Genomic DNA, 114,146 nt, shown 5'->3' on the forward strand with positions numbered 1-114,146 from the left:
GGAAACTGCACGGGTCAATAATTTAATTGTAGGATTTTTCCCAAATTTAAGGCCTTAACTCTTTGGCGATATCTGCTGCTCTACGAAATGCTGCATCTTGAACTACCCATTGCACAGCTGATCGATAAAAAGCCAGTCCTGCCAACATAAAATCTATACGGTTACCGTTGGTCCCGAAGCTGATTTTTTGGTTTGGGAACTTTACGGGGAGCTCAATGTAAAGCTTTTCTAGAGGAACGAAATTTACATCAATTTCAGAAAGCTTATTTACACATCGCGCCATTTCTTTAAGATCACCGTCGTTTATTGAGGTGTCGGGTTTGTGCGCTAGTTTATTCCTGATGGCGTTTATCTGATGAATCACTCTAGCCAAGGGTAAAGGCAGGCCGAGGGCTGTGGCTATAGATAGCTTAGTTCCGAAGTCTCGAGGTTCTTTTACATATTTTGAGATCTCACCTTGTGTTTTTTCTGAAATATAGAAAGAAAGTATGCTTTCAGTCGCAAGGTGAAATCTCAGTACAGAGCCCAGTTCGTCATCGGTCTCGGCAGCCATGGTCAATATTGAGATGTTAGCCAGTGCGGAGGTATCTATGTCCCAAGGTGAAAATCTCATTAGTTTTGACCTCCATTTCGTTCTCCGTTTCACTCAAGTAATAAAAAAGGCTGCCTATCGGCAGCCTTTCATTTTCACTCAATCCCAGCTCAACGCCCCACCCGTCTGATACTCGATCACCCGCGTCTCGAAGAAGTTCTTCTCCTTCTTCAAGTCCATGATCTCGCTCATCCACGGGAACGGGTTGGTAGTGCCTGGATATTCTTCCTTCAGGCCAATCTGCGACAGGCGACGGTTGGCGATGAACTTGAGGTAGTCCTCCATCATCGCGGCGTTCATGCCCAGCACGCCGCGTGGCATGGTGTCGCGTGCGTATTCGATTTCCAGTTGGGTGCCCTGCAGGATCATCTGCGAGGCTTCTTCCTTCATTTCGGCATCCCACAGGTGCGGGTTTTCGATCTTGATCTGGTTGATCACGTCGATACCGAAGTTCAGGTGCATGGATTCGTCACGCAGGATGTACTGGAACTGCTCGGCAACGCCGGTCATCTTGTTGCGACGGCCCATGGAGAGGATTTGGGTGAAGCCGCAGTAGAAGAAGATGCCTTCCAGGACGCAGTAGTAGGCGATCAGGTTGCGCAGCAGTTCCTTGTCGGTCTCTACGGTGCCGGTCTTGAATTCCGGGTCGGAGATCGAGCGGGTGTAGCGCAGGCCCCAGGCGGCCTTTTTCGCGACCGACGGGATCTCGTGGTACATGTTGAAGATCTCGCCTTCATCCATGCCCAGCGACTCGATGCAGTACTGGTAGGCGTGGGTGTGGATCGCTTCCTCGAAGGCCTGGCGCAGGATGTACTGGCGGCATTCGGGGTTGGTGATCAGGCGGTATACGGCCAGCGCGAGGTTGTTGGCAACCAGGGAGTCGGCGGTGGAGAAGAAGCCGAGGTTGCGCATGACGATGCGACGCTCGTCGTCGGTCAGGCCTTCCGGGCTCTTCCACAGGGCGATGTCCGCAGTCATGTTGACCTCTTGCGGCATCCAGTGGTTGGCGCAGCCGTCGAGGTATTTCTGCCAGGCCCAGTCGTACTTGAACGGGACCAGCTGGTTGAGGTCGGCGCGGCAGTTGATCATGCGCTTTTCATCGACCGCGACACGGGCAGCGGAGCCTTCCAGCTCGGCCAGGCCTTCGGCGATGTCCAGTTCGTCCAGCGCAGCCTTGGCGCGGACCACCGCAGCCGAGTCGTTGGCGGTGACGGCGCGGGCTTCGAGGGCGGCAGCGCCACCGGCGCTGTCCAGCTTGTCGATGCCGGCAGCAGCGGAGTGGCCGGCAGCGCCGGTCTTGGCGACGGCTTCGCCGTCTTCTTTGTCGAATTCGTCCCAGCTCAGCATGGTGGGGTCTCCTGCTTGAGGGCCATGTTCAAAGTATGGCCGGTGGATCTTGGTTGCGTTGCTTGCGTCGGGGTACAGCAGTGCACGCAAAATCTGAGTGCCGAAGCGCAGGCTTCGGTTTTGTTGTTTCTGGCCCAGGCAACGAGGCGCCCCGCAGGACGCCTCGATTCACCTTACTGGCAGGCCTCGCAGTCCGGCTCGTCGATGGCGCAGGCCTTCGGCACTGGCGCTGGAGCCGGTTCTGCCGCCGGTGCGGCCTTGGCCTGGACCGGTGCGCTGCTGTCGCCACCACTGGACACGGCGTTGAGCTTGCCGGTGGTGATGGTCGACTTCTCGGTGCTGGTCGCGGCCAGGGCACGGAGGTAGTAGGTGGTCTTCAGGCCACGGTACCAGGCCATGCGATAGGTCACGTCGAGCTTCTTGCCCGAAGCGCCGGCGATGTACAGGTTCAGCGACTGTGCCTGGTCGATCCACTTCTGGCGGCGGCTGGCGGCGTCGACGATCCACTTGGTTTCCACTTCGAAGGCAGTGGCGTACAGATCCTTCAGCTCTTGCGGGATACGCTCGATCTGCTGCACGGAACCGTCGTAGTACTTCAGGTCGTTGATCATGACCGAGTCCCACAGGCCGCGGGCCTTGAGGTCGCGAACCAGGTACGGGTTGATCACGGTGAATTCGCCGGACAGGTTCGACTTCACGTACAGGTTCTGGTAGGTCGGCTCGATGGACTGCGATACGCCGGTGATGTTGGCGATGGTCGCGGTCGGCGCGATGGCCATGATGTTCGAGTTGCGGATACCTTTCTGCACGCGCTCGCGGACCGGTGCCCAGTCCAGGGTCTCGTCCAGGTTGACGTCGATGTACTTGGCGCCACGGGCTTCGATCAGGATCTGTTGCGAATCCAGCGGCAGGATGCCCTTGGACCACAGCGAACCCTGGAAGGTCTCGTAGGCGCCGCGCTCGTCGGCCAGGTCACAGGACGCCTGGATGGCGAAGTAGCTCACTGCTTCCATGGAACGGTCGGCGAACTCGACGGCCGCGTCGGAACCGTAGGCGATGTGCTGCAGGTACAGTGCATCCTGGAAGCCCATGATGCCCAGGCCGACCGGACGGTGCTTGAGGTTCGAGTTGCGAGCCTGCGGCACGGAGTAGTAGTTGATGTCGATCACGTTATCCAGCATGCGCACGGCGGTGTGCACGGTGCGCTGCAGCTTGGCGTGGTCGAGCTTGCCGTCGACGATGTGGTTCGGCAGGTTGATCGAGCCCAGGTTGCAGACCGCGATCTCGTCCTTGTTGGTGTTCAGGGTGATCTCGGTGCACAGGTTCGAGCTGTGGACCACGCCCACGTGCTGCTGCGGGCTGCGCAGGTTGCACGGGTCCTTGAAGGTCAGCCATGGGTGGCCGGTCTCGAACAGCATCGAGAGCATCTTGCGCCACAGGTCCTTGGCCTGGATGGTCTTGAACACCTTGATCTTGTTGTACTCGGTCAGGGCTTCGTAGTACTCGTAGCGCTCTTCGAAGGCCTTGCCGGTCAGGTCGTGCAGGTCCGGCACTTCCGATGGCGAGAACAGGGTCCACTTGCCGTCTTCGAAGACGCGCTTCATGAACAGGTCAGGGATCCAGTTGGCAGTGTTCATGTCGTGGGTACGACGACGATCGTCACCGGTGTTCTTGCGCAGCTCGATGAATTCTTCGATATCGAGGTGCCAGGTTTCCAGGTAGGCGCAGACCGCGCCCTTGCGCTTGCCGCCCTGGTTGACCGCGACAGCGGTGTCGTTGACCACTTTCAGGAACGGCACGACGCCTTGCGATTTGCCGTTGGTGCCCTTGATGTAGGAGCCCAGCGCGCGCACCGGAGTCCAGTCGTTGCCCAGGCCACCGGCGAATTTCGACAGCATGGCGTTGTCGTGGATCGCATGGTAGATGCCCGACAGGTCGTCCGGGACGGTGGTCAGGTAGCAGCTCGACAGCTGTGGACGCAGGGTACCGGCGTTGAACAGGGTCGGGGTCGAGGCCATGTAGTCGAAGGACGACAGCAGGTTGTAGAACTCGATCGCACGGGCTTCACGGTCTTTCTCGCCGAGGGCCAGGCCCATGGCGACGCGCATGAAGAACACCTGCGGCAGCTCGAAGCGCACGCCGTCCTTGTGGATGAAGTAGCGGTCGTAGAGGGTCTGCAGGCCGAGGTAGGTGAACTGCTGGTCGCGCTCGTGGTTGATCGCCTGGCCGATGCGCTCCAGGTCGAAGCTGGCCAGGGCCGGGTCGAGCAGCTCGTATTCCACGCCCTTGGCGATGTAGGCCGGCAGCGCCTTGGCATACAGGTCGGCCATCTCGTGGTGGGTGGCGCTCTCGGCGACCTCGAGGAAGCCCAGCGCTTCTGCGCGCAGGGTGTCCATCAGCAGGCGGGCGGTGACGAAGGAGTAGTTCGGCTCGCGCTCGACCAGGGTACGGGCGGTCATCACCAGGGCGGTGTTAACGTCCTTGATGGCCACGCCGTCGTAGAGGTTCTTCAGGGTTTCGCGCTGGATCAGGTCGCCATCGACTTCGGCCAGGCCTTCGCAGGCTTCGGAAATGATGGTGTTCAGGCGGTTCATGTCCAGTGGCGCAAGGCTGCCGTCGGCCAGGGTGATGCGGATGCTCGGGTGCGGCTGCACCACGGCGTCGCTGCTGCCACGGTTGGCGCGCTCGCGGGCGCGCTGTTCGCGGTAGATCACGTAGTCGCGGGCGACTTTCTGCTCGCCGGCACGCATCAGGGCCAGTTCGACCTGGTCCTGGATTTCCTCGATGTGGATGGTGCCGCCGGACGGCATGCGGCGCTTGAAGGTGGCGGTGACCTGCTCGGTCAGGCGCGCGACGGTGTCGTGGATGCGCGACGAGGCGGCAGCGGTGCCGCCTTCAACTGCGAGGAACGCTTTGGTGATGGCAACGGTGATCTTGTCGTCGGTGTAGGGAACGACAGTGCCGTTGCGCTTGATCACGCGCAGTTGGCCGGGGGCGGTCGCTGCCAGATCCTGGGTCGAATCGGCGGCCTGCGGCGCCTTGGCCTGCGGGTTCTCGCGAGTTGTGTCGGTGTGCATGGGTGTCTCCACGTTCTCTATGTTTATTCAGGCGCCGGATAGGCACCCACCGTTCCATCCAAAGGTCCGACAGGCATCTGCCGCAGGCGTGCCTCGAAAGCACTCGCGCCGCGACAGGGCGTGCACCCGACTTCGGGACGGATCAGGAAAAAGGGGCATTCGCATGCCGCTCCCTGGCCGAAGTCAAAAGTCTTGGGTCGCCGACCCAAAATCTGTTGCTGTGCGGATGCGCGGCACTGGCCGGCGCCATCCATACCCGGAACAACGCCCTCTGAGGGCTTGCAACGGTCGCCTCCGCAGGAGCGGTTTGGCTGCTGAAATCACCTAAAGTTCAAGCAAAAAAAACAGCCACTGAAAGGCTTGAGTTCGATGCTTGACTTGTGCTTGGGATTTTGATGAAAACCCAAGATGTAGTGTTTTGCTGTGAGTGAGATACAAGATAATGCGGTATCGACCCTATTGCAAGGCGACGATCTGTGGATAACTTGTGTGTAGTTTGTGAGTGAAACTGGACAAAACGCTGTAGGCCGCGTCCTATCGGGAGAAGACCGCCTGTCATCCTTTTTTCATGTAGGAAAAGGCGACAGAGGATTTTTTGCGGGCGCGAACCCTATCACAAAAAGCACCCTCCACAGCGATCGCTGGCAGGCAAATTGCGTGCCCATTGCAAGCGGTTGGCAGTGCCCGGGGTGCCACGTAGTATCCGCTGCCGATGTTGCCTTTTGGCGACGGGATTCCAATAACAACGAAACGCAGGAGTGGGGCCGTGGAGCAGCGAAGCTGTCAGGTATTGATCGTCGAGGATGACCAGCGTCTTGCCGAGCTGACCCGCGAATACCTTCAGGCCAACGGTTTCAGCGTCGAGGTCGAGGGCGACGGGGCCAAGGCCGCCGCGCGCATCATCAACCAGCAGCCGGACCTGGTGATCCTCGACCTGATGCTTCCCGGCGAAGACGGTCTGAGCATCTGCCGCAAGGTGCGCCAGCGCTATCCGGGGCCGATCCTCATGCTCACCGCACGCAGCGATGACCTCGACCAGGTCCAGGGCCTCGACCTTGGCGCCGACGACTATGTGTGCAAGCCGGTGCGCCCGCGCCTGCTGCTGGCGCGGATCAACGCCCTGTTGCGCCGGGCCGAGCCGCCTGCGGTCGAAGAACAGTTGCGCAGCGTGCAGTTCGGCCCGCTGCGGGTCGATAACACCTTGCGCGAAGCCTGGCTGGGCGATGCCGTCATCGAGCTGACCGGCGCCGAATTCGACCTGCTCTGGCTGCTGATCAGCAACGCCGGGCGCATTCTTTCCCGGGAAGAGATCTTCACTTCCCTGCGCGGCGTCGGCTACGACGGCCAGGACCGTTCCATCGACGTCCGTATCTCGCGCATCCGTCCGAAGATCGGCGACGACCCGATCCATCCACGGATGATCAAGACCATCCGCAGCAAGGGCTACCTGTTCGTGCGCGAGGCCGCCGAGACGCTGGATCGCAACCCATGAACTCGATCTTCCTGCGCATCTACGGCGGAATGCTCGCCGTGCTGGTGCTGGTGGCGGTCCTCGGTACCCTCAGCCTGCACCTGCTCAACGAAGTGCGCGCCGGACAGTACCGCGAGCGCCTGGCCCACGGCACCTTCACTCTGATGGCCGACAACCTGGCACGGATGAACGGCGTCGAGCGTACCCGTGCCCTGGCCCTGTGGGAGCGCCTGCTGGGGATTCCGCTGGCCGTGCAGACCAGCGCCGATGCCCATCTCGATGGTAGCCAGCGCACCCGCCTGCAACGCGGCCAGGTGCTGGTGGAGCATCTTGGTCCGCACCAGGCCCGGGTGGTCAGCCAGCTCAAGGGCCGTGACCTGGTGCTGACCGGCGAAGTGCAGCAGATCAGCGAGCAACTGGCCCGGGCCACCATCTACCTGCTGGTGGACGAACTGGTGCGCTACCCGGTGGCCGAGCAGGCCCGGCGTCTGGCAGAACTGAAAGAGAGCAAGGGCTTCGGGTTCGACCTGCGCCTGCTGGCGCAAGGCAACGCGGATATGGATGACGACCAGCGTCGCCGGGTCGAGGAGGGCGATACGGTGATGGCCCTGGGCAAGGACGGCGATTCGATCCGGGTTTTCGCCGGGATCGCCGGTACGCCCTGGGTCCTGGAAATCGGCCCGCTGTACCAGATGAACCCTTATCCGCCGCAACTGCTGGTGCTGATCGCCGTGCTCGGGTTGAGCCTGATCGGCCTGGTCGTCTACCTGCTGGTGCGGCAACTGGAACGGCGCTTGTCGCAGGTCGAAGTGGCCGCTACCCAGATCGCCCAGGGCAGCCTGGACACCCGGGTGGTCGCAGAGGGTGCCGATTCGGTGGGGCGCCTGGCCGAGGCTTTCAATGGCATGGCCGAACACCTGCAACGCTCGCTGACCATCCAGCGCGAGCTGGTGCGTGCCGTTTCCCATGAGCTGCGCACCCCCGTGGCGCGGCTGCGCTTCGGCCTGGAAATGATCGCCAGTGCCAGTACCGAGCAGGCCCGGGACAAGCACCTGGCCGGGATGGACAGCGATATCCAGGACCTCGACAAGCTGGTGGACGAGATGCTCATGTACGCCCGCCTCGAGCAGGGTGCGCCAGCCCTGCATTTCCAACGGGTCGACCTCGATGCGTTGCTCGATCAGGTGATTGCCGAGCTGGCCCCGTTGCGGCGTGAGGTGCAGGTACTGCGCGGTGCCTCACAGGGCAGCGGCGAGGGCGCCTGGGTGGAGGCCGAGCCGCGCTACCTGCATCGGGCCCTGCAGAACCTGGTGAGCAATGCCATGCGCCACGCCGAGGCGCAGGTCGTCCTCAGTTATCAACTGGGCCTGCAGCGCTGCCGCATCGATGTCGAGGACGACGGCCCGGGCGTGCCGGAAAGTGCCTGGGATCGGATCTTCACCCCCTTCACCCGGCTCGACGACAGCCGCACCCGCTCTTCCGGCGGGCATGGCCTGGGCCTGTCGATCGTCCGGCGGATCATCTACTGGCACAACGGTCGGGCCCTGGTGGGCCAGAGCCAGCGGCTTGGCGGCGCCTGTTTCAGCCTGAGCTGGCCGCGAGAGCAGCCGGGGCCGGGCGGAGAATGAAGATCAGACCGCGATCAGGCTGAGTACCTGATCGCCCATGCAGCAGAACTGGCCATGCATTTCGCGGCCGTGGTGCCAGTGCTCGGACAGGTTGGCGAGCAGGCGCAGGCGGGCGGAGCCGTCGTCGGACCATTCCAGCACTTCGGCGTGTTCGAAGTAGAAGCGCTTGAGCACCAGCGGATAGAGGGCCTTGAACAGGCTTTCCTTGAGCGAGAAGGTCAGGGTCACGCCCAGGCTCTGGCGGGCCGGGTCGAGACGCTGGAGTTCGTCTTCAGTGAGGATTTCCTTCGCCAGGCGTGCGGCGCGCTCGTTGTCGAGCAGGGTCTCCTGGTCGAGGCCGAGGCCCTGGCAGTCCTTTTTGTGGGCGACCACGGCGGCGGCCCAACCCTTGCCATGGGTAATGGAGCCGGTGATATCGGCGGGCCAGATCGGCGCGCGGTCGTCGCCGGTGGGCGGCACGTAGAGACGCCCATCCAGATGCTGCAGGGCGGCGCGGGCGCAGGCCCGGCCGGCCAGGTACTCGGCCTGGCGCTTGGCGACCGAGCGCTGCAGGGCGGGCGTCTGTTCGATCGCGGCGCGCTGGAAGTCGTCGGCGCGCAGGGCGGCCGGGTCGAAGGTGCAACTGACCAGTTGCGCGCCGGGGACCGGGCGGGGCAGGGGCCAGTGGTGCTGGAGGGGGGAGCAGCAGGCGGGGAGTCGGTTCATGGCGGGTATTGTGCCGTGGGCCATGCTGGCTGGATAGGCCGATACCTAACCCTGTGGGAGCTGGCTTGCCAGCGATAGCGTTCGACCAGACACAGATGTTGTCACTGATGGCCTCATCGCTGGCAAGTCGGGGCGCCGAACCGCAGCTCCCACAGGGGTTGTGGTGTGGCTAAGATCGGGGTCGCTCAGAAGATCTTCTTGAAGAACGCCTGCAGATCCGCCCACGAACTTTCGTCCGCGGCCTTGTTGTAGCCGATGTCCGGCCCGCCATGTTCGCCATGGCTCAAGCGATCGGCATCCGGATTGGTAAATCCGTGCTTGGCCCCCTGGATGCTGACGAACTCATAGGTCGCGCCGGCTGCGTCCATTTCCTTCTTGAAGTCCAGCACCTGCTCCGGGGTGACCATGCTGTCCGCCGCGCCATGTTCCACCAGGATCCTGGTCTTCACGCTACCGCGCGTCGCTGGCGTGCTGGTCACCAGCGCACCGTGGAAACTCGCCACGCCGGACAGCGATTCCCCGCGCCGTGCTGCGTCCAGCACCACCTTGCCGCCGAAGCAATAGCCGATGGCAGCGATCCGCGCCTTGTCGGTTTGCGGTTGCAGCTTGAGCAGTTCGACACCTGCATCGAAACGCCTGGCCGCCGCCGCCGGGTCCTTGAGCGCCGCCTGCATGAAGCCCATGGCATCCGCCGGGTGCTCGGTGTTCTTGCCGTCGCCATACATATCGATGGCCAGTGCGCTGTAGCCCAGGGCGGCGAGGTCGCGGGCGCGGCGCTTGGCGTAGTCGTTCAGCCCCCACCATTCGTGCACCACCACCACGCCCGGCACCGGGCCCTTCACCGCATCGTCGTAGGCGTAATAACCGATCAGGCGCTTGCCGTCGGCGTCCTGATAAGGAATCTCGCGGGTCTGCACGGCGGCCTGGGCCAGCCCGGCGGCGCCCAGCAGGGCGGCAGCAAGCAATAAACGCATGATCGGTACTCCTGTTCTCTGAATCATGGATAAGCGAAACATCGATGACGTTCAGCCCCGGTTCAGGCGGGGTTCAGCCGCGGTTCAGGGCCGGGTTCCTACTCTAGCCTCCACACCTCAACCGCGCATCACCCTGGAGAACATCATCATGAAAAGCCTCAATACCCTGCTGGCCGCACTGACCGTCCTCGGCGCGAGCATGAGCGTCCAGGCCGACGATACCTTCGCCGGCCTCACCTATGGCCAGACCAGCGACAAGGTCCGCAAGTCCAGCGGCCTGGAGCAGAACCTCGGCAACCAGAACACCGATGGCATCATCGGCAAGGACGATACCTGGGGCGTGCGCCTCGGCCGGATCAACGACGACGGTCGCTACTACGCCACCTACGACAACGTTTCCGGCACCCACAACGGCCTTAAATTGCGTCAGGAGAATCTGCTCGGCAGCTACGATCTGTTCTACCCGCTGGGTAGCAGCACCAAGCTGTTCGGCGGCGCCAGCGCCGGCCTGACCAAGCTGACCCAGGACTCTCCGGGCGCCAGCCGCGACAGTGATATCGGTTATGCAGTCGGCCTGCAGGGCGGCGTGCTCCAGCAGGTCAGCGATAACGCCTCGGTGGAGCTGGGCTACCGTTACCTGCGCAGCAACGCCAGTACCGACCTGGGCGAGCGCGGCGAGAGCAAGCAAGGGGCGCTGCGCCTGACCAGCAGTGCACAGACCTACCTCTCGGCCAACTACAGGTTCTGAGCCCATGTTGCCTGAGCCGGCCCCATCGAGCAGGGCCGGTTCGCTGTTATGCTGCGTAACGCATTGCCAAGGGAGAAACCGATGAAATTGCTGGTGGTCGAGGACGAAGCGCTGCTGCGCCACCACCTCCAGACCCGCTTGACCGAGAGCGGCCATGTGGTCGAAGCCGTGGCCGACGCCGAGGAGGCGTTGTACCAGGCCGGGGAGTTCAACCATGACCTGGCCATCGTCGACCTCGGCCTGCCGGGGATGAGCGGCCTGGAGCTGATCGGCCGCCTGCGCGCCCTCGACAAGACCTTCCCGATCCTGATCCTGACCGCCCGCGGCAACTGGCAGGACAAGGTCGAGGGATTGGCTGCCGGGGCCGACGACTACCTGGTCAAGCCGTTCCAGTTCGAAGAGCTGGAGGCCCGCCTCAATGCCTTGTTGCGCCGCTCCAGCGGTTTCACCCAGGCCACCATCGTCGCTGGCCCGCTGCGCCTGGACCTCAACCGCAAGCAGGCGGTTCTGGACGAACAGCCGCTGGCGCTGACCGCCTACGAATACCGCATCCTTGAATACCTGATGCGCCATCACCAGCAGGTGGTCGCCAAGGAGCGGCTGATGGAACAGCTCTACCCCAACGACGAGGAACGCGACCCCAACGTCATCGAAGTGCTGGTCGGTCGCTTGCGGCGCAAGCTCGAAGGCGATTGCGGCTTCAAGCCGATCGATACCGTGCGGGGCCTGGGCTACCTGTTCACCGAGCGCTGCCGGTGATCCGTTCCCTGCGGGTGCGGCTGATGCTGGCGGCGGCGGTGCTGGCGCTGCTGTTCATGCTGGCGCTGCTGCCGGCGTTGCAAAAAACCTTCAGCCTGGCCTTGCAGGAGTCCATCGAGCAGCGCCTGGCTTCGGACGTGACCACGCTGATTTCCGCCGCCCGGGTGGAAAACAATCGCCTGAGGATGCCGGTACTGCTGCCGGACGAACGCTTCAACCTTCCCGACAGCCGCCTGCTCGGCTACATCTATGATCGCGACGGGCGGCTGGTCTGGCGCTCGCGGGCCACCGCCAACGAAAACATCAACTATCAGCCGCGCTATGACGGGCGTGGCAACGAATTCGCGCGAATCCGCCAGGACGACGGCGAGGAATTCTTCGTCTACGACGTCGAGGTCAAGCTGCTCGGCGGCAAGAGCGCCGCATTCAGCATCGTTGCCCTGCAGCCGGTACGTGAATACCGGCAAACCCTGGATGGCCTGCGGGAAAAGCTCTATCTCGGTTTTGGTGCCGCCCTGCTGGTGCTGATGCTGCTGCTCTGGGCCGGATTGACCTGGGGCCTGCGCTCGCTGCGGCGAATGACCGTGGAGCTGGACGAGATCGAATCCGGCGCCCGTGAAGGGCTCAGTAGCGAGCATCCACGTGAGCTGCTGCGCCTGACCCGTTCCCTCAACCGCCTGCTGCGCAGCGAGCGCGAGCAGCGCGGGCGCTATCGCGACTCGCTCGGCGACCTGGCCCACAGCCTGAAAACCCCGTTGGCGGTATTGCAGGGCGTCAGCGAGGGCATGGCCCAGCGTCCGGCGGACCGCGAGCAGGCGCGGGTCCTGCAAGGCCAGATCGAGCGCATGAGCCAGCAGATCGACTATCAGTTGCAGCGCGCCAGCCTGCGCAAGAGCGGCCTGGTGCGTCACCAGGTGCACCTGCGACCGATGCTCGACAGCCTGTGCGGGACGCTGGCCAAGGTCTACCGCGACAAGCAGGTCGCGGTCGGTTACGACATGCCCGACGATGCACGGGTGCCGATGGAGCAGGGCGCCTTGATGGAATTGCTCGGCAACCTGCTGGAGAACGCCTGGCGCCTTTGCCTGGGCCAGGTGCGTATCGGCCTGCGCGAAGTCGATGGCGCGCTGGAACTGAGCATCGAGGACGATGGCCCCGGCGTACCGCCGGACCAGCGCGAGCGCATCCTCCAGCGTGGCGAACGGCTCGACCGCCAGTACCCGGGGCAGGGTATCGGGCTGGCTGTGGCCAAGGACATCATCGATAGCTACGACGCGCGCCTGACCCTTGGGGACTCCTCCCTCGGCGGCGCCGCCTTCCGTATCCGCTTCACTTCCGACTGACGGCGGGCGGATATCCGCCAACCTGGCCTGGCGAAATTCCGCCCCGGGCGGAAATCCGCCAACTCATGCCCATCGCGTGCCACCTGTTTGTGCGAGAAAGTCCCGTAAATGCGGGCGTTGCACCGCAAAAGCGCAAATTGGCATCGGGCTTGCTATGAAGCTCGCAGAGTTCTGCCACGCAGCTCGACACAACAAATCCCTCCAATGCAGGAGGGTTCGCGATTCAGGTACCCCGCGTCCTGGGAAGGACCGGCCGGTGCCCTTGAGGAACATAGCCATGACGACAGCCCGTCAGCCACTGTACAAATCGCTTTATATCCAGGTGTTGGTAGCGATCACCATCGGTATCCTCCTCGGCCATTACTACCCTGAAGCCGGCGTTGCCCTGAAACCCCTGGGTGACGGCTTCGTCAAACTGATCAAGATGGTCATCGCCCCCATCATCTTCTGTACGGTGGTGAGCGGTATCGCCGGCATGCAGAGCATGAAATCGGTGGGCAAGACCGGCGGCTACGCGCTGCTGTACTTCGAGATCGTTTCTACCATCGCCCTGATCATCGGCCTGGTCGTGGTCAACGTGGTCAAGCCGGGCGCCGGCATGCACATCGACGTGTCCACCCTGAACGCCAGCAGCGTGGCCGCCTACGCCGCCGCCGGTGCGCAGCAGACCACCGTCGGCTTCCTGCTCAACATCATCCCTGCCACCGTAGTCGGTGCCTTCGCCAACGGCGACATCCTGCAAGTGCTGATGTTCTCGGTGATCTTCGGCTTTGCCCTGCATCGCCTGGGTTCCTACGGCAAGCCGCTGCTGGAAATGATCGACCGCTTCGCCCATGTCATGTTCAACATCATCAACATGATCATGAAGCTGGCCCCGATCGGCGCGTTCGGTGCCATGGCCTTCACCATCGGCCAGTACGGCGTGGGTTCGCTGGTGCAACTGGGCTACCTGATGGCCTGCTTCTACATCACTTGCGTGCTGTTCATCCTGGTCATCCTTGGCGGTATCGCGCGTGCCCACGGCTTCAGCGTCCTCAAGCTGATCCGCTACATCCGTGAAGAGTTGATGATCGTGCTGGGTACTTCCTCCTCGGAGTCCGCCCTGCCACGCATGCTGACCAAGATGGAGCGCCTGGGTGCGAAGAAATCCGTGGTTGGCCTGGTGATCCCGACCGGCTACTCGTTCAACCTCGACGGTACCTCGATCTACCTGACCATGGCCGCGGTGTTCATCGCCCAGGCCACCGACACCACCATGGACATCACCCACCAGATCACCCTGCTGCTGGTGCTGCTGGTTGCCTCCAAAGGTGCTGCGGGCGTTACCGGTTCGGGCTTCATCGTCCTGGCGGCAACCCTGTCGGCCGTAGGTCACCTGCCGGTTGCCGGCCTGGCCCTGATCCTCGGCATCGACCGCTTCATGTCCGAAGCCCGTGCCCTGACCAACCTGATCGGCAACGCCGTGGCGACCGTGGTCGTGGCCAAGTGGGTCAAGGAACTGGACGAAGACAAGCTGCACAAGGAACTGGATTCCGGTGGTTCGCCACTGGTTGAAAGCCGTCCGGTCGACGACCTGGGCGTAGCTGAAGGTCCTGCCGTTCGCTAAGCCTTCTGCTTGACGCAAAAAAGCCCATCTTCGGATGGGCTTTTTCATTTGTGCTGTCCTCTCGGCCCCTATCGCTGGCAAGCCAGCTCCCACAGGGTCAGCACAAACCTTGAGACTTGTGCAGTATCTGTGGGAGCTGGCTTGCCAGCGATGAGGCCCTCATTCCACCCTCACTTCCCCGGTGAACACGAGGGTCTGCCGGCACCGCCGACACAAATATCGCCGTCCCTTGCGCACCAACCCATGGCGCTGCGCCGAGAACGGGAAATCACTCCCCGCACACGGACACCGGTAGATATACCGGGTCACCGTGCGCCGCTGCACTTCATAGTTGTGGCAACGATTCGGCGGCAGTTCATACACGCCACGCATGATCAACTGCCATTCTTCGCCATGGGGCTGGATACGGTCACCGAACAATTGATGGGCAACCAGGTGCGCGACCTCGTGGGCCACGGTCTGGCGCAAAAAGTCCTCGGCATTCTCGCGGTACAGCTGCAGGTTGAAGCGCAGCAGGTTCTCGTGCAGGTGGGCGACACCGGCTTTCTGCCCGCGCAGCTTGAAGCTGACCTCGGGGCGTTGGAAGGGACGTTTGAAAAAGGCTTCTGCTTGCTTGTAGCAGTCTTCGACGCGGGTTTTGAGCAGCTCTGGCATGCGTGACGGTACTCCTGAGGCGGCCGATTATGCCGCAACCGCCGAAGCGCTGCCGAGACCGCCCGTCTGCACGCGAAAGCGGGCCGCCCGAAGGCGGCCCGCGGTGTTGCCCCTATGCTGGCATCTTTCTAATTGGTGTAGACCGGTCCCACCCCCAGTCCCCAGGTGATCACGGTAAAGGCCATGATGGCGACCAGCACCACCAGCCCCACCGCCAGCACCGAGCTGGAGAACAGGAAGCCTTCGTCCGACGGAATGTTCATGAAGGTCGGCAACCCGACATACAGCAGGTACACCGTGTAGCAGATGGCTGCCGTGCCGACGATCATCCCCAGCCACAGGTGTGGATAGAGCGCCGCCAGGCCGCCGATGAACAGCGGGGTGGCGGTGTAGGTAGCGAACGCGATGCATTGCGCCAGGCTCGGGTTGGCATCGTAGGTGCGTGCCATCCAGTGGATGAACGCGCCCATGACCGCGACGCCGGCAAGCATGGCGATGTACGACATCAGGGTCATCCACAGGGCGCTGTCCATGGTCAGCATGACCGGTGCGCGCTCGCCGATGACCCAGCCGACCTGGGTGGTGCCGATGAACGCCGATACCGCAGGGATGGCTGCCAGTATCAGGGTGTGGGTGAGGTACATGTGGCTGATGGTTTCTTCTTCGCCACGGATTTCCCGCCATTCCTGGTCAGGATGGGTGAACAGCCCAACAACGTGATGGATCATGCCAATCACTCCTACGCCGTTTCCAATCGCCCCCCAGTGGAGCGCTTGCTAGCCCGCAAGGCACGGGCCGGACAGGACAGGCCGCTATCGTTGCGGTCTTATGTCGCAGTATAGGAAGGCGTTCGTCGCACAAATCCGCTTTTTTAGAGCAAATCGCGCTCTAAGCGCCGTGCTTGATTTCCTTGCAGTCTTTATCGGATGGGTCTGTGTCGCGCGGCGGTTTGTGCGTAAAATACGCGCCTTTTGTCACACCTCGCGGATTCAAGCGCCATGGGCACCCTTTCGGTCAATCAGAACAAGCTGCAGAAACGCCTGCGCCGTCTCGCCGGCGAAGCCATCACCGACTACAACATGATCGAGGATGGCGACAAGGTCATGGTCTGCCTGTCCGGCGGCAAGGATAGCTACACCATGCTCGACGTTCTGCTGCACTTGCAGAAAGTGGCGCCGATCAAGTTCGAGATCGTGGCGGTGAACATGGACCAGAAGCAGCCCGGCTTCCCCGAGGAAGTGCTGCCGGCCTACCTGAAGACCCTGGGCATCGAGTACCACATCGTCGAAAAGGACACCTACTCGGTGGTCAAGGAGCTGGTCCCGGAGGGCAAGACCACCTGCTCGCTGTGCTCGCGCCTGCGCCGCGGCACCCTGTACACCTTCGCCGACGAGATCGGCGCGACCAAGATGGCCCTCGGTCACCACCGCGACGATATCGTCGAAACCTTCTTCCTCAACATGTTCTTCAACGGGACCATGAAGGCCATGCCGCCCAAGCTGCGGGCCGACGATGGCCGCAACGTGGTGATCCGTCCGCTGGCCTACTGCTCGGAGAAGGACATCCAGGCCTACTCGGACATGAAGGAATTCCCGATCATCCCGTGCAACCTCTGCGGCTCCCAGGAAAACCTGCAGCGCCAGGTGGTCAAGGAGATGCTGGTGGAGTGGGAGCGCAAGTCACCCGGGCGGACCGACAGCATCTTCCGCAGCCTGCAGAACGTGGTGCCGTCGCAACTGGCCGACCGCAACCTGTTCGACTTCACCAGCCTGCGCATCGACGAAACCGCGGCCCCGCGTTTCCTCGACGTGCTGAATATCTGACCCATGCGCGACTATCAATGGCTGCATGAGTATTGCCTGAACCGCTTCGGCTCCGCCGCTGCGCTGGAAGCGTACCTGCCGCAACCGAAGACTTCGGCGCAATTGCGCGCGATCAGTGACGACCGCTACCTCTCGACCCTGGCCTTGCGCGTGTTTCGTGCCGGGCTCAAGCACAGCCTGGTGGACGCCAAGTGGCCGGCGTTCGAGCAGGTGTTCTTCGGCTTCGACCCGGAGAAGGTCGTGCTGATGGGCGCCGAGCACCTGGAGCGGTTGATGCAGGACACCCGCCTGATCCGCCATCTGGGCAAGCTCAAGAGCGTGCCGCGCAATGCGCAGATGGTGCTGGATGTGCAGAAGGAGAAGGGCAGCTTCGCGGCGCTGATCGCCGACTGGCCGGTGACCGATATCACCGGGTTGTGGAAGTACCTGGCCCGGCATGGCAACCAGTTGGGCGGGCTGTCGGCGCCGCGGTTCCTGCGGATGATGGGCAAGGATACGTTTATCCCGACCGACGACATGTCGGCGGCGTTGATCGCCCAGGAGGTGATCGACAAGAAGCCGACCAGCTTGAAGGACCTGGCGCAGGTGCAGGCCGCTTTCAATCAGTGGCATGCCGAAAGTGGCAGGCCGCTGTGCCAGTTGTCGGTGATGCTGGCGCATACCGTCAATCACTGATGGTGTTCTTGAGGGCCTCATCGCTGGCAAGCCAGCTCCCACAGGTACTGTGTTCGCCGGACCTGTGGGAGCTGGCTTGCCAGCGATAGGGCCTTCAAATCAAGCCGATCCTTCCCCTGCCATCCTGCGATCCAGCTGAAACCGCCAGCGGATATACAGCAGCGCACTGACGAACAACGTCAGGCTGATCACCACTTCCAGCCAGCCGAACAGCGCCCGCGCCGGGTCGAAGGCCGCTTCCACCCCGGTGATGAAGTACAGGTTGAGCACGAAGCACATCCACGCATGGGCCCGCGCGCTGCCGCCGATCATTCCCGGCGCCACCAGCGCCAACGGCAGCAGTTGCACGCCCAGGATCACCCAACTGCGTGCACCGTGCAGGTCGGTGAAGAACAGCGTATTGACCACCAGCAACAGCACCAGGCTGGCGAAGGCCGCCAGGCTCAGGGCGCGGGTCAGGCGCACCCGCGGCTCCAGCCATTGCATCGGCGGCAGGATCTTCGGCTTTTTAGCCACGCCCGTTCTCCAGCCGTTTCGCGGTGCTCGCCAGGCGCTGGCCGAGTGCGCGGCACAGGGCGATTTCGTCGGCATCCAGGTCGCGCTTGCCATCGGCGCCGGCATGGTGGCTGGCGCCATAGGGCGTGCCGCCGCCTCGGGTCTCGATCAGCGCCGACTCGCTGTAGGGCAGGCCCATGATCAGCATGCCGTGGTGCATCAGCGGCAGCAGCATCGACAGCAGGGTCGATTCCTGGCCACCGTGCAGGCTGGCGGTGGAGGTGAACACCGCCGCCGGCTTGCCCACCAGGCCGCCGCTCAGCCACAGGCTGCTGGTGCCGTCGATGAAGTACTTGAGCGGCGCGGCCATGTTGCCGAAGCGGGTCGGGCTGCCCAGGGCCAGGCCAGCGCAATTGCGCAGATCGTCGAGGGTGGCGTAAAGCGCGCCGGTCTCCGGGATCGACGGCGCTACCGCTTCGCATTCGGTGGAGATCGCCGGCACCGTGCGCAACCGGGCTTCCAGGCCGGCCAGCTCGACGCCGCGGGCGATCTGCCGGGCCATTTCGCTGGTGGAGCCGTGGCGGCTGTAATAGAGGATCAGGATGTAGGGCTGGCTCACGACAGGATCTCCAGCACTTTTTCCGGCGGACGACCGATCACCGCCTTGTCGCCAGCCACCAGGATCGGCCGCTCGATCAGCCTGGGATGCTCGACCATGGCGGCGATCAGTTGTGCATCGGTCAGGGCCGGGTTGGCCAGGCCGAGGCTGGTGTACTCGTCTTCACCGCTGCGCAGCAGCTGGCGCGCGCCGATGCCCAGCTTGCCGAGCAGGGCCTTGAGGGTTGCCGCGTCCGGCGGGGTTTCCAGGTAGCGCACGACGGTGGGCGCGAGGCCCCGTGCTTCGAGCAGTTCCAGGGCACCGCGGGACTTGGAGCAGCGCGGGTTGTGGTAAAGCGTCAGGTCGGTCATGTCAGGGTCGCATCCGGCTGTGAGTGGCGGGTATTCTAACCGCAGCAAACCGGCATTTTGCCTGAATCTTGAAGAAGGATTGACCCATGACAAGGCGTTTGGCAGCAGCCCTGGCCATCAGCATGAGCCTGATGCTCGGTGGTTGCGGTGCGGACTACGGCCTGGACCAGAACGGCAACACGGTGAAAGCCGAGCAACTCGACGGGCGCTGGGTGGTGCTCAACTACTGGGCTGAATGGTGCGGCCCGTGCCGGGTGGAGATTCCCGAACTGAACCAGTTCGCCCAGGAATGGCAGGGCCAGGGTGTGACCGTGGTCGGGGTGAACTTCGACGGGTTGCAGGGCGAGGAACTGAAGAAATCCGTGGACACCATGGGCATCGGCTTCACCGTACTGGCCCAGGACCCGGCCGAGCGCTACGACCTGCCGCGCAGCGAAGGCTTGCCGGTGACCTACATCATCGACGACAAGGGCAAGGTGCGTGAGCAGTTGATGGGCGAGCAGACGAAGGCGGGGCTGGTGGAGAAGATCAAGGCGCTCAAGGGCGCCTGATCAGTTCTTGCAGGCGACACATGACCCCTGTGGGAGCTGGCTTGCCAGCGATAGCGGTGGTGAATTCACTACAGTCATCGCTGGCAAGTCGGGGCGCCGAACCGCAGCTCCCACAGGGTTTTGTGCAGGCTTTGAGAGTCGAGATCAGCCTTCTTCCGGCCAGAACCGCAGCGGCTTGCCCTCGGCCGGCCAGAACCTGACCTGCTCGATCGGCGAGATATCCCAGCGCTCCACCTTGGCCAGCGCTTCCAGGAAGCGCTTCTCCTGCTCCATCAGCGCCGGTGCACAGAGTTTGCGCGTGCTGCCGATGGTGCCGAAGCTTAGCTTGTCACCCTGCAGGCTGTACTGGGCGAACCAGTGGTTGCAGCCGGCATTGCCATAGGCCCGGCCATCATCGGCGAGGGTCAGGGTCAGGTGGCTGTAGTCCATCAGCGGACGTTCGCCGATCCACTCCAGCACGTAGCTGCGTTCCTTTTGCAGCTTTACCGGCTCGGCTGCGCAGCCCGCCAGGGCCGCCAGCAGCGCGCCGCTCATCAGCAACTTGTTCACTGCGCCTGCTCCCGGCATTTCGGGCACAGGTGCTTGTCACCCTTGGTCGCCCAGCCCAGTTCGGCAATCCGCGCCACGGCGGCTGGTTGCTGGGCTTTCTTGCCCAGCTTGGCGTCTACCGCGAACTCGAATTCGAGCTCGGCATCGCAGCTGTTGCACTCTACTTTCCATTGGTGAATGGCCAGCTCGCCGAAGGCCGGGCCATTGGCCGTGGCGACCCATTGGCCGCGTGGGTTGATCAGGTGGCGGACGCTGTCCACGGCCAGGCGCATCGACAGGTCCTTGCTGCCCTTGAGGGTGACCAGCAGGACGTCGCCTTTCTGGATCGAGCCGCCGTTGCCGGTAACCTGGTAACGGCCCGGCGCTAGCGCGCGGCATTCGATCAGGGTGTGTTGCGGGTTGAAGAGGGTGTAGCGGAAATCGTGTTCGACCATGGGGCCTCCAAATTTGCCGCGTATCCTACCCTATCCCTCCACCAGATTCTGCGGCGTACCGACCATCCATCGGGCGATGTTGTCCAGGGTGGTGGCGGCGATGGCGGCCAGCGCCTCGTGGGTCAGGAAGGCCTGGTGCGCGGTGACGATCACGTTGGGGAAGGTCAGCAGCCGCGCCAGTACGTCATCCTGCAGCGGCTGGTCGGAGCGGTCCTCGAAGAAGATCTGCGCTTCCTCCTCGTAGACGTCCAGGCCCAGGTAGCCCAGGTGGCCGCTTTTCAGTGCCTCGATCAGCGCCGGGGTGTCTACCAAGGCGCCGCGTCCGGTGTTGATCAGCATGGCGCCGGGCTGCAGTTCGGACAGGCTTTCGATATTGATCAGGTGCCGGGTCTGCGGGGTCAGCGGGCAATGCAGGCTGATGATATTGGCCTGGCGCAGCAGCTGGTCCAGCGGCAGGTAGCGTGCGCCCAGAGCCTCGACGTGCGGGTTCGGATACGGATCATGGGCCAGCAGCTGGCAGCCGAAACCGGCCATGATCCGCGCGAAGGCCAGGCCGATCTGCCCGGTGCCGACCACGCCCACGGTCTTGCCGTGGAGGTCGAAGCCGGTCAGCCCATGCAGGCTGAAATCCCCTTCGCGGGTGCGGTTGTAGGCGCGGTGCAGGCGGCGGTTCAGGGCGAGGATCAGCGCCACCGCATGTTCGGCAATGGCATGCGGGGAATAGGCCGGGACCCGGGTCACGCTCAGGCCCAGGCGTCGCGCCGCCGCCAGGTCGACATGGTTGTAGCCGGCCGAGCGCAGGGCGATCAGGCGCGTGCCGGCCGCGGCCAGGCGCTCCAGCACTGGCGCCGAGAGGTCATCGTTGATGAAGGCGCAGACCACTTCATGACCGGCGGCGAGGGCGGCGGTGTCCTCGTTCAGGCGGGCGGGCTGGAAGTGCAGCTCCAGCCCGTCCACCGCGCGGGCGGCGGTGAAGCTGTTCTGGTCGTAGGACTGGCTGCTGAAAAACAGGACGCGCATCGTTCATGCTCCCTAACGGTCGAACCGCCAGTGTAGCCAAGTGGCGTCCTGGCGCCTTGCCCTGGGTCAGGCGCTCTGGCGTGCGACGTGCGTCAGCCGGTCGATGGCCCGCTCCAGGTCGTCGAGGGCCTGCTGGGCTTGCGGGTCGTCCTGCTTCAACAGCGTTTCGCTGCGCTGGCAGGCCGCACGCAATTGCGGCACGCCACAGTAGCGGGTGGCGCCATTGAGCCGGTGCACGCGCTCGATGGTCGCCGCGCGGTCGCCGGTATCGCGGGCGGCGCGGATGGCGTGGCGGTCCGACTCCAGCGAGGCCAGCAGCATCGCCAGCATGTCCGCCGCCAGGTCCGGCTTGCCGGCGGCCAGGCGCAGGCCTTCCTCCGGGTCCAGCACCTTCAGTTCGCTGCCGCCGTAAGCACTGCTGCTGCTGCGTTCGTCACGGGTAACGTGGACGGTCAGCCCGGTCCATTTCTGCACCACCTGGGCCAGTTGCCGGTCGCTGATCGGCTTGGTCAGGTAGTCGTCCATGCCGCTGTGCAGCAGGGCGCGCTTTTCATTGGCCATGGCGTGGGCGGTAAGGGCGACGATGGGCAGCGCCTGGCCGCCGTGACCGGCTTCCCAGCGGCGGATCTGCTCGGTGCATTCGCGACCGTCCATGCCCGGCATCTGCACGTCCATCAGCACCAGGTCGAAACTGTCCTGCTGCACGGCCTGGAGCGCCGCCTTGCCGCTGTCCACCGCCAGTACCTCGGCGCCCAGGTCTTCCAGCAGGGTTTGCACCAGCAGCAGGTTGGCCGGGTTGTCATCGACACACAGCACCTTTGGCAGGCGCTGGCCCGGTATTGCCTTGAGCTCGCCTTGGCTGCGCCGCGGCTGGACCAGTTCGAGCAGGGCGCGGCGCAGTTTGCGCGTGCACGCCGGCTTGGCGTGCAACTGGCCATGGGCGTTGGGCAGGAACGGGTGATACAGGGTCTGCTCGGTGGTCGGGCACAGCACCAGGGCCTGGCAGGCGAACCGCTCCAGGCGCTGGATCAACTGGCCGAGGCTTTCCGGAGCCATGTCGTGCAGGTTGACGCCAAGCACCGCCAGCTCGAACGGCTGCCCGGCCAGATGGGCGGCCTCGACCGCGCCAAGCAGTTGCTCGGGAGTGCCGAAGGTGCTGACCGCCAGGCCGCAATCCTCCAGTTGATGCTCCAGCGCCTGGCGCGCCAGTTCGTGGTTGTCGGTGATCGCCGTGCGTCGTTGGTGCAGGGCCGGCAGCGGTTGGTCCTCGGTGGTATCGCGGGCCCGTGGCAGGCTCAGGCTGATCCAGAACTGCGAACCTTCTCCCGGCGTGCTGTCGACACCGATCTCGCCACCCATCTGCTCGATCAGGCGCTTGGAGATCACCAGGCCCAGCCCGGTACCGCCGGCCTGGCGCGACAGCGAGTTGTCGGCCTGGCTGAACGCCTGGAACAGGGCCCGCACATCCTGGGCCGAGAGGCCGATCCCGGTGTCCTGGATGCAGATGCGCAACTGCACCGAGTCTTCGCGCTCGTCCTCGAGCATGGCGCGGGCGACGATGGTGCCCTCGCGGGTGAACTTGATCGCGTTGCTGACCAGGTTGGTAAGGATCTGCTTCAGGCGCAGCGGGTCGCCGATCAGCGACAGCGGCGTGTCCCGGTAGACCAGGCTGACCAGCTCCAACTGCTTGGCATGCGCCTGCGGCGCGAGGATGGTGAGCGTGTCCTGGATCAGGTCGCGCAGGTTGAACGGAATGCTCTCCAGCACCAGCTTGCCGGCCTCGATCTTGGAAAAGTCGAGGATCTCGTTGATGATCCCCAACAGGCTGTCGGCAGACTTCTCGATGGTACCGAGATAGTCATGCTGGCGCGGGGTCAGCTCGCTTTTCTGCAATAGATGGGTGAAGCCCAGGATACCGTTGAGCGGCGTGCGGATCTCATGGCTCATGTTGGCAAGGAACTCGGATTTGATCCGACTCGCCTCGATCGCTTCCTTGCGCGCCATGTCCAGCTCGATGTTCTGGATCTCGATGGTTTCCAGGTTCTGCCGCACGTCCTCGGTGGCCTGGTCGATGCTGTGCTGCAACTCTTCGTGGGCGCTGTGCAGGGTCTCGGCCATGCGGTTGATACCGGCGGCCAGCTCGTCCAGTTCATAGCTGCCCATGCTCGGCAGGCGCTCTTCAAGGTTGCCGTCCTTGAGCTGACTGACCGCGTGCTTGATTTGCCCGATCGGGCCATTGATCGCCCGGCTCATGCGCAGAGCGATCAGGGTGGTCGCCATCAGCCCGAGCAGGATCAGCAGCAGGCTGGCGAACAGCGCCCGATAACCGCGCAGCAATGTGCTGCCGTGGGATATCTCGATCTCGACCCAGCCCAGCAGGCGATCGGTTTCATGGGGCACGGGGTCGTCGGCCAGGTCCCGATGATGGCCGAACACCGGCAGCAGGTAGCGGGTGGCATCGCTGCCGGAGCGCTGGAGCATCTGCGTACCGCCACCGGCCGGCGGCATGTTGAGCATGCTCGGCCCGGCGTGGGCGAGGCTGCCGCGGTCGGGGCTGAGAAAGGACACGGCGCGGACATCAGTCTGTTCCAGGGTCTGCGCGGCGATGCGTTCCAGTTGCGCGCGATCCTTTCGTGCCAGGGCCGGGCCCGCAAGGGGCGCCAGGCTCTCGGTAATCATCTGTCCGCGCTGGAGCAACTGGGTCTGCAGTTCGTTCTGCTGCAGCCAGGTGAAATAGCCGCCAAGCACCAGGGCCATGGTCCCGGCGGGCACCACGGCGAGCAGCAGCACGCGGGTCCTGATTCCAAATCGATTCAGCACGCCCGGTCTCCTGTGTCTGCGCGGCGCTGTATGGACAGAAAGCTACCGCGTGTATCGAGGTATTGCACTGGTTAATCGCTCCGTGATGAACCCTCCCTTGTACCCGGATCGGGTTGCCTGGGGAAAGCAATTGCTAAATAATCGCGCGATTGAGAATCGCTAGCAGCCGCCAATGAATCCCGACGTCATCCGCAATCCCAACATTCTCGCGATCGAGGACGATCCGGTGCTTGGTGCCTATCTTCACGAGCAACTCCAGCGTAGTGGTTTTCTCGTGACCTGGTGCCGCAACGGCCGTGACGGCCTGGACCAGGCGCGCCAGCAGCATTTCGACGTCGTGCTGATGGATATCCTGCTGCCGGGCATGACCGGCCTCGACGCCCTGGTGCAGCTGCGCGAGCGCAGCAGCACGCCGGTGATCATGATGTCGGCGCTCGGGGCAGAGGCGGACCGCATCACCGGCTTCCAGCGCGGCGCCGACGACTACCTGCCCAAGCCATTCAGCATGGCCGAGCTGAGGGTGCGCATCGAAGCGATCCTGCGCCGGGTCGATCTGGAACGTCGACAGTGGCCGGCAACCAGGGCGCCGGGCGGCGAACTGCAGTTCGACGAGAAGGCCTGCGATGTGTGCCACGATGGCCACTGGGCTGGCCTGACGCCCAGCGAGTACCGGGTGCTCGAAACCCTGCAGCGCAGCCCCGACGAGGTGCTGAGCAAGCCCTTCCTTTACCAGCATGTGCTGCAGCGCGGCTACTCGCGCCACGACCGCAGTCTGGACATGCATGTCAGCCAGATCCGGCGCAAGCTCAAGGCCATCGGCTACCAGGGGCGCCAGCTTCGCACTGTCTGGGGCCAGGGCTACATGCTTGGCGCCGGCGAGGACGCGTAAGTTGCCCAATCGTCATTCGCTGTTCTGGAAACTGGCGATCCTCATGGTGGGGTTCTGCCTGCTGCTGATCGGCCTGAGCCTGTCCTGGGGCCGGCAGATGGAAGTGCGCAATGCCTACCTGGCCCCGCACGCGCGGGAATTGCTCGAAGGGTATGCCGCCGAGGCCGAGCGTGCCCTGTTGAGCGGCGGCACGGCGGGTATCGATCTGTGGCTGGGCGGCATGCGCGAGCGTGAACAGGGTTTTATCGCCGTGATCGGGCCAGACCTGCAACCGCTGGGCAGCCTGCCGCTGAGCGATGCCCAGGTCGAGCGCCTGACCAATCTGCGTGGCGTGGATCGTCCGGTGAGCCGCCATTCCAGCACCGCGCCGTGGATGCGCGTACCGTTTCCCGGCGACTCGTCCCTCGGCAGCCTGGTCATCGAGTTGCCCCAGCGGCTGGTCCCCGACCGCTGGAACCTGCTGTTCTGGCGCATGGTCACCAATGGCCTGATCCCCGGGCTGCTGACCCTGATGTTCTGCTTCGGCCTGTACCGGATGTTGATCCGCCCGCTGCATCAACTGCGCGACCAGGCCAACGCCTGGCGCGCCGAGCAACTGACGGCACGGGTAGCCAGCGCCACCACCAGCCGCCATGACGAGTTCGGCGAACTGGGCCGGGCCTTCGACGATATGGCCGAGCGCCTGCAGGGCACCGTGGCCTTGCAGCAGCAACTGTTGCGCGACCTGTCCCATGAGTTGCGCACGCCACTGAGCCGGCTGCAGGTGGCCAGCGACAGCGAGCAGGATGGGCAACGGCTGCGCGAGCGTTTGCGGCGCGAGGTGCGAGGCATGCAGCGCCTGGTCGAGGATGCCCTGCAACTGGCCTGGCTGGATGCCGAGCGTGCGCCGCTGCCCAGCGAGCCGATCGGCATCGCCGCTCTGTGGGAAATGCTCTGCGAGGATGCCTGCTTCGAAAGTGGCTGGCCGCGAACACAACTGGTGTGCGAATTGGGTGATGACTGCTGGGTGCAGGGCCATCTCGACAGCCTCGCCCAGGCCCTGGAAAACATACTGCGCAATGCCATCCGTCACTCACCGGCGGGTGGCCTGGTCCGCCTCGGCGGCCAACGCCAGGGCGACCACTGGCTGCTCTGGCTGGAAGACGAGGGCGGTGGCGTGGACGAGACGGAGCTGGAGCGGATATTCGCTGCTTTCACTCGCCTGGACGGCTCGCGCCCCGGCGATGGCGGCTTCGGCCTGGGCCTGAGCATCGCCCGCAACGCCGTGCAGCGCCAGGGTGGCCGGCTCTGGGCGCAGAACGGGACACGGGGCCTGCGCCTGAATTTCCGCCTGCTGGCGGCGCAAGCGACAGGCTGCCGCCCAGGCTTATAGCGATCCGCTATAAACCTCGCAGATTGCGTGATATGGAGTGCGACGGTTTGCCGGTATGATAGGCGGCCCCGTGAGTCTGGATTGCGAAAACGCCATGACCTTGCAGTACCCCACCATCGCCGATTGCGTCGGCAACACCCCCCTGGTCCGCCTGCAACGCATGGCCGGCGACACCAGCAATACTCTCCTGGTGAAACTCGAAGGCAACAACCCGGCGGGTTCGGTCAAGGACCGTCCGGCGCTGTCGATGATCACCCGTGCCGAGCTGCGCGGTCAGATCAAGCCGGGCGATACCCTGATCGAGGCGACCTCCGGCAACACCGGTATCGCCCTGGCCATGGCGGCGGCGATCAAGGGCTACAAGATGATCCTGATCATGCCCGACAACTCCAGCGCCGAACGCAAGGCGGCGATGACCGCCTATGGTGCCGAGCTGATCCTGGTCAGCAAGGAAGAGGGCATGGAAGGTGCCCGTGACCTGGCCGAGCGCCTGCGTGACCAAGGTCGCGGCCTGGTCCTCGACCAGTTCGGCAACGGCGACAACCCCGAGGCCCACTACGTCAGCACCGGCCCGGAAATCTGGCGCCAGACCGGCGGCAACATCACCCACTTCATCAGTTCCATGGGCACCACCGGCACCATCATGGGCTGCTCGCGCTACCTCAAGGAGCAGAATCCGCAGGTGCAGATCGTCGGCCTGCAGCCCATGGAGGGCTCGGCCATCCCGGGCATCCGTCGCTGGCCCGAGGAATACCTGCCGTCGATCTTCCAGGCCGAGCGCGTCGATCGCGTGGTCGACATGGCCCAGAGCGAAGCCGAGGAAACCACCCGTCGCCTGGCCCGGGAAGAGGGCATTTTCTGCGGCGTGTCGTCCGGTGGTGCAGTGGCAGCCATGCTGCGCCTGTCCCGCGAAGTGGAGAACGCGACCATGGTGGCGATCATCTGCGACCGTGGTGACCGCTATCTGTCGACCGGCATTTTCGACGCGGATCGCTGATGTCCAAAGGTAAACGTAACGGCGGCCTGCGCTTCCAGCCGGCCGGCGGCAGCCGTGCGCCCCAGGTGCCGACGGGCAAGAAGCAGCGCCTGACCATCGAGCGCCTGGCTGGCGATGGCCGCGGCATTGCCTTCCTCGACGGCCGTACCTGGTTCGTCAGCGGTGCGCTGGCGGGCGAAGAGGTCGAGGCGCGGGTGCTCAATGCCCATGGCAAGGTGGTCGAGGCCCGCCTGGAGCGGGTCTTCGGCGCCAGTGCCCAGCGCCGCGAGGCACCCTGCCGGCACTTCGAGCGTTGTGGCGGCTGCAACCTGCAGCACCTGTCCCATGACGATCAGCTTCAGCTCAAGCAGCGCCTGCTTGCCGAACAGTTGCAGCGGGTGGCGGGTGTCGTGCCCGAGCAATGGGCCGCGCCTCTGAGCGGGCCGGAATTCGGCTATCGCCGCCGGGCCCGGATTGCGGTGCGCTGGGATCACAAGACGAAGAAACTCGACGTCGGTTTCCGCGCCGAAGCCAGCCAGGACATCATCGCCATCGACGACTGTCCGGTGCTGGTACAGCCCTTGCAGTCGGTGCTGCGCCATCTGCCGCTGCTGTTGCAGAGCCTGGGCAAGCCCCAGGTGGTAGGGCACGTCGAGTTGTTCAGCGGTACCGCCCTGGCCATGCTGGTGCGCCACACCGCACCGCTGGGCGAGGTGGACCTGGGCAGGCTGAAAGCCTTCTGCGCCGTAGCAGGCGTGCAGCTCTGGCTGCAAGGCGAAGGCGAGCCCTGGTCGGTGGAACCGGAGCAGTCCCTCGGGTTCGAACTGCAGCCCTGGAACCTGACCCTGGCCTATCGCCCGGGCGATTTCGTCCAGGTCAACGCCGGCGTCAATACGGCGATGATCGAGCAGGCCCTCGACTGGCTCGCGCCGCAGAATGACGAGCGCGTGCTGGACCTGTTCTGCGGTCTGGGCAACTTCGCCCTGCCGCTGGCGCAGAAGGCCGCCGAGGTGGTGGCCGTGGAAGGGGTGCAGGCAATGGTCGAACGGGCCGCTGCCAATGCCCGTAGCAATAATTTGAATAATGTTCGCTGTTTTCAGGCGGATTTATCCCAACCGCTGGCAGCGTCCGGGTGGGCGACGGAAGGCTTTTCTGCGGTACTCTTGGACCCACCCCGAGACGGTGCCTACGAAGTCGTCAGAAATATCGCAGCACTGGGTGGAAAACGCTTGGTCTATGTGTCGTGCAATCCGGCGACCCTGGCCCGCGATACGCTTGAGTTGATCAAGCAGGGTTACCGGTTAAAAAGGGCCGGGATCCTCGACATGTTCCCGCAGACAGCACATGTCGAGGCCATGGCGTTATTCGAGGCGGGTCAGCCAGGCTGACCGCCGGGTGTCGTGCCTTTATCGATCTGTGGCACGGCACCCGAGTTTTCAGGCGCATCGCGCATGCGCTGCAGGAAAAGGTAAACAAAGATGGTACAGGTGAGAGTGCACCAGCCGGTCAACACTGACGGCAGTATCAATCTCGAAGCATGGCTGGATCACGTGTGCAGCGTCGACGCGGCGCTGGATCGCGAAGCGCTGAAGGTTGCCTGCGAATTCGCCCAGGAAATCGAGAAGCAGGGCAACCAGGCCAAACACTCCTGGGCCGATGGCACCTCGAGTTTCCAGGCCGGTCTTGAAATCGCCGAAATCCTCGCGGACCTCAAGCTCGACCAGGACTCGCTGGTCGCCGCGATCATTTATCGCGCCGTGCGCGAGGGCAAGGCAACCCTGGCCGAAGTCGCCCAGCGCTTCGGTCCGGTGGTGTCCAAGCTCATCGACGGCGTGCTGCGCATGGCCGCCATCAGCGCCAGTCTCAATCCGCGCCAGTCCCTGGTGCTGGGTTCCCAGGCCCAGGTGGAAAACCTGCGCAAGATGCTCGTGGCCATGGTCGACGACGTGCGCGTGGCCCTGATCAAGCTGGCCGAGCGCACCTGCGCCATTCGCGCGGTGAAGGGCGCCGACGACGAGAAGCGCCACCGTGTCGCCCGCGAAGTCTTCGATATCTACGCGCCGCTGGCGCATCGCCTGGGTATCGGCCATATCAAGTGGGAGCTGGAGGACCTGTCCTTCCGCTACCTGGAGCCGGACCAGTACAAGCAGATCGCCAAGCTCCTGCACGAGCGCCGGCTCGATCGCGAACGCTTCATCAACGACGTCATGGCCCAGTTGCAGAACGAACTGCTGGCCACCGGGGTCAAGGCCGATATCAGCGGTCGGGCGAAACATATCTATTCCATCTGGCGCAAGATGCAGCGCAAGGGCCTGGAGTTCAGCCAGATCTACGACGTGCGCGCGGTGCGGGTACTGGTTCCGGAAATGCGCGACTGCTACACCGCGCTCGGCATCGTCCACACCCTGTGGCGGCACATTCCCAAGGAGTTCGACGACTACATCGCCAACCCCAAGGAAAACGGCTATCGCTCCCTGCACACCGCGGTGATCGGGCCCGAGGGCAAGGTCCTCGAGGTGCAGATCCGCACCCACGCCATGCACGAGGAAGCCGAGCTGGGCGTGTGCGCCCACTGGCGCTACAAGGGCACCGACGTCAAGTCCGGCTCCAACCACTACGAAGAGAAGATCTCGTGGCTGCGCCAGGTCCTGGAATGGCACGAGGAGCTGGGCGATATCGGCGGCCTGGCCGAGCAGTTGCGGGTGGATATCGAGCCCGACCGGGTCTACGTGTTCACCCCTGACGGTCACGCCATCGATCTGCCCAAGGGCGCGACGCCGCTGGACTTCGCCTACCGGGTGCACACCGAGATCGGCCACAACTGCCGGGGCGCCAAGATCAACGGGCGCATCGTGCCGCTCAACTACAGCCTGCAGACCGGCGAGCAGGTGGAGATCATCACCAGCAAGCACGGCAACCCGAGCCGCGACTGGCTGAACTCCAACCTCGGCTATGTCACCACCTCGCGGGCGCGGGCGAAGATCGTCCACTGGTTCAAGCTGCAGGCCCGTGACCAGAACGTCGCGGCCGGCAAGACCCTGCTGGAGCGCGAGCTGAACCGCCTCGGCCTGCCCCAGGTGGACTTCGAGCGCCTGGCGGAAAAAGCCAACCTGCGCACCGCCGAGGACATGTTCGCTTCCCTCGGCGCTGGCGACCTGCGCCTGGCCCACCTGGTCAACGCCGCCCAGCAATTGGTGGAACCGGAGCGGATCGAGGAAATCGATCTCATCACCCGCAAGGCCACCGGCTTCAAGCCGGGCAAGCGCGGCGACATCCAGATCCAGGGCGTGGGCAACCTGCTGACCCAGATGGCCGGCTGCTGCCAGCCGCTGCCGGGGGACGCCATCGTCGGCTACATCACCCAGGGCCGCGGGGTGACCATCCACCGCCAGGACTGCGCTTCGGTATTGCAACTGGGCGGGCGCGAGCCGGAACGGATCATCCAGGTCAGCTGGGGGCCGGTGCCGGTGCAGACCTATCCGGTGGACATCATGGTGCGTGCCTACGACCGTCCGGGGTTGCTGCGTGACGTGTCCCAGGTCTTGCTCAACGAGCGGATCAACGTGCTGGCGGTCAACACCCGCTCGAACAAGGAAGACAACACCGCGCTGATGTCGCTGACCATCGAGATTCCCGGCCTGGATGCCCTCGGCCGCCTGCTTGGGCGTATCTCGCAGTTGCCGAACATCATCGAGACCCGGCGCAATCGCACCCCTTGACCGAGACAGGCCCGCCATCGCGGCGGGCCTGTGCTGTTACGAGAAGCCACGATGTACACCCTGGACGACCTGCTGCACCTCATGGCCCGCCTGCGCGATCCGCAATACGGCTGCCCGTGGGACTTGAAACAGACCTACGCGAGCATCGTTCCCCATACCCTGGAGGAAGCCTACGAGGTGGCCGATGCCATCGAGCGCGGCGATTTCGAGCACCTCCAGGGCGAGCTGGGCGACCTGCTGTTCCAGGTGGTCTACTACAGCCAGTTGGCCATGGAGGAAGGCCGCTTCGAGTTCGCCGGGGTGATCGACAGCATCACCCGCAAGCTGATCCGCCGCCATCCCCATGTGTTCCCCACCGGCGAGCTGTATGCGCCGCTGGATACCCCGCGCCTGGATGAACACCAGGTCAAGCAGCGCTGGGAAGAGATCAAGGCGCAGGAGCGGGCCGAGAAGGGCGTTCCCGAACAACTGTCCCTGCTCGATGACGTTCCGGCGGCGCTGCCGGCGCTGTCCCGCGCGGCCAAGTTGCAGAAACGCACGGCCCAGGTCGGTTTCGACTGGCCGGGCCCGCTGCCGGTGCTGGACAAGGTCCGCGAGGAACTGGACGAAGTGCTGGAAGCCATGGCCGACAACGATGCCGTGGCCTTGGCCGATGAAGTGGGCGATCTGCTGTTCGCCACGGTCAACCTGGCCCGGCACCTGAAGATCGACCCGGAAAATGCCCTGCGTGGCGCCAACGCCAAGTTCGAGCGACGCTTCCGTTTTATCGAGCAGGCATTGCGCGACAGCGGGCGTCCGATCGAAGATTGCACCCTCGAAGACTTGGATGCGCTCTGGGGCGAAGCCAAGCGTCAGGAAAAGAACCTGCCCAGCTGCGGCTGAGCGCGATGCATTAAGTGAGTGAACACGATGAGCCTTTCCCTTCGCGACCAATTGCTCAAAGCCGGTCTGGTCAACCAGAAGCAGGTCAAGCAGGTCAACAAAGAGCAAAAGAAGCAGAAACGCCTGGAGCATAAAGGCCAGGTCGAAGTCGACGACAGCCAGCAGCGCCTGGCCAAGGAGGCAATGGCCGAGAAGGTTGCGCGGGACCAGGAGCTGAACCGCCAGCAGCAGGAAAAGGCCGAGCAGAAGGCCCGTGCCGCGCAGGTCAAGCAACTGATCGAAGCCTCGCGCCTGCCCAAGCTGACCACCGAGGACTACTACAACTTCGTCGACGACAAGAAGGTCAAGCGCATCTCGGTCAACGCCCTGATGCGCAGCAAGCTGAGCAGCGGCTCGCTGGCCATCGTCGCCCACGCTGGCGGCTACGAGATCATTCCCCGTGAAGCGGCGCTGAAGATCCAGGAGCGCGATCCCAAGCGCATCCTGCTGCTCAATACCCAGGTGGAAGAGCCGGATGCCGACGATCCGTACGCGGCCTACGTGATCCCGGATGACCTGATGTGGTGATCTGATTCGGTAGAAACGACAAACCCCGCCATGGCGGGGTTTGTTTTGTGTGGAACAGTCCGGTTTCAGGACTGGGTCCGGCGGGTTTCCCAGACTTCCAGTTCCATGCGGTAGCGATGGGCTTCGTGTTCAGTGTGGAACATGCCGACCAATTGGCCCTGCTGGTGCACATCCCAGATGCGGACGCCAGCGGCGACGCCTTCGTGGGACAGTTTCGATTCGTCGCGCTCAGTTACTTTGACAGTCATGTGCAAACTCCAAATCCGGTTAACTGCGGCACTCTGTCGCAGGCCTCATTTATAGGATTTGTTAGCTCGCTAAGTAAATTAAAAGCGCCATGAAAGATCTTTCATGCTTGCTCCTGAGGGCCTCATCGCTGGCAAGCCAGCTCCCACAAGTCCTGTGGGAGCTGGCTTGCCAGCGATGAGGCCCTCCCAGACAAAAGAAAACCCCGCACAAGGCGGGGTTTCGGGAGCAACGAACAACCAGCCGGTCAGTTACCCTTGACCGCCTTGCCATCCACCGTGCCGTCCTGCAGCACGATCACGTATTCCTTGCCGTCGGTCTCGACCTGGCGCAGTTGCACCAGCAGGTAGTCCCAGTCCTTGGCGAACCACAGTTCGGTGATGCGCTTGCTCTGGCTTGGATCGCGGACGCGCTCGACCTTGATCGCATCGACCTGGCCGGTCCGGGTGGTGACCTTCTCGGTGCCCAGTACGCGGAAGTCGTAGGTGTCGATCTCGTCGCCATCGACTACCTGGTAGCTCACGCTTTTCTTGCCGGCAGCCACGTCATGCTGCAGCGCCAGCTGGTAGGTGGACTTGTCCAGTACGCCACGGTTGAGCGGCAGTTTCACCGCGTCGCCACGGTCGGTACCGGTGATGACTTTCTGCGACCAGTCGAAGTCCAGGTCGACTTTCTTGGCCTTGCCCAGGCCGCCACGTTCGAAGTGATAGCTCTGCGGCAGCAGGGTGTCCTTGTCCAGCGACAGGGTGCTTTGCTCGGTCAGGCTGGCGATCATCATCGACGCCTTGAAGTTGAGGCTCCAGGTGCCGTTGGCGTTCTTTTCCAGGCTGCGTTCGGCAGTGCCGCTCATGGGCAGTTGCTTCCAGTCGGCGGTGTAGCTGGCCGAGAAGGGTTTCAGCTCGGCTGCCTGAAGCGGCAGTGCGAGCACGGCGAGGGCGAGAAGCAGGGCGCGACGCATAAAATCTCCTAGGGTCGAATCAAGTGGCCGCTGGCCGCCAGGGGCTGGCCATCCAGTAGAGCACCGCTTTCACCGAGGCGCAAACGGCCTGCGGCGAACCAGCTCACTGCCAGCGGGTAGATCTGGTGTTCCTGGCTGTGAACCCTCTGCGCCAGGGTCTCTGGCGTGTCATCCGGGGCCACCGGGATGATTGCCTGTACGACCAGCGGCCCGCCATCGAGTTCCTCGGTGACGAAGTGCACGCTGCAGCCATGCTCGGCATCACCCGCCTCCAGCGCGCGCTGGTGGGTGTGCAGGCCCTTGTACTTGGGCAGCAGGGAAGGGTGGATATTCAGCAGGCGCCCGGCGTAGTGGCGGACGAAGTCGGCGCTGAGGATGCGCATGAAGCCGGCGAGCACCACCAGTTGCGGCGAGAAGGCATCGATCCGCTCGATCAGGGCCTGGTCGAAGGCTTCGCGGCCGTCGAACGCCTTGTGATCGAGCACGGCGGTGTCGATGCCGGCGTCACGGGCGCGCTGCAGGCCGTAGGCATCGGCGCGGTTGGAAATCACGGCGCGGATCCGGACCGGGGAATCCCCGGCACGGGCGCTGTCGATCAGGGCTTGCAGGTTGCTGCCGGAACCCGACAGCAACACCACTACATCGCACTTCGTGGTGGGCATCAGTGTGCCTTGACGTTCTTCAGCTCGACCTGGGCGGCGCCTTCGGCAGCCACGCCGATCTGGCCGATCACCCAAGGCTGCTCACCGGCCTGGCGCAGGCTGTTCAGGGCCGTTTCGACCTGGTCCTGGGCCACGCAGATGACCATGCCGACGCCGCAGTTCAGCACGCGGTGCATTTCGTGCTCGTCGACATTGCCTTGCTCTTGCAGCCAGTTGAAGACCGCAGGACGCTCCCAGCTCGCCACGTCGACGATCGCCTGGGCGCCTTTTGGCAGGACGCGCGGGATGTTGTCCAGCAGGCCGCCGCCAGTGATGTGGGCCATGGCCTTGACCGCGCCGGTCTCCTTGATCAGCTTGAGCAGCGGCTTGACATAGATGCGGGTCGGCGCCATCAGCAGTTCGGTCAGCGGCTTGCCGTCCAGTTGCACTTGCTCGATGTCGGCACCGGAGACTTCGATGATCTTGCGGATCAGCGAGTAGCCGTTGGAGTGCGGGCCGGAGGATGGCAGGGCGATCAGGGCGTCACCGGTGGCGACCTTCGAACCGTCGATGATCTCGGCCTTTTCCACCACACCTACGCAGAAGCCGGCCAGGTCGTAGTCTTCGCCTTCGTACATGCCCGGCATCTCGGCGGTTTCACCGCCGACCAGCGAGCAGCCGGCCAGTTCGCAGCCGGCGCCGATGCCGGTGACCACGGTGGCAGCCACATCGACGTTGAGCTTGCCGGTGGCGTAGTAGTCGAGGAAGAACAGCGGCTCGGCGCCACAGACCACCAGGTCGTTGACGCACATGGCGACCAGGTCCTGGCCGATCGAGTCGTGCTTGTTCAGGTTCAACGCCAGGCGCAGCTTGGTGCCGACGCCGTCGGTGCCGGACACCAGGACAGGTTGCTTGTAGCCGGCCGGGATTTCACAGAGGGCGCCAAAGCCGCCCAGGCCGCCCATGACTTCCGGGCGCGCGGTGCGCTTGGCCACGCCTTTGATGCGTTCGACCAAGGCTTCGCCGGCGTCGATGTCTACACCGGCGTCCTTGTAGCTAAGGGAGGGTTGCTTGCTCATGTGATCCAGGCCTTTAGGAGGGAGGGATTCGGGGAAATCGACCCTGACCTGCCAGGCTGCGGGGAAAACTGGATCCGCCTGCCCGACCGTCAGTGGTCTGCGAAGGCGCGCGATTTTATCAGGGTTGCCCGGCAGCGGCCATCCTCAGGCCGACGGGCAGGGCCTGAATATAAGGAAAAAACATGAATCACCGCGGGCGGGTGGTTGCCTTGTCGCGGCCTGTATAAGGTATAGGAGGTGAAACAGCGCCCACCCAGTGAATTTTGCGCTGTGGCGAGGGTCTTGGCTTCACGCTGGACTTCGCTTCTTTCTATATCTGGACAGGAATCCTTCATGCCTTTGCGTTCATATCTGTTCGGTTGCTGCGTTGCCCTGTTCGCCGTGGCGGCCCAGGCCGAAAGCGTCTCCGGGCTGTACCAGGTGCGCGAGCCGCTGGCCGGGCAGGGTGCCGATGCCCGCGCCCAGGCTACCCAGGCGGCGCTGGACACCTTGGTCCTGCGCCTGACCGGCGATCCCAAGGCGCCGCAGAATCCCGGGCTTGCCGAATTGCGCAAGGACCCGCAGCAGATCATCAGCCAGTTCGGCACCGAGGCCGGTCCGCCCGAAACCCTGCTGGTGGACTTCGACCCCGGCAGCACCGAGCGTGCCCTGCGCAAGGCCGGGCTGGCCCTGTGGGGCAGCAACCGTCCGGCGATCCTCGGCTGGTGGTTGAACGACAGCACCGAGGGCTCCAGCCTGGTCGGCGATGGCCAGAGCAATGCCGAAGTGCTGCGCCGGGCCGCCCAGCACCGTGGCCTGCCGCTGCGCCTGCCACTGGGCGACCTGGAAGAACAACTGGTCGCCACGCCGAAGAATCTCGAAGGTACTGACCCTTCGCCGCTGCAGGCCGCTTCCGGGCGCTACGCTGCCGACGCGCTGCTGGCGGTGCATGCCAGCGAAGCCGATGGCAAGTGGAATGGCACCTGGCGCCTGTGGCTGGGCGAGCAGCGTGAACAGGGCAAGGTCGAGGGCGCAGACCAGGCGGCCGTAGCCGATGCCGTGATGCTCGCGGTCAGCCAGCGCCTGGCGCCGCGTTTCGTGGCCAGGCCGGGGGCCAGCAGCGAGCAGCAGGTCCAGGTCCAGGGCATGAACCTGGAGCGCTACGCCGAGCTGGGCCGGGTGCTCGAACCGTTCGGTGGTCGGGTCATCGAAGTACAGGGCGATGTCATGACCTGGAAAGCCACCGGCAGCAGCGACCAATTACGGGCCCAGCTGGGCCTGGCGAAACTGCAGGAAGTACCGGCCGATGCCGCCCAGGTGGCTGCACCGGCAGCTGCGACGCCCGCCGTGCCAGGTGCGCAACCGGCACCAGCACCGGCCCCGTTCACCGGCCTGCGTTTCCGCTGGTAAGGAGCCGTCGCGATGATCGACCTGCGCCGCTGGATGTGGCCTATCGCCCTGCTGGCGCTAGGCATTCTTCTCTATCTTCTGCACGGCATCCTTTCGCCGTTCCTGGTCGGGATTCTCCTGGCCTACCTGGGCGATCCGCTGGTGGATCGCCTGGAGCGCATGGGCTTGTCGCGTACCGCCGGGGTGGCAGTGGTCTTCGCCTTGTTCAGCCTGGTCCTGCTGGCGATGCTGCTGGTGCTGATTCCGATGCTGGCCAAGCAACTGGTGCGTTTGTACGAAGTCGCGCCGCAGATGCTCGACTGGCTGCAGCATGTGGCGCTGCCCTGGGTCCAGGTCAAGCTGGGCCTGGCCGACGGCTTCTGGAAATTCGACAAGGTCAAGGCTGCCATCAGCGCCCATATGGGCCAGACCACCGATATCGTCGGCGTGGTGCTGTCCCAGGTCACCGCTTCCGGCCTGGCGCTGGTCGGCTGGCTGGCCAACCTGGTGCTGATCCCGGTGGTGGGCTTCTACCTGTTGCGTGACTGGGACCTGATGATGGCCAGGCTGCGCAGCCTGCTGCCGCGCCAGAGCGAGCCGCAGGTGGTGGAGCTGGCGGAGGAATGCCACGAGGTGCTCGGTGCCTTCGTTCGCGGCCAGTTGCTGGTGATGCTTGCCCTGGGCGTGATCTACGCCTCGGGGTTGATGCTGGTGGGGCTGGAGCTGGGCCTGCTGATCGGCCTGCTGGCCGGGCTGGCGGCGATCGTGCCCTACATGGGGTTCATCATCGGGATCGGCGCGGCGATGGTCGCCGGGCTGTTCCAGTTCGGCGTCGACCCCTATCCGCTGCTGGGTATCGTGGCCGTGTTCATGGTCGGCCAGGCGCTTGAGGGTATGGTCCTGACTCCGCTGCTGGTCGGCGACCGCATCGGCCTGCATCCGGTGGCGGTGATCTTCGCCATTCTTGCCGGTGGCGAGCTGTTCGGCTTTACCGGCGTGCTGCTGGCCCTGCCGGCAGCGGCGGTGATCATGGTGCTGCTGCGTCATATGCATGACTTCTATAAGAAGTCGGACATGTATGGCGAGGAGATCGATCCGCATCTCTAGGCTGCTCTTGCAAGCCTTTGATTTTCTTCGCTCATTGTGCGACCGACGGCGCAGGTATAGACTTTGCAAACTTTTACCAAGGGCCCTTTGCGGTTCCTCGCGACCGCCCAGCCAGCATGAAACCGATCCAGTTGCCCCTGGGTGTGCGTCTGCGCGATGACGCCACCTTCATCAACTACTATCCGGGTGCCAACGCCGCAGCATTGGGCTACGTCGAGCGACTCTGCGAAGCCGACGCCGGCTGGACCGAGAGCCTGATCTACCTGTGGGGCAAGCAGGGGGTAGGGCGCACTCATCTGTTGCAGGCCGCCTGCCTGCGTTTCGAGCAACTGGGCGAGCCCGCCGTCTACCTGCCGCTGGCGCAACTGCTCGATCGTGGTGTCGAACTGCTGGATCATCTGGAGCAGTACGAGTTGGTGTGCCTCGATGACCTGCATGTGATCGCCGGCAAGCCGGAGTGGGAAGAGGCCATGTTCCATCTCTTCAATCGCCTGCGCGACAGCGGCCGACGCCTGTTGCTGGCGGCTTCCGCCTCGCCGCGGGAGTTGCCGATCAAGCTGCCCGACCTCAAGTCGCGCCTGACCATGGCCCTGATCTTCCAGATGCGCGCCCTGTCCGACGAAGACAAACTGCGCGCCCTGCAACTGCGCGCGTCTCGCCGTGGCCTGCACATGACCGATGAAGTCGGGCATTTCATCCTTACCCGCGGTACTCGCAGCATGAGTGCGCTGTTCGACCTGCTGGAGCGCCTGGACCAGGCTTCCCTGCAGGAAAAACGCAAGCTCACCATCCCCTTCCTGAAGGAAACGTTGGGCTGGTAAACCGCGTCCTTGACCTGCCGCACATAAAAGTCACATTTTTTTCGATTGAATTTGCAAATCGAATCGATAGAAGGCATAGTCGCGACTTCATCAAATTCAAGACACGGTCGTGCCCATGCTGAATCGCTTCGCACCCCTCGTGCCCCTCGCACTCGTGACGCTGCTGTTTGGCTGCGCGGCCCATAGCCCGGCCCCACAACAGCAGGATCACTTCTCCGTTTCCGCCAAGTCCGCTACCAAGTCCTCCGTCGAGACTTCCGTCTTCGAGGAAGAGCTGGCTACCGAGCAGGATCTGGAACAATTCTCCAGCAGCAAGTCCTACCAGCTGCCCGCCCTGGCCGACAGCATCCTCGAGCGCGGCATGTCGCTGATCGGTACCCGCTACCGCTTCGGTGGCACCTCCGAGCAGTCGGGCTTCGATTGCAGCGGCTTCATCGGTTACCTGTTCCGCGAGGAAGCCGGCATGACCCTGCCGCGTTCGACCCGCGAGATGATCAACGTCGATGCGCCGCTGGTCTCGCGCAACAACCTCAAGCCCGGTGACCTGCTGTTCTTCAGCACCAACGGTCGCGGGCGCGTCAGCCATGCCGGCATCTACCTGGGCGACAACCAGTTCATCCATTCCAGCAGCCGCCGCAGCGGTGGTGTGCGGATCGACAGCCTGGGTGATCGCTACTGGAGCAAGACCTTCATCGAGGCCAAACGCGCCCTGGCCCTGGCGCCGCCGGCAGCGACCACGACACTTTCGCGCAACTAAGCGATTCGCAGCGGTGTCAGACACACGGCGACTATGCTGAAAAGCTAGTCGCCGTGCGTGTTTACAGAAAACGTCTAATCTGATTTCTCACCACTTATTCCGGCCCCGCGCCGGGCTCCTTCAGACAGGATGTTCTGATGAAGACGATGATGGCGCGTTCAGCGGTATTGTCCTTGGCAGCACTGCTCGGTGCCTGCTCCAGCCAGGCTCCGACCCCGCCCCCGGTGGTCCAGCCGGCCTATGTTCCTGCCCAGATCAGCTACTCGCCAGCCGCTGAGGACGTGCTTTTCCGCGCGCTTGGCCTGGTCGGCACGCCCTATCGCTGGGGCGGCAACACGCCGGATTCCGGCTTCGATTGCAGTGGCCTGATCGGTTATGTCTACCGCGATGCGGCAGGTATTTCCCTGCCACGTTCGACTCGCGAGATGATCGTCATGCGTGCCCCGGACGTTCAGCGTAATGCGCTGCAATCGGGGGATGTGGTGTTCTTTGCGACGAACGGTGCGAGCCAGGTGAACCACGCTGGCATCTACGTCGGGGAAGGGCGCTTCGTGCATGCTCCGTCGACCGGTGGGACGGTGCGGCTGGACTATCTGTCGAACAACTACTGGCAGAAGTCTTACCTGAATGCGAAGCGGGTGTTGATGGCGCCTGCACATCTGGCGCACAACCCGTAGGTTCTTGGTGGGGCTGATGGCCTCATCGCTGGCAAGCCAGCTCCCACAGGGTACGCGGTCACTGTGGGAGCTGGCTTGCCAGCGATAGGGCCAGTACAGACAACCTCCATTACTGAGCCCTGCTCACCCGCCAAACCACATTCCCCACATCGTCGGCCACCAGCACTCCACCCCTCTGGTCAGTGACCACGCCCACCGGCCTGCCCATGGCCTTGCCATCTTCGTTCAAGAAGCCCGTCAGCAGGTCCACCGGTTTACCCGCAGGTTTGCCTTCGCTATTGAACGGCACGAACAGCACCTTGTACCCGCTGTGCGGCTTGCGGTTCCACGAGCCATGCTGGCCGATGAACGCACCCTGGTCGAACGGCGCCGGCAGTGCCCCGGCCTCGGCGAAGGCCAGGCCCAGCGAGGCGGTATGCGGGCCGACCGCATAGTCGGGGGCGATGGCCTTGGCCACCAGGTTGGCGTCCTGCGGGTCTACCCGCACATCCACGTGCTGGCCGTAATAGCTGTAGGGCCAGCCATAAAAGGCCCCGTCCTGCACCGAGGTGATGTAGTCGGGTACCAGGTCGCTGCCGATCTCGTCGCGTTCGTTCACGGCGGTCCATAGCTGTCCGCTGTGCGGCTCCCAGGCCAGGCCGTTGGGGTTGCGCAGGCCGGAAGCGAAGATCCGGTGCTGGCCGGTGGCCGGGTCCACTTCCCAGATCGCCGCACGTCCTTCTTCCTTGTCCATGCCGTTCTCGGCCACGTTGCTGTTGGAGCCGACGGTGACGTAGAGCTTGCTGCCGTCCTTGCTGGCGATCACGTTCTTGGTCCAGTGATGATTCAGCGGCCCGCCCGGCAACTCGGTGATCGGCTCGCCGGTTCCATTCAGCGAGGTGGCGCCCTCCTGGTACTTGAAGCGCAGCAGGCGGTCGGTATCGGCAACGTACAGGTCATTGCCGACCAGGGCCATGCCGAAGGGCGAATTGAGGTCCTTGAGGAATACCGTGCGGGTTTCTGCCACGCCGTCCTTGTCGGCATCGCGCAGCAGGGTGATGCGGTTGGCGCTGGGTACCCCGGCGCCGGCCTTGGCCATGACCTTCTTCATCACCCAGCCGCGGATACCCTTGCTGTCCTCGGGCTTCTCCGGCGCGTTGGTTTCCGCCACCAGGACGTCGCCGTTGGGCAGGACATACAGCCAGCGCGGATGGTCCAGGCCATCGGCGAACGCGGCCACCCGCGTGCCTTGGGCCGCCTTGGGCGTGCTGCCGTCGGGCCAGCCCACCGCCGGGGCGATGTTCACCGTGGGGATCAGGGTCTTGTTCGGCTCCGGCAATTTCGGCGAAGGGCCGCTGCCATCCGTGACCTGGAGGCGGGCGGATTCGCCGCAGGCGGTCAGGCCGGTGGTGATGGCCAGCAGGATGGCGAGGCGCAGGGTGGGCATGGTCTGACTCCTTGGGGGAAGATCCTAAGAAGTCAGAGATTGAATCATGCAGGGAGGTTCAATTACCGGGGACCGCTCCAAGGCAGCCCAAAGTATTTCAGGCCTGCTTCAGGAGCAACGCCACTCCCGGATAGTACTGCCCCACCTCGTCATGCAACTTGCGATACCCATACGGAAAGCACCAGGCAATCGCACAGGCGGTGTGCTTTTGCAGATCGTCCACCAGGTCCTGCAACTCCTCCGGGCTGGCATGCTGCCCCAGTTTGCTCGGGCTGACGAACAGTGCCGCGATCTTCAACTGGCTCGGATAGGCGATGGCCTTGGCCTGCGTGGCCGTCTCCTGCAGCGCCCCGTCCAGGTCCAGGCGTCCGACCCTGGGCCAGCGCTGCTGGGCGTGCAGGTAGGCGGATTCATCCTTGCTGGCGATCAGCAGGTCGCAGTGCGCGCCGCGGTCGCCTTCATCCCGCTGTTTCTTGCTCTGGTAACCCTGCAAGCTCACCAGCTCGGCCTGCCAGAGCGCCGCCGAGAACAGTCCCAGATTGCCTTGCATCCCTTGCCAGTACGGACCTTCGTTGTCGCCCAGGGTCTGGTTGAAACGTTCGATGCATTCGCCCCAGCGTTCAAGTGCCGGACGCAGGAACTCCAGGCGAGGATTATTGATGATCAGGCCTTGCATGCTGCTCTCCTTGGTCATTGTTGTACGAGCTACAGCTACAGCGAAAAATCATGGCAATGTGATATCACTGGCTTGGAGTGTGGCACAACGTGAAAGTTGCGCCGTTGGTCGCAATGTGATGGGTGTCTCCAATTGACGCTCCGGGCCCAACCCTCTAACCTTCGCGACGTGTTTCAGGTGCCCCGTGACTGCAAGGTCGACCGGGTGAAACAGGGAAGCCGGTGCGACTCCGGCGCTGCCCCCGCAACGGTAAATCGAGTCAAGACCGCGCATGGCCACTGGGTGTTCGAACCCGGGAAGGCGCCCGGTCAGGATCGCCTGGCGATCCGCTCGTGAGCCCGGAGACCGGCCTGCAAACAGTCAACGGCACCACGGCGGGTGGTGCGCGGTTCTCCGGGCCCTTGCGCCCGGTGCCAGCGCGTCCCTCCGTGCCCCCATCCCCTCAGCTGTCGCCGCTTGGCGTCAGCGGCCCGCGGAGACCCCCGATGAGCGAATCCCCCGAACGTGACCAACGCCACCTGGCGCGCATGCAGCGCAAGAAGGCGGTGATCGACGAGCGCATCGCCAATGCCCCCAACGAATGCGGCCTGCTGCTGGTGCTCAGTGGAAACGGCAAGGGCAAGAGCAGCTCGGCCTTCGGCATGCTCGCCCGGGCCATGGGCCACGGTATGCAATGCGGCGTGGTGCAGTTCATCAAGGGCCGCAATGCCACCGGCGAGGAACTGTTCTTCCGGCGCTTTCCCGAGCAGGTGCGCTATCACGTCATGGGTGAAGGTTTCACCTGGGAAACCCAGGACCGCCAGCGCGATATCGCCGCTGCCGAGGCCGCCTGGGACGTCTCCCGACAACTGTTGCGCGACCCGCAGATCGGTTTCGTCGTGCTCGATGAACTGAATATCGCCCTCAAGCACGGCTACCTCGACCTCGACAGCGTGCTCGCCGACCTCCAGGCCCGCCCGCCGATGCAGCATGTGATCGTTACCGGTCGCGGCGCCAAGGACGAAATGATCGAGCTGGCCGATACGGTCACCGAGATGGGCATGGTCAAGCACGCGTTCCAGGCCGGCATTCGCGCGCAGAAGGGCGTCGAACTATGAGCGACACCCGGCATTGCCCGGCGGTGCTGATCGCCGCGCCGGCTTCCGGCCAGGGCAAGACCACCGTCACTGCCGCCCTGGCCCGCCTGCATCGCAACCAGGGGCGCAAGGTCCGTGTGTTCAAGTGCGGCCCGGACTTCCTCGACCCGATGATCCTCGAACGGGCCAGCGGCGCCCCGGTGTACCAGCTCGACCTGTGGATGGTCGGTGCCGAGGAAAGCCGGCGCCTGCTCTGGGAAGCGGCAGGCGAGGCCGACCTGATCCTGATCGAAGGGGTGATGGGGTTGTTCGACGGCACGCCGTCCAGCGCCGACCTCGCCCGTCACTTCGGCGTGCCGGTACTGGCGGTGATCGACGGTACCGCCATGGCCCAGACCTTTGGTGCCCTGGCGCTGGGCCTGGCCCGTTATCAGCCTGACCTGCCCTTTGCCGGCGTGCTCGCCAACCGCGTTGGCTCGCTGCGCCACGCACAACTGCTCGAAGGCAGCCTGACCGAAGGCTTGCGCTGGTACGGCGGCCTGTCCCGGGAAACCGGGATCGAGTTGCCGAGTCGCCACCTCGGCCTGGTCCAGGCCAGCGAACTGACCGACCTCGACCTGCGCCTCGACGCTGCCGCCAAGGCCCTGGGCGATAGTTGCCAGTCCTCCTTACCGCCGCCCGTGGCCTTCGAGCAGCCCGCTCCCCGGCACATCGAACCCATGCTGGAAGGCGTGCGCATTGCCGTGGCCCGTGACGAAGCCTTTGCCTTCACCTATGGCGCCAGCCTCGACCTGCTGCGGGAGATGGGCGCCGAGCTGCGCTTCTTCTCACCGATCCATGATGATGAACTGCCGGACGCCGAGAGCCTTTACCTGCCGGGCGGCTACCCGGAACTGCATCACCATGCCCTGGCCGCCAATGCACCGATGCTGGCGGCGATCCGTGCCCATCACCAGGCCGGCAAGCCGCTGCTGGCCGAATGCGGTGGCATGCTCTATTTGCTCGAAGCCCTGACCGACGTCGCCGGCGAACGGGCCGAGCTGGCCGGCCTCTTGCCGGGCGAGGCGAACATGCAGAAGCGCCTTGCCGCCCTGGCATTGCAGAGCGTGGAATTGCCGGAAGGCACGCTGCGCGGCCATACCTATCACCATTCCCTAACCAGCACCGCGCTGGAGCCCATCGCCCGGGGCCAGAGCCCCAATGGCGGGCGCGGCGCGGAAGCGGTGTACCGCATCGGCCGGCTGACGGCCTCCTATGTGCATTTCTACTTTCCGTCCAATCCCGCTGCGCTGGCGGCGCTGCTGGCGCCATGAACGAGCACACCTACAGCGAGGCCGAGCGTGCGGCCATCTACCGGGCCATTGGCGAACGTCGCGATATGCGTCATTTCAGTGGTGGCGAGGTGGCGCCGGAGCTGCTTGCGCGCCTGCTCGAGGCGGCGCACCAGGCACCCAGCGTCGGCCTGATGCAGCCCTGGCGTTTTATCCGCATCACCCAGCGCGAGTTGCGCCAGCGTATCCAGGCCCTGGTCGAGGACGAGCGCCTGCGCACCGCCGAGGCCCTCGGCCAGCGCTCCGACGAGTTCATGCAACTCAAGGTGGAGGGCATCAACGATTGCGCCGAACTGCTGGTGGCGGCGCTGATGGACAAGCGCGAGGCACATATCTTTGGCCGCCGCACCCTGCCGGAGATGGACCTGGCCTCGCTGTCCTGCGCGATCCAGAATCTCTGGCTGGCCGCCCGCGCCGAAGGCCTGGGCATGGGCTGGGTGTCGCTGTTCGATCCGCAGGCCTTGGCCGACCTGTTGCACATGCCCGCCGGGGCCAAGCCGCTGGCGATACTCTGCCTCGGCCCGGTCCATGAGTTCTATCCGGCGCCGATGCTCGCGCTGGAAGGCTGGACCACGCCCCGGCCGCTGGCCGACATGCTGTTTGAAAACCAATGGGGAGAAGCCGAATGAGTGTGGCCTTGCTGACCGTGGCCGGGGTAGCGTTGGATGCGCTGCTGGGCGAGCCGCGGCGCTGGCATCCGCTGGTGGCCTTCGGCCGTTTCGCCGGGCGCCTGGAGCAACGCTTCAATTCCGGTGGGCGCGGCTGGCGCAGTCATGGTGTCACGGCCTGGTTCCTTGCGGTGATTCCGTTGACCCTGCTGGCGACCGCGCTGTCCTGGTTGCCTTATATCGGCTGGCTGGTGGAGATTCTCGCGCTGTACTGCGCCCTTGGCCTGCGCAGCCTTGGCGAGCATGTGCAGCCGGTGGCCGATGCCCTGCGCGGCGGCGACCTGGACGAGGCGCGCAAGCGGGTCGGCTACCTGGTCAGCCGGGAAACCGCCGAACTCGATGAGACCGCCGTGGCCCGCGCTGCCACCGAATCGGTGCTGGAGAACGGCAGCGATGCGGTATTCGCCGCGCTGTTCTGGTTCGTCATCGCCGGCGCGCCGGGCGTGGTGCTCTATCGCCTGAGCAACACCCTGGACGCCATGTGGGGTTACCGCAACGAGCGTTTCGAACGCTTCGGCTGGGCGGCGGCGCGGATCGACGATGTCCTCAACTATGTGCCGGCGCGGCTGGTGGCGCTGACCTACGCGCTGCTCGGCAAAACCCGTCTGGCGCTGAAGTGCTGGCGCCAGCAGGGCCCGAAGTGGGACAGCCCCAATGCGGGGCCGGTGATGGCTTCCGGCGCCGGTGCGCTGGGTGTCGAACTGGGTGGTTCGGCGGTCTATCACGGCGAGCTGCACGAACGCCCGCAACTCGGCGAAGGCCCGCCAGCGGACGCCGGCGCCATCGAGCGCGGCTGGCAACTGGTCTGCAAGGGCGTGTGGCTGTGGTTGCTGCTGCTGTGCCTGGGAGCGGAATTCTATGCTTGAACACGGTGGCCGCCTGCTGCGGGCGATCGAACACTACGGCATCCCCCGCGAGGACTGGCTGGACCTGTCCAGCGGCATCGCGCCCTGGGCCTTCCCGGTTCCCGAAATTCCATTGCGCGCCTGGGCACGCCTGCCGGAGACCGATGATGGTCTGGAGCAGGCCGCCGCTGCCTACTACGGCGTCAGCACACTGCTGCCGGTGGCCGGTTCCCAGGCGGCGATCCAGGCCCTGCCGCGCTTGCGGGCGCGAGGCAACGTCGGTGTGGTTTCGCCGTGCTATGCCGAGCATGCCGCTGCCTGGCGCCGGGCCGGGCATCATCTGTCGGAGCTGAGCGAAGATCAGGTAGAGGCGCGGCTGGATGATCTCGACGTGCTGGTGCTGGTCAACCCAAACAACCCCACCGGACGTCTGTTCGGCCCGGAAACCCTGCTTGGCTGGCATGAGCGCCTGGCCCGGCGGGGTGGCTGGCTGCTGGTGGACGAAGCCTTCATGGACAACACCCCGGCCCACAGTATTGCTGCGTTCAGCCAGCGACCGGGGCTGATCGTGCTGCGTTCGTTCGGCAAGTTCTTCGGCCTGGCCGGGGTGCGCCTCGGTTTCGTGCTGGCCGAAACGGCGCTGTTGCGCGCCCTGGCGGAAGAGCTGGGGCCCTGGTCGATCAGCGGGCCAACCCGGGTCCTCGGGCAGGCGAGCTTCGCCGACAGTGAAAGCCAGCGCGTGCAGACCGAACGCTGCGCCATCGCCAGCGCCCGTCTCGCCGCCTTGCTGGCGTCCGCCGGCCTGGCGCCCGCCGGTGGCTGTGACCTGTTCCAGTACCTGCGCCACGACCAGGCGGCCCTGTTCCACGATTTCATGGCGCGGCGCGGCATTCTCCTGCGCCTGTTCGACCACCCTCCGGGCCTGCGCTTCGGCCTGCCTGCCGACGAAGCCGACTGGCAACGCCTGGCCGCTGCGCTGGCCGCCTACCGCAAGGAACAGCCATGACCACCCTGATGGTGCAGGGCACCACCTCCGATGCCGGCAAAAGTACCCTGGTCACTGCGTTGTGCCGCTGGCTGAAACGCCAGGGCGTCGGCGTGGTGCCGTTCAAGCCGCAGAACATGGCGCTCAACAGCGCGGTCACCGCAGACGGCGGCGAGATCGGTCGGGCCCAGGCGGTGCAGGCCCAGGCCTGCGGGCTGGAGCCGCATACCGACATGAACCCGGTGCTGCTCAAGCCCAACAGCGACACCGGGGCGCAGGTCATCGTCCATGGCCGCGCGGTCACCAGCATGAATGCGGTGGCCTATCACGACTACAAGGCCATCGCCATGCAGGCGGTGCTCGCTTCGCACCAGCGCCTGAGTGCCGCGTATCCCGTGGTGATGGTGGAAGGTGCCGGCTCGCCGGCCGAGATCAACCTGCGTGCCGGCGATATCGCCAACATGGGCTTTGCCGAGGCGGTGGATTGCCCGGTGATCCTGGTTGCCGATATCAATCGCGGCGGGGTTTTCGCCCATCTGGTCGGTACCCTGGAACTGCTGTCGCCGAGCGAGCAGGCGCGGGTCAAGGGGTTCGTCATCAACCGCTTCCGCGGTGACATCGCCTTGCTCCAGCCCGGCCTCGACTGGCTGGAAGAGCGCACCGGCAAGCCGGTACTGGGCGTGCTGCCCTACGTGATGGACCTGCACCTGGAGGCCGAGGATGGTCTCGACCGCCGCCAGGGCGCCAAGGCGGCGCAGGTACTCAAGGTGATCGTTCCGGTGCTGCCGCGGATCAGCAACCACACCGACTTCGACCCGCTGCGCCTGCATCCCCAGGTGGACCTGCAATTCATTGGCCCGGGCGAGGCGATTCCGCCGGCCGATCTGATCATCCTGCCCGGCTCGAAAAGCGTGCGCGGTGATCTGGCGCAATTGCGCGAGCGCGGCTGGGAACAGGCGATTGCCCGCCACCTGCGCTATGGCGGCAAGCTGGTGGGAATCTGTGGCGGCCTGCAGATGCTCGGCCATGAGGTGCATGATCCGCTGGGGCTGGAAGGGCCCGCAGGGAGCAGCCCGGGGTTGGCGCTGCTGGACTACTCGACGGTGCTGGAGGCGCACAAGCAGCTGCGCAATGTCCGTGGCAGGCTGACCTTGGAACAGGCGGCGATTAGCGGTTACGAGATCCATGCCGGCGTCACCGAGGGGCCGGCATTGGAGCGTCCGGCTGTGAAACTGGCCGACGGTCGCGACGACGGCGCCATCAGCGCCGACGGCCAGATCCTCGCCACTTATCTCCATGGCCTGTTCGAATCCCCCGACTCCTGTGCCGCGCTGTTGCGCTGGGCCGGGCTCGAACAGGTCGAGCGCATCGACTACCACGCCCTGCGCGAGCGGGATATCGAGCGTCTTGCCGACCTGGTCGACCTGCACCTGGACCCGGCGCACCTTCGTCAACTCTGCGGGCTCGACTGACATGCTCAACCTGATTCTCGGTGGCGCCCGTTCGGGCAAAAGCCGCCTGGCCGAACAACGTGCCCAGGCCAGCGGCCTGGCGGTAACCTATATCGCCACCAGCGAACCCCTCGACGGTGAAATGAATGCCCGGGTGCAACTGCACCGCGAGCGGCGCCCCGCCGAATGGGCGCTGATCGAAGAGCCACTGGCCCTGGCTTCGGTACTGCGCGCCCATGCCGCCGCCGACCGCTGCCTGCTGGTGGACTGCCTGACCCTGTGGCTGACCAACCTGCTGATGCTCGAAGACCCCGCGCGCCTGGCGGCCGAGCGCGATGCGCTGCTCGAATGCCTGGACCAGCTGCCGGGGGAAATCATCCTGGTCAGCAACGAAACCGGCCTGGGCGTGGTGCCCCTGGGTGAACTGACCCGGCGCTATGTCGATGAGGCCGGCTGGTTGCACCAGTCTGTCGCCGAACGTTGCCAGCGGGTGATCCTCACCGTCGCCGGCCTGCCGCTCTATCTCAAAGGAACCCAATCATGACCCACGCCTGGTGGCTCGATCCATGCCGCGCGCCGGACGAACAGATACGCGCCGAGGCCCTCGCGCGCCAGCAGCAACTGACCAAGCCGGCCGGCTCTCTGGGGCGGCTGGAGCAGGTGGCGGTTGAGCTGGCAGCGTTGCAGGGGCAGCTCAAGCCAACGCTGGACCAAGTGTGGATCAGCATCTTTGCCGGTGACCATGGCGTGGTTGCCGAGGGTATCTCCGCCTATCCGCAGGAAGTCACCGGGCAGATGCTGCTCAACTTCGTCAGTGGCGGCGCGGCGATCAGCGTGCTCGCTCGCCAGCTGGATGCGCGTCTGGAAGTGGTGGACCTGGGGACGGTAAATCTCGGCCTCGATCTGCCAGGCGTGCGTCACCTGCGTATCGCGCCGGGTACCGCCAACTTTGCCCAAGCGCCGGCCATGACGGTGGAGCAGGGCGAGCGCGCCCTGCAGGGCGGTCGTGACAGCGCCTTGCGTGCGGTGCAGGCCGGGGCGCGGTTGTTTATCGGTGGCGAGATGGGCATCGGCAACACCACGGCAGCCAGCGCGCTGGCGTGCGCCTTGCTGGGCTGTGCGGCGGTCGAGCTCAGCGGCCCCGGCACCGGGCTGGATGCGGCCGGTGTGCGCCACAAGGCCGAAGTGATCGAGGCGGCCCTGCGCAAGCATGACGGGATCGCCGGCGACCCGTGGCAGGCATTGCTGCACGTCGGCGGGCTGGAAATCGCTGCACTTGCGGGCGCCTATGTGGCCTGTGCCCAGGAAGGTGTCGCGGTGCTGGTGGACGGCTTTATCTGCACCGTGGCGGCATTGCTGGCGGTGCGCTTGAATCCGTCGTGCCGGGCCTGGTTGTTCTTTGGTCACCGTGGTGCCGAGCCGGGTCATCGTCGTGTGCTGGCCGAGCTGGAAGGCGAGCCGCTGCTGGAGCTGGGCCTGCGTCTGGGTGAAGGCAGCGGTGCGGCGCTGGCGGTGCCGCTGCTGCGCCTGGCCTGTGACCTGCACGGACAGATGGCGACCTTCGCCGAAGCGGCGGTGGCGGATCGGCCGGCATGATCCTCGACCTCTTGCGTCACGGCGAGACCGAACTGGGTAGCGGCTTTCGCGGCAGCCTCGACGACGCCTTGACCGAACAGGGCTGGGCGCAGATGCAGGCGGCGGTTGAAGGTGGCGGGCCGTGGGATCGGCTGGTCAGTTCGCCGCTGCAGCGCTGTGCGCGGTTCGCCGAGCGCCTGGCCGGGGAGCTTGCCTTACCGCTGGCGCTGGAACCGGGGATGCGGGAATTGCATTTCGGCGAATGGGAAGGGCGTACGGCGCTGCAACTGATGGAGCACCAGGAACACGAACTGGGGCGGTTCTGGGCGGATCCTTACGCCTTCACGCCACCGGGTGGCGAGCCGGTGACTGACTTCTCCGAGCGCGTGCTGGCCAGCCTGGCGCGTTTGCAAACCACCTATGCTGGCGAACGGGTGTTGCTGGTGACCCATGGCGGCGTGATGCGCCTGTTGCTGGCCCGGGCCCGAGGGTTGCCGAGGGAGCAGTTGCTGCAGGTGCAGGTGGGGCATGGGGCGTTGCATCGGTTGCGCGTCGGAACTGGTAACGAATTATTCGAAATCATGTGAAGGACCCTGTGGGAGCTGGCTTGCCAGCGATGAGGTCGGCAGGGTCAATGACGTTGTTAGGTCGGGCCTAATCGCTGGCAAGCCAGCTCCCACAGTGGGTTAGGCAAGCCGAACCAATCATGTATGTCTTGGAGAGATCGGCCATGCTGCCATTCTGGATCGCCCTGCAATTTCTCAGCAGCCTGCCCGTCACGCTGCCGGGTATGCCGACCCCCGAGCAGAACGGCCGCTCGTTGCTGTTCTATCCGCTGGTCGGCCTGCTGTTCGGCGTCCTGCTTTGGGCCCTGGACGCCTTGCTGCAAGGTACCCAGCCACTGCTCCATGCGGCACTGCTGCTGAGCGCCTGGGTCATCCTGAGCGGCGGCCTGCACCTGGACGGCCTGGCCGACAGCGCCGATGCCTGGCTCGGCGGCTTCGGGGATCGCGAGCGCACCCTGGCCATCATGAAGGACCCGCGCAGCGGGCCGATTGCCGTGGTTACCCTGGTGCTGGTCCTGCTGCTGAAATTCTGTGCCTTGCTGGCGCTGGTCGAGGGCGGGCAGGGTGCGTTGCTGATCCTGGCGCCGGTGGTCGGCCGGGCAGCGATGCTGGCGTTGTTCCTGAGTACGCCCTATGTGCGTCGGGGTGGGCTGGGGCAGGCCCTGAAGGATCATCTGCCGCACAAAACCGCCTTGTGGGTCCTCGGCGTCAGTGCCGTGGGCTGTCTGCTGCTGGGGGGCTGGCTGCCGCTGCTAGTGGCGGCCGTGGCCTTCTTCGCGCTGCGTCGCCCCATGCTGCGGCGTCTTGGCGGCACCACCGGCGATACCGCTGGCGCCTTGCTGGAACTGCTTGAACTGGCCGTGGTTGTGACCCTTGCTTGCAATGTTTCGTAACTTTTCCTTGCGTCGCCGCTGATGCGGGTATATACACGCATTCATGTTGACCAGTATCTGCATCTGCACCCATTTGCGTCGCGCTGCCCGTGGGGTGAGCCGGCATTACGACGAGGCCCTCGAAGGCTTCGGCATCAATGTCGCCCAGTTTTCCCTGCTGCGGCACCTGCAACGCCTGGACAAGCCGAGTATCTCGACCCTGGCCGAAGCCATGGGGCTGGACCGCAGCACCCTGGGCCGCAACCTCAAGGTGCTGGAGAGCGAAGGCCTGGTGGCCCTGGCCGAAGGCAGCGACCTGCGCAATCGCGTGGTGCTGTTGACTGCCGAGGGCACCGAGCGTCTGCGCAGTGCCGAACCGGCCTGGGAGAAAGCCCAGGAGGGCCTGGTACAAACATTGGGAACGGACCAGCGCGATGAACTGATCCGCCTGCTGAAACAATTGGCCTGAGCTTTTTCACGACCTGAAGCGGGTATATACCCGCAACCTTGCGCAAACAGGAGAGAAGAACAATGACATCCGTATGGCGTACCAGCGGCTGGGTATTACTGGGGGCGGCCCTGATCCTGGCGCTGTCGCTGGGCGTGCGGCACGGCTTCGGCCTGTTCCTGGCGCCGATGAGTGCCGAGTTCGGCTGGGGCCGCGGCGTGTTTGCCTTCGCCATCGCCCTGCAGAACCTGGTGTGGGGGCTGGCCCAGCCGTTTGCCGGGGCCCTGGCCGATCGCCTGGGGGCCGCGAAGGTAGTAATAATCGGCGGCATTCTCTACGCAGCCGGCCTGGTGCTGATGGGCTTGTCGGATTCGCCGGTGTCGCTGTCCCTGAGTGCCGGCCTGCTGATCGGGATCGGCCTGTCCGGCACCTCGTTCTCGGTGATTCTCGGCGTGGTCGGGCGCGCGGTGCCGGCGGAGAAACGCAGCCTGGCCATGGGCATCGCCAGCGCCGCCGGTTCCTTCGGCCAGTTCGCCATGCTTCCCGGTACCCTCGGCCTGATCAACTGGCTGGGCTGGTCCGTGGCCTTGCTGGTGCTGGGCCTGATGGTGGCCTTTATCGTGCCGCTGGTGGGCATGCTCAAGGACCGTCCGGTGGCGGCCCAGGGACACGAGCAGACCCTCGGTGAAGCGCTGCGCGAAGCCTGCTCGCACAGTGGTTTCTGGCTACTGGCGCTGGGTTTCTTCGTGTGCGGTTTCCAGGTGGTCTTCATCGGCGTGCACCTGCCGGCCTACCTGGTTGACCAGCATTTGCCGGCGACCACCGGCACCACGGTGCTGGCCCTGGTCGGGCTGTTCAATATCGTTGGCACCTATACCGCCGGCTGGCTTGGCGGACGCATGTCCAAGCCGCGCCTGCTGACCGCGCTGTACCTGTTGCGGGCGGTGGTGATTGTGCTGTTCCTGTGGGCGCCGGTGACCCAGTTCAGTGCCTATCTGTTCGGTATCGCCATGGGGCTGCTGTGGTTGTCCACCGTGCCGCTGACCAACGGCACCGTGGCCACCCTGTTCGGTGTGCGCAACCTGTCGATGCTGGGCGGGATCGTCTTCCTCTTCCATCAGTTGGGCGCGTTCCTCGGCGGCTGGCTGGGCGGCGTGGTGTACGACCAGACCGGCAACTACGAGCTGGTCTGGCATATCTCCATCCTGCTCAGCCTGCTGGCCGGTGCCCTCAACTGGCCGGTACGCGAGCGCCCGGTGGCGCGCTTGCAGGCTGCATCGGCGTGAGCCTGTTGCGTGTCTGGCTGATCGGGCTGGGCCTGGCAATCCTGTTGCTGGGCCTGGCCTGGTGGGGCTGGCAGCGCGGCGGGCTGGCGCTGATGCAATTGGGCATGGGCGTTTGTTAGGCGTACTCTGAGCGTTCGTACCGCGAATGGAGAATCGTCATGCAAGCACGCCTGTTGATTGCCGCCCTGGCCCTGGGCATTAGTGGCTTCGCCCTGGCCGACGGTTGCCCGGCCCTGCTCCAGGGCGACCTGCCCAAGCTGCGGTCCAAGGAAACCATCGATCTGTGCCAGCAGTTCGGCGGCAAGCCGCTGGTGGTGGTGAATACCGCCAGTTATTGCGGCTTCGCCCCGCAGTTCGAAGGGCTGGAAGCGGTGTACAAGGAGTATCACGGCAAGGGCCTGGAAATGCTGGGTGTGCCGTCCAACGACTTCAAGCAGGAAGACGCCGACAGCGAGAAGACCGCCAAGGTCTGCTACGCCAACTACGGCGTGACTTTCACCATGGCCGAGGCGCAAAAGGTGCGTGGCGATGGCGCGATCCCATTGTTCCGCGAGCTGGCCAGCCAGAGCGCTGCGCCCAAGTGGAATTTCTACAAATACGTGATCGACCGCCAGGGCCGGGTGGTCGACAGTTTCTCCAGCCTGACCAAGCCGGACGATCCGAAATTCAGGGCTGCCATCGAACAGGCCATCGCCTCCAAGCCGTGAACAGCTAGTTGCCCGAGTGCACGGTCAGGGCCACCAGCCTGACCACGATCGGGCGCACTACCAGCACGCAAGCGAAGGCTACCGGCATGGCGAGTTGGTAGGCCCTGAGCACGTTGCCCAGGTAATGCTGGTCAATGCCGCTGTTGGCTGCGGTGATGACGAAGCACATGAGCATCGCCATGATCGACGACATATACAGGGCGAAAACATAGGGCGTGGCGCGGGCGCCAAGCTTGCGGGGGCGAATGCGGCTGGTGGTCCTTGATTGCATGCTGTTTCCTGCGGGCTTGTGTTTGGATCGACGCAGGTTAGCAAGGCGCCTTGCAGGCAAGTAGACGGGCAGGGGTTTGGTCTTTATAAAGGAAAACTTACGAATCCTGTGGAGATCGCCGAGTGAACCTGCTGGGCCTGATCAAGAGTTTCATCAAGGTGGTCGAGGCTGGCAGCATCGCCGGCGGCGCACGCAGCCTCGGCCTGAGTGCGGCGGCGGTAAGCCAGAATATCGCCCGCCTGGAGGCTCATCTGCAGGTACGCCTGCTGTCGCGTACTACCCGCAGCATGGTGCTGACCCCCAGCGGTAGCCTCTACTACGACAAGGTGCGGTTGATCGAGCGTGACCTGGAAGAAGCGCAACTGGCGGTCACGGCAACCGACAGCGAGCCACGCGGGCGCTTGTGCATCGCCACCAGCTCGGCTTTCGGGCGTCATGTGCTGGCGCGGTTGATCCCGCCGTTCAGTGCGCTGTATCCCCATCTTTCAATCGAAATGCTTACGAGTGATGCCAAGGTCGATCATGCCCGGCAAGGGGTGGACGTCAGCCTGCGTATCACCCCGCAACTGGAAGACGGCTTGCTGGCCCGACATATCGCCCAGGTGCCGTTCATTTGCTGTGCGTCGCCTGGCTACCTGGCACGTGAGGGCTGGCCGCAAAGTCCCGAGGAACTCAAGCAGCGCCGTTGCCTGGTGTTTCGCTATCCGGTGGATGGACGCTTCCTGCGTTGGGGCTTCGTGCGTGACGGCCTGCGCTTCGAGGCCGAGTTCGGCGATGTGCTGATCAGCGACGATATCGACGTACTTGCACAGATGGCGGTCCATGATGGCGGCATCACCCGGCTGGCCGAGTTCGTCGCCCGTCCCTGGCTGCAGCGCGGCGAGCTGGTCCCGCTGTTCGAGGAGGAGGGTGGCGGGCGTGCCTATGCCCAGACCGAGCCGATGGATATCTACCTGTGTGTCACCGATCGGTTTGCCATGACGCCGAAGGTCCGTGCCTTCATGGCGTTTCTCAAGGAGAGCCTGGGCGACGAATGGAAGGTCAGGGCCTCCAACTGAAATGAAAAAACCGCCAGCGAGGGCGGTTTTTTCATGCAGCCAGCAGCGAAATCAGAAGCGGTAGGTCAGGGACGCACCCAGGCCGTGTGCACTGTTTTCGTACTTGGCGCTGTAGGCCCCTTTGCTCGGATCACGCAGATTGACCTTGGTGTCCTCTTCCCACAGGTAGGAGTAGGCCACGTCGATGGTCATGTCGTCGGTCGGAGACCAGCCCGCACCAACGCTGAAGATCTTGCGATCGCCAGTGGGGATGCGTGGCGAGCGGTTGACGTTGTTGGTCGGCGACTGGTCGACGGTGAAGCCGGTGCGCAGGGTCCATTCCTTGTTCAGCTTGTAGGACGCGCCGATGGCGTGGGCCCAGGTGTCGTGCCAGTTCTGCTCTTCGCTGATGGTGCCCAGGTTCGCGCGCAGAGGGGCCGGTACGCCGTCGTTCTTGACGGTGATGGCCTCCAGGCGGCTCCAGCGGGTCCAGGTGCTGCCCGCGTAGAGGGTCCATTGGTCATCCAGCTCGTGGGTGACGGACAGGTCCACGGATTCCGGGGTCTTGATGTTCAGCGAAGCGTCGAACTTGGCGCCGTTGAACGGACCGAAGCCGGTGCCCTGGATCTTGGTGTCGCCCTTGAGCTTGTAGTCGACCATCGAGTGGTAGGTCAGGCCGACGCGGGTGCTGTCGGTCGCCTGGACCAGGATGCCGATGTTGTAGCCGACGGCGGTGTCGTCGCCGGAGATCTTCACCTTGCCGTCGTTGCGGCCCAGGCTTGCGGTGTTCAGCGTGGCCGACTCGAGGGCGCCGTCGATGCGGTTGATGGTCGGGCCGAAACCGATCGAGACCTTGTCGTTGAAGGCGTAGCTGACGGTCGGCTGGAAGGTGACCACCTGGACTTCCGACTTGCTGCCGAAGTAGCGGCCGGCGAAGCCGTGTTCGTAGTCGGTGATCAGGCCGAACGGCACGTAGACGCCGAAACCGACGCTCCAGTGATCGTCGATCGGCTTGACGTAGTAGCCCATCGGGACGCCAACCACGGGAACCATGTCGCCGTCGTTGCTGCCGCCGAAGGTGCCACGGCCATCCTTGATGTCGGTCTTGGCGATCACGGCAGCGCCGCCGACAGTGATTTGTTCGCGTTTCAGGCGGGACATGCCGGCAGGGTTGCCGTACACGGTGCTGGCATCATCGGCAGTAGAAGAACGACCGGCGAAACCGGTGCCCATGCCGCTGACACTTTGTTCGTTGAGTGCGAAACCGCTGGCGAGCAGGTGGGAGGAAGCCAGGGTTACCGCAATGGCGAGGGTGCTTTTGATGAGTGTGACTTTTTTCATTATTAGAAACTCCAGGGGATCACCGGGGCGCAAATTACCAACATTTTCCGGAGCGCGCTATAGCCCCTATCGCGGGAGATAGACGCATTTTGTAGGACAATCCGACCAAAATTGGCATTTATTCCGTTTGGTGTTGTAGGTGTTTTCCTAACATGCCTGACGTTCCACGGGTGCGATGCAGGCCTGCCAGGCCTGGGTGAAGTCGCGCAGCCGGCCTTGCGGCTGGAAAATCTGACGCCAGACCTTGGCCAGTCCGAGCAGGTCGTCGGGTTCCGGCAGGTGCGGCGCCTGCTCTTCGATCAGCATCCATGCTATGGCAGTGGCATAACGCAGGTTCACCGTCAGTTCCAGGTGCGGGCCGTTGAGAAAAGCATGCTGACTAGCCAGACCGCGGACGAGGCTGGCCAGTTCCGGATCGCGTGCGAGAAAGTGATCCCAGACCGATTGGTGACGTATTTCCGCGATGCGGTACAAGCCGTGACCGCGGCGATCGTGAAGCGCGGCGCCAAGGGCCGACTGGCTGGCGGCGATCCCCAGCAACAGGGCTTCGGCGCAGGGGCTGTGGCGATCCAGGTAGATCAGCGTCGGCCGGATCACGTATTGGCTCAACTCGCTCGCGGCGATTCCCATGATGCCCTCGAACAGAAAAGTGGCCGGCGGGACGCTGGTGCTTGGCAGCAGGGTGGGTCGGAGTCAGGCCCGCCGGAAGCGGACAGGGCCGCTTGAGTTGAAGTGTAGTGTCATATTCCGGCTGTAAAGGGCTGTTTTTAAATCGTTTCCGGCATCTGTTCATAAGCCATATGCCGAACGGTACTTAAAAATGCGGGGATATTTGCGCAATGCGGGAGGGTGTGGCGGATAGCGAAAGCCCCTCGGATGAGGGGCTTTGGAGAGAGTGGTCCATCAGGCGATCAACGCCTGACGGGTCCGGTCGATCACCGCCTGCAGCGGCTCGGCACGGGTGTATTGCTCGGGGTAGAGGCGTTCGCTGTGCTGGGCGATGCCGTGTTCATCGACCAGGGTAAAGCTGAAGCTGTTCTTGCGCGAAGCAAGGATGATGCAGTTCAGCGGCGCGAAGGCCTGGGACAGGGTGCGGATGGCCGCTTGGGTATGAGCGTTGTGAGTCATCATTGTTTTGGACGTTCCTGCATGAGATACGGCTAGTTTGAGCCGTATATGTTTCAAACGTTCCAGTGACGCGTGCCTTTGGCGGGCAGGATGCGGCAGAACCCCTGGAACAGGGCAGCCAGTGAACGAGCGCAATATAAAAGGTGGCGCCTTGGGCTGACTGGTAGGTACTTCGGAAGACGGGCAACACGCCAGGGCAATAGGTTCTGTGCCCCTGGGTGAGGATCCTGTTCAGTCTGCTGGAGGGCTCGGCAGGGCGGTATGGATAGCCTGGGGAGCTTTTCGGTTGGCGGGTCCTGGTTTCAGCAGGATGGCCCATTCCTTTGAGATGGAGGAGCGATGCTGCAAGGACCGCTTTGGCCAGAATTGACTTTCAGCTTGGTACTAACGGCGGCGAAGATACCGGCTTCCGCTCTCGCTGGCAAGTGGTTTTCATCTTTCGTCCGGCTAGCCGGGCATTATCTCGATTTTATGCGGCGCTGGGAAGCCCAGTGTGGCGCTGCGAATGACCGTGATGGTGCGCTCGATCGCTTCGCTTTGGGGCGCTTGTACACACTTGGGGCGCCCCTTGTCACCACCGGGTCATGCCCCTGCATGGGTGCCCCATTGACCGGTCGGATCCGACAAGTCAATGAAAAAAAACACTTTTTTTAGCTGGTGAAAAAATCGTCAGTTTGAGCGCAGGCCCCATTCTATCGGGGTTTGCGGGGTGTACGAGGCGGTTGTCCACTGAGTTATCCACAGCTTCTGTGGATTGTCCCGGGCGCTTGCTCTAGGACGGGCGTGCCAGCAAGGCGAGGCGTGTCGGACAATTCTCTGATGAGGTCTTGTTGGATGAAAAATAGCGTCGGAAAGGTCAAGAAAAAACATCAGAAATTTCTTAAGGAACTTAAAAAATCGCATGAGCGATCGTCGGAAAAATCGGGTAGAGTGCGCGCCCCAAGAAATGTCCTGCCTGTTTTTATGAAGTTTCGCGGTCGATCCACTGAATCAAATCCCTCCGCTTCTCCCCTTGCCGAACCCCGACGCCTGTCGCTGAAGGTTGCCCTGTGGCTGCTCGACAGTCCCCGCCTCGGCGCCAAGCCGCAGGTCAAGCATTTCGCCGGGCGCTTGCTCAAGCAGCCGGCGCGCGAAGGGGTGGTCGAGGCGCAGAGCCGTTTGGGTCGCATGCTGTGTCGCGAATGCGGCAACGCCCGCGATCGTCGCATCGGCCACGAGTTGCTGCGCCAGGCTGCTCGTGCCGGCGATCACAGTGCCCAGCTGGAACTTCGCCGATTGCCGCGCGACTGAAGAGCCGGACCGACCTGATGACTGTTAAGCTCAGCGGGATTTTTTCCGAGGGGTGAACATGCTGTCGATGGTTGCACTGGATCTGACCAGCCTGATGCTGGGTATGTTGCTGGCGGCGGTTCCCGCAGCCGTGGTGCTGGTGCGCTGGCAGCGTCGGCACAGCGAGCGCCAGGCGCAGATGAGCTTGCAGGAAGAGCGCCTGGGCGGCGCCTTGCTGGCCCAGGAGGGCTTGCAGGCGCAACTGGACGCCTGCCGCGACGAGATCAGCGACCTCAGCCAGGCCAACAGCGCCAAGCAGGCCAGCCTGGCGGCCCAGGCCCGCGAAATCGATCTGTTGCAGATCGAGCGCGACAACGCCCGCGATGCCGCCCACGCCTGGAACCTGGAGCGCAGCGCGCGTGAAGCCGAACTGCGCCGCCTCGACGCCCGTTGCGCCGCCCTCGAAGCGGAATTGCGCGAGCAGCAGGACAGCCATCAGCAGCGTCTCGCCGACCTGCAGGCTTCGCGCGATGAACTGCGTGCCCAGTTCGCCGAGATGGCGACGAAGATCTTCGATGAGCGCGAGCAGCGCTTCGCCCAGACCAGCCAGCAGCATCTCGGCCAGTTGCTCGATCCGCTCAAGGAGCGCATCCAGGCTTTCGAAAAACGCGTGGAGGAAAGCTACCAGCAGGAAGCCCGCGAGCGTTTCTCCCTGGGCAAGGAACTGGAGCGCCTGCAGCAACTCAACCTGCGCCTGAGCGACGAAGCGACCAACCTGACCCAGGCCCTCAAGGGCCAGAAGACCCAGGGCAACTGGGGCGAACTGATCCTGGAAAAGGTCCTTGAACATGCCGGCCTGGAGAAGGGCCGCGAGTACCAGACCCAGGTCAGCCTCAAGAGTGCCGACGGCGAGCGCTACCAGCCCGATGTGCTGATCATGCTGCCTGGCGACAAGCAGGTGGTGGTGGATTCCAAGGTCAGCCTGACCGCCTACCAGCAGTTCATCGGTGCCAGTGAGGACGACGTGGCCCAGGCCGCCCTCAAGCAGCATGTGCATTCGCTGCGCAGCCATGTGAAAGGCCTGTCGAGCAAGGACTACAACCGCCTCGACGGCCTGACCAGCCTGGACTTCGTTCTGCTCTTCGTCCCCATCGAAGCGGCGTTTTCGGCTGCCCTGCAGGCTGAGCCGGGCCTGTTCCAGGAGGCGTTCGACCGGCAGATCGTCATCGTCAGCCCGACCACCCTGCTAGCCACCCTGCGGGTCATCGACAGCCTGTGGAAGCAGGAACGGCAGAGCCAGAACGCCCGGGAAATCGCCGAGCGGGCGGGCTGGCTGTACGACAAGTTCGTGCTGTTCATCCAGGACCTGGACGAGCTGGGCAGCCGCCTGCAGCAGGTGGACAAGGCCTACGCGGCCGCGCGCAACAAGCTCTGCGAGGGGCGCGGCAACCTAGTCAGCCGCAGCGAGCAGCTCAAGCTGCTCGGTGCCCGGGCCAGCAAGAGCCTGCCCGGCGAGTTGCTGGAGCGGGCCATGGCCGGGGAGGCCGACCCGGCCAACGATGCGCTTATTGCACCAGGCTCAGATGGCGATTGAGCAGCGCGCGCAGGGCCGCTGGCTTCACCGGCTTGCTGAGGAAGTCGAGGCCGGCCGCGTGCACCTTGGCCATGGTCTCGCCATGCCCGTCGGCGCTGATCACCACCCCCGGCACCGGCTCGCCGAGGCGGGTGCGTAGCCAGGCCATCAGTTCGGTACCGATTTCGCCATCGTCGAGGTGGTAGTCCACCAGCGCCAGGTGCGGGCGCAGGCCTTTGTCCAGCAGCGCCGCGCACTCCTCACGATTGCGCGCGGTGGACACCTGGCAACCCCAGCGACTGAGCAGGCTGTTCATGCCGATCAGGATGCTGTCTTCGTTGTCCACGCACAGCACTTGCAGGCCCGCCAGCGGTTGTCCGGCCTGTTCCGGCGATTTCGCCGGTTCCGGCGCCCGGGCCGTGGCCAGCGGCACACTGACCCGGAAGACGCTGCCCTTGCCGGTCCATGAGCGTACTTCCAGCGGGTGGCCGAGCACCTTGCACAGGCCGTCGGCGATCGCCAGGCCCAGGCCCAGGCCTTTCTCGGCGCGGGTCTGGTGACTGTCCAGGCGCTTGAACTCCTCGAAGATCACTTGCAGCTTGTCGTCGGCGATGCCCGGGCCGCGGTCCCAGACTTCCAGCCACAGATGCCCCTGGCTGCGACGCACGCCCAGCAGGATCGGGCTTTTGCCGTAGCGGAAGGCATTGGTCAGGAAGTTCTGCAGGATGCGTCGCAGCAGCTTCATGTCGCTGTGCACCCGCAGCTTGCTGCCACGCACGCGGAAGTCCAGGCCCTGTTCCTGCGCCAGTACCTTGAACTCGGCGCCGAGGGTGTCGAACAACTCATTGAGGGCGAATGGCTTGGCGTCCGGGGTGATTTTGCCGTTCTCCAGGCGCGAGATATCCAGCAGGTCGCTGATCAGCTCTTCCGCCGAGCGCAGCGAGCTGTCCATATGCCGGACCAGTTGCTGGGCTTCCTCCGACAGGCCTTCGGCCTGGTGGGAGAGGGCGGCGGAGAACAGTCGCGCAGCGTTGAGCGGCTGCATCAGGTCATGGCTGACGGCCGCCAGGAAGCGGGTCTTGGACTTGTTCGCCGCCTCGGCATGGCTTTTCGCCTCGGTCAGCGCCAGGTTCAGTTGCGACAGCTCGCGCGTACGTTCGGCGACCCGCTGTTCGAGGCTTTCGTTGGAGTCCTTGAGCAGTTGCTCGGCTTCGCGGAACGGGGTGATGTCGGTGAAGCTCATGACGAAGCCGCCGCCGGGCATCGGGTTGCCGATCAGTTCGATGACCCGCCCGTTGGGGAACAGGCGTTCCGAGGTATGCGCACGCCCCTGGCGCATCCAGTGCAGGCGCCGAGCCACATGCACCTGGGCCTCGCCCGGCCCGCACAGGCCGCGTTCGGCGTTGTAGCGAATGATATCGGCGATCGGCCGGCCGACACTGATCAGGCCGTCGGGGTAGTTGAACAGTTCCAGGTAACGGCGGTTCCACGCCACCAGGCGCAGCGACTGGTCGACCACGCTGATGCCCTGGCTGATGTTCTCGATGGCGCCTTGCAGCAGGGCGCGGTTGAATTGCAGCACCTCCGAGGCTTCGTCGGCGATGCGCACCACGTCTTCGAGCTGCATGTCGCGGCCTTCGATGGCCGCCTTGACCACCGCGCGGGTCGATGACGTCCCCAGTACCCCGGCGAGCAGGCGCTCGGTGTGTTCGATCCATTCACCGTCGGCGTTCTGGTTGGGGTTGAAGCCCTTGCCCTGGCGATAGGCAAAGCGGATGAAGCTCTGTCGTGCCCGTTCTTCGCCAACGAAACGCGCGGCCAGGTGCAGCAGGTCGTCGATCTGCACCGCCAGCAGCGAGCGGTTGCTCGGCCGCGAACTGCTCTGCTGGCCGATGAAGCGCCCGGCCTGCCAGTGCTCGGTGACCCGGGTGCGCGAGAAGATCGAGACCCAGGCAAAGATGATGAAGTTGCCCGCCAGGGACAGCACCACGCCCTGGGTCAGCGGGGTGATCGGCAGGCCCAGCGGGTTGCCGTGCAGCCAGGCCAGGCCGGGGAACACCTCCAGCGGCCAGCCCAGGCTGTGGGCCGCGATCGGCAGGACCAGGGTGTAGAACCAGAGGAAGGTGCCGGTCGCCAGGCCGGCGAATACGCCGCGGCGGTTGGCCTGTTTCCAGTACAGGGCACCGAGCATCGCCGGGGTCAGTTGGGTCACCGCTGCGAAGGCGATCTGGCCGATGGTCGCCAGGCTCGCCGTGGAGCCGAGCAGGCGATAGCTGACATAGGCCAGCAGGAGAATGACCACGATGGTCACCCGGCGCACCGTCAACATCCAGCTGCGGAACGCCTCGAACGGCCGCTCGGCGTTGTTGCGCCGCAGTAGCCAGGGCAGCAGCATGTCGTTGGAAACCATGGTCGACAGCGCCACCGCTTCGACGATGACCATGCCGGTAGCCGCCGAAGCGCCGCCGATGAAAGCCAGCAGGGCCAGGCTCGGATGGGCCTCGGCCAGGGGCAGGCTGATGACGAAGGAATCGGAAATCACCGTGCCCGGCAGCAGCATCTGCCCGGCCAGGGCGATGGGCACCACGAACAGCGCCGCCAGGACCAGGTACAGGGGAAAGACCCAGCGCGCCAGGCGCATGTCCTGTGGCTCGATGTTCTCCACCACCGTGACCTGGAACTGCCGGGGCAGGCAGATGATCGCCATCATCGCCACGCCGGTCTGGACGATCATCGACGGCCAGTTGATGGTTTCCTGCCAATAGTCGTCCAGGGCCGGAGCGGCGCGGGCCTGGCTGAACAGGTCGTCGAAGCCGTCGTACAGGTTGAACACCACGAAGGCACCGACGGCGAGGAAGGCCAGCAGCTTGACGATGGCCTCGAAGGCGATCGCCAGGACCATGCCGCGATGGTGCTCGGTCACGTCCAGGCTGCGGGTGCCGAAGACGATGGAAAACAGGGCCAGGACCAGGGAGACCACCAGCGCCGTGTCCTGCACCCGGCTACCGGTGGCGTCGGCATTGGCGCCGATCAGCAGGTTGACGCCAAGGACGATGCCCTTGAGCTGCAGGGCGATGTAAGGCAGCACGCCGACCAGGCAGATCAGCGCCACCACCACGGCCAGGGTCTGGGACTTGCCATAGCGCGCGGCGATGAAGTCGGCGATGGAGGTGATGTTCTCCTGCTTGCTGATCAGCACCATCTTCTGTAGCACCCAGGGCGCAAAGATCAGCAGCAGCACCGGGCCGAGGTAGATCGGGAGAAACGCCCAGAGCTGTTCCGCAGCCTGGCCGACAGCGCCGAAGAACGTCCAGCTGGTGCAATACACCGCCAGCGACAGGCTATAGACCCAGGCACGCAGGCGCGGTGGCAGCGGCGTGCCGCGACGGTCGCCGTAGAAGGCAATGGCGAACATGACGGCCATATAGGCCAGGGCGACCACCGCGATCAGCCCGCTGGACAACGACATGGAGACTCCGAACCAAAAACCACCTCGGTCAATCAGTCTGGCATGCCGCCTGCACTTCGTCAGCGCCGACGAAAGTCGCGGTGGCAGGACGTCGTAGGGAGAGGCCATTTCAGACGGTGCGCGGCAGTATCAAGTGGTTTGGTTATCTGCTAAATCGATAACAGATAGAGAAAATAACCGTTATATGGATATATCTTTTGGTTGTAGGGTGTTTTCACCTCTTCAGAGGACAGGAGACCCGACATCATGCCTTGCCAGACCACCGCACATCCCTTGCGCCCTTTCAATCAACTGACCCATCCCCGGGAAGTGATTCGTCAATTCACCCCCAACTGGTTCGCCGTGGTCATGGGCACCGGCGTGCTGGCGCTGGCCTTGCCCCAGGCGTTCTCTCGGCTGCACCCGGTAGCCGAGGCGCTGTGGTGGCTGGCGCTGGGCTTGTTCGCCCTGTTCAGCGTTCTATACAGCGCGCGCTGGCTGATGTTCTTCCATGAGGCGCGACGCATCTTCAGTCATTCCACGGTCTCGATGTTCTTCGGCACCATACCCATGGGGTTGGCGACCGTGCTCAACGGCGCGCTGGTATTCGGCCTGGCGCGGTTTGGCCAGGGCATCCTGCCGTGGGTAGAGGCGCTGTGGTGGGTGGACGTGGGCATGGCTCTGCTCTGTGGTGTGGCAATACCTTTCCTGATGTTCACCCGCCAGGAGCACAGCATCGACCAGATGACCGCCGTCTGGCTGCTGCCGGTAGTGGCCGCGGAGGTGGCGGCGGCCAGCGGCGGCTTGCTCGCTCCGCATTTTGCGGACAGTACTCGGCAGTTGCAGGTGCTGGTCACCAGCTATGTGTTGTGGGCGGTGTCGTTGCCGGTAGCGTTCAGCATCCTGACCATCCTGATCCTGCGCATGGTCCTGCATAAGCTGCCGCCGGCGCATATGGCCGCGTCGAGCTGGCTGGCGCTGGGGCCGATCGGCACCGGAGCACTGGGCATGTTGCTGCTCGGTGGCGACGCACCAGCGATCTTCGCCGCCAACGGGCTGGCCGGCTTCGGCGAAACCGCGCGCGGGCTGGGGCTGATCGCCGGGATGGTGCTGTGGGGGTGCGGGTTCTGGTGGTTGCTCACGGCCGTGCTGATCACCCTCAAGCATGTGCATCAGGGCATGCCGTTCAATTTGGGCTGGTGGGGCTTTACCTTTCCGCTGGGGGTGTATGCGCTGGCGACCCTGAGGCTCGGGGCGTGGCTGGAATTGGGGTTCTTCAAGGGCATGGGCGCGCTGCTGGTGGTGGCGCTGGTGGGGTTGTGGGCTCTGGTGGGTTGGCGAACCTTGTGCGGGGCCTGGCGGGGGGAGCTGTTTTTTTCTCCCTGCATCAAACAGGCTTGAGGGCCCCATCGCTGGCAAGCCAGCTCCCACAAGGTTCGCGGTGCATGCGATCCCTGTGGGAGCTGGCTTGCCAGCGATGAGGCCCCCGGGGCTGGCCGCAGGGAAGGCTTATCCGGCAAAGTGTGGCTTTTCCCGATTTCGGCGCCTCAAATAACCAACGCCCCGAACAGGTACATGGACGATGAGCCACACCTCGCAGTTCGCCTTGCTGAAGAAGCGCCGCTTCTTGCCTTTCTTCATTACCCAGTCGCTGGGTGCCTTCAACGACAACCTGTACAAGCAGTCGCTGATCCTGGCGATCCTCTACAAGTTGAGCCTGGGCGGCGATGGCTCGATGCTGGTCAACCTCTGCGCCTTGCTGTTCATCCTGCCGTTCTTCCTGTTCTCGGCCCTGGCCGGACAGTTCGGCGAAAAGTTTGCCAAGGACGCGCTGATCCGCACCATCAAGCTGGCCGAGGTGGTGATCATGGCCATCGGCGCCGTGGGCTTTATCTTCAACCAGCTGTGGCTGCTGCTCCTGGCGCTGTTCGCCATGGGTACCCACTCGGCGCTGTTCGGCCCGGTCAAGTATTCGATCCTGCCCCAGGCCCTGCGCGAAGAAGAGCTGGTCGGCGGCAACGGCCTGGTGGAAATGGGCACCTTCCTGGCGATCCTCGCCGGCACCATTGCCGCCGGGGTGATGATGTCCACCTCGGAATATGCCCCGGTGGTGGCCTGCGGCATCGTTCTTACCGCCGCGCTCGGCTATCTCGCCAGCCGCTTCATTCCACGCGCCGCCGCCGCGTCGCCGCAGCTCAAGCTGCAATGGAACATCTTCTCGCAAACTGCCGCGACCCTGCGCCTGGGCCTGGGCCAGACCCCGGCGGTATCGCGCTCGATCGTCGGCAACTCGTGGTTCTGGTTCGTCGGGGCGATCTACCTGACCCAGATCCCGGAGTACGCCAAGCTGTGGATGCATGGCGATGAAACCGTGGTCACCCTGATCCTGACCCTGTTCTCGGTGGGCATCGCCCTCGGCTCGCTGCTCTGCGAACGCTTGAGCGGACGCAAGGTGGAGATCGGCCTGGTGCCGTTCGGCTCCTTCGGCCTGACCCTGTTCGGCCTGCTCTGGTGGTGGCACTCCGGGGATATCCCGGCAGCCGCCGCGCCGTATGACTGGCTGGCGCTGCTGGAGATGAGCAACGCCTGGTGGATCCTGCTGTCGATCGTCGGTCTCGGGGTATTCGGCGGCTTCTATATCGTGCCGCTGTATGCCCTGATCCAGGCGCGCACCGCCGAGGACCAGCGCGCCCGGGTGATCGCTGCGAACAACATCCTCAATGCGCTGTTCATGGTGGTTTCGGCCATCTTCACCATGCTCTTGCTGGGCGTCGCCGGGCTGGAGATTCCCCAGCTGTTCCTGGTGGTGTCGTTGCTGAACATCGCGGTGAACGCCTACATCTTCAAGATCGTCCCCGAATTCAGCATGCGCTTCATGATCTGGCTGTTGAGCCATTCCATGTACCGGGTCAAGCACCGCGACCTGGAGCGCATCCCCGACGAGGGCGCGGCGCTGCTGGTGTGCAACCACGTGTCCTTCGTCGATGCGCTGCTGATCGCCGGGGCCGTGCGACGGCCGATGCGTTTCGTCATGTACTACAAGATCTACAACCTGCCGGTGCTCAACTTCATCTTCCGCACCGCCGGGGCCATCCCGATTGCCGGGCGCAACGAGGACCGCGCCACCTTCGACCAGGCCTTCGAGCGGATTGCCGCGTATCTGGAGGAAGGCGAGCTGGTCTGCATCTTCCCGGAAGGCAAGCTGACCGGGGATGGCGAGATCGACGAATTCAAGGGCGGGGTACGGCTGATTCTCGAGCGCACCCCGGTGCCCGTGATTCCACTGGCGTTGCGGGGCTTGTGGGGCAGTTTCTTCAGTCGCGATCCGGCCAAGGGCTTTTTCCGCCGTTTCTGGTCGCGGGTGACCCTGGTGGCCGGCGATGCGATTCCCAGTGAGGAAGCGCAGCCGGCGCTGTTGCGTGAACGGGTCGGGGCGCTGCGGGGGGAGGTTCGCTAGCTGGCGCTGACCTTGAGGCCGATCAGGCCGGCGATGATCAGCGCCACGCTGGCCAGGCGCACCAGGGCCATGGATTCGCCGAACAGGATGACCCCGGCGATCACCGTGCCGACGGCACCGACGCCGGTCCAGATGGCATAGGCGGTGCCCAGCGGCAGTTCCTTCATGGCCAGGCCGAGCAGGCCCAGGCTGATGGCCATGGCGGCGATGGTCAGGACGGTGGGGAGGGGGCGGGTAAAGCCGTCGGTGTATTTCAGGCCGACGGCCCAGCCGACTTCGAAAAGGCCGGCGCAAAACAGGATGATCCAGGACATGTTCGATACTCCATCAGTGTGATGGGGCCGTCCCCGGGCGTTCACGCGTTGCGTCGCGAGGCCGTCCTCGCTGTGCGCGCTATGGTGCACCGTTCTGGTGCCTGGAGCAAATATCCAAGGATCACATCTAATCCTGTGGGAGCTGGCTTGCCAGCGATAGCGGCAGTGAATTCACTATCGCAATCGCTGGCAAGCCAGCTCCCACAGGTTTATTCAGTGTCCTCGGGAGTGGCGCAAGGCCGTCAGATCCCCTGCGGAATCTCTTCCCCACCCAGCGCCTCGAACAGCGCCGGGAGGAATTCGGTGAAGGTCAGCATCATCAGGGTGAAGCTGGCATCCAGCTGGCCCAGCGCTTCCTCGCCGCCGTCTTCCTCGGCCTGGTCCTGCAGCAGTTCCTCGAACTTCAGGCGCTTGATCACCGTCTTGTCGTCGAGCACGAACGACAGCTTGTCCTGCCAGGCCAGGGCCAGTTGGGTGACCTGCTTGCCGGTGCCCAGGTGCATCTGGATTTCTTCGCTGGTCAGGTCCTGGCGCTTGCAGCGCACGATGCCACCGTCTTCGTGGGTGTCGCGCAGTTCGCATTCGTCCAGCACGTGGAAGTCCGGGGCAGCCTGCTGGTTCTTCACCCAGTCGGTCATGGTCGCGCTTGGTGCAATCTTCACGGTCACCGGACGCACCGGCAGCGAACCCATCACTTCACGCAGGGTCGAGAGCAGGTCTTCGGCACGCTTGGCGCTGGCCGAGTTGACCAGGATCAGGCCGAGCTTCGGCGCGATGGCGGCGAAGATCATTGCCCGGCGAATGAAGGCCCGGGGCAGGAAGGCCTGGACGATCTCGTCCTTGATCTGGTCGCGTTCCTTTTTGTAGACCTTGCGCATCTGCTCGGCCTCGATCTCCTCGACCTTCTCCTTGACCGCGTCGCGCACGACGCTGCCTGGCAGGATGCGCTCTTCCTTGCGCGCGGCGATCAGCAGGAAGTCACCGCTGACATGCACCAGGGGAGCGTCCTCGCCTTTGCCGAACGGAGCGACGAAGCCATAGGTGGTCAACTCCTGGCTGGCGCACGGGCGGGCGGGCTTGCTGGCCAGTGCGGTTTCCAGTGCTTCGGCATCGAACGGAATGTCCTGGGTCAGGCGGTAGCTCAGCAGGTTTTTGAACCACATGGGGCGGATCTCTCCTCTCTATATAAGGGGGGCATTATTCTCCGGCGGACGCTTCCAGGCCAAGTCCGCTAAGTCGTTGGAACGCCTGAAAATTTTTTTTCAAAAAGTGCTTTACAGACCTTGGGGTGCTCCGTAGAATGCGCGCCACACCGAGACGATGGGTGATTAGCTCAGCCGGGAGAGCATCTGCCTTACAAGCAGAGGGTCGGCGGTTCGATCCCGTCATCACCCACCACTTCTCAGTGTTACGCGCAGCGGTAGTTCAGTCGGTTAGAATACCGGCCTGTCACGCCGGGGGTCGCGGGTTCGAGTCCCGTCCGCTGCGCCATATTCAACTTCCAGGGCCCACTGAACACCCGGAAGTTACAAAGAAAGCGACCTTAGGGTCGCTTTTTTTGTTTCCGTCGTTCGTCCAGAATCAAACCAGCGCGCTGGTGTCACTTGCCAGCACCTTTTCTGAGCAAGAGATCGACCATGCAGGACGCCAGTATTTCCTCCGCCCCGTTGCTGGGCATTGACCTCGGTACCACCAACAGCCTGATCGCCGTCTGGCAGGAAGGTCGTGCCCAACTCATTCCCAACGCCCTCGGCGAGGTGCTGACCCCGTCGGCGGTCAGTGTCGACGAAGACGGCAGCATCCTGGTCGGCCGCGCCGCCCGTTCGCGCCTGACTACCCACCCCGAGCGCAGCGCCGCAGCGTTCAAGCGTTTCATGGGCAGCGACAAGCGCTTCGAGCTGGGCGGCCAGTCGTTCAGCCCGGAAGAGCTCTCGGCCCTGGTGCTGGGCGCGCTGAAACAGGATGCCGAAGCCTTCCTCGGTGTCCCGGTCAACGAGGCTGTCATCTCGGTCCCGGCCTATTTCAGCGATGAACAGCGCAAACGCACGGTTTTCGCCGCCGAGCTGGCGGGCCTCAAGGTGCAGCGCCTGATCAACGAACCGACCGCCGCGGCCATGGCCTACGGCCTGCACGAGCAGAAGTTCGAACGCACGCTGATCTTCGACCTGGGCGGCGGCACCTTTGACGTCACCGTGCTGGAGTATTCCCTGCCGCTGATCGAGGTGCATGCCTCCACCGGCGACAACTTCCTCGGTGGCGAAGATTTCACTGCCGCCTTGCTGCAGGCCTGCCTGAAGGACTGGCAGCTCGATATCGCGAAGATCGAGCCCCAGGCCCTGGCCACCCTGTGCGATGCCCTTGAACAGCTCAAGTGCCGTCTGGCCCAAGGCCCGCAGTCACTGAGCTGGAAAGGCGCGGGCGAGCTGCGCGAATGGCGACTGGACGAAAGCCGTGCCCAGTCGATCTGGGAACCACTGCTGGCGCGCCTGCGCGCACCGATCGAGCAGGCCTTGCGTGATGCCCGCCTGAGCCCGCGGGACCTCGACAGCCTGGTGCTGGTCGGTGGTGCCACGCGCATGCCGGCGGTGCAGCAGATGGTTGCCACGTTATTCGGGCGCCTGCCGTACCGGCACCTCGACCCGGATACCATCGTCGCCCTCGGCGCTGCCAGCCAGGCAGCCTGCAAGGCGCGGGACGCGGCCATCGAGGAGCTGATCCTGACCGACGTATGCCCCTATACCCTGGGCATCTCGACCACCCGTGGCGATGATGTGCGCGGCGCCTTCTCGCCGATCATCGAGCGCAATACGGTGATTCCCACCTCGAAGGTACAGCGCTTCTACAGCACCCACCCCGAGCAGAAGGTGATCCGCATCGAGGTGTACCAGGGTGAGCGTCCGTGGGTGCGCGACAACATCTTCATCGATGCCTTCGAGGTGCAGTTGCCTCAGGTCGGGCGCCAGCAGGACCTCGACGTGCGCTTCAGCTATGACATCAATGGCTTGCTGGAAGTGGACGTGACGTTGCTGGAAACCGGCGAGCGCCACAGCCACAGTATCGACCGCAGCCCCACCGGGCTCGACGAGCAGGCCCGGGCCAACAGCCGCGCGCGCCTCGCCGCATTGAAGATCCACCCCCGCGACACCTTGCCCAACCGCGCCCTCACGGCCCGTCTTGAGCGGGCCTGGATGCACAGCCTGGGCGAGGAGCGCGAGCGTATCGGCGCCTGGCTGGACGAGTTCAATGCAGTACTCGCCAGCCAGCGCGGCGAAGAGATCACCAGCCGTCGCCAGGCTCTAACACGCTTGCTGGACGAGCTCGGCGCTTAGGTTTCAACTGGCGCAGCAGCGCTTGCAGACCACCGGTCGGCGCTGCCTGTCCGTCGCCCGGCCGCCCGAAGCGGTTGGGCAGGACATCGCTGGGCAGCACCAGCAACGCCAGCATGTACAGCGGGATCAGCACCGGGAAGATCACCATGGCAATCCACAGCCACAGTGGCTGTTCGCGGTCCCGCAGGCGGCGTACCCAGGTGCCCAGCCCGGCGCCGATGAAGAACAGCGCGGCAAGCACATGCAGCTCGCTGGGCATCAAAGCAATGCTCGCCAGCAGTCCGGCGCAGAGCCCCATCATCAGGCCATAGCTGCGCCGGCCCAGGCGCCGGTCGATACGCCAGAACTGCCAGGGCGCGACAGCGGTAACCGGGGTCTTGAGCGCCATCAGGCGCTCGGCCAGCGCCAGCACCGCCGTCAGCGCCAGGCGCAGGCCGTTGCCGTTGGCCGGGTCATCCTTGCTCATCTGCAAGGTCGCCAAGGCGCGGGACGCCGGCCAGGCACTGTCCACGGCGGCCATTTTTTCCAGGGCATCCAGGGCCAGGTAGAAGGCATCGCCGTCGATGCCCTGGCGCTCCAGGACCTTGCGCGCTGGCCGCTGGATCTTGCGCTTGGGCAGGTACTGGCGGAATTTCTCGCACCACGGGTCGTCGTCGGCCACGCTCTTCATCTGTTCGAGCAGGTAGCCGCGATCCTCATCGCTGAGCTCCGGGTCGAGGAACAGGGCGCCGAGGAACAGGGTCATGCTGTAGCGGTCGCCGGCGAAGGCTTCACGGTCATTGGCGAAGGTCTTGATCAGCAGCGCCGGGCGCGGCAGGTGTTCGCCGGCCATCACGCTGTCGAGCGTGCAGAGTTCATCGGCGAGCAGTGCCTGGACCGGGTTGGCGTGGTCGAGCTGGCTCAGCAGCGCTTCGACCGGCGTCCCTGACGCCAGCCATTGCCCGAGCAGATCGCGGGTTGCGGCAAACGGATGCCCGGCCGGGTAGTCGAGGTTGCGCAGCATCGACGGGCTGATCAGGCCCAGCCAGCGTTCGGGTTTTTCCAGCAGGGCGAGGATGAACAGGCCCTGTGCATGCCAGGTCCAGGCTGGCGCCATGTCGTCTTCCGGCGGCAGTTCCAGGCCACGCTTGGCCAGCCGTGCCTGGTGGTCCAGGGCGAAAGGGCGGGGATACATCTGCCGCGGGGCGAACTGCTCGAAGACCCGGTACAGCGCGCGCTGGTCGAAGGCGCGCATGTGTCGCAGCCAGTTGCGGCAGGCGAGGGGGCCGAATTCCTTGCCGAGCGGGCGCGGAAAGTCCGGATAGCGTTCCTCGCTGGCGAGATAGCCGCCCAAGGCCAGGGGCACCGGCGCCTCGGCCAGCCAGCGCAGGCGTTGTGCGGCCTGGCGGCGGAACTCCCTGAGCACCAGTTCCTCGTACAGGTCGGTGCTGACGGGGGCTTCGCTGATTTCCCGCAGCAGCCGCTCGTTACCTCGGGACAGGCCCCAGGCATAACGGTAAAGGCGTTGCAGTGCGGGTTGCGGGTGGTCGTCGAGCAGCAAGGCCAGCAGGTTTGTTTCGCACTCGTCGTCGAGGCGCCAATTGACGAACGCGGCGGCTAAACCGTCCGGTTCCGTGCGCCTGGCGATGTACCAGCGCGACAGCGTCTCCGGCGACTGGGCGAAGCTGCCGAACAGCTGGCCCTGTTCCTCCAGGCCTTGCGGCCAGGCATCGACGTCCTGCTGGCGATCGAAGGCCTGGATCAACAGTGGCACGAACTGCGGTTGCTGCCCATGGCACAGCTCGATCAGCCGGCGGGGAGCCTGTGGATGGTGGAACTGCCAATGCAGCATTGCCCAACTACTGAGCGCCTCGGGAATCCGTTCCAGAATGGTCGCGTGCTGCGCCAGGAGGAACAGCAGGTCGATATTCTCCGGATCGGCAGCCTGCTGCCCGGCGCAGCGCTCATACAGGCTCGGGCTGGGCACTTCAGCAGTGGCGAACTGCACCATCAGGCGCTGGATCAGCGCATCATCCGCCGGCAACGGCAGACAGGTATGCAGGTTGGCGAAGCTGGCGTATTCGAACAGCGGACGCTGGTGGAACAGGTACTCCAGGGAGTTGAGGTACCACAGGGTTTCCTGCTGGGCGATCGCTGACCACTGGCCCATCAGGCCGGTGGGGAAGGGGTCGGGTTGCTCCAGATGATCAAGGAAGCCTTCGATCTCCCGTGCGGCCTCGAAGTCCAGACGCAGCAACTGCTGCGACCAGGCCAGGCGCTTGGCGAGGATGCGCACGCACTCGCGGGAAATCATTCCGCAGCTGCGCACGCCTTGCAGCAGCGACCAGCTGACGTCCTCGAGGGTTTCCAGCGGCAATTGATCCAGTTGGCGGACGAAGGCCTGCCAGGCCGGCGGGTCGTAGCGCCGGGTGCTGTCTTCGAGCAAGGCGCGGAATTCGTCGAGGATGCCCGGCGTGGCTGCGGCTGCGGGCTCTTCGCGAGGCGTTTGTAGCTCCTCGCGGGCGTGGCGCAGGGCGCTTTCATAGGCTTCGCGCAGGGCCTGGAAACCCTCCGGATCGGTCTCCGGGTGATGTTCCGGCAGGCGTGCGCGGTAGGCGCCGCGAATGGTGTTCTGATCCTTGGTCGGTTCGATGCCAAGGCGGATCCAGCAGCTCATGACCAGTTACCCAAGTCGAGGGAGGCGGGTTGCTCCGGCAGGTTCAGCTCCAGGTGCCAGGGCAGGTCGACCAGCGGCGAGTCGGGGTCGTTGCTCAGGCTGGCAACGATGTGCTGGTTCCAGTGCTCGGAACCCTGGCGCTCCAGTTGTCGGCTGAATTGCTCGTCGGGCAGGTCGGAGCAGGCCCACAGGCCGCGGCCGATCACATAACCCGAGACGTAGGACGACCAGCTGCCGTAGTAATGCCGTGCCCGGGCGGCCAGGCGCCCTTGCAGCCAGAGGCTTTCATCGAAGCTGATCCATTCGTTGCGCAGCCCGCAGCGCAGCAGGAAGCCCATGCGGCCCAGGTCCCAGGATCGGGTGCCGCCGAAGCCGCAATCGAGGAAGGTGCGCGCGGCGTAATCGTGGAGGATGCGCTCGCGCAGGCTCAACTGCTCCAGCAGCGTCTGCCACTCGCCGGGCAGTGCCCGCTGATAGCGCCAGTAGGCGGTATTGAGGTCGGTAGCGTGGCCGTTGTCGGCCATGCGCATGACGATATCGAGCAACTGTTGGCGGGAGTCGACGTTCCACGACTCGCCCAGGTTGATCTTGCTTTCTTCGTCGTAATAGTACGGCGAGGTGTAGCTCGCGCCGTTGAGCGCGGCCATTGGCGCCGACAGGGCATAGAGCCAGCGCTGTTCGATCTCTTCCATGAAGCACTCCGGGGACGGGCAGGAGGCGAATTGTAACCAGGCGTTAGAGGCTACGACCATGTCTGTCGCGCTTTGGTGCGAGGTTCACCAGGACGGTGCAGATTTACGCGGGCCCTTGGGGCTAGTCATGAAGCTTATGTTCGCCACGGACCCTGTGGGAGCTGGCTTGCCAGCGATAGGGCCAGACCTGAAAACATCGTTGCCCGAGCCGGCCTCATCGCTGGCAAGCCAGCTCCCACAGTCGTCCGCGTTGCTCTGAGTGCCGGCTTGCGAACAATCTGGCGCGCCCCTTGCTTAACCCTGCCTATCAGGCAATCAACGTCGATTGCCCCATTCACGACAAAGGCGCCGTGCTGCTCCCCTGTTCATTCAGGTCGGGCGGCAGGGCGCTTTTTTGTTTTTGCGCGGAAAAGGCAGGGGAGGCGGGATCATGACCAGCACGACGGTGCGCAGTGTCTGTCCATATTGCGGTGTCGGATGCGGCATCGTCATGAACGTGACCGATAACCAGGTCACCCGGGTCAGCGGAGACAAGCAGCACCCGAGCAATCTCGGCCGGTTGTGCACCAAGGGCCTGACCTGCCACCAACCGCTGCGCGAGTCCGGACGCATGCAATGGGCCTGGCTGCGCGACCAGCGCCAGCGCGATCCGGTGCGTCTTGGTATCGACCAGGCCATTGGGCAGACCGCCCGGCGCCTGCGCGCCATCATCGATACCCACGGCCCCGACGCCGTCGCGCTGTACGTCTCGGGGCAGATGTCCTTGGAAGCCCAGTACCTCGCCAACAAGCTGGTCAAGGGCTACATCCGCAGCCGCCATATCGAATCCAATTCGCGCCTGTGCATGGCCAGTGCCGGGAGTGGCTACAAGCTGTCCCTGGGCGCCGACGGACCGCCGGGCAGCTACGAGGATTTCGACCGGGCCGAGGTCTTTCTGGTGATCGGCGCCAACATGGCCGATTGTCACCCGATTCTCTTCCTGCGCCTGCTCGACCGGCTCAAGGCGGGTGCACGCCTGATCGTGGTCGATCCGCGGCGCAGTGCCACCGCCGACAAGGCCGACCTGTTCCTCCAGGTTCGTCCAGGCACCGACCTGGCGTTGCTCAACGGCCTGCTGCACCTGCTGCTGGAAAACGGCCATACCGACAATGCGTTCATCGAGCGCTACACCGAAGGCTGGGAAGAGATGCCGGCCTTTCTCGCCGACTACACACCCGCCCGTGTTGCGCAGATCACTGGCCTGACCGAGGCCGATATCCGCCAGGCGGCAGCCTTGATCGGCGGCGCGAAAGACTGGATGAGCTGCTGGACCATGGGCCTGAACCAGAGCATCCACGGCACCTGGCACAGCAACGCCGTGTGCAACCTGCACCTGGCCACTGGCGCCATCTGTCGCCCGGGGAGCGGCCCCTTCTCCCTCACCGGTCAGCCGAACGCCATGGGCGGACGGGAAATGGGCTACATGGGCCCGGGCCTGCCGGGGCAGCGTTCGGCGCTGGTCGAAGCCGATCGCCGGTTCATCGAGGCGCTTTGGCGCATTCCCGCCGGCAGCCTGCGTGCCGAGGCGGGCGAGGGCACCGTCGATCTGTTCCGGCAGATGGCAGCGGGGCAGGTCAAGGCCTGCTGGATCATCTGCAGCAACCCGGTGGCCAGCGTCGCCAACCGCCAGACGGTGATCGACGGGCTATGTGCGGCGGAGCTGGTCATCAGCCAGGACGCCTTCCTCGACACGGAAACCAACCGCTATGCCGACATCCTCCTGCCGGCCGCCCTGTGGGCCGAATCCGAAGGGCTGATGATCAATTCCGAGCGCAACCTGACCCTTGCCGCCAAGGCGGTCGATGCGCCGGGCGACAGCCTGGCGGACTGGCAGATCATTGCCCGGGTAGCCTGTGCCATGGGCTATGAGGAAGGTTTCAGCTACACCAGCGCCGAGCAGGTCTTCGACGAAATCCGCCAGGCTTGGAACCCGGCTACTGGCTACGACCTGCGCGGTCTGGACTACCCGAAACTGCGCGCAGGGCCGCAACAGTGGCCGTTCGAGCCGGGGCGCGCCAGCTCCCGCAGCACGCTGCGCTACCTGAATGACGGCCTGAGCCAGGCCCTGCGGGAAAACGCAGCGGGTGAGCGCCCGGCAATCAGCTTCCCCACCGCGTCGGGCAAGGCACGTTTCTTCGCTCGTCCCTGGTTGCCGCCTGCCGAATTGCCGGATGAATCCTATCCGCTGGTGCTCAATACCGGACGTGTGCAGCACCAGTGGCACACCCTTACCAAGACCGGCAAGGTTGCCAGTCTCAACAGGCTGGATCCGGGACCCTTCGTTGAAATCCACCCGGCCGACGCAGTCGACCTCGGAATCGTCGACAAGGACCAGGTACAGATTCGCTCCCGTCGTGGCCTGGCGGTGCTGCCGGCGCGGATCACTACCCGGGTGATGCCGGGCAACTGCTTTGCGCCGTTTCACTGGAACGATCTGTATGGTGAGCAACTGGCAATCAATGCACTGACTTGCGATGCGGTCGATCCGCTTTCCCTGCAGCCGGCCTTCAAGCACTGCGCCGTAGCCCTGACCCGGGTCGCTGGCGAGCGGATAGACGCTCTGGAACTGCAACCCGCCGTCACCGAGCCCCCTGACGACCGCCAGCGCCATTTGGTGCTTTGGGCCTCGCAGACCGGCAACAGCCAGACCCTCGCCGAGCGTTGCGCCAGGCATTTGCGGGCGGTCGGCCTGGCGGTGCACCTGGAATGCATGGATGCCGCGCGGCCGGAGCAGGTCGGTGCGGCCGCCAGCCTGCTGTTGATCGCCAGCACCTTCGGCGATGGCGAGGCGCCGGACAGCGGCGTGGCGTTCTGGCAGGCGCTGCAAGGCGAAGCCGGGGATTGGACCAGGCGGCCTTACGCGGTGCTGGCGCTGGGTGACTCCAGCTACGACCGGTTCTGTGGCTTCGGGCGCAAGCTGGACCAGCGCCTGGCCGAACTGGGCGGCCAGCGCATGCTGGAGCGGGTGGACTGCGAGCCGGAGTTCGACGAGCCTTTCGCCGAATGGTTGGCGGCGCTGACGGCTACGCTGGCGCATGGGCAAGTACCGCTGGCGGTTGCCGAGAGCGAGACACCGGTGGTCGGCAAGTACAACCCCGTGCCTGCTCGCCTGCTGGACAACCGCCTGCTCAGCGGGCCGGGTGCCAGCAAGGAAACCCGGCAGATCGTCTTCGACCTGGGCGACAGTGGGCTGAGCTACCAGGCCGGCGATGCCCTCGGTGTGTGGCCGCGCAACTGCCCGGAACTGGTGGATGAATTCCTGCGCTGCACCGGCCTCGATGGTGACGCCGAAGTCGATTGCAAAGGCCGGATGCCGCTGGCCACCGCGCTGGCCGAACGACTGGATATCACCCGCATCACCCCGCGGATCCTGCAGAAGGTCACCGGCCTGCCCACGGACAAGGCTGCGCTCGATGACTGGCTATGGGGGCGGCAACTGGTGGACCTGCTTGCCGAGTTTCCCCTGGCACTTTCCCTGGACGAGTGGCTGGCGCTGCTCAGGCCCTTGCAGCCGCGCCTGTACTCGATCAGTTCCAGCCCGAGGCGGCATCCGACGCAGGTACACCTGACGATGTCCACCGTACGCTACGGGCAGCGCAAGGGCGTGTGTTCGAGTTTCCTCGCCGACCGCGCACAGGGCCTGCACGTCGACATTTTCCCGCAACCGACGGCCAGCTTCCGTTTGCCGGATAACGACGAGCTGCCGGTGATCATGGTCGGGCCGGGCACCGGCGTCGCGCCGTTTCGTGCATTTCTCCAGGAACGCGAGGCGCGGCAGGCGCGCGGGCGCAACTGGCTATTCTTTGGCGAGCAGCACCAGGCGTGCGATTTCTACTACCGGGATGAACTGCTGGCCTGGTGCGAGACTGGCTTGCTGACCCGGCTGGACACGGCGTTCTCCCGTGACCAGGAACGGAAGATCTACGTGCAGCAGCGCATGCAGGAGCAGGGTGCGGAGTTGTGGCGCTGGTTGCAGGAGGGGGCGTTCTTCTACGTGTGCGGCGATGCTTCGCGGATGGCCAGGGATGTGGATGCGGCGTTGAAGGCGGTGGTAGCGGAGCATGGCGGGATGAGTATCGATGAAGCTGCCGCGTATGTGGCGCAGATGGGTAGGGACAAGCGGTATCTGCGGGATGTGTATTGATCTTTCCGGCCTCATCGCTGGCAAGCCAGCTCCCACACTGTGGGAGCTGGCTTGCCAGCGATGAGGCCATCAAAGTCACTAAAGAAACATGCTCCAAAACAGTGACTCCCGCACCAGCATGGTTCAGAAAATCCCCTGTCAAATCCTGAAACTCCCCAAAACCAGGCCCTGCCAGCACTTGGCACAGTCCCTGCTTTTACCTTTCCACAACGTCCCGGGTGGTCAACGTCGATCACCGCACCGGACCACAACGATCAAGACCAGGCGCCTTTTTTTGTGTTTTTTCCGGGGCACGCCCCGCACCGTGAGGAACCGCGCATGAACGCTTTCGCGTCCATCCAACAACGAGAAAAGCTGGTTATCGTCGGCAACGGCATGGTTGGCCATCACTGCGTCGAGCAATTGATCGAACGCGGCGCCCTGGGGCGTTTCGAGGTGCGGGTATTCGGCGAGGAGCGCCAGCGCGCCTATGACCGCGTGCACCTGTCCGAATACTTCGGCGGCAGCGACGCCGAAGCCCTGGCCCTGGGCGATGCCGGCCTGTACGCCGAACACGGTGTGGCCCTGCATCTGCACGAGGCCGTGCTGGAAGTGGACCGCGAGCGCCGCGAAGTGGTGACCAGCGCCGGCCGTTATGCCTACGACCGTCTGATCCTCGCTACCGGGTCCTATCCCTTCGTCCCGCCGATCGAGGGTTCCGAAGGCGCGGCGCGCCTGGTCTATCGCACCCTCGACGACCTCGACAACATCCGTGCCGCCGCCGCCAGCGCCCGGCGCGGGGTGGTGGTCGGTGGTGGCCTGCTTGGCCTGGAAGCGGCCAACGCCCTCAAGTCCCTCGGCCTGGAAGCCCATGTGGTGGAATTCGCCCCGCGCCTGATGCCGGTGCAACTGGACGCTGAAGGCGGAGCGGCGCTGCGTGCGCGGATCGAGGCACTTGGGGTCGGTGTGCACCTGTCCCGCGCCACCCAGGCCATCGTTGCAGGCGAGGAGTACCGCTACCGGATGAACTTCGACGGCGGCGAGTTCCTCGAAACCGACCTGATCGTGTTCTCCGCCGGTATCCGCCCCCAGGACGCCCTGGCCCGCGCCTGCGGTCTGGACGTAGCCCCCCGTGGCGGCGTGGTGATCGATGGCGAGTGCCGCAGCAGCGATCCGCAGATCTACGCCATCGGCGAATGCGCGTCGTGGAATGGCAGCGTATTCGGCCTGGTCGCCCCGGGCTACAGCATGGCGCGCAACCTGGCGGCGGCCCTGGCCGGGCAACCGTCGGTTGCCTTCGCTGGCGCCGATATGTCGACCAAGCTCAAGCTGCTTGGCGTCGATGTCGGCTCCATCGGCGATGCCCACGGCGCCACCCCGGGCTCGCGCAGCTACCGCTTCATCGACGAAGGCGGCAGCAGCTATCGCCGGCTGGTGCTGGATGCCAGCGGCAAGCGGGTGATCGGCGCAGTGCTGGTGGGTGACAACAGCTACTACGACACCCTGCTGCAATACGCCCAGAACGGCATCGCCGTACCCGCCGATCCTTCGGCGCTGATCCTCCCGCAATCCTCCGGTGCCCCCGCCCTGGGCGCCGATGCCCTGCCGGACAGTGCGACCATCTGCTCCTGCCACAACGTCAGCAAGGGGGCGATCTGCGCCGCCATCGACAGCGGCTGCGGCGACCTCGCGGCGGTCAAGGGCTGCACCAAGGCGGCCAGCGGTTGCGGCGGCTGCGCGGCCTTGCTCAAGCAGGTCTTCGAGCATGAACTGACGGCGCGCGGCGTGGCCGTGGACAAGAGCCTTTGCGAACACTTCGCCTATACCCGCCAGGAGCTTTATGCACTGGTGCGGGTGGAAGGCATCCGCGATTTCGACGAACTGCTCGCCCGCCATGGCAAGGGCCACCTCGGCTGCGACATCTGCAAACCCACGGTCGGCTCGATCCTCGCTTCGTGCTGGAACCAGCCGATCATGGACCCGGCGCTGGTGCCGCTGCAGGACACCAACGACACCTTCATGGCCAACATGCAGAAGAACGGCACCTACTCGGTGGTGCCGCGCATACCTGGCGGCGAGATCACCCCGGACAAGCTGATTGTGATCGGCGAGGTGGCGAAGAAATACGATCTCTACACCAAGATCACCGGCGGCCAGCGTATCGACCTGTTCGGCGCACAACTGCACGAACTGCCGCTGATCTGGGAAGAACTGATCGCCGCCGGCTTCGAGACCGGGCATGCCTATGGCAAGTCGACGCGCACGGTGAAGTCCTGCGTGGGCAGCACCTGGTGCCGCTATGGCGTGCAGGACAGCGTGAAGATGGCCCTGCACCTGGAAGACCGCTACAAGGGCCTGCGTTCGCCGCACAAACTCAAGTTCGCCGTGTCCGGCTGCACCCGCGAATGCGCCGAGGCGCAGAGCAAGGACATCGGCGTGATCGCTACCGAAAAGGGCTGGAACCTGTATGTCTGCGGTAATGGCGGCATGCGCCCGCGTCATGCCGAACTGTTCGCCACCGACCTGGATGACGCCACGCTGGTGCGGCTGATCGATCGCTTGCTGATGTTCTACATCCGCACCGCCGACAAGCTGCAGCGCACGTCGGTCTGGCGCGAGAACCTGGAGGGCGGGCTGGACTACCTCAAGCAGGTGATCCTCGACGACAGCCTGGGCCTGGCGGCCGAACTGGAAGCGCAGATGCAGCACGTGGTCGATCGTTATGAGTGCGAATGGGCAAACGCCCTCAAGGACCCGGAAAAGCTCAAGCGTTTCCGTACCTTCGTCAACGACCAGCGGGCCGACCCGGACGTGCACTTCGTCCGCGAACGCGGGCAGCGCCGGCCGATTGCCGCTGCCGAGCTGCACCTGATTCCCGTCACCGAGGAGGTGCTCTGATGAGCCAGACGAATGCTGTTGTTAACTCGCCGGTCGAATGGACGCCGGTCTGTGCCGAAACCGACCTGGTTGCACGTTCCGGGGTAGTGGTCTGGCACCAGGGCGCGCAGGTCGCGCTGTTCTATGTGCCGGGAGCCGAGACCGAGCTGCATGCACTGGACAACCACGATCCGGTTTCCGGGGCCAATGTGATCGGACGGGGGCTGATCGGCAGCCTGAAGGGCGAGCTGGTGGTGGCTTCGCCGTTGTACAAGCAGCATTTCTGCTTGCGCGATGGGCGCTGCCTGGAGGATGAACAACAGGCTTTGCGGGTGTGGCCGGTACGGGTGAATGAGGGGCGGGTGGAAATCGCGGGCTGACATGTAACCGGGTTGCCTCACAGGTACAGCGGTGCTCTCGGGAACACTGGTGAACCTGTGGGAGCTGGCTTGCCAGCGATAGGGCCCTCAAACCCGGCACAAAAATGTCAGGACACAGATACACTCCCACCTCATGAACCTCGACACCCGCATCAAATTCCGCCACCTCCTGTGCTTTCTCGAAATCGCCCGCCAGGGCAGTTTCGCCAAGGCCGCAGATGCCGTGGCCATCACCCAGCCGGCGATTTCCAAGACCCTCAAGGAACTCGAAGACTTGCTCCAGACCCGCCTGTTCGAACGCGGCCGCCAGGGCGTCGAGCTGACCCCGGCCGGCGTGCGTTTCATGCGCTATGCAGGGCCTTGCGTGCAGGCCCTGCGCGAAGGCGTCAGCAGCCTGCGCGGCGAAGAGCACGCGCCGCCGCAGGTCAGGGTCGGCGTGTTGTCCACTGTCGAAAGCCTGCTCATGCCGGAGGTCATCCGCCGCCTGCACCAGCGCCATGCGGCCCTGGTAGTCAGCGTCGCCACCGGCCCCAGTGCCCATCTGCTGGCGCAGTTGCACGTGGGCGAACTGGACCTGGTGATCGGCCGCATGACCGACAGCCCGCAGATCCAGGGCCTGCTGTTCGAGCACCTGTACAGCGAGTCGATGTCGCTGGTGGTGCGGCCGGGCCATCCATTGCTGGCCAGCGACCCGCTGGAGCGCGCGCGCCTTGCCGACTACCCGCTGGTACTGCCGCTGGCCGGCACCACGATCCGCAAGCATGCCGACAGCCTGTTCGTGCAATGCGCCATCGAGCAGCCGCGCCAGCGTCTGGAAACCCTGTCCCCGGCCCTGAGCCGGCGTTATGTGCAGGGCAGCGATGCGGTCTGGGTCGCACCCCGGGATGCAGTGCGGGTCGATCTGGACCGCGGCGAGCTGCACGAGCTCGACCTGGGCGTCAGCGAACCCGGTGGTTCCGTGGGGATTTGCAGCAACGCGGCCTTGCCCGCCACGCTGCCGGCGCAATGGCTATGTGAAGTGTTGCGTGAAGTTGCAACACAATACCGGGACGGCGACTACCCGTGAGGCCGGCTGCGACGCGCCTGCTGGCCTGGTGCCGCGCGGTTGCATGAAGAACTGTTCATGGTCCTGAACTTCCGGGGCTTTTCTCGTTCCTATTGCCGGTAGCCATTGGTCGTGGCCGCCTGATATTCTCGCGGCTTTACCCCGATTGCCCCTTTGGCGCATGAACAAGGAAATAGCATGAAACAGCATCGGTTGGCGGCTGCGGTTGCCCTGGTTAGCCTGGTCCTGGCGGGTTGCGATTCGCAGACCAGCGTCGAGCTGAAAACCCCGGCACAGAAAGCCTCCTACGGTATCGGCCTGAACATGGGCAAGAGCCTGGCCCAGGAAGGCATGGACGACCTCGATTCCAAGGCCGTTGCCCAAGGCATCGAAGATGCCATCGGCAAGAAAGAGCAACGCCTGAAGGACGACGAGCTGATCGAAGCCTTCGCCGCGCTGCAGAAGCGTGCCGAAGAGCGCCTGGCCAAGCAGGGCGAAGAGTCCGCTGCCGCAGGCAAGAAATTCCTTGAGGAAAACGGCAAGAAGCCGGGTGTGGTCACCACCGCTTCCGGCCTGCAATACGAAGTCGTGAAGAAAGCCGACGGCGCCCAGCCCAAGCCTACCGACGTGGTCACCGTCCATTACGAAGGCAAGCTGATCGACGGCAAGGTCTTCGACAGCTCCGTCGAGCGCGGTGCGCCGATCGACCTGCCGGTCAGCGGCGTGATCCCGGGCTGGGTCGAAGGTCTGCAACTGATGCACGTGGGCGAGAAGGTCAAGCTGTTCATCCCGGCTGAACTGGCCTACGGCGCGCAGAGCCCTAGCCCGATGATCCCGGCCAACTCGGTGCTGGTCTTCGATCTGGAACTGCTGGGCATCAAGGACGCTTCCAAGCTGGAAGCCCCTGAAGCCGATGCCGCTCCTGAAGCGCCGGCTGCCGACGCTGCTCCAGCCAAGTAATCTGGCTGTCGCTGTTGTCCAACGCCCCGTAGCCTCACGGCTACGGGGCGTTGTCGTTTTTGCCGGAGGGCCGGAGTAGAGTGGTCGGGGCCGCTGTGACAGGGTTCACAAAAAGTTCCGCAAAACGATTGCGCAGTGACACAAGTGTGTAAAAAACGCCCGATCCGACCCCGGCCCTTGTCTGCCGGGAGCCCCGGACCGGAAACGAGGCTCTGTTCACAAGGTTATCCACAATTAATGTGGATAACCTTCCTGCCACCGCTGATGGAGGTCCCATGAAAGCACCGTGGAATTTCACCCGCTTCCTGCCCCTCGCCGAGCGTCTGCTCAGCCGCGGACGCCTGCCGGCGCTGTTGTTCGCCGTGGCGCGCAAAGGCCCGCGGCTGGGGCAACTGAAGGAGGATGTGCGCCTGCTGCAGGCCCTGTGCGTGGCCTGGTGGCGGGGTGAGTACCGGGCGATCAGTCCGAAGGCACTGGTGACCATCGTCGCCGGCCTGCTGTATTTCGTCAGCCCGCTGGACGCGATCCCGGACTGGTTGCTGGGCGTGGGCATGCTCGACGACATCGCCGTGCTCGGCTGGGTGCTGAAGACCGTGAGCGACGAACTGGACGCCTTCCGCGCCTGGCGCCAGCGCCAGTCGCCGGAAAAACTGCGGGTGGTCGAGCGCCTGCCGGACACGCCCGAAGCGCTGCGTCTGGAGCAAAACCACAGCTGATTACCGCAGCGTGCTGCAATTCCCCGGATGGCTGGTAATATTATTGGCATAACGATTATGCCTACAGATTACATGCGAGAAGTCCGACAAGGGGGTTGTAATGGCTATTCAGGTTATCAGCCGAGATGGTCAACCCGAGTACGCGGTTGTTCCCTGGGATCAATATCAGGCGTTACTCAAGGCGGCAGGGCAACCGGAGGCGGTGTCCGCCGAAGCACAAACCACCACTGAAGCAGCTTCTTCCCCGGCCAGCGTGCCCTCCCTGAGCAGGCTGGCCGTACTGCGTGAGGCCAAGGGCATTCCTGCCGAGCAACTGGCGCGCAAGGTCGGTATCAGCCCGGCCTACCTGGCGATGATCGAAAGCGGCGAGCGCGTGCCGGATTCGGCGATTCGCCGCAGCCTGGCCTGGGAGCTGGGATTATCCGGCTGGAGCGATCCGTCATGAGCGCCGTACGGATCAGCCGGCAACACTGGGAGGGCTTGCTCGGCGAGCTGGATGTGGCCCGCCGTCAACGCCATCTGCTGACCTACCGCGCGCTGCTGGAGCGTCTGCAACTGCCGAGCCCGGCGATGCAGACCCTCACTGCAGCGCTGGAATACCTGGCGGTGCTGGATGCCCGCGCCGAACAGCCGTTGCGCAGTTCGCTGGTGATCAGCCAGGGGGCGAGCCGCCTGCCACGCACCGGGTTCTTCGAATGCGTGGAGCGGCTGGGGCGGTTTTCCGGACCTTCGGACGGCATGGCGGCGGCGTCGTGGCATGCGTCGGAGGTGGTGCGGGTGTTCGAGTATTCCTATCCCGAAGAAGCTTGAGTCTTCGCGGGCCTCATCGCTGGCAAGCCAGCTCCCACAGGGTCAGCGCTGCACGCGGTCACTGTGGGAGCTGGCTTGTCGGACCGCCGCACCGCAGCGATGAGGCCTTTCAGGCCGCCGCAGTATCTATGAGATACACACTGGCCCCCTGAACCTCCTTGGCATGATGCTTGGCCTGCGACGCCAGGTCCGCCAGTTGGTCCGCATCCAGTTCGCCGCAGGTTTCCGCACGCAACTGCACCACCCCGATCGACAGCGACAGCAACGGAAACTCCTGGCGCTGCCCGAGCCGGTTGTGGGCAATGAAACATCCCGCCTCCAGGTGCTCGCTGCGGTAGAACCGCCGGCACTGCTGTTCGAAATCCGCCAGCAATACATCCAGGCGCTGCTGCCAATCCTGCGAACTCAAGACCAGCATGAAATCGTCGCCACCGATGTGCCCGACGAAGTCCCGGCTCGGGTCGACCCGTTCGTTCAGGCACTGCGCCAGGCATAGCAATACTTCGTCACCGCGGGCGTAGCCGTAGATATCGTTGAACGGTTTGAAACTGTCGATATCGACATAGCAGATCGCCGCCTGGCGCCGCTGTTGCAGCAACCGCGCCAGGCATTGCTGGATCGGCACGTTGCCCGGCAGCAGGGTCAGCGGGTTGGCGTAGCGGGCCTGCTGGATCTTCTGCTCGGTGATCAGTTTCAGCACGTCGATGACCCGCCCCAGGCCGACATAGCGTCCCTGGTCGGTGATGATGAAGTCTTCCTCGATACGCTGCCGCGCGCGGCTGGTGAGCAGGCGGCTGACACTTTGCAGCGACTGGCCCAGCTCTACCGCAAGGAAATCCTCGCTCATCAGCCGGCTGACCGGCTTGCGCGCGAAGAGTTCGGTGGCGAAGGGCTTGAGCAGGGCATCGGAGAGCGAATAGCGGTGGACGATGCCACAAGGTCGCTGCTGCTCGTCGAGCACCGCCAGCGAGTTGAGGTTGGCCTGTCGGCGGAACGCTTCCAGTACCAACGGCGTCGCGGTATCGCGGGTGACGGCCGGTTGGTCGATAAGGAGTGCGCCGAGATCGGAGGCTTCGTCGCCAAGCACCGGCAGGCTGTTCAGCATCGAACCGGGAAGCAGCAGCGTGACGTCCTTCGGCGGATGCTCCTGGGGCCGGCAGACCAGGTAACCCTGGACCAGGTCCACGCCCATCTCGGTCAGCACCGCCAGTTCCTCGGGCAGTTCGATGCCCTCGGCAACCACCTTGGCCCGCGATGCCTTGGCGATCTGCAGGATGGACCCGACGAACTCGCGCTTTACCGCATCCAGATGAATGCCGTCGATGAAATGGCGATCGATCTTCACGTAGTCCGGACGCAGTTCCGACCACAGGCGCAGGCTCGAATAGCCGGCGCCGAGGTCATCCAGGGCAATGGAGAATCCCATGTCGCGGTAGTGGTGCAGGGCGTTGTAAAGCAGTTGGAAATCGTCGGTCGGGGTCTGTTCGGTAAGTTCGATGACCACCCGGCTCGCCGGGATTCCAAGGTTCTGCAGCAACTTCAGGGTCAGCCCGGACTGGTACTGCGGTTCGAGCAGCGACTCGGGAGAGACGTTCAGAAACAGCTTGCCTTCCAGTTTCTGCTGGCTGAAACGCCGACAGGCACTTTCCCGGCAGGCGATCTCCAGCTCGGTCAGGCGCCCGGCATGACGGGCCACCGCGAACAGGTTGATCGGTGAATGCAAGGGGCTGTTGGACGGGCCGCGGCTCAGGGCTTCGTAACCCAGGATGCGCCGTTCGGAAAGGCAGACGATGGGCTGGAACAGGCTGTGCAAGCCGCCTTGAGTCAGGATGGAACTCAATGCGCTGAGCTGTTCGGTCATGGTCATCTCGTTGCTACCTTGAAAAAAAGGGACTGGGCGCCGATAGCGCTCAGTCCCTTATTTCACGACAGTTTGATGACTGTTTAATGACGCAATGCTACTCGATCATGGTATTTCGCCATTATCGATTCAGCCTTTCTTCAGTGTTTCGCCACCGAGGCGTTGAGGCTCAGGTAGTCCAGCAGGATACGCCCGGTTTCGCTGAGGTAGGCGTCGTCTTCCGGTTTGCTGTCGTCCGGCTCGGCGGGGATCGCATCCTCGTCTTCCTTCTTCAGCTCCTTGAGCGGTTCTTCGCCCTTGGCCTTGCGCCGGGTGTTTTCCAGGGCCAGTTGCTGGTTCTCGATAGCGGTGTGCTTGGCGCGGCGTTCTTCCTCGTTGAGGCTGACGGTCTTCTCGCTCATCAGCTTCTGGGTCAGGGCCAGGCGGTCACGGATGTAGACGAACTCGGCGTCCTTGGCGCTGCGGGCGTCATGGCGAGCCTTGAGCTGGGCCAGGTACGGCTTGAACGGATCGCTGGTCGGCTTGATCGCGGCGCGGATGGTGTCCCAGGGCATGGCCTCGGGCAGTGCGCTTTCGCCGATTTCCTTGGTGTCGATGATCGACGGGTAATCGATGTCGGGCAGTACGCCTTGATGCTGGGTGCTCTGGCCGGAAACCCGGTAGAACTTGGCCATGGTGACCTTGAGCTCGCCGTGATTGAGCGGTTCGAGGTTCTGCACGGTGCCCTTGCCGAAGGTCTGGCCACCGATGATCAGGGCCCGGTGGTAGTCCTGCATGGCGCCGGCAAAGATTTCCGACGCCGAGGCCGACAGGCGATTGACCAGCACCGCCAGCGGGCCACGGTAGTAGGCGCCGGTGGGGTTCTGGTCCTCGAGCACGGCCAGGCGGCCATCGGCGCTGCGGATCAGCACGGTCGGACCACTGTCGATGAACAGGCTGGTCAGCTCCTGGGCTTCCTGCAGCGAACCGCCGCCGTTGTTGCGCAGGTCGATCACCACACCGTCGACGTTGTCTTTCTTCAGCTCGCCGAGCAGTTTCTTCACGTCCCGCGTGGTGCTCTTGTACTCGGCGTCGCCGGCACGCATGGCCTTGAAGTCCTGGTAGAAGGCCGGCAGTTCGATGATGCCGATCTTGTAGGTGTGGCCGTCCTGCTTGAGCTCCAGCACGGATTTCTTCGCCGCCTGCTCTTCGAGCTTCACCGCTTCGCGGGTGATGGTGACGATCTTGCTGGTCTGGTCGTTCGGCGCGTTGCTCGCCGGAATCACCTCGAGCCGCACCACCGAACCTTTCGGGCCACGGATCTTCTTGACCACTTCATCCAGGCGCCAGCCGATCACGTCGACCATCTCGCCGTCGCCCTGGGCAACCCCGACGATCTTGTCGGCAGGCGCGACCTGCTTGGTCTTGGCGGCCGGGCCGGCGGGTACCAGGCGGACAATCTTGACCTGGTCGTTATCGCTCTGCAGGACGGCGCCGATGCCTTCCAGCGACAGGCTCATGTTGATGTCGAAGTTTTCCGCGTTATCCGGCGACAGGTAGTTGGTGTGCGGGTCGTAGGACTGGGCGAAGGTATTGATGTAGGCCTGGAAGATATCTTCCGAGCGGGTCTGCCCCAGGCGCGCCAGCTGATTCTTGTAGCGCTTGACCAGCAGTTCCTGGATGGCCTTGGGTTCCTTGCCGGCGATCTTCAGGCGCAGGACCTCGTCCTTCAGGCGTTTGCGCCAGAGGTCGTCCAGTTCGGCACCGGTCTTGATCCAGGGGGCGTCCTTGCGGTCCACCAGCAGGGTTTCGTGGGTGGTGAAGTCGATCTTGTCGACGCCCTTGTCCAGCTCGGCCAGGGTGAAGTCCAGACGCGACTTCACCCGGTCCAGGTAGCGCTTGTAGATATCGAAGCCGGGTTCGAGGTTGCCGCTCTTGAGGAAATCGTCGAACTGGGTCTTCCACTTGTCGAATTCGGCGATATCGCTGGCGAGGAAGTAGCTGCGTGCCGGATCCAGCAGCTTGAGGTAGCTGTCGTAGATGATCACCGAGCGGGCGTCGTCCAGCGGCGGCTTGCTGTAGTGACGACGCTTGAGCAGCTCGACGATGTTGACGCTCGCCATCGCCTGGTCGCGGTCGGGCTGAAGCGAGTCCCAGCTGTTGGCCGCCGGGGCGGTGGCAGCAGCCAGGGCATGATCTGCCAGCGGCAGGTTGCCAAGGCCGATCAGCAAGGCGAGGGCGGTGCTGGAGAAGAAGTGCTTCATGCCGATTCGACGCAGGGGCAATTGATAACGCATAGTGGGCCGTCTTTGATTCGCCGGCTCCAAAGAGCCGGGCGCAGAATGCAAAAAGCCTGGAGCTAGCAGCTCCAGGCCCCGTCTGACATCAACTATGGAGGCACTGTGAAGGCATTGCAAGGCGTTGAAGGCCATGTGGAGTGGGTTGAGGCGACAAGTCCAACCTGCGATGTAGGTCAAGTGCGAATCCGGGTTGCCGCCGCGGGCCTCAACCGTGCCGACCTGTTGCAGCGTGCCGGGCTTTATCCGCCGCCGCCCGGGGCCAGCGAGTACCTTGGCCTGGAGTGCTCCGGGGTGATTACCGAGGTGGGGGCCGGGGCGTCCTGGCAAGTGGGTGACCGGGTCTGTGCGCTGCTGGCCGGTGGCGGGATGGCCGAGGAAGTGGTGGTCGATGCGCGCCATGTGCTGCCGGTGCCGGAAGGCCTGGGCCTGCACGAGGCTGCCGCGATTCCCGAAGTGTATGCCACGGCCTGGCTCAACCTGTTCCAGCTCGGTGGCCTGCGCCCGGGCGAGAAGGTGCTGTTGCATGCCGGTGCCAGCGGTGTGGGCTCGGCGGCGATCCAGTTGTGCAAGGCGTTCGGCAGCCCGTGCTGGGTCAGTGTCGGCTCCGCCGATCGCCTGGCCTATTGCGAAAGCCTGGGCGCCATCGGCGGTGTGGTGCGCGGTGTCGATCTCGAGGCACTGAACGACTTCGCGCCCTTCGATGTGTTGCTCGATCCGGTGGGCGCCAGCTACACCGAGCTGAACCTGAAGGTGCTGGGCCGCGACGGGCGCTGGGTGATCATCGGCCTGATGGGTGGACGCGAGGCGAATCTGGACCTGGCCCAGGTACTGGGCAAGCGTATCCAACTGACCGGCTCGACCTTGCGCAACCGCAATGACCAGTTCAAGGCCGACCTGCTCAGCGATCTGCACCAGCAGGTGTGGCCGCTGTTCACCGAAGGGCGCCTGAAGCCGCAGTTGGTGGGCAGTTATCCGGTGGCGGATGCCCAGGCGGCGTTCGAGGAACTGGCGGGGAACCAGGTTTCCGGGAAGCTGGTGCTGGTGGTTGATCCGAGCCTTGTATGATTTTGGGGGCCTCATCGCTGGCAAGCCAGCTCCCACAAGGTGTGGGAGCTGGCTTGCCAGCGATGAGGCCCTCAAGAACTAAGCATCAGCTCCAGGCCAGAATCGGCCAGCCATTCTTCTCGGCATGCTCGCGCAGCACCGGATCCGGATTCACCACATGCGGGTGGTCCACCTTCAGCAGCAGCGGCAGATCATTGCGCGAGTCCGAATAGAAACTCGCCCCCTCCAGGTTCTCCTCTTCCTGATCCAGCCACTCCAGCAGGCGGGTGATCTTGCCTTCCCGGTAGGTCAGCACACCCTGGGTACGCCCGCTGTACACGCCATTGACTACCTCGAGGTCGATGGCCAGGAACTCATCGATCCCCAGCCGCGCTGCGATCGGACCCACCAGGTGGGTGCCCGAGGCCGAGATCACCAGGATCCGGTCGCCCAGGCGCCGGTGCTCGGCGATCGCCCGGCAGGCATCGCTGAAAATGATCGGCTCGATGACGTCCTCGACCCAGGGTTCGACCAGATGCTCGACTTCCTCCGGCGTGCGCCCGGCCACCGGCTCCAGGCTGAAGGCCATGTAGTCCTCCATCGCCAGGTGACCCTTGCCGTAGGCCTCCATCAACTCATGGTCGCGACGCAGGAACGACGGGCCATCGACCCAGCCCAGGCGGGCCATCTGCTCGCTCCACAGCGAAGCGCAGTCGCCGTGGATCAGGGTTTCGTCCAGATCGAAGATCGCTAAAGCCATAACGCAAAACTCCCGTGCATCCCTACGCGACTTCGCGCAGGGCAGTTGGATCGATCGACAAGGATACCCGTTGCCCGTCCGGATAGAGATCCGCGGACGAGCGATTGAGCACGTCCACCGACAGCTCGACGCCGCGGGCCTCGACCCGGTAGCGGATGATATTGCCGAGCAGGCTGTGGCTGCGCACCTGGCCGTCGAGGGCACCGTCCAGGCTCAGGGCGATGGCTTCCGGGCGGATCGCCAGGCGGCAGCTCACCGGGCGCTCCAGCAGGCGGCTGGCGCTTTCGGCATCGAGCAGGTTGTAGTTGCCGATGAACCCGGCGGCGAAGGCGTCCACCGGCGCGGTGTAGAGGGTTTCGGCGTCGCCGCTCTGGACGATCCGGCCCTGGTTCATCAGGAAGATGCGGTCCGACAGGGTCAGCGCCTCCTCCTGGTCGTGGGTGACGAACACCGTGGTCAGCCCCAGCTCGCGCTGGATGCTGCGGATCTGCTCGCGCAGGTGCTTGCGAATGCGTGCGTCGAGGGCCGACAGCGGTTCGTCGAGCAGCAGCAGGCGCGGGCGGGTCACCAGCGAGCGGGCCAGGGCCACGCGCTGGCATTGGCCGCCGGACAGCTGGTGAGGATAGCGCGCGGCGAAGTCCTGCAACTCGACCATGCGCAGGGCTTCCTCCACCCGCGACCGACTGTCCTGGCTGGCGACCTTCTGCATGCGCAGGCCGAAGGCGACGTTCTGCGCCACGGTCATGTTGGGAAACAGCGCATAGCTCTGGAACACCATGCCGATCCCGCGTTTTTGCGGGCTCAGTGGAACCAGGTCGGTGCCGTCGAGGAGGATCCTGCCGCTGTCCACCGGGGTCAGGCCGGCGATGCAGCGCAGCAGGGTCGACTTGCCGCAGCCGGACGGGCCGAGCAGGGTGATGAATTCGCCGCGAGCGATGTCGAAATTGATGTCCTTGAACACCGGGCTGCCGGCGTAGGTCTTTTCCAGGTTCTGGATGCTGACGAAGCTCATTTCAGGTTTTGTCCTTGTTCAGGCGGTTGGCTGCCCAGGTCAGCACCAGCACGAAGAGGAAATAGGAAATCACCAGGGCACTGTTGAAGTGGCCGCTGCTGTTGCGCATGTTGTTCAGGTACACCTGCAGGGTTTCGTAGCGGGTACCCACCAGCAGGTTGGCGAACACGAACTCGCCGAAGAGGAAGGAGAACGACAGCAGCAGGGCGACCATCAGGCCCTTGCGCAGGTTCGGCAGCACCACCAGGAACGCCGCCTGCCAGGTGCTGGCGCCGAGCAGTTGGGCGGCATCCATCAGGTCGCGCAGGTTGATGGCCTGGAGGTTGTTGGTGATGGCCCGGTACATGAACGGCAGGGCCACGGTGAAGTAGCAGCCGATCAGGATCCAGGGCGTGCCGACCATGGCCATCGGCCCGGAGCCATAGAGCTGCAGCAGGCCCACCGAGGACACCACCGGCGGCACCGCGAACGGCAGCAGGATGAGGATGTTCATCAGTCCGTCGAGCCTGGGGAAGTGGTAATGCACGACGAACAGCAGCGGCAGGATCAGCAGCACCGACAGGACCAGGGCGCCGACGCAGACCAGCAGCGACTGGGCGAAAGCGGTGAGGAAGCGCGGATCGCTCCACAGCGCCAGGTACCATTTGAAGGTCAGGCCGCTGGGCAGAAGGCTCGCCGACCAACTGGTGGAAATGGAGTAGAGCAGGGTGCCGGCCAGGGGCAGCAGCAGGACAAGGAACAGGGCCCAGACCACCAGCCGGTGGTAGACGGCACTGCGTGCGGGTTCAGCGCGCGACATGGTAGCTCCTCTTCAGCAGCCATTGATGGACCAGGGTCACCAGGGTCATGAGGCCCACCAGGATGATCGCCAGTGCGCTGGCCAGGTTCGGGTCGAGGGAAATATCGCCGGCCACCAGCGCGGCGATGCGGATCGGCAGGACGTTGAAATTGCCGGTGGTCAGCGCGTACACCGTGGCGTAGGCACCGAGGGCGTTGGCCAGGAGGATGACGAAGGTACCCAGCAGGGCCGGCGTCAGCACCGGCAGGCCGATATGCCGCCAGTACTGCCAGGGGCTCGCACCGAGCAGGGCGGCGGACTCGCGCCAGTCTTCGCGCAGGGCGTCGAAGGCCGGGTAGAGCAGCAGTACGCCGAGAGGAATCTGGAAATAGGTATAGAGGATGATCAGCCCGGTCTTGGAATACAGGTTGAAATCCTCGATCAGCCCGGCCTGTTTCAGGGCCAGGGTCATGGCGCCGTTGAAGCCCAGCAGGATGATGAAGGCGAAGGCCAGCGGCACCCCCGAGAAGTTGCTGGTCATGTTGGCGAAGGCGTTGACGAAGTCGCGCAGGCGCGAGTCGACCCGTTGCAACGAATAGCTGCCCAGCACCGCCACCAGGATGCCGAACAGGCTCGACCAGAAGCTGATCTCCAGGCTGTGCTGGATGGCCTGGCGATAGAACTTCGAGCCCAGGATCTTGCTGAAGTTGTCCAGGCCCCAGCCGCTTTCGGCTTGCAGGCTGTGGATCGCCACCCAGGCCAGCGGGGCGATCTGGAAGATGATGAAAAACAGGGCGAAGGGCAGCAGGCACAGCAACGCCAGCCATTTGCCGCGGGAAAACGGATTCACGAGAGCAGCTCCCGGCAAAGCGGTTTGTCGTGGGCCACGCCCAGCAGCTGGCAGACGGTGCCGCACAGTTCGGTCTGCAGGGGCTTGGCCGTGGGGTCGAGGCTGAAACCGTCGCCGAACACGAACAGCGGCACTTCCCGTTCTTCCGGGAGCAGGCCGTTGTGCGAGCGGTCGTTGTTCATGCCGTGGTCGGCGGTCACCAGCACCTGGTAACCCTCGGCGAGCCAGGTGACCAGGTAGTCGGCCAGCAGGATATCGGCCGAGCGCGCGCTGTTGCGGTACTGGCTGCTGTCCAGGCCATGGCGGTGGCCGGCGTCGTCGATGTTCATCGGGTGGATCAGGAGGAAACCGGGGTCGTGCTTGCGCCGCAGGTATTCGGCATCGGCGAACAGGTGCGAGTCCGGGTAATGGTCGGCGTAGTAGAACAGACCGTGCTGGATCGGCAGCTTCGGCGCGTGGGTATGGCGGTCGCGGACCGGGTCGAAGGGCGTGCGGTTGTACAGCTCGCTGACCCAGTGATAGGCCGCGGCGGCAGTGGGCACGCCGGCTTCACGAGCGTAGTGGAAGATGCTGCGCTGGGTCGACAGGCGCGACACCTGGTTGTGCACGATGCCGCTGTCGATCGGCGCAACGCCGGTGAGGATGCATTCGTACAGCGGCCGGGACAGGGCTGGCAGCTCGCACTCCAGGCGATAGAGGGCGGCGCGGTCGGCTTCGACCCAGGCGTGCAGGTGGCCCATGGCATGGTGCGCGACCTGGTGGTTGAGGCCGTCGAGCAGGACCAGGATGACTTTGTGCTTCATGTGAGGCTCCGGGGACCGTGTGTGCAGCATCGCTGGCAAGTCGGGGCGCCGAACCGCAGCTCCCACAGGTTCGGCGGTGCACGCGATCCCTGTGGGAGCTGCGGTTCGGCGCCCCGACTTGCCAGCGATAGGGCCTCACTCCATCTCGATGATGACCTGCTCCTGCCACTTCTGCGGCAGTGCCTTGGAGGTCGCTTCCCACGCGGCCGCATCCTTGATCGGCTGGGCGGCGCGGTATTGCTCGTTCGGCAGCAGCTTGGCCTGGACGTCAGCCGGCAACTTCAGGTGCTCGGCACGGATCGGGCGCGCATGGCCGATCGCCAGGTTGGTCTGCCCGGCATCGCTGAAGATGTATTCGCGGGTCAGCTTGGCGGCGTTCGGGTGCTTGGCGTACTTGTTGATGATGGTGGTGTAGCCGGAGATCACCGAGCCATCGGCCGGAATCAGCACTTCGAAGCGCTTGGGATCGATCTGCTCGCGGTAGCTCAGGCCATTGAAGTCCCATACCACGCCCACTTCCACTTCACCCTTTTCCAGGGTCTGGATGGTCGGGTTGGCCAGCGACAGGCGCTTCTGCTGGGCCAGCTTGGTGAACAGTTGCAGGCCCGGCTCGATGTTCTTCTCGTCGCCCTTGTAGGCGATGGCGGCGGCCAGTACGCCATTGGCAGCCTGTGCGGCAGTGCCGACGTCGCCGATGGCGACCTTGTACTTGCCTTTTTCCAGGTCATGCCAGGTTTTCGGCATGTCCTCTTCCTTCACCAGTTGCTTGTTGATGATGAAGGCGATGGTGCCGGTATAGGCCAGTGCCCAGTGCCCGTCCTGGTCCTTCGCCCAGGCCGGGACCTGGTCCCAGGTGCTCGGCTTGTACGGCTGGGTCACGCCCTTGGCCACGGCGATCGGGCCGAAGGCGGCGCCGACGTCGCCGATGTCGGCGCTGGCGTTGTCCTTCTCGGCGTCGAACTTGGCCACTTCCTGGGCCGAGCTCATGTCGGTGTCCATGTGCTTGAGGCCGTATTTCTTCGCCAGGTCTTCCCAGGTTCCTTTCCAGTTCGCCCAGGCATCGGGCATGCCCACGCTATTGACGGTGCCTTCCTTGCGGGCGGCGTCCTCCAGGGCCTTGAGGTCGGTGTCGGCGGCCACGGCCGCATGCGACAGGGCAATGCTCGCGCCTAACAGAGAGGCCAGGAAAAGCTGTTTCATCCGAAGCTCCTTAATGGGTGCCTTGCACGACATGAGAGGTTGGGGCGTTGTTGCGTTTCGGTTGGTCTAGGTCAGCAATACCTGAGCCAAGGTAGGCATGTTGCGTGACAGTTTGATGTCGCACAGCCTTGCCGGGCGTTGCCGACCGACTCTGGAAATACAGCGTAGACCACGGTTGAGCGCACGATGGCCGTGGCCTCCAGCCCGTGCCGGAATGACCGTTGGGCGCACTTGTCATCTCAGGTTCATCTGCTTTGCCTAAGCTCAAGAGGTTTTTCCGGCCAGGCCAGATGCACCCTTGCAGGGCATCGGGTGCGGCTGGACTAGTCCAGAAGGAAGCCCTTGATGCATGCACCGCCGCCCCGTGCCGTTACAGCCATTTGCCATGCCCTGCAGGAGCAGATCGAACACGGCCTGCTCCCGCCCGGAGGCAAGCTGCCGGCTGAACGCAAGCTCAGTGAAGTATTCGATACCACCCGGATTACCCTGCGCGAAGCGCTGGTCCAGCTGGAGGCCCAGGGCCTGATCTACCGCGAGGAGCGGCGAGGCTGGTTCGTTGCCCCGCAACGGCTGACCTACGACCTGATCGAGCGCAGTCACTTCCATGCCATGGTGCGCGAGCAAGGGCGCATCCCGGCTACCGAACTGCTCTCGGCGCGCCTGCAACCGGCGGCCGCGGCGATCTGCGCGCGCCTGAAGCTGCCGCCACTGTCCAGCGTGATCCAGATCTGCCGCCTGCGCCGCATCGACGGGCGTGCAGTACTCTATGCCGAGCATTACCTGAACCCGGACTACTTTCCCGGCATCCTCGAACATGACCTGGGCCAGTCGCTGACGGAGATCTATGACCGTCACTATGGCATCCGCTACGGGCGGGTGTGCTTCGAGATCCTGCCAACCGCCCTGCCGACCGCGGCGGCCTCGGCATTGAAGGTGTCACCGGGCAGTGCCGGCCTGCATATCACCCGGGTCAACAGCGACCAGTCGGGGCGACTGATCGACTGCGACCTCGAGTATTGGCGGCACGATGCGATCCGCATCCGCGCCGATGCGGGCTAGGCCTTTTCGCTATTCTCGGCAGCGGCGCCGCCGGCGGTGGTCAGCACCTGTACCGACAGGCGCGGGGTGGCAAGGTCCAGCCCGGCCTCGTCGAGCTGGCGCTTGAGCGCCAGGTTGAAGGCCCTCGATACCTCCCATTGCTTGATCGGCGCGGTCTTGAAGCGCGCCCGCAGCACCGCCGAGCCGGATTCGAAACTCTCCACGCCCTGCAACTCCAGTGGCGACCAGATGTTGCGGCGCTGCAACGGGTCGCTGCGCATCTTCTGGCCGACGTCGCGAATCAGGGCGATGGCCTGGTCGATGCCCATGTTGTAGGGAATGGCGATGCGGAAGATCGCGTAGCCGAACTCCCGGGAGTAGTTCTTGATGCTCTTGATCTCGCTGAACGGGATGGTGTGGACGATGCCGTCGATATCGCGCAGGCGCACGGTGCGGATGGTCAGGCCCTCGACGGTGCCGAGATGGCCGCCGACATCGACGTAGTCGTCGATCGCCAGGGAGTCCTCGATGATGATGAACAGGCCGGTGATCAGGTCGGCCACCAGCGATTGCGCGCCGAAACCGATGGCCAGGCCGATGACACCGGCACCCGCCAGCAGCGGGGTGACGTTCATGCCCATGTTCGCCAGGGCGATGATCAAGGCGATGATGGCGATGGTCACGAACAGTACGTTGCGGATCAGCGGCATCATGGTCTGCGCCCGGGCGTTGGCCAGGCCCTTGCGCGAGCGGGTCAGGGCGTGGTGCACGGCGGTATCGGCGAGGATCCACACCAGCCAGGCGGCGATCAGGGTGCCGGCCAGGCCGCCCATGCGGATTGCCACTTCATGGCCTTCGCCTTCGGCGAAGCTGATCAGCGACAGGCCCCAGACCCTCAGGCCCAGTTCGATGAATACCAGCCAGACGCCCAGGTGCACCAGGGTGTAGGCGAAGCTGCGCAGGCGCTCGGCGTACACCGCCTGGCGCCGGTTGTTGCGCTGCTGCCGGAGTGCGTGGCGACGGACCAGGCCGTTGATCACCATGCACAGGATCACCAGCACCGTGCACATCAACGACTGGCGCAGGGCTGTGCTGGTATCACCTGCGGAAACGAAGGTGGCGAACAGCGAGATGCCCACCAGCACCAAGGCCGGCAGGTACCAGAAACTGCCAAGGACTTCGATCGTGTCGCTCAGGGCACGGCGCTTGAGCCGATGGGCCAGCGGCTGGTTGCGGATCAGGTGGGCGATGGGGCGGCGGAAACGCAGGATGAACAGCGCCGTGGACAGGGCCGCGAGGATATTGGCCAGGGTCGCCAGGGCATGGGCCAGGTGGGTGCCGAGGGCCAGGTACAGGCGCGGGTCGTTCATCGCCTCGCCGAAGGCGGCGAAGCTGCCGATCAGCCAGAGCGGGCGGAAGGCCCGGTGCCGCAGGATATGCAGGGCACGGTGGCGGTGCGGGCCGTCGAGCAGGGAGAAGGCGATCACGCAGATGGACGAGAACAGGGTACCCACCACCAGGGCGTAGGCGATGACCATGGCCATCGATTTGCCCAGCGAGGAGGGCAGGGCGAAGCTCAGGTACACGGTGATGATCAGCGCCACCAGCCAGGGCCCCAGCTTGCGCAGGGCGAAGCGCACCAGGTCCCAGGTGCGGGGATGCTGGGGCAGTTCCTCGGTCAGGCCGAAGCGCACGCGCAAGCGGTGGCTGGCCCAGTTCAGGGCGTAGGCCAGCAGGCTCCACAGGGCGAGGATGGCGATGAAGCCGAACAGCAGCCCCGGCAATTGCTGCACCGGCACTTTCAGCGCCGCGAGTTCGACCCCCGCCAGTTCCATTTCGTCGGCCCAGCGCTTGAACGGACTGGCGTCGCCGCTGAACTGCTTTTCCAGTTCGGCGAAGGTGCCGCCGATCAGGCCCAGCACGCCCTGCTCAGGGTCCGGCTGGGCCTGGCGGGTGCTGTCGCGGAGCTTCTTCAGGTCGTTGAGCAGGCGCGTGCGTTGCTGGTCGTTTTCCAGCGTGGTGATGACTTCGTCGAGGGATTTGCCCAGGGGTTCGCTGGCCTGGGGCTGGGCCGGCGTGCTGCCGCCGAGCAGGCTCGGCAGGCCGGCGGCCTGGGCCTGGGCAGCGAAGATCAGCAGTAGCAGGGTGAAACAGCGCAAAAGGGCGGACACTGGACGATCAACCTCGAACACAGGTAATCGGCGCAGTGTAGAGCATCCGTCAGTCGAGTTTCTCGAGGATCTTCCAGACCATGATGCCAAGTATGGAAAGCATGCCGAGCCACATCATCAGCACACCGGAATTGTTTTCCCGCTTGTTGAAGCCGATGGTCAACAGAATCAGGCCCGCGAGGACCGGCAGGAACATCGACTGGAACGTGGACAGACTCAAGATCCTTCTCCTTGCTGCGAAAAGTCTGGCTTGAGCATAGGCGCTAAATGACAGCGCGAGGTTGACTGGTGTCACAAAGCGCCGGCTCCGCCAGTGGGGACGTGGCGGGGCAGAGCGCCCCGCCGCGGTTTCATGGCAGCTCGCGGCTGCGATAGAACGCGGTCAGTACCTTGACCAGATGGGCCAGGTCCTGGCTGCCGCACAGCTCGCGGATCGAGTGCATGGCGAAGGTCGGCAGGCCGATATCGACGGTGCGCACGCCCAGGTGGCTGGCGGTGATCGGGCCGATGGTCGAGCCGCAACCCATGTCGCTGCGCACCACGAAGCTCTGCACCGGGACTTCCTCGGCCATGCACAGGTGGCGGAAGAACCCGGCGGTTTCGCTGTTGGTGGCGTAGCGCTGGTTGTTGTTGACCTTGATCACCGGGCCGGCGTTGAGCTTGGGGCCGTGGTTGCCGTCGTGCTTCTCGGCGTAGTTGGGGTGCACGCCGTGGGCGTTGTCCGCCGAGACCAGCAGCGAGCGCTGGATGGTGCGGACGAACTCGTCGCCGTCCGGCAGCAGGCGGCGCAGGGTCTGTTCCAGCATCGGGCCGTCGGCACCGCAGGCCGAGCAGGAGCCGACTTCCTCGTGGTCGTTGCACACCAGCACGCAGGTTTCGTCGCTGTCGGCGTCGAGCAGGGCACGCAGGCCGGCGTAGCAGGACAGCAGGTTGTCGAGGCGCGCGCCGGCGATGAACTCGCCGTGCAGGCCGACCAGGGCTGCGTCCTGGGTGTCGTAGAAGCTCAGTTCGTAATCCAGCACCACATCGGCGTTGAGGCCGTGTTCGCGGGCCAGTTGCTCGGTCAGCAGGGCGCGGAAATCGACGCGCTCGTCACCGGCCACCTGGGCCAGGATCGGCGGCAGCTCGATCTGCGGGTTGATCGCCCAGCCTTCGTTGGCGGTACGGTTGAGGTGGATCGCCAGGTTGGGGATCACCGCGATGGGCAGCTTGAAGTCCACCAGCGCGCTTTCTACCTTGCCGTCGCGGCGGAAGGTGACGCGGCCGGCCAGTGACAGGTCGCGGTCGAACCAGGGCGCGAGCAGCGCGCCGCCGTAGACTTCCACCCCCAGTTGCCAGAAACCGTGGCGCTGCAGCTCGGGTTGCGGCTTGACCCGCAGGCACGGGCTGTCGGTGTGGGCGCCGACTAGGCGGATGCCGTCCAGCAGCGGCGAATGGCGGCCGAGCTTGATGGCGATGATCGAGGAGTCGTTGCGGGTCAGGTAATAGCGACCGCCAGGCACCGTGGCCCAGCTGTCGCGTTCGTCCAGGCGCTGGTAGCCGGCCGCTTCGAGGCGCTGGGCCAGGCTGGCGGTGGCATGGAAGGGCGTGGGAGAGGCTTTGAGGAAATCAATCAGGCCTTGGTTCAGGGCGTCGCGCATAAGTCACTCCAGACAGCAGTGGGCGCGAGTTTAGCGCAGATGGTCTGGGAGCGACATGGCCGGCTCCGAGGGTGATGCTGATGGCCTAATCGCTGGCAAGCCAGCTCCCACAGGCCCGCGTCGTACATACCTTTTGTGGCTGACTCAAACCCCTGTGGGAGCTGGCTTGCCAGCGATCGGGGTCACTTCAGAACGGCGCCGGGCACTCGAACCTGAGCCGCTCGCCCGTCACCGGGTGGGTGAAGCTCAGCATCGAGGCGTGCAGGCACAGCCGCTCATGGGCCGCCAGCGCCTCGGGATTGGCATACAGCCGGTCACCCAGCAATGGGTGTCCGATCGACAGCATGTGCACGCGCAACTGGTGCGAGCGCCCGGTGATCGGCGTCAGTTCGACCCGGCACCAGTCGCCGCAGCGCTCGACGATGCGCCAGAAGGTCAGGGCATGCTTGCCCTGTTCGTGGTCCACCACGTGCCGCGGCTTGGTGGGCGGGTCGTAGCGCAGCGGCAGGTCGATGCTGCCACTGTCGCGCTCCGGCTGGCCCCAGCACAGGGCGGTATAGGCCTTCTCGGTCTCGCGGTCGTGGAATTGCCGGGACAGTTCGCGGTGGCTGTCGGCGTCGCGGGCAAGCAGGATGATCCCTGAGGTTTCCCAGTCCAGTCGGTGGACGATCAGCGCATCGGGGTAGCCGTTTTCCTGCAGGCGGGTGATCAGGCAGTCCTTGTTGTCCTCGGCCCGGCCAGGCACGGAGAGCAGCAGGGTTGGCTTGTTGACCACCAGAATGGCGGCATCCTGGTGGAGGATCTCGACGTTGGACAGCGGCATTGCGTGTTCTCTGCAAACGCCAACGGCGACGGTCGGTCCCGGGCATGTGCAGCCCGGGCCCGGCCGTCGCCGTGGCAGGTTACCCGCAGACGCTCAGGGGCGTTCGGGCAGGGTGATGTTGAGTTCGAGTATCGAGCAACTGCCCTGGTTCTCCAGCGCCACCTGCACGTCATCGTTGCCGATGTTGACGTACTTGCGGATCACTTCCAGCAGTTCTTTCTGCAGGGCCGGCAGGTAGTCCGGGGTGCTGCGCTGTCCGCGCTCGTGCGCCACGATGATCTGTAGACGCTCTTTCGCAACCGACGCGGAACTCTGTTTTTTGCTGGCACGAAAGAAGTCAAAAAGGTTCATGGTTCAATTGCCTCCAAACAGGCGCTCGAAGAATCCCTTCTTCTGTACGTCGAGGAACCGGTGTTCCACGGTTTTGCCCAGCAGGCGGTCGACAGTGTCGCTGTACGCCTGGCCGGCATCGCTCTGGTCGTCGAGGATGACCGGGACGCCCTGGTTGGAGGCCTTGAGCACGGCCTGGGATTCGGGGATGACACCCAGCAGCGCGACGGAGAGGATTTCCTTGACGTCTTCGACGCCCAGCATCTCGCCCTTGCTCACGCGCTCGGGGTGGTAACGGGTGATCAGCAGGTGTTCCTTGATCGGGTCTTCGTTGCGTTCGGCGCGGCGCGACTTGCTGGCCAGCAGGCCGAGCATGCGGTCGGAGTCGCGTACCGAGGATACTTCAGGGTTGGTCACGACGATGGCTTCGTCGGCGAAGTACATCGCCAGGTGCGCGCCCTTCTCGATGCCGGCCGGGGAGTCGCAGACCACGTAGTCGAAGTTTTCCTTCAGCTCCATCAGGACCTTCTCCACGCCTTCCTGGGTCAGCGCGTCCTTGTCCCGGGTCTGGCTGGCGGCCAGCACGTAGAGGTTCTCCAGGCGCTTGTCCTTGATCAGGGCCTGCTGCAGGTTGGCCTCGTTGTTGACGACGTTGACGAAGTCGTACACCACGCGGCGCTCGCAGCCCATGATCAGGTCGAGGTTACGCAGGCCGACGTCGAAGTCGACGATCACTGTCTTGTGCCCGCGCAGCGCGAGGCCGGTACCGATGGCGGCACTGGTGGTGGTCTTGCCCACACCACCCTTGCCGGAAGTCACCACGAGAATCTTGGCCAAGGTGTATCACCCCTAAAAATGATGAAAAAGGACGTGCGGTCCCTAAATGCAAAAACGGCAACTAACTGACTAAAGTTGCACGGAAAATGGCGGCAGTATCCGTTAAAGGCGGGTGATGTTCAACACGTCCCCGGACAGGCTGACCTGCACGCCGGCCCCCCACAGCGGATCGCGGCGCAGGTCTTCGGAGACCTTGTACTGCCCGGCGATCGAAACCAGTTCGGCGGTCATCTGCTGGCAGAAGATCCGTGCCTTGGTGTTGCCCTTGATACCGGCGAGGGCGCGACCGCGCATTGGCCCGTACACATGGATATTGCCATCGGCGAGAAGTTCCGCACCCGGGCTGACCGCCGACACCACGACCAGGTCGCCCCCCTGAGCATAGATCTGTTGGCCGCCGCGTACAGGCGTGGTGATGATCCTGGTCGGGCGTACCGTCGGCTCCGGTGGCGGAGGCGGTGGCGCCGGGGCGGGTTCGGCTTTTTTCGCCGGCTCGATTTCCACCGGGTCCACCGGGCGCTCGCGGGCGCCGGACGGCGGCAGCACCGGCAGGTCGATGGCGATGGCGGCGGCGATGTCCTCGATGCGGCTGGCACGGATCGCCAGGGTGCGCAGGCCGTGCTGGCGGCAAATGCGCATCATCCCCGGCAGGTCGACGCTGCCTTCGTTGGCCGGCAGCTTGTCCAGCGCCAGCACCAGCGGCGTGTTGCTGAAGAAGTTCGGCGCCTGGGCGACCTTGGCCGCCAACTGCCGGTCGAGACCATCGAGGTCGTTGCGGGCAAGCTCGAGCACGGTGATGGCGAGCATGCTGCCCTTGAGCTGGAACACGGGGGCTGGGTCTGGCGTCTGGCTTTGGCTCATGGTCTGCGTCGAAGCGGCTTTCGTTGCGAAAAGTGCCCAGACTTATAACGAGAACGCCGGTTAGCCGCAACCCGCGCCGAACCGTTGTAGAATGCCCGGCCTTTTTCTTTCCGGAATCTTGAATGGATCGCCCGCGTTTTCGTCCGTACTTCCTGCATCCGCGTTTCTGGCCGCTGTGGCTGGGGCTCGGCCTGCTCTGGCTGATCGTTCAGCTGCCGTACCCGGTTTTGCTGGGGATCGGCCGTGCCCTGGGGGCGGTGATGTACCGCGTGGCCGGAGCGCGCCGGGCGATCGCCGCACGCAACCTGGAGCTGTGCTTCCCGCACTTGCCGTCCGTCGAGCGAACCCGCCTGCTCAAGGAAAATTTCGCTTCCACCGGTATCGCGTTCTTCGAAATGGCCATGAGCTGGTGGTGGCCAAAGGCCCGTTTGGCGCGCTTGGCGCACATCGAGGGGCTGGAGCATCTGCAGGCGGCGCAGCGTGATGGCCAGGGTGCCATCCTGATGGCCCTGCACTTTACCACCCTGGAAATCGGCGCCGCGCTGCTCGGCCAGGTCCACACCATCGACGGCATGTACCGCGAACACAAGAACGCCCTGTTCGACTTCGTCCAGCGCCGTGGCCGCGAGCGGCATAACCTCGATTCCCTGGCGGTGGAGCGCGAGGACGTGCGCGGCATGCTCAAGCTGCTGCGCGCCGGCCGCGCCATCTGGTACGCACCGGACCAGGACTACGGTGCCAAGCAGAGCCTGTTCGTGCCGCTGTTCGGTATCCCGGCGGCGACGGTTACCGCCACCACCAAGTTCGCCCGCCTGGGCCGCGCCCGGGTCATTCCGTTCACCCAGGAGCGCCTGGCCGATGGCAGTGGCTATCGCCTGGTGATCCATCCGCCGCTCGAAGACTTCCCGGGCGAGACCGAGGAAGCCGACTGCCTGCGCATCAACCAGTGGATCGAGCAGGCCCTGCGCGAGTGTCCCGAGCAGTACCTGTGGGCGCACCGGCGCTTCAAGTCGCGGCCGCCGGGCGAACCCAAGCTGTACAAGAAGTAACCCGCTTTTTCCGTCATTCCAGGGAGTGCGTGCATGGCAGCAGAACCGGTCACCGGCTTGATCCTTTCCGGCGGCGGCGCCCGTGCCGCCTACCAGGTGGGGGTTTTGGCGGGCATTGCCGACCTGCTGCCGCAAGGCGCGGCCAACCCCTTTCCGGTGATCGTCGGCACCTCGGCCGGTGCGATCAATGCTGTCACCCTGGCCAGCGGCGCCCTGCATTTCGCCGAGGCGATACGCCGTCTCACCGGCTTCTGGCAGGGCTTTCGCAGCCACCAGGTGTTGCGCAGCGACTGGCCCGGGGTAGTGCGCCAGGCCAGTCGTTTCGTCGGCCACAGCCTGCTTGGCCTGGGGCGCCAGGTGCCGGTGGCCCTGCTCGATAGTTCCCCTTTGCGCGGGCTGCTCTCCGAGCATCTGGACCTGAGCGGCATCGGCCATGCCATCGAGCAGCGCCACCTGCGTGCGGTGGCGGTGACTGCCTTCGGCTATGAGTCGGGCCAGGCGGTGACCTTCTACCAGGGGCGCGGCGCCATCGATCCGTGGTTGCGCCATCGTCGTATCGGCTTGCCGACCCGCCTGAGCATCGACCACCTGCTGGCCAGTTCGGCGATCCCGCTGTTGTTCGCGCCGGTCAAGCTGGGCCACGATTACTACGGTGACGGTGCGGTGCGCCAGTCGGCGCCGATCAGCCCGGCGCTGCACCTGGGGGACAACCGCATCCTGGTGGTGGGCGTCAGCGGCAATCCGCGCGGGCCGGCGGACACCATGCCGCATGCCCGGGTCTACAGCGGCCAGCCGCCCAGCCTGGCGCAGATCGGCGGACATCTGCTCAACAGCACCTTCATCGACAGCCTGGAAGACGACCTGGAGCTGCTCCAGCGACTCAACCACCTCAGCCACCTGGTGCCGCCCCAGGATCATCCCCAGCGCCTCGGCCTGGCGCCGGTCGAGGTGCTGGTGGTGGCGCCCAGCCAGCCGCTGGACGAGATCGCCGCGCGCCATCGCCGCGAACTGCCGCCGGCCTTGCGCATGTTCCTGCGCGGGCCGGGGGCGACCAAAACCAGTGGGGCAGGGGTGCTCAGCTACTTGCTGTTCGAGGCAGGGTATTGCAGCGAACTGATCGAACTGGGGCGGCGGGATGCACTGGCCAAACGCTCGCAGTTGTGCAGTTTCCTGGGGTTGTCTGATCCGGCCTAATCGCTGCGGTGCGGCGGTCCGACAAGCCCCCACAGGCACCCCACCGCTCTTGAGGGCAGTGGTGAACCTGTGGGAGCTGGCTTGCCAGCGATGAGGCCCTGAAGATCACTCAGCTATCTGAAGCTTGCGCGACTCCGTATACACATACCGCACCTTCTCGTACTCGAACGGCGAGTTCATCTGCCCGTAACGGAAGTTGGTGGTATAGCGCTTGTCCACGGCCCGCAGTACCCAGATTTCCGGGTGATCGCTGCTGACTTCCGCGACATTGAGGAAGTTGATCTGGTTTTCCGCGCCATAGTCCACCACCAGCCCGCCGGTATCGCGCAGGTTCGAGGGGCCGAGGATCGGCAACACCACGTACGGCCCGCTCGGCACGCCCCAGACGCCCAAGGTCTGGCCGAAATCCTCGTTCTGCTTGGGCACGCCCATCATGGTTGCCGGGTCCCACAGGCCGAAGACGCCGATGGTGGTGTTCACCAGCAGCCGCGCGGTGATGTCCAGGGAACGCTTGCCCTTGAACTGCAGCAGGCTGTTGAGCAGGTTCGGCACGTCGCCGAGGTTGCTGAAGAAGTTGCTGACCCCGCTGCGCACGAATTGCGGGGTGATATAGCGATAGCCGTTGACCACCGGCAGGAACACCCATTGGTCGAAGCGGTAGTTGAAGTGGTAGACGCGACGGTTCCACGATTCCATCGGGTCGTAGACTTCCAGGGCGTCGAGGGTGGCGCGCTCGAATTCGCGCTGGTCCAGCCCCGGGTTGAATTTCAGTTCCTTCAACGGCTCGGTGAAGCCGTCGGTATCCAGGGCACTGGCCGCAGGCGCGGTTTCGTCGGCGAAGGCCGGGACGGCGGACAGCAGCAGGGCGGTGATCAGCAGACGTTTAACCACGGAAGAACTCCAGCATGGCGTCGCTGTTGACGCGGTAATTGATGTTGCCGCAATGGCCGCCATGGGGGTACAGGGTCAGCCGGTCGCCAAAGGTCTTGCGCAGGAAACCGATATCGCCAGGGCCGAGTATCAGGTCGTCGGCGTTGTGCATCACGGCGATCTTCGGCGACTGGCTCAGGTAGTCCTTCAGGGCGTAGAGGCTGACCTGGTCGATCAGTTGCAGCAGGCTGCCGCCATCGGTACGGGCGCGCCACATGGGGATCACCTGCTCGGTCAGGTAGCAGTCGAAGTCGCATTGCAGGGCGCGCTTGAAGAAGGGCGTCAGGCTGCTGCCTTCGGTGATCGGGAATTTCGGCGGGATTATCAGGCCGCGGCGGTTGATCAGGTCCGAGGTAAAGGCGATATCGGCGGCGGAGAAGCGGAACGAACTGCCGATCAGCATGGCCATCTGCTCGTTGGTCAGGTGCTGGCGCGACTGCTGGAAGTCGTAGAGCAGGGCGTCGTTGAGGTCGATATAGCCCTTCTGCTGGAAATAGCGGGTCAGCTTGGCAAGGACCAGCTCATAGAAGGTGGTGTGGCTGGTCACGCCCTTGACCTCGGTCTGCACCAGGCGGTCGAGGTTGGTGATCGAGGTGTACAGGTTCACCGGCGGGTTAAGCAGCAGCACACGCTTGAAGTTGAAGCTGCGCCGGGTTTCGTCAAGGTGGGCGACGAACGCCGCGTCGAGGGCGCCCAGGCTGTAGCCGCTGAGGTAGAACTCCTTGACCGCCAGGCGCGGATGCTGGGCGCGCACGCCCTGCATGACCCGGTACAGGTCCTCGGCGTCCTCGCTGCTGACGCCGGGCGTGGCGAAGCGCGAGGCGGCGCTCATGAAGTCGTAGCTGGTCGGCGAGGACAGTTGCACGACATGGAAGCCGGCCTTGTAGTACAGGCGCTTGAGGTACTCGTTGATGCTCGAGTTGAAGGGGGCACCGGTACCGGCGATTAGGAAGATCAACGGCGCCTCGTGGTCCTGCCGGGCCAGGCGGTAGGTGAGCTTCTTCACCGGCCAGAAATTGTCCGGCAGGATGAACTCCCGTTCCGGACGCATGTTCAGGGTGTAGTCGCTCTGGGTGATGTCATCGTCGGTGGGCAGCTCGGGACGCAGGTCCGGCGGCGTGGTGGCGATGGTCGCCTCGAAGGGGTTGGTCAGCGGGTAGCCATAGCTGGCGGCATCGATATCCGCCGCCGACGCGGCCGCACACAGCAAGAGGCCACCCAGCAAGGCAGCAAGGCGCAGAGGTCGAAACATGACGGGTCCCCGGAAAAAAGGCAAAAGCACGATGCAGCCTAGGACACTTGCATGACGAAAGAAGTTGCCAAGTGCCACTGTCTTTGTTGCTTCGAATGTTGCCGCGCCTGCTTTGGTCGTTGCAACAATTGGTTCCATTTATCCTGAGGATAAAAGTAGCTCAGGGCCGCGCTTTCGCCTTGCGCCCACGGTCCGAGGGATTATGCTGGCCGGCGATTTTTCTGACTTTGGAGTTCCTGATGTCCCAGCGTTTGCCGTTGATCGCACTGCTGCTGTTCATTCCGGCGTGGCTGGCTGCCAGTTATACCGTGCGCTACGGCTTCATGGAGGACCCGCAGTGGGTCGGGGTGTGCTCGGCGCAGGTACAGGTGTGGGAGTGTTCGGTGCGCTCGATGCTGGGGCTGACCATTCATTTCCGGATCCTGGCCTGGATCGGCCTGGGGCTGGCGCTGCTGGCGACCGTGGTACCACGCAAGGCCGGCTGGTGGCTGGCAGTGCTGGCACTGGTGGCGGGGATACCGGCCTTGGTGCTGTACACCGCGAGTATTGCGGTGTTTACGGTGGTGCTGGCGGGGTTGCGGCTGGTTCGCCGGTCTCTGCGGTGAACTTCAGGGCCTCATCGCTGGCAAGCCAGCTCCCACAGGGATCGCGTGCACCGCTGAACCTGTGGGAGCTGGCTTGTCGGACCGCCGCACCGCAGCGATGAGGCCCTCAAGAACTATCGAGTTCTCAGGCAGCGCCACAAGGCAGCAGTCATCACCACACTGACCCCCGCCCAGAGCCACGCCTGCTCACTGACCAGCCCTTCGCGATACAACTGCGGCGCGATCCCTGCACCCACGATCAGGGTCAACAACGCCACCTCGGCCCGCGCCACCCTGACCGGCCGCACCAGGTAAACCAGCGCCGGCACCACGAACGCTGCACTCGGGAAGCTCCGGTAGCGCGGATCGAACACCAGCGCCAGCATGCTTACCGCTGCCGCGAAGCCTGCCGCGATCACCCACCAGGCGCCGCGTGCCTCCAGCCAGGCGAACGCCCGCTGGCGCCAGCCGTCCCGTGCCGCCAGGGCCAGTGCGCCATGGGCGAGAACGATCAGGTTCAAGCACGTCAGCAACACCACCCAGGTCCACTCGCCGACGAAACGTGCGTTGGTCCGCGCCAGTTCGCCCCACAACCCGATACTCGCCGCCCCGATCGCCGCCAGCAGCGGCAGCGCCAGCGCATTGCGCGCATTGCGCACTGGCCCGGCCACCAACAAGGTGGCGAAGAACAGCACACCACTGGCGACCAACCACTGCGGCCAGAACGGCAGGTTGCTCACCGGGCCTTCCAGCACGCCCTTGTCCTGGCGATCGGCGTCATACAGGCCCCAGTAACCGCCAACCGCCCCTTCGCTGGCACGCTTCCACGGCTGGTCGAAGGCTTCGATCAGGTTGTAATGCCAGCCATGCTCCTCGGCCATGGCCACGAAGCCACGAATGAAGCGCGCCTCGTTGACCCGGCTCGGTACTGCGGTTTCGCGCTGGCGGCCTTCGCTGGGCCAGCCGGTCTCGCCGATCAGGATGTCCTTGGGGGCGAATTTGTTGCCGAACACCTGGCGGATCTCGCCGACATGGGCCAGGGCATCGTCGATGCCGCGCGGATCATCTTCCCAGTACGGCAGCAAGTGGATGGTCAGGAAGTCCACGGCCGGGGCGATCTGCGGATGCTGCAGCCAGAACTCCCAGACGTCCGCATAGGTCACCGGTACCTGCACCTGGCTTTTCACCTGGCCGATCAACGCAGCCAGGCGGTCGCCGGTGACTTCCTTGCGCAGCAGGGTCTCGTTGCCGACGATCACCGCGCGGACCACGTCCGGGTTGGCGTTGGCCGAGGCGATCAGGGCGCGGATTTCCTTGTCGGTATCCACCGGATTGCCGTTGACCCAGGCCCCGAGCATGACTTTCAACCCATATTTGCGAGCAATGGCCGGGATGTCTTCAAGCCCGGTCATGGAATAGGTGCGAATGCACTCGAAACGCTTCGAAAGCAGCGCCAGGTCGGCATCGATACGCTCCGGACGCAGGGTGAAGGGCTGGTCGAACGGCGACTGGTCCTTGTCGAACGGCGTGTAGGAAGCGCATTGCAGTTTATGCGTGGCGCTGGCGGCGTCAGGCAGCAGCACCGGCTTGCCGAGCCCGTACCAGAGCCCGGCGAGGGCGAGCAGGCCGAGCAGGCAGGCGAACAGGTAGGGCGGCAGCGCAAAGCGGGCAGTCGAGGACATGGAACGATCCGGCTGAGGAAACAAAGCCGCCAATACTACCTGCAAACGCCCGGGGATTTTTCCTTGGCATGCAAAGTTCGGGCGGGTTTTCCCGCAAGCCCGGCGGGCCGGGGCACTGCTGGCCAGCTGATGTCGTTTCTCGGTGTTTCAAGGTCGCTGACGAAACAGGATCGTGGCGGTCCGGGGTTGATGATGGCAGCCATCAGTGCTCCGCTGATGCGATTCCGGTCCCGTTCCTGCTGTAGAGAATCCAGGCGTGAAGGGGGCGCCTTGCACCAGAACAAGACATGGCCCGATCTCTGTCGGGCACGTGACGTCCCGTGAAGTGACTATCTGTTTAAGCGACAAGGGGAAGCTTGATGAAAATGCGACGACTCCTGGGGGCGGGTGCCGCCCTGGTATTGGCGATGAGCGCCGGGCAGGCGATGGCCAAGGAAGTGAGCATCGGCTATGTCGATGGCTGGTCCGACAGTGTGGCGACCACTCATGTGGCGGCCGAGGTCATCAAACAGAAACTGGGCTATGACGTGAAGCTGATGCCCGTGGCGACCGGGATCATGTGGCAGGGCGTGGCCACCGGCAAGCTGGACGCCATGCTTTCCGCCTGGCTGCCGGTCACCCACGGTGAGTACTGGGCCAAGAATAAGGATGAGGTTGTCGATTACGGCCCCAACTTCAAGGACGCCAAGATCGGCCTGATCGTGCCGGAATACGTGAAGGCGCAATCGGTCGCCGACCTCAAGACCGATGACAGCTTCAAGAAAAAGATCGTGGGTATCGACGCCGGCTCCGGGGTGATGCTCAAGACCGACCAGGCGATCAAGGACTACGCGCTGGACGGCTACAAGCTGCAGGCCAGCTCCGGTGCGGCGATGACCGCCGAACTGGGTCGCGCCTATGCCAAGCAGCAATCCATCGCGGTGACCGGCTGGGTGCCGCACTGGATGTTCGCCAAGTGGAAACTGCGCTTCCTCGAAGACCCGAAAGGCGTGTACGGCGCCGCCGAGACCGTCAACAGCATCGGCAGCAAGGAACTGGCGACCAAGGCGCCGGAAGTGGCCGAGTTCCTGAAGAAATTCTCCTGGCAGTCGAAAGACGAGATCGGTGAGGTCATGTTGGCCATTCAAGAGGGCGCAAAACCCGACGCCGCCGCCAAGGACTGGGTTGCCAAGCACCCCGAGCGCGTCGCCGAATGGACCGGCAAATAAGGTCAGAATGATGGCTTGATGCCTCTATCCTGAGCCTCACCAGGGCCGCCCCCGGTTTTTCCGGTGGGCGGCCTTTTGCATTTCCGGGTTGTTACCCATTTCGCAAAAGCCTTTTACATCTAAGACTAAGGTCGTCTGGAGCGCGTTCATGGGCAGCATAAAGTGGTGACGGGTTCTACCTAATCTGTGCTGCGAGGACAAAAACAATGAACGACAGCATTTACCTATCGATACAAAACAGCCCGCGGTTCAAGGAGCTGGTGTCAAAACGGGAACGATTCGCCTGGATTCTCTCGGTGATCATGCTCGGTCTCTACTCTGCTTTCATTCTCCTGATTGCCTATGGCCCGCAAGTACTGGGCGCCAAGATCAGTCCCGGCTCGTCGATCACCTGGGGTATTCCCCTCGGCGTCGGCCTGATCCTGTCGGCTTTCATTCTCACCGGCATCTACGTACGTCGTGCCAACGGTGAGTTCGACGAGCTGAACAACGCAATCCTCAAGGAGGTTCAGCAATGATCCGGCGTGTACTGGCAACCCTGGCCATCGGCGCGTTCGCACCCGCCGTCTGGGCCGCCGACGCCCTCACCGGCGAGGTGCAGAAACAACCGCTGAACGTTGCGGCGATCCTGATGTTCGTCGCCTTCGTCGGTGCCACCCTGTGCATCACCTACTGGGCCTCGAAGAAAAACAACTCGGCGTCCGACTACTACGCCGCCGGCGGCAAGATCACCGGCTTCCAGAACGGCCTGGCGATCGCCGGCGACTACATGTCCGCAGCGTCCTTCCTGGGGATTTCCGCCCTGGTGTTCACCTCCGGCTACGACGGCCTGATCTACTCGATCGGCTTCCTCGTCGGCTGGCCGATCATCCTCTTTCTGATCGCCGAACGCCTGCGCAACCTGGGTAAATACACCTTCGCCGACGTGGCTTCCTACCGCCTCGGCCAGAAGGAAATCCGTACCCTGTCCGCCTCCGGCTCGCTGGTGGTGGTGGCCTTCTACCTGATCGCCCAGATGGTCGGCGCCGGCAAGCTGATCCAGCTGCTGTTCGGCCTCGACTACCACATCGCGGTGATCCTGGTCGGTATCCTGATGTGCCTGTACGTGCTGTTCGGCGGCATGCTGGCGACCACCTGGGTACAGATCATCAAGGCAGTGCTGCTGCTCTCCGGTGCCAGCTTCATGGCGCTGATGGTGATGAAGCACGTCAACTTCGACTTCAGCCAGCTGTTCTCCCAGGCCATTGCCGTGCACCCGAAAGGCGAGGCGATCATGAGCCCCGGCGGCCTGGTGAAGGACCCGATCTCGGCCTTCTCCCTGGGCCTGGCGCTGATGTTCGGTACCGCCGGCCTGCCGCACATCCTGATGCGCTTCTTCACCGTGAGCGACGCCAAGGAAGCACGCAAGTCGGTGTTCTACGCCACTGGCTTCATCGGTTACTTCTACATCCTGACCTTCATCATCGGCTTCGGCGCGATCCTGCTGGTCAGCACCAACCCTGCCTTCAAGGACGCTGCCGGCGCCCTGATCGGCGGCAACAACATGGCGGCGGTGCACCTGGCCGACGCAGTAGGCGGCAGCGTCTTCCTCGGCTTCATCTCGGCCGTGGCCTTCGCCACCATCCTCGCGGTGGTAGCAGGCCTGACCCTGGCCGGTGCCTCGGCGGTGTCCCACGACCTGTACGCCAGCGTCTGGCGCAAAGGCAAGGCCAACGAGAAGGACGAGATCCGCGTTTCGAAGATCACCACCATCGCCCTGGCCGTGCTGGCCATCGGCCTGGGCATTCTCTTCGAAAGCCAGAACATCGCCTTCATGGTCGGCCTGGCGTTCTCCATCGCGGCGAGCTGCAACTTCCCGGTACTGCTGCTCTCGATGTACTGGAAGAAGCTGACCACCCGCGGCGCCATGATCGGCGGCTGGATGGGCCTGATCAGTGCGGTCGCGCTGATGATCCTCGGCCCGACCATCTGGGTGCAGATCCTGCATCACGAGAAGCCGATCTACCCGTACGAATACCCGGCGCTGTTCTCGATGATCATTGCCTTCATCGGTATCTGGTTCTTCTCGATCACCGACAAGTCCAAGGCCGCCGAAGACGAGCGTGCGCTGTTCTTCCCGCAGTTCGTGCGTTCGCAGACCGGCCTGGGCGCCAGTGGTGCGGTTTCCCACTGAGTCCTGAGCGTCAATGAAAAACGGCCCTTCGATGAAGGGCCGTTTTTTTTGCCTGCGATTCAGTCGCGGGTCATATGTAGCCGAGCAATAGCAGGATCAGCAGCACGATCA

At 64.3% G+C, this 114,146-nt stretch carries 104 protein-coding genes, 2 tRNA genes, 1 pseudogene and 1 riboswitch (1 of these 108 running past the window's edge); of the genes and pseudogenes, 59 read left to right on the plus strand and 48 right to left on the minus strand.

What is annotated here, in order from left to right; all coding sequences use genetic code 11:
• Positions 1-46: 46 nt before the first annotated feature.
• The 3 genes from N7650_RS09205 to N7650_RS09215 form a co-directional block, all read right to left on the minus strand.
• Positions 47-613 carry a hypothetical protein gene (locus N7650_RS09205; protein ID WP_279897942.1) on the minus strand — a complete coding sequence of 189 codons (567 nt, stop codon included), beginning with the start codon at positions 611-613 and terminating at the stop codon, positions 47-49.
• A 78-nt stretch (positions 614-691) separates the two neighbouring features.
• Positions 692-1,939 carry a ribonucleotide-diphosphate reductase subunit beta gene (locus N7650_RS09210; protein ID WP_009398010.1) on the minus strand — a complete coding sequence of 416 codons (1,248 nt, stop codon included), beginning with the start codon at positions 1,937-1,939 and terminating at the stop codon, positions 692-694.
• Between the two features lie 173 nt (positions 1,940-2,112).
• Positions 2,113-5,016, minus strand: coding sequence for a ribonucleoside-diphosphate reductase subunit alpha (locus N7650_RS09215; RefSeq protein ID WP_279897944.1), 2,904 nt, complete (start codon positions 5,014-5,016; stop codon positions 2,113-2,115).
• A gap of 766 nt (positions 5,017-5,782) precedes the next feature.
• On the opposite strand from N7650_RS09215, the gene N7650_RS09220 reads away from it, so the two are divergent.
• Both N7650_RS09220 and N7650_RS09225 read left to right on the plus strand, forming a co-directional pair.
• Positions 5,783-6,508, plus strand: a complete 726-nt coding sequence (locus N7650_RS09220; protein ID WP_009398006.1) for a response regulator transcription factor — start codon at positions 5,783-5,785, stop codon at positions 6,506-6,508.
• Positions 6,505-8,115, plus strand: a complete 1,611-nt coding sequence (locus N7650_RS09225) for an ATP-binding protein (RefSeq protein WP_279897945.1) — start codon at positions 6,505-6,507, stop codon at positions 8,113-8,115. The genes N7650_RS09220 and N7650_RS09225 overlap by 4 nt, the downstream gene beginning before the upstream one ends.
• Before the next feature lie 3 nt (positions 8,116-8,118).
• On the opposite strand, the gene N7650_RS09230 is transcribed toward N7650_RS09225, so the two are convergent.
• Together N7650_RS09230 and N7650_RS09235 are read right to left on the minus strand one after the other, a co-directional pair.
• The gene (locus N7650_RS09230) at positions 8,119-8,820 is read right to left on the minus strand and encodes a 4'-phosphopantetheinyl transferase superfamily protein (RefSeq protein WP_279897946.1); all 702 of its coding nucleotides are present in this window, start codon (positions 8,818-8,820) and stop codon (positions 8,119-8,121) included.
• A 185-nt stretch (positions 8,821-9,005) separates the two neighbouring features.
• Entirely contained in the window at positions 9,006-9,794 is a 789-nt protein-coding gene (locus N7650_RS09235; RefSeq protein ID WP_279897948.1) for a dienelactone hydrolase family protein, read from the minus strand.
• 148 nt (positions 9,795-9,942) lie between these two features.
• Here N7650_RS09235 and N7650_RS09240 point away from each other — a divergent pair, with 148 nt between their 5' ends.
• From N7650_RS09240 to N7650_RS09255, 4 genes are all read left to right on the plus strand, one after another.
• Positions 9,943-10,542 (plus strand): outer membrane beta-barrel protein, encoded by a 600-nt coding sequence (locus tag N7650_RS09240; RefSeq protein WP_009397998.1) that lies wholly within the window; start codon positions 9,943-9,945, stop codon positions 10,540-10,542.
• A gap of 81 nt (positions 10,543-10,623) precedes the next feature.
• A complete protein-coding gene (locus tag N7650_RS09245; protein ID WP_009397996.1) occupies positions 10,624-11,301 on the plus strand; it encodes a response regulator in 678 nt (225 codons plus the stop codon).
• Complete coding sequence (locus tag N7650_RS09250) at positions 11,298-12,644, plus strand: ATP-binding protein (protein WP_064305028.1); 1,347 nt, start codon at positions 11,298-11,300, stop codon at positions 12,642-12,644. The genes N7650_RS09245 and N7650_RS09250 overlap by 4 nt, the downstream gene beginning before the upstream one ends.
• 277 nt (positions 12,645-12,921) lie before the next feature.
• Positions 12,922-14,250 (plus strand): dicarboxylate/amino acid:cation symporter, encoded by a 1,329-nt coding sequence (locus tag N7650_RS09255; protein ID WP_009397990.1) that lies wholly within the window; start codon positions 12,922-12,924, stop codon positions 14,248-14,250.
• Positions 14,251-14,409: 159 nt separating this feature from the next.
• On the opposite strand, the gene N7650_RS09260 is transcribed toward N7650_RS09255, so the two are convergent.
• Both N7650_RS09260 and N7650_RS09265 read right to left on the minus strand, forming a co-directional pair.
• Positions 14,410-14,904: a SprT family zinc-dependent metalloprotease gene (locus tag N7650_RS09260; RefSeq protein WP_009397989.1), complete on the minus strand. Its 495-nt coding sequence runs from the start codon at positions 14,902-14,904 to the stop codon at positions 14,410-14,412.
• 128 nt (positions 14,905-15,032) lie between these two features.
• Complete coding sequence (locus N7650_RS09265; RefSeq protein WP_009397988.1) at positions 15,033-15,632, minus strand: Yip1 family protein; 600 nt, start codon at positions 15,630-15,632, stop codon at positions 15,033-15,035.
• A 270-nt stretch (positions 15,633-15,902) separates the two neighbouring features.
• On the opposite strand from N7650_RS09265, the gene ttcA reads away from it, so the two are divergent.
• Positions 15,903-16,727: a tRNA 2-thiocytidine(32) synthetase TtcA gene (gene ttcA, locus N7650_RS09270; RefSeq protein WP_009397987.1), complete on the plus strand. Its 825-nt coding sequence runs from the start codon at positions 15,903-15,905 to the stop codon at positions 16,725-16,727.
• Between the two features lie 3 nt (positions 16,728-16,730).
• Positions 16,731-17,402, plus strand: coding sequence for a DNA-3-methyladenine glycosylase I (locus N7650_RS09275; protein ID WP_009397986.1), 672 nt, complete (start codon positions 16,731-16,733; stop codon positions 17,400-17,402).
• A gap of 99 nt (positions 17,403-17,501) precedes the next feature.
• Here N7650_RS09275 and N7650_RS09280 read toward each other — a convergent pair whose 3' ends face one another.
• The 3 genes from N7650_RS09280 to arsC are packed head-to-tail and all read right to left on the minus strand — an operon-like array spanning position 17,502 to position 18,866.
• Positions 17,502-17,918, minus strand: a complete 417-nt coding sequence (locus N7650_RS09280) for a DUF2069 domain-containing protein (protein WP_279897950.1) — start codon at positions 17,916-17,918, stop codon at positions 17,502-17,504.
• Entirely contained in the window at positions 17,911-18,516 is a 606-nt protein-coding gene (wrbA, locus tag N7650_RS09285) for an NAD(P)H:quinone oxidoreductase (protein ID WP_064305024.1), read from the minus strand. The genes N7650_RS09280 and wrbA overlap by 8 nt, the downstream gene beginning before the upstream one ends.
• A complete protein-coding gene (gene arsC / locus N7650_RS09290; protein ID WP_279897951.1) occupies positions 18,513-18,866 on the minus strand; it encodes an arsenate reductase (glutaredoxin) in 354 nt (117 codons plus the stop codon). The genes wrbA and arsC overlap by 4 nt, the downstream gene beginning before the upstream one ends.
• An 86-nt stretch (positions 18,867-18,952) precedes the next feature.
• Here arsC and N7650_RS09295 point away from each other — a divergent pair, with 86 nt between their 5' ends.
• Positions 18,953-19,417 carry a TlpA disulfide reductase family protein gene (locus N7650_RS09295; RefSeq protein ID WP_009397982.1) on the plus strand — a complete coding sequence of 155 codons (465 nt, stop codon included), beginning with the start codon at positions 18,953-18,955 and terminating at the stop codon, positions 19,415-19,417.
• Between the two features lie 144 nt (positions 19,418-19,561).
• Here the strand turns inward: N7650_RS09295 and N7650_RS09300 are convergent, their stop codons facing one another.
• From N7650_RS09300 to N7650_RS09315, 4 genes are all read right to left on the minus strand, one after another.
• Complete coding sequence (locus N7650_RS09300) at positions 19,562-19,951, minus strand: META domain-containing protein (protein WP_240160440.1); 390 nt, start codon at positions 19,949-19,951, stop codon at positions 19,562-19,564.
• 11 nt (positions 19,952-19,962) lie between these two features.
• Positions 19,963-20,400 (minus strand): hypothetical protein, encoded by a 438-nt coding sequence (locus N7650_RS09305; RefSeq protein ID WP_009397979.1) that lies wholly within the window; start codon positions 20,398-20,400, stop codon positions 19,963-19,965.
• A gap of 30 nt (positions 20,401-20,430) precedes the next feature.
• A complete protein-coding gene (locus tag N7650_RS09310) occupies positions 20,431-21,420 on the minus strand; it encodes a 2-hydroxyacid dehydrogenase (RefSeq protein ID WP_279897953.1) in 990 nt (329 codons plus the stop codon).
• Positions 21,421-21,486: 66 nt separating this feature from the next.
• Positions 21,487-24,240 carry a response regulator gene (locus N7650_RS09315; protein WP_279897954.1) on the minus strand — a complete coding sequence of 918 codons (2,754 nt, stop codon included), beginning with the start codon at positions 24,238-24,240 and terminating at the stop codon, positions 21,487-21,489.
• Positions 24,241-24,412: 172 nt separating this feature from the next.
• On the opposite strand from N7650_RS09315, the gene N7650_RS09320 reads away from it, so the two are divergent.
• The 7 genes from N7650_RS09320 (at position 24,413) to N7650_RS09350 (ending at position 32,645) form a co-directional block, all read left to right on the plus strand.
• The gene (locus tag N7650_RS09320) at positions 24,413-25,129 is read left to right on the plus strand and encodes a response regulator transcription factor (protein ID WP_009397975.1); all 717 of its coding nucleotides are present in this window, start codon (positions 24,413-24,415) and stop codon (positions 25,127-25,129) included.
• Between the two features lie 43 nt (positions 25,130-25,172).
• Positions 25,173-26,501: a sensor histidine kinase gene (locus N7650_RS09325; protein ID WP_279898074.1), complete on the plus strand. Its 1,329-nt coding sequence runs from the start codon at positions 25,173-25,175 to the stop codon at positions 26,499-26,501.
• A 94-nt stretch (positions 26,502-26,595) separates the two neighbouring features.
• Entirely contained in the window at positions 26,596-27,498 is a 903-nt protein-coding gene (cysM, locus tag N7650_RS09330) for a cysteine synthase CysM (protein WP_037059881.1), read from the plus strand.
• A complete protein-coding gene (rlmD, locus tag N7650_RS09335) occupies positions 27,498-28,865 on the plus strand; it encodes a 23S rRNA (uracil(1939)-C(5))-methyltransferase RlmD (protein ID WP_279897955.1) in 1,368 nt (455 codons plus the stop codon). The genes cysM and rlmD overlap by 1 nt, the downstream gene beginning before the upstream one ends.
• A 90-nt stretch (positions 28,866-28,955) precedes the next feature.
• Entirely contained in the window at positions 28,956-31,196 is a 2,241-nt protein-coding gene (gene relA, locus N7650_RS09340) for a GTP diphosphokinase (RefSeq protein WP_009397967.1), read from the plus strand.
• Positions 31,197-31,247: 51 nt separating this feature from the next.
• Complete coding sequence (mazG, locus tag N7650_RS09345; protein ID WP_009397966.1) at positions 31,248-32,078, plus strand: nucleoside triphosphate pyrophosphohydrolase; 831 nt, start codon at positions 31,248-31,250, stop codon at positions 32,076-32,078.
• A 27-nt stretch (positions 32,079-32,105) separates the two neighbouring features.
• The gene (locus N7650_RS09350; protein ID WP_009397965.1) at positions 32,106-32,645 is read left to right on the plus strand and encodes a DUF2058 domain-containing protein; all 540 of its coding nucleotides are present in this window, start codon (positions 32,106-32,108) and stop codon (positions 32,643-32,645) included.
• A gap of 65 nt (positions 32,646-32,710) precedes the next feature.
• Here N7650_RS09350 and N7650_RS09355 read toward each other — a convergent pair whose 3' ends face one another.
• The 4 genes from N7650_RS09355 to purM all read right to left on the minus strand — a co-directional run bounded on the left by N7650_RS09355 (position 32,711) and on the right by purM (position 35,569).
• The gene (locus tag N7650_RS09355; protein ID WP_009397964.1) at positions 32,711-32,893 is read right to left on the minus strand and encodes a hypothetical protein; all 183 of its coding nucleotides are present in this window, start codon (positions 32,891-32,893) and stop codon (positions 32,711-32,713) included.
• Positions 32,894-33,138: 245 nt separating this feature from the next.
• Entirely contained in the window at positions 33,139-33,849 is a 711-nt protein-coding gene (locus N7650_RS09360; RefSeq protein ID WP_009407376.1) for a DUF3108 domain-containing protein, read from the minus strand.
• An 8-nt stretch (positions 33,850-33,857) separates the two neighbouring features.
• Positions 33,858-34,511, minus strand: a complete 654-nt coding sequence (gene purN / locus N7650_RS09365) for a phosphoribosylglycinamide formyltransferase (protein ID WP_009407377.1) — start codon at positions 34,509-34,511, stop codon at positions 33,858-33,860.
• Positions 34,511-35,569, minus strand: a complete 1,059-nt coding sequence (purM, locus tag N7650_RS09370; protein WP_009407380.1) for a phosphoribosylformylglycinamidine cyclo-ligase — start codon at positions 35,567-35,569, stop codon at positions 34,511-34,513. Before purM ends, purN begins: the two co-directional genes overlap by 1 nt.
• A gap of 333 nt (positions 35,570-35,902) precedes the next feature.
• Between purM and N7650_RS09375 the strand changes: the two genes are divergently transcribed.
• From N7650_RS09375 to N7650_RS09395, 5 genes are all read left to right on the plus strand, one after another.
• Positions 35,903-36,958: a DUF2066 domain-containing protein gene (locus tag N7650_RS09375; protein WP_279897956.1), complete on the plus strand. Its 1,056-nt coding sequence runs from the start codon at positions 35,903-35,905 to the stop codon at positions 36,956-36,958.
• A gap of 12 nt (positions 36,959-36,970) precedes the next feature.
• Positions 36,971-38,044, plus strand: coding sequence for an AI-2E family transporter (locus tag N7650_RS09380; protein WP_279897957.1), 1,074 nt, complete (start codon positions 36,971-36,973; stop codon positions 38,042-38,044).
• A gap of 116 nt (positions 38,045-38,160) precedes the next feature.
• A complete protein-coding gene (gene hda / locus N7650_RS09385; RefSeq protein ID WP_009407385.1) occupies positions 38,161-38,865 on the plus strand; it encodes a DnaA regulatory inactivator Hda in 705 nt (234 codons plus the stop codon).
• A gap of 115 nt (positions 38,866-38,980) precedes the next feature.
• Complete coding sequence (locus tag N7650_RS09390; RefSeq protein ID WP_279897959.1) at positions 38,981-39,622, plus strand: C40 family peptidase; 642 nt, start codon at positions 38,981-38,983, stop codon at positions 39,620-39,622.
• Between the two features lie 146 nt (positions 39,623-39,768).
• The gene (locus tag N7650_RS09395) at positions 39,769-40,299 is read left to right on the plus strand and encodes a C40 family peptidase (protein WP_037062343.1); all 531 of its coding nucleotides are present in this window, start codon (positions 39,769-39,771) and stop codon (positions 40,297-40,299) included.
• A 109-nt stretch (positions 40,300-40,408) separates the two neighbouring features.
• Here N7650_RS09395 and N7650_RS09400 read toward each other — a convergent pair whose 3' ends face one another.
• Positions 40,409-41,725, minus strand: a complete 1,317-nt coding sequence (locus N7650_RS09400) for a sorbosone dehydrogenase family protein (RefSeq protein WP_279897960.1) — start codon at positions 41,723-41,725, stop codon at positions 40,409-40,411.
• Positions 41,726-41,822: 97 nt separating this feature from the next.
• A complete protein-coding gene (locus tag N7650_RS09405; protein WP_064305012.1) occupies positions 41,823-42,401 on the minus strand; it encodes a hypothetical protein in 579 nt (192 codons plus the stop codon).
• Positions 42,402-42,559: 158 nt separating this feature from the next.
• Positions 42,560-42,770: riboswitch (cobalamin riboswitch) on the plus strand.
• Positions 42,771-42,886: 116 nt separating this feature from the next.
• Between N7650_RS09405 and cobO the strand changes: the two genes are divergently transcribed.
• The 14 genes from cobO to N7650_RS09475 all read left to right on the plus strand — a co-directional run bounded on the left by cobO (position 42,887) and on the right by N7650_RS09475 (position 54,211).
• Entirely contained in the window at positions 42,887-43,498 is a 612-nt protein-coding gene (cobO, locus tag N7650_RS09410) for a cob(I)yrinic acid a,c-diamide adenosyltransferase (protein WP_009407394.1), read from the plus strand.
• Positions 43,495-44,790, plus strand: coding sequence for a cobyrinate a,c-diamide synthase (locus N7650_RS09415; RefSeq protein ID WP_009407396.1), 1,296 nt, complete (start codon positions 43,495-43,497; stop codon positions 44,788-44,790). Before cobO ends, N7650_RS09415 begins: the two co-directional genes overlap by 4 nt.
• Complete coding sequence (bluB, locus tag N7650_RS09420) at positions 44,787-45,437, plus strand: 5,6-dimethylbenzimidazole synthase (protein WP_009407398.1); 651 nt, start codon at positions 44,787-44,789, stop codon at positions 45,435-45,437. Before N7650_RS09415 ends, bluB begins: the two co-directional genes overlap by 4 nt.
• Positions 45,434-46,342, plus strand: a complete 909-nt coding sequence (cbiB, locus tag N7650_RS09425) for an adenosylcobinamide-phosphate synthase CbiB (RefSeq protein WP_064305009.1) — start codon at positions 45,434-45,436, stop codon at positions 46,340-46,342. Before bluB ends, cbiB begins: the two co-directional genes overlap by 4 nt.
• Positions 46,335-47,327 (plus strand): threonine-phosphate decarboxylase CobD, encoded by a 993-nt coding sequence (gene cobD / locus N7650_RS09430; protein WP_279897962.1) that lies wholly within the window; start codon positions 46,335-46,337, stop codon positions 47,325-47,327. Before cbiB ends, cobD begins: the two co-directional genes overlap by 8 nt.
• A complete protein-coding gene (locus N7650_RS09435; protein WP_279897964.1) occupies positions 47,324-48,778 on the plus strand; it encodes a cobyric acid synthase in 1,455 nt (484 codons plus the stop codon). Before cobD ends, N7650_RS09435 begins: the two co-directional genes overlap by 4 nt.
• A 1-nt stretch (position 48,779) precedes the next feature.
• Positions 48,780-49,301, plus strand: a complete 522-nt coding sequence (gene cobU, locus N7650_RS09440; RefSeq protein WP_009407407.1) for a bifunctional adenosylcobinamide kinase/adenosylcobinamide-phosphate guanylyltransferase — start codon at positions 48,780-48,782, stop codon at positions 49,299-49,301.
• The gene (cobT, locus tag N7650_RS09445; RefSeq protein ID WP_279897966.1) at positions 49,298-50,353 is read left to right on the plus strand and encodes a nicotinate-nucleotide--dimethylbenzimidazole phosphoribosyltransferase; all 1,056 of its coding nucleotides are present in this window, start codon (positions 49,298-49,300) and stop codon (positions 50,351-50,353) included. The genes cobU and cobT overlap by 4 nt, the downstream gene beginning before the upstream one ends.
• On the plus strand, positions 50,350-50,919 hold the full coding sequence (gene cobC / locus N7650_RS09450) for an alpha-ribazole phosphatase family protein (RefSeq protein WP_279897967.1): 570 nt from the start codon (positions 50,350-50,352) through the stop codon (positions 50,917-50,919). Before cobT ends, cobC begins: the two co-directional genes overlap by 4 nt.
• Before the next feature lie 143 nt (positions 50,920-51,062).
• Positions 51,063-51,791 (plus strand): adenosylcobinamide-GDP ribazoletransferase, encoded by a 729-nt coding sequence (locus N7650_RS09455; protein WP_009407413.1) that lies wholly within the window; start codon positions 51,063-51,065, stop codon positions 51,789-51,791.
• A 43-nt stretch (positions 51,792-51,834) separates the two neighbouring features.
• On the plus strand, positions 51,835-52,239 hold the full coding sequence (locus tag N7650_RS09460; protein ID WP_009407414.1) for a MarR family winged helix-turn-helix transcriptional regulator: 405 nt from the start codon (positions 51,835-51,837) through the stop codon (positions 52,237-52,239).
• Between the two features lie 62 nt (positions 52,240-52,301).
• Positions 52,302-53,504, plus strand: coding sequence for an MFS transporter (locus N7650_RS09465; protein ID WP_009407415.1), 1,203 nt, complete (start codon positions 52,302-52,304; stop codon positions 53,502-53,504).
• Positions 53,501-53,623: a hypothetical protein gene (locus N7650_RS09470; RefSeq protein WP_009407416.1), complete on the plus strand. Its 123-nt coding sequence runs from the start codon at positions 53,501-53,503 to the stop codon at positions 53,621-53,623. Before N7650_RS09465 ends, N7650_RS09470 begins: the two co-directional genes overlap by 4 nt.
• Positions 53,624-53,662: 39 nt before the next feature.
• On the plus strand, positions 53,663-54,211 hold the full coding sequence (locus tag N7650_RS09475) for a glutathione peroxidase (protein WP_279897970.1): 549 nt from the start codon (positions 53,663-53,665) through the stop codon (positions 54,209-54,211).
• 4 nt (positions 54,212-54,215) lie between these two features.
• Here N7650_RS09475 and N7650_RS09480 read toward each other — a convergent pair whose 3' ends face one another.
• Entirely contained in the window at positions 54,216-54,482 is a 267-nt protein-coding gene (locus tag N7650_RS09480) for a DUF2798 domain-containing protein (protein WP_009407418.1), read from the minus strand.
• Positions 54,483-54,604: 122 nt separating this feature from the next.
• Here N7650_RS09480 and N7650_RS09485 point away from each other — a divergent pair, with 122 nt between their 5' ends.
• Positions 54,605-55,540: a LysR family transcriptional regulator gene (locus N7650_RS09485; protein WP_279897972.1), complete on the plus strand. Its 936-nt coding sequence runs from the start codon at positions 54,605-54,607 to the stop codon at positions 55,538-55,540.
• Positions 55,541-55,591: 51 nt separating this feature from the next.
• Here the strand turns inward: N7650_RS09485 and N7650_RS09490 are convergent, their stop codons facing one another.
• From N7650_RS09490 to N7650_RS09500, 3 genes are all read right to left on the minus strand, one after another.
• A complete protein-coding gene (locus N7650_RS09490) occupies positions 55,592-56,860 on the minus strand; it encodes an outer membrane protein transport protein (protein ID WP_009407421.1) in 1,269 nt (422 codons plus the stop codon).
• Between the two features lie 147 nt (positions 56,861-57,007).
• Complete coding sequence (locus tag N7650_RS09495) at positions 57,008-57,490, minus strand: hypothetical protein (RefSeq protein ID WP_009407423.1); 483 nt, start codon at positions 57,488-57,490, stop codon at positions 57,008-57,010.
• Positions 57,491-57,763: 273 nt separating this feature from the next.
• Entirely contained in the window at positions 57,764-57,988 is a 225-nt protein-coding gene (locus N7650_RS09500; RefSeq protein WP_037062346.1) for a hypothetical protein, read from the minus strand.
• Between the two features lie 963 nt (positions 57,989-58,951).
• On the opposite strand from N7650_RS09500, the pseudogene N7650_RS09505 reads away from it, so the two are divergent.
• Both N7650_RS09505 and rmuC read left to right on the plus strand, forming a co-directional pair.
• Positions 58,952-59,254: pseudogene (locus N7650_RS09505) on the plus strand (sel1 repeat family protein); the annotation flags it as partial.
• Between the two features lie 208 nt (positions 59,255-59,462).
• On the plus strand, positions 59,463-60,851 hold the full coding sequence (rmuC, locus tag N7650_RS09510) for a DNA recombination protein RmuC (protein ID WP_279898075.1): 1,389 nt from the start codon (positions 59,463-59,465) through the stop codon (positions 60,849-60,851).
• Here rmuC and N7650_RS09515 read toward each other — a convergent pair.
• On the minus strand, positions 60,823-64,299 hold the full coding sequence (locus tag N7650_RS09515; RefSeq protein WP_279897974.1) for a hybrid sensor histidine kinase/response regulator: 3,477 nt from the start codon (positions 64,297-64,299) through the stop codon (positions 60,823-60,825). The two genes, rmuC and N7650_RS09515, sit on opposite strands and share 29 nt — an antisense overlap.
• Positions 64,300-64,545: 246 nt before the next feature.
• Between N7650_RS09515 and N7650_RS09520 the strand changes: the two genes are divergently transcribed.
• On the plus strand, positions 64,546-65,679 hold the full coding sequence (locus N7650_RS09520) for a TDT family transporter (RefSeq protein WP_279897975.1): 1,134 nt from the start codon (positions 64,546-64,548) through the stop codon (positions 65,677-65,679).
• 181 nt (positions 65,680-65,860) lie between these two features.
• A complete protein-coding gene (locus N7650_RS09525) occupies positions 65,861-67,735 on the plus strand; it encodes an MFS transporter (protein ID WP_279897976.1) in 1,875 nt (624 codons plus the stop codon).
• Here N7650_RS09525 and sugE read toward each other — a convergent pair.
• Positions 67,732-68,049, minus strand: a complete 318-nt coding sequence (gene sugE, locus N7650_RS09530) for a quaternary ammonium compound efflux SMR transporter SugE (protein WP_009407432.1) — start codon at positions 68,047-68,049, stop codon at positions 67,732-67,734. The two genes, N7650_RS09525 and sugE, sit on opposite strands and share 4 nt — an antisense overlap.
• Before the next feature lie 242 nt (positions 68,050-68,291).
• Positions 68,292-69,212, minus strand: coding sequence for a recombination-associated protein RdgC (rdgC, locus tag N7650_RS09535; RefSeq protein WP_009407434.1), 921 nt, complete (start codon positions 69,210-69,212; stop codon positions 68,292-68,294).
• A 159-nt stretch (positions 69,213-69,371) separates the two neighbouring features.
• Here rdgC and N7650_RS09540 point away from each other — a divergent pair.
• The 3 genes from N7650_RS09540 to N7650_RS09550 all read left to right on the plus strand — a co-directional run bounded on the left by N7650_RS09540 (position 69,372) and on the right by N7650_RS09550 (position 71,378).
• A tRNA-Val gene (locus tag N7650_RS09540) sits at positions 69,372-69,447 on the plus strand.
• A gap of 16 nt (positions 69,448-69,463) precedes the next feature.
• Positions 69,464-69,540, plus strand: a tRNA-Asp gene (locus tag N7650_RS09545).
• Positions 69,541-69,686: 146 nt separating this feature from the next.
• The gene (locus N7650_RS09550; RefSeq protein WP_279897977.1) at positions 69,687-71,378 is read left to right on the plus strand and encodes a molecular chaperone HscC; all 1,692 of its coding nucleotides are present in this window, start codon (positions 69,687-69,689) and stop codon (positions 71,376-71,378) included.
• On the opposite strand, the gene N7650_RS09555 is transcribed toward N7650_RS09550, so the two are convergent.
• Complete coding sequence (locus N7650_RS09555) at positions 71,326-74,034, minus strand: DUF805 domain-containing protein (RefSeq protein WP_279897978.1); 2,709 nt, start codon at positions 74,032-74,034, stop codon at positions 71,326-71,328. The two genes, N7650_RS09550 and N7650_RS09555, sit on opposite strands and share 53 nt — an antisense overlap.
• Positions 74,031-74,726: a DUF1266 domain-containing protein gene (locus tag N7650_RS09560; RefSeq protein WP_009407438.1), complete on the minus strand. Its 696-nt coding sequence runs from the start codon at positions 74,724-74,726 to the stop codon at positions 74,031-74,033. The genes N7650_RS09555 and N7650_RS09560 overlap by 4 nt, the downstream gene beginning before the upstream one ends.
• A gap of 430 nt (positions 74,727-75,156) precedes the next feature.
• Here N7650_RS09560 and N7650_RS09565 point away from each other — a divergent pair, with 430 nt between their 5' ends.
• The 8 genes from N7650_RS09565 (at position 75,157) to N7650_RS09600 (ending at position 85,676) form a co-directional block, all read left to right on the plus strand.
• A complete protein-coding gene (locus tag N7650_RS09565) occupies positions 75,157-78,909 on the plus strand; it encodes a bifunctional nitrate reductase/sulfite reductase flavoprotein subunit alpha (RefSeq protein ID WP_279897980.1) in 3,753 nt (1,250 codons plus the stop codon).
• A 318-nt stretch (positions 78,910-79,227) separates the two neighbouring features.
• Positions 79,228-81,786: a nitrite reductase large subunit NirB gene (gene nirB, locus N7650_RS09570; protein WP_279897981.1), complete on the plus strand. Its 2,559-nt coding sequence runs from the start codon at positions 79,228-79,230 to the stop codon at positions 81,784-81,786.
• Entirely contained in the window at positions 81,786-82,145 is a 360-nt protein-coding gene (gene nirD / locus N7650_RS09575; protein ID WP_009407445.1) for a nitrite reductase small subunit NirD, read from the plus strand. The genes nirB and nirD overlap by 1 nt, the downstream gene beginning before the upstream one ends.
• A gap of 133 nt (positions 82,146-82,278) precedes the next feature.
• Positions 82,279-83,211 (plus strand): pca operon transcription factor PcaQ, encoded by a 933-nt coding sequence (gene pcaQ, locus N7650_RS09580; RefSeq protein WP_279897983.1) that lies wholly within the window; start codon positions 82,279-82,281, stop codon positions 83,209-83,211.
• 177 nt (positions 83,212-83,388) lie between these two features.
• The gene (locus N7650_RS09585) at positions 83,389-84,150 is read left to right on the plus strand and encodes an FKBP-type peptidyl-prolyl cis-trans isomerase (protein ID WP_009407449.1); all 762 of its coding nucleotides are present in this window, start codon (positions 83,389-83,391) and stop codon (positions 84,148-84,150) included.
• Between the two features lie 275 nt (positions 84,151-84,425).
• A complete protein-coding gene (locus tag N7650_RS09590) occupies positions 84,426-84,866 on the plus strand; it encodes a DUF1232 domain-containing protein (protein WP_064304986.1) in 441 nt (146 codons plus the stop codon).
• A 100-nt stretch (positions 84,867-84,966) separates the two neighbouring features.
• Positions 84,967-85,311, plus strand: coding sequence for a helix-turn-helix transcriptional regulator (locus tag N7650_RS09595; RefSeq protein ID WP_037062307.1), 345 nt, complete (start codon positions 84,967-84,969; stop codon positions 85,309-85,311).
• Complete coding sequence (locus N7650_RS09600) at positions 85,308-85,676, plus strand: hypothetical protein (protein WP_009407455.1); 369 nt, start codon at positions 85,308-85,310, stop codon at positions 85,674-85,676. The genes N7650_RS09595 and N7650_RS09600 overlap by 4 nt, the downstream gene beginning before the upstream one ends.
• Positions 85,677-85,785: 109 nt before the next feature.
• Here N7650_RS09600 and N7650_RS09605 read toward each other — a convergent pair whose 3' ends face one another.
• Positions 85,786-87,543, minus strand: a complete 1,758-nt coding sequence (locus tag N7650_RS09605; protein ID WP_009407457.1) for a bifunctional diguanylate cyclase/phosphodiesterase — start codon at positions 87,541-87,543, stop codon at positions 85,786-85,788.
• A 134-nt stretch (positions 87,544-87,677) separates the two neighbouring features.
• Positions 87,678-89,813: a carboxy terminal-processing peptidase gene (locus N7650_RS09610; protein ID WP_064304983.1), complete on the minus strand. Its 2,136-nt coding sequence runs from the start codon at positions 89,811-89,813 to the stop codon at positions 87,678-87,680.
• A 105-nt stretch (positions 89,814-89,918) separates the two neighbouring features.
• Between N7650_RS09610 and N7650_RS09615 the strand changes: the two genes are divergently transcribed.
• Positions 89,919-90,881, plus strand: a complete 963-nt coding sequence (locus N7650_RS09615) for a zinc-binding dehydrogenase (protein WP_279897985.1) — start codon at positions 89,919-89,921, stop codon at positions 90,879-90,881.
• Positions 90,882-90,966: 85 nt separating this feature from the next.
• Here the strand turns inward: N7650_RS09615 and N7650_RS09620 are convergent, their stop codons facing one another.
• The 6 genes from N7650_RS09620 to N7650_RS09645 form a co-directional block, all read right to left on the minus strand.
• Entirely contained in the window at positions 90,967-91,620 is a 654-nt protein-coding gene (locus N7650_RS09620; protein WP_009407463.1) for an HAD family hydrolase, read from the minus strand.
• 22 nt (positions 91,621-91,642) lie between these two features.
• On the minus strand, positions 91,643-92,632 hold the full coding sequence (locus N7650_RS09625; RefSeq protein WP_064304980.1) for an ABC transporter ATP-binding protein: 990 nt from the start codon (positions 92,630-92,632) through the stop codon (positions 91,643-91,645).
• A gap of 1 nt (position 92,633) precedes the next feature.
• Entirely contained in the window at positions 92,634-93,431 is a 798-nt protein-coding gene (locus N7650_RS09630; protein WP_009407467.1) for an ABC transporter permease, read from the minus strand.
• A complete protein-coding gene (locus N7650_RS09635; RefSeq protein ID WP_279897987.1) occupies positions 93,418-94,260 on the minus strand; it encodes an ABC transporter permease subunit in 843 nt (280 codons plus the stop codon). Before N7650_RS09635 ends, N7650_RS09630 begins: the two co-directional genes overlap by 14 nt.
• Positions 94,257-95,063 carry an alkaline phosphatase family protein gene (locus N7650_RS09640; protein WP_279897988.1) on the minus strand — a complete coding sequence of 269 codons (807 nt, stop codon included), beginning with the start codon at positions 95,061-95,063 and terminating at the stop codon, positions 94,257-94,259. The genes N7650_RS09635 and N7650_RS09640 overlap by 4 nt, the downstream gene beginning before the upstream one ends.
• 135 nt (positions 95,064-95,198) lie before the next feature.
• Positions 95,199-96,263, minus strand: coding sequence for an ABC transporter substrate-binding protein (locus N7650_RS09645; RefSeq protein ID WP_009407473.1), 1,065 nt, complete (start codon positions 96,261-96,263; stop codon positions 95,199-95,201).
• A 345-nt stretch (positions 96,264-96,608) separates the two neighbouring features.
• On the opposite strand from N7650_RS09645, the gene N7650_RS09650 reads away from it, so the two are divergent.
• Entirely contained in the window at positions 96,609-97,322 is a 714-nt protein-coding gene (locus tag N7650_RS09650) for a UTRA domain-containing protein (protein ID WP_064304978.1), read from the plus strand.
• Here the strand turns inward: N7650_RS09650 and N7650_RS09655 are convergent.
• From N7650_RS09655 to minC, 7 genes are all read right to left on the minus strand, one after another.
• Positions 97,319-99,472 (minus strand): mechanosensitive ion channel family protein, encoded by a 2,154-nt coding sequence (locus N7650_RS09655; RefSeq protein ID WP_279897989.1) that lies wholly within the window; start codon positions 99,470-99,472, stop codon positions 97,319-97,321. The genes N7650_RS09650 and N7650_RS09655 overlap by 4 nt on opposite strands.
• Before the next feature lie 49 nt (positions 99,473-99,521).
• Positions 99,522-99,692: a hypothetical protein gene (locus N7650_RS09660; RefSeq protein ID WP_009407479.1), complete on the minus strand. Its 171-nt coding sequence runs from the start codon at positions 99,690-99,692 to the stop codon at positions 99,522-99,524.
• Positions 99,693-99,822: 130 nt separating this feature from the next.
• A complete protein-coding gene (locus tag N7650_RS09665; protein WP_279897990.1) occupies positions 99,823-101,112 on the minus strand; it encodes a M18 family aminopeptidase in 1,290 nt (429 codons plus the stop codon).
• Between the two features lie 187 nt (positions 101,113-101,299).
• On the minus strand, positions 101,300-101,935 hold the full coding sequence (locus N7650_RS09670) for an RluA family pseudouridine synthase (RefSeq protein WP_279897991.1): 636 nt from the start codon (positions 101,933-101,935) through the stop codon (positions 101,300-101,302).
• A 93-nt stretch (positions 101,936-102,028) separates the two neighbouring features.
• Entirely contained in the window at positions 102,029-102,286 is a 258-nt protein-coding gene (gene minE / locus N7650_RS09675) for a cell division topological specificity factor MinE (RefSeq protein ID WP_009407485.1), read from the minus strand.
• A 3-nt stretch (positions 102,287-102,289) separates the two neighbouring features.
• Positions 102,290-103,102, minus strand: coding sequence for a septum site-determining protein MinD (gene minD / locus N7650_RS09680; RefSeq protein ID WP_009407487.1), 813 nt, complete (start codon positions 103,100-103,102; stop codon positions 102,290-102,292).
• A 102-nt stretch (positions 103,103-103,204) separates the two neighbouring features.
• Entirely contained in the window at positions 103,205-103,963 is a 759-nt protein-coding gene (gene minC / locus N7650_RS09685; RefSeq protein ID WP_279897992.1) for a septum site-determining protein MinC, read from the minus strand.
• Between the two features lie 122 nt (positions 103,964-104,085).
• Between minC and N7650_RS09690 the strand changes: the two genes are divergently transcribed.
• Together N7650_RS09690 and N7650_RS09695 are read left to right on the plus strand one after the other, a co-directional pair.
• Positions 104,086-105,012 (plus strand): lipid A biosynthesis lauroyl acyltransferase, encoded by a 927-nt coding sequence (locus tag N7650_RS09690; RefSeq protein WP_009407491.1) that lies wholly within the window; start codon positions 104,086-104,088, stop codon positions 105,010-105,012.
• A gap of 33 nt (positions 105,013-105,045) precedes the next feature.
• Positions 105,046-106,206 (plus strand): patatin-like phospholipase family protein, encoded by a 1,161-nt coding sequence (locus N7650_RS09695; RefSeq protein WP_279897994.1) that lies wholly within the window; start codon positions 105,046-105,048, stop codon positions 106,204-106,206.
• 105 nt (positions 106,207-106,311) lie between these two features.
• On the opposite strand, the gene N7650_RS09700 is transcribed toward N7650_RS09695, so the two are convergent.
• Positions 106,312-107,097 carry a VacJ family lipoprotein gene (locus N7650_RS09700; RefSeq protein WP_009407495.1) on the minus strand — a complete coding sequence of 262 codons (786 nt, stop codon included), beginning with the start codon at positions 107,095-107,097 and terminating at the stop codon, positions 106,312-106,314.
• On the minus strand, positions 107,090-108,388 hold the full coding sequence (locus N7650_RS09705) for a serine/threonine protein kinase (protein WP_279897995.1): 1,299 nt from the start codon (positions 108,386-108,388) through the stop codon (positions 107,090-107,092). The genes N7650_RS09700 and N7650_RS09705 overlap by 8 nt, the downstream gene beginning before the upstream one ends.
• Positions 108,389-108,627: 239 nt before the next feature.
• Here N7650_RS09705 and N7650_RS09710 point away from each other — a divergent pair, with 239 nt between their 5' ends.
• Positions 108,628-108,993, plus strand: a complete 366-nt coding sequence (locus N7650_RS09710; RefSeq protein ID WP_279897997.1) for a hypothetical protein — start codon at positions 108,628-108,630, stop codon at positions 108,991-108,993.
• Between the two features lie 113 nt (positions 108,994-109,106).
• On the opposite strand, the gene N7650_RS09715 is transcribed toward N7650_RS09710, so the two are convergent.
• On the minus strand, positions 109,107-110,654 hold the full coding sequence (locus N7650_RS09715) for a beta (1-6) glucans synthase (RefSeq protein ID WP_279897998.1): 1,548 nt from the start codon (positions 110,652-110,654) through the stop codon (positions 109,107-109,109).
• A gap of 359 nt (positions 110,655-111,013) precedes the next feature.
• Here N7650_RS09715 and N7650_RS09720 point away from each other — a divergent pair, with 359 nt between their 5' ends.
• From N7650_RS09720 to N7650_RS09730, 3 genes are all read left to right on the plus strand, one after another.
• The gene (locus tag N7650_RS09720; protein WP_064304970.1) at positions 111,014-111,862 is read left to right on the plus strand and encodes a glycine betaine ABC transporter substrate-binding protein; all 849 of its coding nucleotides are present in this window, start codon (positions 111,014-111,016) and stop codon (positions 111,860-111,862) included.
• A gap of 206 nt (positions 111,863-112,068) precedes the next feature.
• Entirely contained in the window at positions 112,069-112,380 is a 312-nt protein-coding gene (locus N7650_RS09725) for a DUF485 domain-containing protein (protein WP_009407505.1), read from the plus strand.
• Positions 112,377-114,035, plus strand: a complete 1,659-nt coding sequence (locus N7650_RS09730; protein WP_009407507.1) for a cation acetate symporter — start codon at positions 112,377-112,379, stop codon at positions 114,033-114,035. Before N7650_RS09725 ends, N7650_RS09730 begins: the two co-directional genes overlap by 4 nt.
• A gap of 70 nt (positions 114,036-114,105) precedes the next feature.
• Here N7650_RS09730 and N7650_RS09735 read toward each other — a convergent pair whose 3' ends face one another.
• On the minus strand, positions 114,106-114,146 hold the end of the coding sequence (locus N7650_RS09735) for a DUF3309 family protein (protein ID WP_009407510.1). Its footprint extends 112 nt past the window's final position; the window shows 41 of its 153 coding nt (coding positions 113-153); the start codon falls outside the window, past its right edge — the gene reads right to left on this strand; it ends in the stop codon at positions 114,106-114,108.

The sequence above is a fragment of the Pseudomonas sp. GD04058 genome (assembly GCF_029836855.1).
GTDB classification, from domain to species: Bacteria; Pseudomonadota; Gammaproteobacteria; order Pseudomonadales; family Pseudomonadaceae; genus Aquipseudomonas; species Aquipseudomonas bharatica.

Coding starts and splice junctions, on each gene's coding strand:
- N7650_RS09495 (WP_009407423.1), bottom strand. CDS start 57,490: ATGGGAATCGCCGCGAGCGAGTTGAGCCAATACGTGATCCGGCCGACG.
- cbiB (WP_064305009.1), top strand. CDS start 45,434: ATGAGTGTGGCCTTGCTGACCGTGGCCGGGGTAGCGTTGGATGCGCTG.
- N7650_RS09550 (WP_279897977.1), top strand. CDS start 69,687: ATGCAGGACGCCAGTATTTCCTCCGCCCCGTTGCTGGGCATTGACCTC.
- N7650_RS09730 (WP_009407507.1), top strand. CDS start 112,377: ATGATCCGGCGTGTACTGGCAACCCTGGCCATCGGCGCGTTCGCACCC.
- N7650_RS09395 (WP_037062343.1), top strand. CDS start 39,769: ATGATGGCGCGTTCAGCGGTATTGTCCTTGGCAGCACTGCTCGGTGCC.
- N7650_RS09625 (WP_064304980.1), bottom strand. CDS start 92,632: ATGAGCTTCGTCAGCATCCAGAACCTGGAAAAGACCTACGCCGGCAGC.
- N7650_RS09380 (WP_279897957.1), top strand. CDS start 36,971: ATGATCGACCTGCGCCGCTGGATGTGGCCTATCGCCCTGCTGGCGCTA.
- N7650_RS09275 (WP_009397986.1), top strand. CDS start 16,731: ATGCGCGACTATCAATGGCTGCATGAGTATTGCCTGAACCGCTTCGGC.
- N7650_RS09465 (WP_009407415.1), top strand. CDS start 52,302: ATGACATCCGTATGGCGTACCAGCGGCTGGGTATTACTGGGGGCGGCC.
- N7650_RS09435 (WP_279897964.1), top strand. CDS start 47,324: ATGACCACCCTGATGGTGCAGGGCACCACCTCCGATGCCGGCAAAAGT.
- purN (WP_009407377.1), bottom strand. CDS start 34,511: ATGCCCACCACGAAGTGCGATGTAGTGGTGTTGCTGTCGGGTTCCGGC.
- N7650_RS09710 (WP_279897997.1), top strand. CDS start 108,628: ATGTCCCAGCGTTTGCCGTTGATCGCACTGCTGCTGTTCATTCCGGCG.
- N7650_RS09705 (WP_279897995.1), bottom strand. CDS start 108,388: ATGTTTCGACCTCTGCGCCTTGCTGCCTTGCTGGGTGGCCTCTTGCTG.
- N7650_RS09235 (WP_279897948.1), bottom strand. CDS start 9,794: ATGCGTTTATTGCTTGCTGCCGCCCTGCTGGGCGCCGCCGGGCTGGCC.
- N7650_RS09260 (WP_009397989.1), bottom strand. CDS start 14,904: ATGCCAGAGCTGCTCAAAACCCGCGTCGAAGACTGCTACAAGCAAGCA.
- N7650_RS09610 (WP_064304983.1), bottom strand. CDS start 89,813: ATGCGTTATCAATTGCCCCTGCGTCGAATCGGCATGAAGCACTTCTTC.
- purM (WP_009407380.1), bottom strand. CDS start 35,569: ATGAGCAAGCAACCCTCCCTTAGCTACAAGGACGCCGGTGTAGACATC.
- N7650_RS09715 (WP_279897998.1), bottom strand. CDS start 110,654: ATGTCCTCGACTGCCCGCTTTGCGCTGCCGCCCTACCTGTTCGCCTGC.
- N7650_RS09460 (WP_009407414.1), top strand. CDS start 51,835: ATGTTGACCAGTATCTGCATCTGCACCCATTTGCGTCGCGCTGCCCGT.
- relA (WP_009397967.1), top strand. CDS start 28,956: ATGGTACAGGTGAGAGTGCACCAGCCGGTCAACACTGACGGCAGTATC.
- N7650_RS09480 (WP_009407418.1), bottom strand. CDS start 54,482: ATGCAATCAAGGACCACCAGCCGCATTCGCCCCCGCAAGCTTGGCGCC.
- N7650_RS09300 (WP_240160440.1), bottom strand. CDS start 19,951: ATGAGCGGCGCGCTGCTGGCGGCCCTGGCGGGCTGCGCAGCCGAGCCG.
- N7650_RS09210 (WP_009398010.1), bottom strand. CDS start 1,939: ATGCTGAGCTGGGACGAATTCGACAAAGAAGACGGCGAAGCCGTCGCC.
- N7650_RS09490 (WP_009407421.1), bottom strand. CDS start 56,860: ATGAAAAAAGTCACACTCATCAAAAGCACCCTCGCCATTGCGGTAACC.
- N7650_RS09720 (WP_064304970.1), top strand. CDS start 111,014: ATGAAAATGCGACGACTCCTGGGGGCGGGTGCCGCCCTGGTATTGGCG.
- N7650_RS09415 (WP_009407396.1), top strand. CDS start 43,495: ATGAGCGACACCCGGCATTGCCCGGCGGTGCTGATCGCCGCGCCGGCT.
- N7650_RS09605 (WP_009407457.1), bottom strand. CDS start 87,543: ATGACCATGACCGAACAGCTCAGCGCATTGAGTTCCATCCTGACTCAA.
- arsC (WP_279897951.1), bottom strand. CDS start 18,866: ATGACCGACCTGACGCTTTACCACAACCCGCGCTGCTCCAAGTCCCGC.
- N7650_RS09230 (WP_279897946.1), bottom strand. CDS start 8,820: ATGAACCGACTCCCCGCCTGCTGCTCCCCCCTCCAGCACCACTGGCCC.
- bluB (WP_009407398.1), top strand. CDS start 44,787: ATGAACGAGCACACCTACAGCGAGGCCGAGCGTGCGGCCATCTACCGG.
- N7650_RS09600 (WP_009407455.1), top strand. CDS start 85,308: ATGAGCGCCGTACGGATCAGCCGGCAACACTGGGAGGGCTTGCTCGGC.
- N7650_RS09630 (WP_009407467.1), bottom strand. CDS start 93,431: ATGTCGCGCGCTGAACCCGCACGCAGTGCCGTCTACCACCGGCTGGTG.
- N7650_RS09255 (WP_009397990.1), top strand. CDS start 12,922: ATGACGACAGCCCGTCAGCCACTGTACAAATCGCTTTATATCCAGGTG.
- N7650_RS09650 (WP_064304978.1), top strand. CDS start 96,609: ATGCATGCACCGCCGCCCCGTGCCGTTACAGCCATTTGCCATGCCCTG.
- N7650_RS09400 (WP_279897960.1), bottom strand. CDS start 41,725: ATGCCCACCCTGCGCCTCGCCATCCTGCTGGCCATCACCACCGGCCTG.
- N7650_RS09585 (WP_009407449.1), top strand. CDS start 83,389: ATGAAACAGCATCGGTTGGCGGCTGCGGTTGCCCTGGTTAGCCTGGTC.
- nirB (WP_279897981.1), top strand. CDS start 79,228: ATGAACGCTTTCGCGTCCATCCAACAACGAGAAAAGCTGGTTATCGTC.
- N7650_RS09245 (WP_009397996.1), top strand. CDS start 10,624: ATGAAATTGCTGGTGGTCGAGGACGAAGCGCTGCTGCGCCACCACCTC.
- N7650_RS09595 (WP_037062307.1), top strand. CDS start 84,967: ATGGCTATTCAGGTTATCAGCCGAGATGGTCAACCCGAGTACGCGGTT.
- N7650_RS09390 (WP_279897959.1), top strand. CDS start 38,981: ATGCTGAATCGCTTCGCACCCCTCGTGCCCCTCGCACTCGTGACGCTG.
- cobD (WP_279897962.1), top strand. CDS start 46,335: ATGCTTGAACACGGTGGCCGCCTGCTGCGGGCGATCGAACACTACGGC.
- cobU (WP_009407407.1), top strand. CDS start 48,780: ATGCTCAACCTGATTCTCGGTGGCGCCCGTTCGGGCAAAAGCCGCCTG.
- N7650_RS09620 (WP_009407463.1), bottom strand. CDS start 91,620: ATGGCTTTAGCGATCTTCGATCTGGACGAAACCCTGATCCACGGCGAC.
- ttcA (WP_009397987.1), top strand. CDS start 15,903: ATGGGCACCCTTTCGGTCAATCAGAACAAGCTGCAGAAACGCCTGCGC.
- N7650_RS09310 (WP_279897953.1), bottom strand. CDS start 21,420: ATGCGCGTCCTGTTTTTCAGCAGCCAGTCCTACGACCAGAACAGCTTC.
- cobO (WP_009407394.1), top strand. CDS start 42,887: ATGAGCGAATCCCCCGAACGTGACCAACGCCACCTGGCGCGCATGCAG.
- N7650_RS09320 (WP_009397975.1), top strand. CDS start 24,413: ATGAATCCCGACGTCATCCGCAATCCCAACATTCTCGCGATCGAGGAC.
- N7650_RS09565 (WP_279897980.1), top strand. CDS start 75,157: ATGACCAGCACGACGGTGCGCAGTGTCTGTCCATATTGCGGTGTCGGA.
- mazG (WP_009397966.1), top strand. CDS start 31,248: ATGTACACCCTGGACGACCTGCTGCACCTCATGGCCCGCCTGCGCGAT.
- N7650_RS09515 (WP_279897974.1), bottom strand. CDS start 64,299: ATGTCGTTGTCCAGCGGGCTGATCGCGGTGGTCGCCCTGGCCTATATG.
- cobT (WP_279897966.1), top strand. CDS start 49,298: ATGACCCACGCCTGGTGGCTCGATCCATGCCGCGCGCCGGACGAACAG.
- N7650_RS09360 (WP_009407376.1), bottom strand. CDS start 33,849: ATGCGTCGCGCCCTGCTTCTCGCCCTCGCCGTGCTCGCACTGCCGCTT.
- N7650_RS09205 (WP_279897942.1), bottom strand. CDS start 613: ATGAGATTTTCACCTTGGGACATAGATACCTCCGCACTGGCTAACATC.
- N7650_RS09325 (WP_279898074.1), top strand. CDS start 25,173: ATGGTGGGGTTCTGCCTGCTGCTGATCGGCCTGAGCCTGTCCTGGGGC.
- N7650_RS09695 (WP_279897994.1), top strand. CDS start 105,046: ATGGCAGCAGAACCGGTCACCGGCTTGATCCTTTCCGGCGGCGGCGCC.
- N7650_RS09525 (WP_279897976.1), top strand. CDS start 65,861: ATGAGCCACACCTCGCAGTTCGCCTTGCTGAAGAAGCGCCGCTTCTTG.
- N7650_RS09645 (WP_009407473.1), bottom strand. CDS start 96,263: ATGAAACAGCTTTTCCTGGCCTCTCTGTTAGGCGCGAGCATTGCCCTG.
- pcaQ (WP_279897983.1), top strand. CDS start 82,279: ATGAACCTCGACACCCGCATCAAATTCCGCCACCTCCTGTGCTTTCTC.
- hda (WP_009407385.1), top strand. CDS start 38,161: ATGAAACCGATCCAGTTGCCCCTGGGTGTGCGTCTGCGCGATGACGCC.
- N7650_RS09590 (WP_064304986.1), top strand. CDS start 84,426: ATGAAAGCACCGTGGAATTTCACCCGCTTCCTGCCCCTCGCCGAGCGT.
- N7650_RS09240 (WP_009397998.1), top strand. CDS start 9,943: ATGAAAAGCCTCAATACCCTGCTGGCCGCACTGACCGTCCTCGGCGCG.
- cysM (WP_037059881.1), top strand. CDS start 26,596: ATGACCTTGCAGTACCCCACCATCGCCGATTGCGTCGGCAACACCCCC.
- rdgC (WP_009407434.1), bottom strand. CDS start 69,212: ATGTGGTTCAAAAACCTGCTGAGCTACCGCCTGACCCAGGACATTCCG.
- N7650_RS09640 (WP_279897988.1), bottom strand. CDS start 95,063: ATGAAGCACAAAGTCATCCTGGTCCTGCTCGACGGCCTCAACCACCAG.
- N7650_RS09355 (WP_009397964.1), bottom strand. CDS start 32,893: ATGACTGTCAAAGTAACTGAGCGCGACGAATCGAAACTGTCCCACGAA.
- nirD (WP_009407445.1), top strand. CDS start 81,786: ATGAGCCAGACGAATGCTGTTGTTAACTCGCCGGTCGAATGGACGCCG.
- N7650_RS09520 (WP_279897975.1), top strand. CDS start 64,546: ATGCCTTGCCAGACCACCGCACATCCCTTGCGCCCTTTCAATCAACTG.
- N7650_RS09225 (WP_279897945.1), top strand. CDS start 6,505: ATGAACTCGATCTTCCTGCGCATCTACGGCGGAATGCTCGCCGTGCTG.
- N7650_RS09405 (WP_064305012.1), bottom strand. CDS start 42,401: ATGCAAGGCCTGATCATCAATAATCCTCGCCTGGAGTTCCTGCGTCCG.
- rlmD (WP_279897955.1), top strand. CDS start 27,498: ATGTCCAAAGGTAAACGTAACGGCGGCCTGCGCTTCCAGCCGGCCGGC.
- N7650_RS09215 (WP_279897944.1), bottom strand. CDS start 5,016: ATGCACACCGACACAACTCGCGAGAACCCGCAGGCCAAGGCGCCGCAG.
- N7650_RS09500 (WP_037062346.1), bottom strand. CDS start 57,988: ATGACTCACAACGCTCATACCCAAGCGGCCATCCGCACCCTGTCCCAG.
- N7650_RS09375 (WP_279897956.1), top strand. CDS start 35,903: ATGCCTTTGCGTTCATATCTGTTCGGTTGCTGCGTTGCCCTGTTCGCC.
- N7650_RS09455 (WP_009407413.1), top strand. CDS start 51,063: ATGCTGCCATTCTGGATCGCCCTGCAATTTCTCAGCAGCCTGCCCGTC.
- N7650_RS09670 (WP_279897991.1), bottom strand. CDS start 101,935: ATGCCGCTGTCCAACGTCGAGATCCTCCACCAGGATGCCGCCATTCTG.
- minE (WP_009407485.1), bottom strand. CDS start 102,286: ATGAACCTTTTTGACTTCTTTCGTGCCAGCAAAAAACAGAGTTCCGCG.
- N7650_RS09665 (WP_279897990.1), bottom strand. CDS start 101,112: ATGCGCGACGCCCTGAACCAAGGCCTGATTGATTTCCTCAAAGCCTCT.
- N7650_RS09350 (WP_009397965.1), top strand. CDS start 32,106: ATGAGCCTTTCCCTTCGCGACCAATTGCTCAAAGCCGGTCTGGTCAAC.
- N7650_RS09265 (WP_009397988.1), bottom strand. CDS start 15,632: ATGATCCATCACGTTGTTGGGCTGTTCACCCATCCTGACCAGGAATGG.
- sugE (WP_009407432.1), bottom strand. CDS start 68,049: ATGTCCTGGATCATCCTGTTTTGCGCCGGCCTTTTCGAAGTCGGCTGG.
- N7650_RS09560 (WP_009407438.1), bottom strand. CDS start 74,726: ATGGAAGAGATCGAACAGCGCTGGCTCTATGCCCTGTCGGCGCCAATG.
- N7650_RS09305 (WP_009397979.1), bottom strand. CDS start 20,400: ATGGTCGAACACGATTTCCGCTACACCCTCTTCAACCCGCAACACACC.
- minC (WP_279897992.1), bottom strand. CDS start 103,963: ATGAGCCAAAGCCAGACGCCAGACCCAGCCCCCGTGTTCCAGCTCAAG.
- cobC (WP_279897967.1), top strand. CDS start 50,350: ATGATCCTCGACCTCTTGCGTCACGGCGAGACCGAACTGGGTAGCGGC.
- N7650_RS09475 (WP_279897970.1), top strand. CDS start 53,663: ATGCAAGCACGCCTGTTGATTGCCGCCCTGGCCCTGGGCATTAGTGGC.
- N7650_RS09725 (WP_009407505.1), top strand. CDS start 112,069: ATGAACGACAGCATTTACCTATCGATACAAAACAGCCCGCGGTTCAAG.
- N7650_RS09690 (WP_009407491.1), top strand. CDS start 104,086: ATGGATCGCCCGCGTTTTCGTCCGTACTTCCTGCATCCGCGTTTCTGG.
- N7650_RS09555 (WP_279897978.1), bottom strand. CDS start 74,034: ATGAGCTGCTGGATCCGCCTTGGCATCGAACCGACCAAGGATCAGAAC.
- N7650_RS09295 (WP_009397982.1), top strand. CDS start 18,953: ATGACAAGGCGTTTGGCAGCAGCCCTGGCCATCAGCATGAGCCTGATG.